At 71.7% G+C, this 111,512-nt stretch carries 109 protein-coding genes (1 of these 109 running past the window's edge); 46 read left to right on the top strand and 63 right to left on the bottom strand.

Translation table 11 applies throughout. The features are described 5' to 3' along the window. Together AB0J71_RS09205 and AB0J71_RS09200 are read left to right on the top strand one after the other, a co-directional pair. Window positions 1-433, top strand: the 3' portion of a protein-coding gene (locus AB0J71_RS09205) for an LLM class flavin-dependent oxidoreductase (protein WP_352321595.1). Its footprint begins 407 nt before the window's first position; 433 of the gene's 840 nt are visible here — the last part of the coding sequence; the start codon falls outside the window, past its left edge; its stop codon occupies window positions 431-433. 214 nt (window positions 434-647) lie between these two features. Continuing rightward, complete coding sequence (locus AB0J71_RS09200; protein WP_364413532.1) at window positions 648-1,340, top strand: DUF4097 family beta strand repeat-containing protein; 693 nt, start codon at window positions 648-650, stop codon at window positions 1,338-1,340. 40 nt (window positions 1,341-1,380) lie between these two features. Here the strand turns inward: AB0J71_RS09200 and AB0J71_RS09195 are convergent, their stop codons facing one another. After that, entirely contained in the window at window positions 1,381-2,028 is a 648-nt protein-coding gene (locus AB0J71_RS09195; RefSeq protein ID WP_364389252.1) for a hypothetical protein, read from the bottom strand. A gap of 488 nt (window positions 2,029-2,516) precedes the next feature. Between AB0J71_RS09195 and AB0J71_RS09190 the strand changes: the two genes are divergently transcribed. The 3 genes from AB0J71_RS09190 to AB0J71_RS09180 all read left to right on the top strand — a co-directional run bounded on the left by AB0J71_RS09190 (window position 2,517) and on the right by AB0J71_RS09180 (window position 4,113). Beyond that, on the top strand, window positions 2,517-2,753 hold the full coding sequence (locus AB0J71_RS09190; protein ID WP_352321601.1) for a hypothetical protein: 237 nt from the start codon (window positions 2,517-2,519) through the stop codon (window positions 2,751-2,753). Window positions 2,754-3,090: 337 nt separating this feature from the next. Then, window positions 3,091-3,549, top strand: coding sequence for a hypothetical protein (locus tag AB0J71_RS09185; protein WP_364413530.1), 459 nt, complete (start codon window positions 3,091-3,093; stop codon window positions 3,547-3,549). A 63-nt stretch (window positions 3,550-3,612) separates the two neighbouring features. Further along, window positions 3,613-4,113: a GNAT family N-acetyltransferase gene (locus AB0J71_RS09180; protein WP_364413528.1), complete on the top strand. Its 501-nt coding sequence runs from the start codon at window positions 3,613-3,615 to the stop codon at window positions 4,111-4,113. Here AB0J71_RS09180 and AB0J71_RS09175 read toward each other — a convergent pair. After that, complete coding sequence (locus tag AB0J71_RS09175; protein WP_364413710.1) at window positions 4,098-4,610, bottom strand: DUF4240 domain-containing protein; 513 nt, start codon at window positions 4,608-4,610, stop codon at window positions 4,098-4,100. The two genes, AB0J71_RS09180 and AB0J71_RS09175, sit on opposite strands and share 16 nt — an antisense overlap. Before the next feature lie 3 nt (window positions 4,611-4,613). Next, entirely contained in the window at window positions 4,614-5,270 is a 657-nt protein-coding gene (locus AB0J71_RS09170) for a DNA alkylation repair protein (protein WP_364413708.1), read from the bottom strand. A gap of 105 nt (window positions 5,271-5,375) precedes the next feature. Between AB0J71_RS09170 and AB0J71_RS09165 the strand changes: the two genes are divergently transcribed. Further along, entirely contained in the window at window positions 5,376-6,035 is a 660-nt protein-coding gene (locus tag AB0J71_RS09165) for a hypothetical protein (RefSeq protein WP_352321607.1), read from the top strand. 257 nt (window positions 6,036-6,292) lie between these two features. Here the strand turns inward: AB0J71_RS09165 and AB0J71_RS09160 are convergent, their stop codons facing one another. Then, entirely contained in the window at window positions 6,293-7,456 is a 1,164-nt protein-coding gene (locus AB0J71_RS09160) for an acyl-CoA dehydrogenase family protein (RefSeq protein WP_352321609.1), read from the bottom strand. Between the two features lie 123 nt (window positions 7,457-7,579). Between AB0J71_RS09160 and AB0J71_RS09155 the strand changes: the two genes are divergently transcribed. Then, on the top strand, window positions 7,580-8,893 hold the full coding sequence (locus AB0J71_RS09155; RefSeq protein WP_352321611.1) for a UDP-glucose/GDP-mannose dehydrogenase family protein: 1,314 nt from the start codon (window positions 7,580-7,582) through the stop codon (window positions 8,891-8,893). A gap of 183 nt (window positions 8,894-9,076) precedes the next feature. Here AB0J71_RS09155 and purE read toward each other — a convergent pair whose 3' ends face one another. From purE to AB0J71_RS09140, 3 genes are read right to left on the bottom strand one after another with little or no spacing between them, the layout of a single operon-like run. Continuing rightward, entirely contained in the window at window positions 9,077-9,589 is a 513-nt protein-coding gene (purE, locus tag AB0J71_RS09150; protein WP_352321612.1) for a 5-(carboxyamino)imidazole ribonucleotide mutase, read from the bottom strand. After that, window positions 9,586-10,734: a 5-(carboxyamino)imidazole ribonucleotide synthase gene (locus AB0J71_RS09145; RefSeq protein WP_352321613.1), complete on the bottom strand. Its 1,149-nt coding sequence runs from the start codon at window positions 10,732-10,734 to the stop codon at window positions 9,586-9,588. The genes purE and AB0J71_RS09145 overlap by 4 nt, the downstream gene beginning before the upstream one ends. Before the next feature lie 42 nt (window positions 10,735-10,776). Continuing rightward, window positions 10,777-11,550 carry a hypothetical protein gene (locus tag AB0J71_RS09140; protein WP_364413526.1) on the bottom strand — a complete coding sequence of 258 codons (774 nt, stop codon included), beginning with the start codon at window positions 11,548-11,550 and terminating at the stop codon, window positions 10,777-10,779. Between the two features lie 227 nt (window positions 11,551-11,777). On the opposite strand from AB0J71_RS09140, the gene AB0J71_RS09135 reads away from it, so the two are divergent. Next, entirely contained in the window at window positions 11,778-12,254 is a 477-nt protein-coding gene (locus tag AB0J71_RS09135) for a GtrA family protein (RefSeq protein ID WP_352321617.1), read from the top strand. Here the strand turns inward: AB0J71_RS09135 and AB0J71_RS09130 are convergent. The 10 genes from AB0J71_RS09130 to AB0J71_RS09085 all read right to left on the bottom strand — a co-directional run bounded on the left by AB0J71_RS09130 (window position 12,238) and on the right by AB0J71_RS09085 (window position 20,063). After that, window positions 12,238-13,515, bottom strand: coding sequence for an ATP-binding protein (locus AB0J71_RS09130; RefSeq protein ID WP_352321619.1), 1,278 nt, complete (start codon window positions 13,513-13,515; stop codon window positions 12,238-12,240). The two genes, AB0J71_RS09135 and AB0J71_RS09130, sit on opposite strands and share 17 nt — an antisense overlap. A 4-nt stretch (window positions 13,516-13,519) precedes the next feature. Continuing rightward, window positions 13,520-14,188, bottom strand: coding sequence for a response regulator transcription factor (locus AB0J71_RS09125; protein ID WP_043620820.1), 669 nt, complete (start codon window positions 14,186-14,188; stop codon window positions 13,520-13,522). A 267-nt stretch (window positions 14,189-14,455) separates the two neighbouring features. Beyond that, entirely contained in the window at window positions 14,456-14,995 is a 540-nt protein-coding gene (locus tag AB0J71_RS09120) for a hypothetical protein (RefSeq protein ID WP_352321622.1), read from the bottom strand. 138 nt (window positions 14,996-15,133) lie between these two features. Further along, window positions 15,134-15,619 (bottom strand): bacterioferritin, encoded by a 486-nt coding sequence (gene bfr, locus AB0J71_RS09115; protein WP_352321624.1) that lies wholly within the window; start codon window positions 15,617-15,619, stop codon window positions 15,134-15,136. Window positions 15,620-15,644: 25 nt separating this feature from the next. Further along, window positions 15,645-15,821, bottom strand: coding sequence for a (2Fe-2S)-binding protein (locus AB0J71_RS09110; RefSeq protein WP_125632481.1), 177 nt, complete (start codon window positions 15,819-15,821; stop codon window positions 15,645-15,647). 121 nt (window positions 15,822-15,942) lie between these two features. Then, window positions 15,943-16,563 carry an MBL fold metallo-hydrolase gene (locus AB0J71_RS09105; protein WP_352321626.1) on the bottom strand — a complete coding sequence of 207 codons (621 nt, stop codon included), beginning with the start codon at window positions 16,561-16,563 and terminating at the stop codon, window positions 15,943-15,945. Then, window positions 16,563-17,648: an S-(hydroxymethyl)mycothiol dehydrogenase gene (locus AB0J71_RS09100; RefSeq protein ID WP_364413524.1), complete on the bottom strand. Its 1,086-nt coding sequence runs from the start codon at window positions 17,646-17,648 to the stop codon at window positions 16,563-16,565. The genes AB0J71_RS09105 and AB0J71_RS09100 overlap by 1 nt, the downstream gene beginning before the upstream one ends. 15 nt (window positions 17,649-17,663) lie before the next feature. Next, complete coding sequence (locus AB0J71_RS09095; RefSeq protein ID WP_364413706.1) at window positions 17,664-18,581, bottom strand: adenylate/guanylate cyclase domain-containing protein; 918 nt, start codon at window positions 18,579-18,581, stop codon at window positions 17,664-17,666. An 84-nt stretch (window positions 18,582-18,665) separates the two neighbouring features. Then, window positions 18,666-19,184 carry a PH domain-containing protein gene (locus AB0J71_RS09090; RefSeq protein ID WP_352321630.1) on the bottom strand — a complete coding sequence of 173 codons (519 nt, stop codon included), beginning with the start codon at window positions 19,182-19,184 and terminating at the stop codon, window positions 18,666-18,668. Window positions 19,185-19,241: 57 nt separating this feature from the next. Then, window positions 19,242-20,063: a biotin--[acetyl-CoA-carboxylase] ligase gene (locus AB0J71_RS09085; RefSeq protein WP_364413522.1), complete on the bottom strand. Its 822-nt coding sequence runs from the start codon at window positions 20,061-20,063 to the stop codon at window positions 19,242-19,244. 85 nt (window positions 20,064-20,148) lie between these two features. On the opposite strand from AB0J71_RS09085, the gene AB0J71_RS09080 reads away from it, so the two are divergent. After that, window positions 20,149-22,353, top strand: coding sequence for an FdhF/YdeP family oxidoreductase (locus tag AB0J71_RS09080; protein ID WP_352321634.1), 2,205 nt, complete (start codon window positions 20,149-20,151; stop codon window positions 22,351-22,353). After that, window positions 22,350-23,222 carry a formate dehydrogenase accessory sulfurtransferase FdhD gene (fdhD, locus tag AB0J71_RS09075; RefSeq protein WP_352321636.1) on the top strand — a complete coding sequence of 291 codons (873 nt, stop codon included), beginning with the start codon at window positions 22,350-22,352 and terminating at the stop codon, window positions 23,220-23,222. Before AB0J71_RS09080 ends, fdhD begins: the two co-directional genes overlap by 4 nt. Before the next feature lie 73 nt (window positions 23,223-23,295). Here fdhD and AB0J71_RS09070 read toward each other — a convergent pair whose 3' ends face one another. Then, window positions 23,296-25,095 carry a hypothetical protein gene (locus AB0J71_RS09070; protein ID WP_364413520.1) on the bottom strand — a complete coding sequence of 600 codons (1,800 nt, stop codon included), beginning with the start codon at window positions 25,093-25,095 and terminating at the stop codon, window positions 23,296-23,298. Between the two features lie 161 nt (window positions 25,096-25,256). Here AB0J71_RS09070 and AB0J71_RS09065 point away from each other — a divergent pair, with 161 nt between their 5' ends. Further along, window positions 25,257-26,336, top strand: a complete 1,080-nt coding sequence (locus tag AB0J71_RS09065; RefSeq protein ID WP_352321638.1) for an epoxide hydrolase family protein — start codon at window positions 25,257-25,259, stop codon at window positions 26,334-26,336. A gap of 50 nt (window positions 26,337-26,386) precedes the next feature. Here AB0J71_RS09065 and AB0J71_RS09060 read toward each other — a convergent pair whose 3' ends face one another. From AB0J71_RS09060 to AB0J71_RS09050, 3 genes are all read right to left on the bottom strand, one after another. Further along, window positions 26,387-28,963: a phosphoenolpyruvate carboxylase gene (locus AB0J71_RS09060; RefSeq protein WP_364413704.1), complete on the bottom strand. Its 2,577-nt coding sequence runs from the start codon at window positions 28,961-28,963 to the stop codon at window positions 26,387-26,389. Window positions 28,964-29,076: 113 nt separating this feature from the next. Continuing rightward, window positions 29,077-30,669, bottom strand: a complete 1,593-nt coding sequence (locus tag AB0J71_RS09055; protein WP_364413518.1) for a hypothetical protein — start codon at window positions 30,667-30,669, stop codon at window positions 29,077-29,079. Further along, a complete protein-coding gene (locus AB0J71_RS09050; protein WP_364413516.1) occupies window positions 30,666-31,607 on the bottom strand; it encodes an ABC transporter ATP-binding protein in 942 nt (313 codons plus the stop codon). Before AB0J71_RS09050 ends, AB0J71_RS09055 begins: the two co-directional genes overlap by 4 nt. Before the next feature lie 36 nt (window positions 31,608-31,643). On the opposite strand from AB0J71_RS09050, the gene AB0J71_RS09045 reads away from it, so the two are divergent. From AB0J71_RS09045 to AB0J71_RS09035, 3 genes are all read left to right on the top strand, one after another. Further along, on the top strand, window positions 31,644-33,233 hold the full coding sequence (locus tag AB0J71_RS09045; RefSeq protein WP_352321644.1) for an acyl-CoA carboxylase subunit beta: 1,590 nt from the start codon (window positions 31,644-31,646) through the stop codon (window positions 33,231-33,233). Then, window positions 33,230-33,430, top strand: a complete 201-nt coding sequence (locus AB0J71_RS09040; protein WP_352321646.1) for an acyl-CoA carboxylase subunit epsilon — start codon at window positions 33,230-33,232, stop codon at window positions 33,428-33,430. Before AB0J71_RS09045 ends, AB0J71_RS09040 begins: the two co-directional genes overlap by 4 nt. Before the next feature lie 107 nt (window positions 33,431-33,537). After that, window positions 33,538-34,479 (top strand): NYN domain-containing protein, encoded by a 942-nt coding sequence (locus AB0J71_RS09035; RefSeq protein ID WP_352321648.1) that lies wholly within the window; start codon window positions 33,538-33,540, stop codon window positions 34,477-34,479. Here the strand turns inward: AB0J71_RS09035 and AB0J71_RS09030 are convergent. Continuing rightward, window positions 34,437-35,435: a DUF5937 family protein gene (locus tag AB0J71_RS09030; RefSeq protein WP_364413514.1), complete on the bottom strand. Its 999-nt coding sequence runs from the start codon at window positions 35,433-35,435 to the stop codon at window positions 34,437-34,439. The genes AB0J71_RS09035 and AB0J71_RS09030 overlap by 43 nt on opposite strands. Window positions 35,436-35,495: 60 nt before the next feature. On the opposite strand from AB0J71_RS09030, the gene AB0J71_RS09025 reads away from it, so the two are divergent. The 5 genes from AB0J71_RS09025 to AB0J71_RS09005 all read left to right on the top strand — a co-directional run bounded on the left by AB0J71_RS09025 (window position 35,496) and on the right by AB0J71_RS09005 (window position 40,267). Further along, the gene (locus tag AB0J71_RS09025; RefSeq protein ID WP_364413512.1) at window positions 35,496-36,752 is read left to right on the top strand and encodes an MFS transporter; all 1,257 of its coding nucleotides are present in this window, start codon (window positions 35,496-35,498) and stop codon (window positions 36,750-36,752) included. Window positions 36,753-36,829: 77 nt separating this feature from the next. Continuing rightward, the gene (locus AB0J71_RS09020) at window positions 36,830-38,233 is read left to right on the top strand and encodes a DNA-3-methyladenine glycosylase 2 family protein (RefSeq protein ID WP_364389261.1); all 1,404 of its coding nucleotides are present in this window, start codon (window positions 36,830-36,832) and stop codon (window positions 38,231-38,233) included. Next, window positions 38,230-38,742: a methylated-DNA--[protein]-cysteine S-methyltransferase gene (locus AB0J71_RS09015; protein ID WP_352325829.1), complete on the top strand. Its 513-nt coding sequence runs from the start codon at window positions 38,230-38,232 to the stop codon at window positions 38,740-38,742. The genes AB0J71_RS09020 and AB0J71_RS09015 overlap by 4 nt, the downstream gene beginning before the upstream one ends. Window positions 38,743-38,772: 30 nt before the next feature. Further along, window positions 38,773-39,672 (top strand): hypothetical protein, encoded by a 900-nt coding sequence (locus AB0J71_RS09010; RefSeq protein WP_364413510.1) that lies wholly within the window; start codon window positions 38,773-38,775, stop codon window positions 39,670-39,672. Window positions 39,673-39,835: 163 nt separating this feature from the next. Next, window positions 39,836-40,267 carry a MarR family transcriptional regulator gene (locus tag AB0J71_RS09005; protein ID WP_364413508.1) on the top strand — a complete coding sequence of 144 codons (432 nt, stop codon included), beginning with the start codon at window positions 39,836-39,838 and terminating at the stop codon, window positions 40,265-40,267. Window positions 40,268-40,365: 98 nt separating this feature from the next. On the opposite strand, the gene AB0J71_RS09000 is transcribed toward AB0J71_RS09005, so the two are convergent. From AB0J71_RS09000 to AB0J71_RS08945, 12 genes are all read right to left on the bottom strand, one after another. Then, window positions 40,366-41,298, bottom strand: a complete 933-nt coding sequence (locus AB0J71_RS09000; protein WP_352325825.1) for a hypothetical protein — start codon at window positions 41,296-41,298, stop codon at window positions 40,366-40,368. Then, the gene (locus tag AB0J71_RS08995) at window positions 41,295-41,915 is read right to left on the bottom strand and encodes a hypothetical protein (RefSeq protein WP_352325824.1); all 621 of its coding nucleotides are present in this window, start codon (window positions 41,913-41,915) and stop codon (window positions 41,295-41,297) included. Before AB0J71_RS08995 ends, AB0J71_RS09000 begins: the two co-directional genes overlap by 4 nt. Further along, window positions 41,912-44,668, bottom strand: coding sequence for a BTAD domain-containing putative transcriptional regulator (locus tag AB0J71_RS08990; RefSeq protein ID WP_364413506.1), 2,757 nt, complete (start codon window positions 44,666-44,668; stop codon window positions 41,912-41,914). Before AB0J71_RS08990 ends, AB0J71_RS08995 begins: the two co-directional genes overlap by 4 nt. A gap of 70 nt (window positions 44,669-44,738) precedes the next feature. Further along, window positions 44,739-45,149, bottom strand: a complete 411-nt coding sequence (locus AB0J71_RS08985; protein ID WP_352325822.1) for a flp pilus-assembly TadE/G-like family protein — start codon at window positions 45,147-45,149, stop codon at window positions 44,739-44,741. Next, on the bottom strand, window positions 45,146-45,541 hold the full coding sequence (locus AB0J71_RS08980) for a TadE family protein (RefSeq protein ID WP_352325820.1): 396 nt from the start codon (window positions 45,539-45,541) through the stop codon (window positions 45,146-45,148). Before AB0J71_RS08980 ends, AB0J71_RS08985 begins: the two co-directional genes overlap by 4 nt. Beyond that, window positions 45,538-45,960, bottom strand: a complete 423-nt coding sequence (locus AB0J71_RS08975) for a TadE family protein (protein WP_352325819.1) — start codon at window positions 45,958-45,960, stop codon at window positions 45,538-45,540. Before AB0J71_RS08975 ends, AB0J71_RS08980 begins: the two co-directional genes overlap by 4 nt. Then, a complete protein-coding gene (locus AB0J71_RS08970) occupies window positions 45,944-46,177 on the bottom strand; it encodes a hypothetical protein (RefSeq protein WP_352325818.1) in 234 nt (77 codons plus the stop codon). The genes AB0J71_RS08975 and AB0J71_RS08970 overlap by 17 nt, the downstream gene beginning before the upstream one ends. Continuing rightward, the gene (locus AB0J71_RS08965) at window positions 46,177-47,097 is read right to left on the bottom strand and encodes a type II secretion system protein (RefSeq protein WP_352325817.1); all 921 of its coding nucleotides are present in this window, start codon (window positions 47,095-47,097) and stop codon (window positions 46,177-46,179) included. The genes AB0J71_RS08970 and AB0J71_RS08965 overlap by 1 nt, the downstream gene beginning before the upstream one ends. Then, window positions 47,090-47,938: a type II secretion system F family protein gene (locus AB0J71_RS08960; RefSeq protein ID WP_352325815.1), complete on the bottom strand. Its 849-nt coding sequence runs from the start codon at window positions 47,936-47,938 to the stop codon at window positions 47,090-47,092. The genes AB0J71_RS08965 and AB0J71_RS08960 overlap by 8 nt, the downstream gene beginning before the upstream one ends. 2 nt (window positions 47,939-47,940) lie before the next feature. After that, on the bottom strand, window positions 47,941-49,236 hold the full coding sequence (locus tag AB0J71_RS08955) for an ATPase, T2SS/T4P/T4SS family (RefSeq protein WP_352325813.1): 1,296 nt from the start codon (window positions 49,234-49,236) through the stop codon (window positions 47,941-47,943). Continuing rightward, a complete protein-coding gene (locus tag AB0J71_RS08950; RefSeq protein WP_352325812.1) occupies window positions 49,233-49,949 on the bottom strand; it encodes a hypothetical protein in 717 nt (238 codons plus the stop codon). The genes AB0J71_RS08955 and AB0J71_RS08950 overlap by 4 nt, the downstream gene beginning before the upstream one ends. A 1-nt stretch (window position 49,950) precedes the next feature. After that, complete coding sequence (locus AB0J71_RS08945; RefSeq protein WP_364413504.1) at window positions 49,951-50,628, bottom strand: hypothetical protein; 678 nt, start codon at window positions 50,626-50,628, stop codon at window positions 49,951-49,953. A 351-nt stretch (window positions 50,629-50,979) separates the two neighbouring features. Here AB0J71_RS08945 and AB0J71_RS08940 point away from each other — a divergent pair, with 351 nt between their 5' ends. Continuing rightward, window positions 50,980-55,626, top strand: a complete 4,647-nt coding sequence (locus AB0J71_RS08940) for an FtsK/SpoIIIE domain-containing protein (protein ID WP_364413502.1) — start codon at window positions 50,980-50,982, stop codon at window positions 55,624-55,626. 380 nt (window positions 55,627-56,006) lie between these two features. Here AB0J71_RS08940 and AB0J71_RS08935 read toward each other — a convergent pair whose 3' ends face one another. Then, window positions 56,007-56,570 carry a helix-turn-helix domain-containing protein gene (locus tag AB0J71_RS08935; RefSeq protein ID WP_352325807.1) on the bottom strand — a complete coding sequence of 188 codons (564 nt, stop codon included), beginning with the start codon at window positions 56,568-56,570 and terminating at the stop codon, window positions 56,007-56,009. A 706-nt stretch (window positions 56,571-57,276) separates the two neighbouring features. Between AB0J71_RS08935 and AB0J71_RS08930 the strand changes: the two genes are divergently transcribed. Both AB0J71_RS08930 and eccB read left to right on the top strand, forming a co-directional pair. Continuing rightward, a complete protein-coding gene (locus AB0J71_RS08930) occupies window positions 57,277-58,530 on the top strand; it encodes a prolyl oligopeptidase family serine peptidase (protein WP_364413500.1) in 1,254 nt (417 codons plus the stop codon). A 56-nt stretch (window positions 58,531-58,586) separates the two neighbouring features. Continuing rightward, on the top strand, window positions 58,587-59,993 hold the full coding sequence (gene eccB / locus AB0J71_RS08925; protein ID WP_352325316.1) for a type VII secretion protein EccB: 1,407 nt from the start codon (window positions 58,587-58,589) through the stop codon (window positions 59,991-59,993). A gap of 43 nt (window positions 59,994-60,036) precedes the next feature. Here eccB and AB0J71_RS08920 read toward each other — a convergent pair whose 3' ends face one another. Together AB0J71_RS08920 and AB0J71_RS08915 are read right to left on the bottom strand one after the other, a co-directional pair. Further along, window positions 60,037-60,804 (bottom strand): hypothetical protein, encoded by a 768-nt coding sequence (locus AB0J71_RS08920; protein WP_352325317.1) that lies wholly within the window; start codon window positions 60,802-60,804, stop codon window positions 60,037-60,039. Between the two features lie 16 nt (window positions 60,805-60,820). Next, entirely contained in the window at window positions 60,821-61,882 is a 1,062-nt protein-coding gene (locus tag AB0J71_RS08915; RefSeq protein WP_364413498.1) for a hypothetical protein, read from the bottom strand. A gap of 130 nt (window positions 61,883-62,012) precedes the next feature. Here AB0J71_RS08915 and AB0J71_RS08910 point away from each other — a divergent pair, with 130 nt between their 5' ends. Then, on the top strand, window positions 62,013-62,933 hold the full coding sequence (locus AB0J71_RS08910) for a M23 family metallopeptidase (protein ID WP_364413496.1): 921 nt from the start codon (window positions 62,013-62,015) through the stop codon (window positions 62,931-62,933). A gap of 319 nt (window positions 62,934-63,252) precedes the next feature. On the opposite strand, the gene AB0J71_RS08905 is transcribed toward AB0J71_RS08910, so the two are convergent. The 9 genes from AB0J71_RS08905 to AB0J71_RS08865 form a co-directional block, all read right to left on the bottom strand. Then, complete coding sequence (locus tag AB0J71_RS08905) at window positions 63,253-64,521, bottom strand: hypothetical protein (RefSeq protein ID WP_364413494.1); 1,269 nt, start codon at window positions 64,519-64,521, stop codon at window positions 63,253-63,255. A gap of 5 nt (window positions 64,522-64,526) precedes the next feature. Beyond that, entirely contained in the window at window positions 64,527-64,985 is a 459-nt protein-coding gene (locus AB0J71_RS08900; RefSeq protein WP_364413492.1) for a hypothetical protein, read from the bottom strand. Between the two features lie 10 nt (window positions 64,986-64,995). Next, complete coding sequence (locus tag AB0J71_RS08895) at window positions 64,996-66,411, bottom strand: hypothetical protein (RefSeq protein ID WP_364413490.1); 1,416 nt, start codon at window positions 66,409-66,411, stop codon at window positions 64,996-64,998. Window positions 66,412-66,417: 6 nt separating this feature from the next. Beyond that, window positions 66,418-66,822 (bottom strand): hypothetical protein, encoded by a 405-nt coding sequence (locus AB0J71_RS08890; RefSeq protein ID WP_352325323.1) that lies wholly within the window; start codon window positions 66,820-66,822, stop codon window positions 66,418-66,420. 52 nt (window positions 66,823-66,874) lie between these two features. After that, complete coding sequence (locus tag AB0J71_RS08885) at window positions 66,875-67,189, bottom strand: WXG100 family type VII secretion target (RefSeq protein WP_352325324.1); 315 nt, start codon at window positions 67,187-67,189, stop codon at window positions 66,875-66,877. A 13-nt stretch (window positions 67,190-67,202) separates the two neighbouring features. After that, complete coding sequence (locus AB0J71_RS08880) at window positions 67,203-67,529, bottom strand: WXG100 family type VII secretion target (protein WP_352325325.1); 327 nt, start codon at window positions 67,527-67,529, stop codon at window positions 67,203-67,205. A gap of 126 nt (window positions 67,530-67,655) precedes the next feature. Next, entirely contained in the window at window positions 67,656-68,108 is a 453-nt protein-coding gene (locus AB0J71_RS08875; RefSeq protein WP_364413702.1) for a YbaB/EbfC family nucleoid-associated protein, read from the bottom strand. Between the two features lie 37 nt (window positions 68,109-68,145). Beyond that, window positions 68,146-69,060 carry a hypothetical protein gene (locus AB0J71_RS08870; RefSeq protein WP_352325328.1) on the bottom strand — a complete coding sequence of 305 codons (915 nt, stop codon included), beginning with the start codon at window positions 69,058-69,060 and terminating at the stop codon, window positions 68,146-68,148. Next, window positions 69,057-69,371: a hypothetical protein gene (locus tag AB0J71_RS08865; RefSeq protein ID WP_352325330.1), complete on the bottom strand. Its 315-nt coding sequence runs from the start codon at window positions 69,369-69,371 to the stop codon at window positions 69,057-69,059. Before AB0J71_RS08865 ends, AB0J71_RS08870 begins: the two co-directional genes overlap by 4 nt. Window positions 69,372-69,496: 125 nt before the next feature. On the opposite strand from AB0J71_RS08865, the gene AB0J71_RS08860 reads away from it, so the two are divergent. Next, window positions 69,497-69,925, top strand: coding sequence for a YbaB/EbfC family nucleoid-associated protein (locus AB0J71_RS08860; protein WP_364413488.1), 429 nt, complete (start codon window positions 69,497-69,499; stop codon window positions 69,923-69,925). Window positions 69,926-69,930: 5 nt separating this feature from the next. Here the strand turns inward: AB0J71_RS08860 and eccD are convergent, their stop codons facing one another. Continuing rightward, the gene (gene eccD, locus AB0J71_RS08855; protein ID WP_352325332.1) at window positions 69,931-71,367 is read right to left on the bottom strand and encodes a type VII secretion integral membrane protein EccD; all 1,437 of its coding nucleotides are present in this window, start codon (window positions 71,365-71,367) and stop codon (window positions 69,931-69,933) included. A 102-nt stretch (window positions 71,368-71,469) separates the two neighbouring features. On the opposite strand from eccD, the gene eccCa reads away from it, so the two are divergent. From eccCa to AB0J71_RS08840, 3 genes are read left to right on the top strand one after another with little or no spacing between them, the layout of a single operon-like run. Next, window positions 71,470-75,459, top strand: coding sequence for a type VII secretion protein EccCa (gene eccCa / locus AB0J71_RS08850; RefSeq protein WP_352325333.1), 3,990 nt, complete (start codon window positions 71,470-71,472; stop codon window positions 75,457-75,459). Continuing rightward, the gene (locus tag AB0J71_RS08845) at window positions 75,459-75,743 is read left to right on the top strand and encodes a hypothetical protein (protein WP_352325334.1); all 285 of its coding nucleotides are present in this window, start codon (window positions 75,459-75,461) and stop codon (window positions 75,741-75,743) included. The genes eccCa and AB0J71_RS08845 overlap by 1 nt, the downstream gene beginning before the upstream one ends. Next, window positions 75,740-76,810 (top strand): transglycosylase SLT domain-containing protein, encoded by a 1,071-nt coding sequence (locus tag AB0J71_RS08840; RefSeq protein WP_352325336.1) that lies wholly within the window; start codon window positions 75,740-75,742, stop codon window positions 76,808-76,810. The genes AB0J71_RS08845 and AB0J71_RS08840 overlap by 4 nt, the downstream gene beginning before the upstream one ends. 3 nt (window positions 76,811-76,813) lie before the next feature. Here the strand turns inward: AB0J71_RS08840 and AB0J71_RS08835 are convergent, their stop codons facing one another. From AB0J71_RS08835 to AB0J71_RS08825, 3 genes are all read right to left on the bottom strand, one after another. Continuing rightward, complete coding sequence (locus AB0J71_RS08835; protein ID WP_364413486.1) at window positions 76,814-79,243, bottom strand: protein kinase; 2,430 nt, start codon at window positions 79,241-79,243, stop codon at window positions 76,814-76,816. Between the two features lie 90 nt (window positions 79,244-79,333). Next, entirely contained in the window at window positions 79,334-80,482 is a 1,149-nt protein-coding gene (locus tag AB0J71_RS08830) for a S8 family serine peptidase (protein WP_352326955.1), read from the bottom strand. Between the two features lie 90 nt (window positions 80,483-80,572). Continuing rightward, window positions 80,573-80,845, bottom strand: coding sequence for a WXG100 family type VII secretion target (locus tag AB0J71_RS08825; RefSeq protein WP_352326956.1), 273 nt, complete (start codon window positions 80,843-80,845; stop codon window positions 80,573-80,575). Window positions 80,846-80,968: 123 nt separating this feature from the next. Between AB0J71_RS08825 and AB0J71_RS08820 the strand changes: the two genes are divergently transcribed. The 3 genes from AB0J71_RS08820 to AB0J71_RS08810 all read left to right on the top strand — a co-directional run bounded on the left by AB0J71_RS08820 (window position 80,969) and on the right by AB0J71_RS08810 (window position 84,982). After that, window positions 80,969-81,688 (top strand): SDR family oxidoreductase, encoded by a 720-nt coding sequence (locus tag AB0J71_RS08820; protein ID WP_352326957.1) that lies wholly within the window; start codon window positions 80,969-80,971, stop codon window positions 81,686-81,688. A 36-nt stretch (window positions 81,689-81,724) separates the two neighbouring features. Beyond that, window positions 81,725-83,476 (top strand): biotin carboxylase N-terminal domain-containing protein, encoded by a 1,752-nt coding sequence (locus tag AB0J71_RS08815; protein WP_364413484.1) that lies wholly within the window; start codon window positions 81,725-81,727, stop codon window positions 83,474-83,476. Window positions 83,477-83,581: 105 nt separating this feature from the next. Beyond that, window positions 83,582-84,982 carry a hypothetical protein gene (locus AB0J71_RS08810; protein WP_352326959.1) on the top strand — a complete coding sequence of 467 codons (1,401 nt, stop codon included), beginning with the start codon at window positions 83,582-83,584 and terminating at the stop codon, window positions 84,980-84,982. 178 nt (window positions 84,983-85,160) lie between these two features. Here the strand turns inward: AB0J71_RS08810 and AB0J71_RS08805 are convergent, their stop codons facing one another. The 5 genes from AB0J71_RS08805 to AB0J71_RS08785 form a co-directional block, all read right to left on the bottom strand. Beyond that, complete coding sequence (locus AB0J71_RS08805) at window positions 85,161-86,168, bottom strand: CU044_5270 family protein (protein ID WP_364413482.1); 1,008 nt, start codon at window positions 86,166-86,168, stop codon at window positions 85,161-85,163. Further along, a complete protein-coding gene (locus AB0J71_RS08800; protein WP_352326961.1) occupies window positions 86,158-86,811 on the bottom strand; it encodes an RNA polymerase sigma factor in 654 nt (217 codons plus the stop codon). Before AB0J71_RS08800 ends, AB0J71_RS08805 begins: the two co-directional genes overlap by 11 nt. 218 nt (window positions 86,812-87,029) lie before the next feature. Then, window positions 87,030-87,236, bottom strand: coding sequence for a DUF397 domain-containing protein (locus tag AB0J71_RS08795; protein WP_352326962.1), 207 nt, complete (start codon window positions 87,234-87,236; stop codon window positions 87,030-87,032). Next, window positions 87,224-88,039 (bottom strand): helix-turn-helix transcriptional regulator, encoded by an 816-nt coding sequence (locus tag AB0J71_RS08790; protein ID WP_364413480.1) that lies wholly within the window; start codon window positions 88,037-88,039, stop codon window positions 87,224-87,226. The genes AB0J71_RS08795 and AB0J71_RS08790 overlap by 13 nt, the downstream gene beginning before the upstream one ends. Window positions 88,040-88,470: 431 nt before the next feature. Next, window positions 88,471-89,070: a dihydrofolate reductase family protein gene (locus tag AB0J71_RS08785; protein ID WP_352326964.1), complete on the bottom strand. Its 600-nt coding sequence runs from the start codon at window positions 89,068-89,070 to the stop codon at window positions 88,471-88,473. Between the two features lie 179 nt (window positions 89,071-89,249). Between AB0J71_RS08785 and AB0J71_RS08780 the strand changes: the two genes are divergently transcribed. The 7 genes from AB0J71_RS08780 (at window position 89,250) to AB0J71_RS08750 (ending at window position 96,628) form a co-directional block, all read left to right on the top strand. Beyond that, window positions 89,250-90,500: a 6-phospho-beta-glucosidase gene (locus tag AB0J71_RS08780; protein WP_364413478.1), complete on the top strand. Its 1,251-nt coding sequence runs from the start codon at window positions 89,250-89,252 to the stop codon at window positions 90,498-90,500. Beyond that, the gene (locus AB0J71_RS08775) at window positions 90,494-91,471 is read left to right on the top strand and encodes a BadF/BadG/BcrA/BcrD ATPase family protein (protein WP_364413476.1); all 978 of its coding nucleotides are present in this window, start codon (window positions 90,494-90,496) and stop codon (window positions 91,469-91,471) included. Before AB0J71_RS08780 ends, AB0J71_RS08775 begins: the two co-directional genes overlap by 7 nt. 112 nt (window positions 91,472-91,583) lie before the next feature. Continuing rightward, window positions 91,584-93,011, top strand: a complete 1,428-nt coding sequence (ngcE, locus tag AB0J71_RS08770) for an N-acetylglucosamine/diacetylchitobiose ABC transporter substrate-binding protein (protein WP_364413474.1) — start codon at window positions 91,584-91,586, stop codon at window positions 93,009-93,011. Between the two features lie 3 nt (window positions 93,012-93,014). After that, entirely contained in the window at window positions 93,015-93,896 is an 882-nt protein-coding gene (locus AB0J71_RS08765; protein WP_352325487.1) for a sugar ABC transporter permease, read from the top strand. A gap of 1 nt (window position 93,897) precedes the next feature. Further along, entirely contained in the window at window positions 93,898-94,719 is an 822-nt protein-coding gene (locus AB0J71_RS08760) for a carbohydrate ABC transporter permease (RefSeq protein WP_364413472.1), read from the top strand. A gap of 2 nt (window positions 94,720-94,721) precedes the next feature. Further along, entirely contained in the window at window positions 94,722-95,858 is a 1,137-nt protein-coding gene (locus AB0J71_RS08755) for an ROK family protein (protein WP_364413470.1), read from the top strand. An 8-nt stretch (window positions 95,859-95,866) separates the two neighbouring features. Then, window positions 95,867-96,628, top strand: coding sequence for a PIG-L family deacetylase (locus AB0J71_RS08750; RefSeq protein WP_352325483.1), 762 nt, complete (start codon window positions 95,867-95,869; stop codon window positions 96,626-96,628). Between the two features lie 10 nt (window positions 96,629-96,638). On the opposite strand, the gene AB0J71_RS08745 is transcribed toward AB0J71_RS08750, so the two are convergent. Both AB0J71_RS08745 and sigJ read right to left on the bottom strand, forming a co-directional pair. Continuing rightward, a complete protein-coding gene (locus AB0J71_RS08745; protein ID WP_364413468.1) occupies window positions 96,639-97,169 on the bottom strand; it encodes a carboxymuconolactone decarboxylase family protein in 531 nt (176 codons plus the stop codon). Window positions 97,170-97,234: 65 nt separating this feature from the next. After that, complete coding sequence (sigJ, locus tag AB0J71_RS08740) at window positions 97,235-98,128, bottom strand: RNA polymerase sigma factor SigJ (protein ID WP_352325481.1); 894 nt, start codon at window positions 98,126-98,128, stop codon at window positions 97,235-97,237. Between the two features lie 169 nt (window positions 98,129-98,297). On the opposite strand from sigJ, the gene AB0J71_RS08735 reads away from it, so the two are divergent. Then, the gene (locus tag AB0J71_RS08735; RefSeq protein ID WP_352325480.1) at window positions 98,298-98,675 is read left to right on the top strand and encodes a hypothetical protein; all 378 of its coding nucleotides are present in this window, start codon (window positions 98,298-98,300) and stop codon (window positions 98,673-98,675) included. 144 nt (window positions 98,676-98,819) lie between these two features. On the opposite strand, the gene AB0J71_RS08730 is transcribed toward AB0J71_RS08735, so the two are convergent. Continuing rightward, window positions 98,820-99,209: a VOC family protein gene (locus tag AB0J71_RS08730; RefSeq protein ID WP_352325479.1), complete on the bottom strand. Its 390-nt coding sequence runs from the start codon at window positions 99,207-99,209 to the stop codon at window positions 98,820-98,822. A gap of 81 nt (window positions 99,210-99,290) precedes the next feature. Then, window positions 99,291-100,103 carry an AraC family transcriptional regulator gene (locus AB0J71_RS08725; protein WP_364413466.1) on the bottom strand — a complete coding sequence of 271 codons (813 nt, stop codon included), beginning with the start codon at window positions 100,101-100,103 and terminating at the stop codon, window positions 99,291-99,293. A gap of 89 nt (window positions 100,104-100,192) precedes the next feature. Here AB0J71_RS08725 and AB0J71_RS08720 point away from each other — a divergent pair, with 89 nt between their 5' ends. Further along, a complete protein-coding gene (locus AB0J71_RS08720) occupies window positions 100,193-100,639 on the top strand; it encodes a hypothetical protein (RefSeq protein WP_352325476.1) in 447 nt (148 codons plus the stop codon). 86 nt (window positions 100,640-100,725) lie between these two features. Next, complete coding sequence (locus AB0J71_RS08715; RefSeq protein WP_352325475.1) at window positions 100,726-101,067, top strand: DUF5713 family protein; 342 nt, start codon at window positions 100,726-100,728, stop codon at window positions 101,065-101,067. 4 nt (window positions 101,068-101,071) lie between these two features. Here AB0J71_RS08715 and AB0J71_RS08710 read toward each other — a convergent pair whose 3' ends face one another. Next, complete coding sequence (locus AB0J71_RS08710; RefSeq protein ID WP_352325474.1) at window positions 101,072-101,899, bottom strand: helix-turn-helix domain-containing protein; 828 nt, start codon at window positions 101,897-101,899, stop codon at window positions 101,072-101,074. Here AB0J71_RS08710 and AB0J71_RS08705 point away from each other — a divergent pair. Then, window positions 101,898-102,443 carry a TIGR03086 family metal-binding protein gene (locus AB0J71_RS08705; RefSeq protein WP_364413464.1) on the top strand — a complete coding sequence of 182 codons (546 nt, stop codon included), beginning with the start codon at window positions 101,898-101,900 and terminating at the stop codon, window positions 102,441-102,443. The two genes, AB0J71_RS08710 and AB0J71_RS08705, sit on opposite strands and share 2 nt — an antisense overlap. A 28-nt stretch (window positions 102,444-102,471) precedes the next feature. Here AB0J71_RS08705 and AB0J71_RS08700 read toward each other — a convergent pair whose 3' ends face one another. Beyond that, window positions 102,472-102,978, bottom strand: coding sequence for a hypothetical protein (locus tag AB0J71_RS08700; protein WP_364413462.1), 507 nt, complete (start codon window positions 102,976-102,978; stop codon window positions 102,472-102,474). A gap of 140 nt (window positions 102,979-103,118) precedes the next feature. After that, entirely contained in the window at window positions 103,119-104,513 is a 1,395-nt protein-coding gene (locus AB0J71_RS08695) for an NAD(P)H-quinone dehydrogenase (protein ID WP_352325471.1), read from the bottom strand. Between the two features lie 253 nt (window positions 104,514-104,766). On the opposite strand from AB0J71_RS08695, the gene AB0J71_RS08690 reads away from it, so the two are divergent. Beyond that, window positions 104,767-105,186, top strand: a complete 420-nt coding sequence (locus AB0J71_RS08690; RefSeq protein WP_352325470.1) for a gamma-glutamylcyclotransferase — start codon at window positions 104,767-104,769, stop codon at window positions 105,184-105,186. Here the strand turns inward: AB0J71_RS08690 and AB0J71_RS08685 are convergent. Continuing rightward, complete coding sequence (locus AB0J71_RS08685; protein WP_352325469.1) at window positions 105,183-106,487, bottom strand: MFS transporter; 1,305 nt, start codon at window positions 106,485-106,487, stop codon at window positions 105,183-105,185. The two genes, AB0J71_RS08690 and AB0J71_RS08685, sit on opposite strands and share 4 nt — an antisense overlap. A 113-nt stretch (window positions 106,488-106,600) precedes the next feature. Here AB0J71_RS08685 and AB0J71_RS08680 point away from each other — a divergent pair, with 113 nt between their 5' ends. Genes AB0J71_RS08680 through AB0J71_RS08665 form a run of 4 tightly spaced genes read left to right on the top strand, consistent with a single transcriptional unit; the run spans window position 106,601 to window position 111,380 of the window. Next, window positions 106,601-107,581 carry an Lrp/AsnC family transcriptional regulator gene (locus tag AB0J71_RS08680; protein WP_352325467.1) on the top strand — a complete coding sequence of 327 codons (981 nt, stop codon included), beginning with the start codon at window positions 106,601-106,603 and terminating at the stop codon, window positions 107,579-107,581. Then, complete coding sequence (locus AB0J71_RS08675) at window positions 107,578-108,882, top strand: M20/M25/M40 family metallo-hydrolase (protein WP_352325466.1); 1,305 nt, start codon at window positions 107,578-107,580, stop codon at window positions 108,880-108,882. The genes AB0J71_RS08680 and AB0J71_RS08675 overlap by 4 nt, the downstream gene beginning before the upstream one ends. A gap of 3 nt (window positions 108,883-108,885) precedes the next feature. After that, a complete protein-coding gene (locus AB0J71_RS08670) occupies window positions 108,886-109,689 on the top strand; it encodes a purine-nucleoside phosphorylase (protein WP_352325465.1) in 804 nt (267 codons plus the stop codon). A 56-nt stretch (window positions 109,690-109,745) separates the two neighbouring features. Then, complete coding sequence (locus AB0J71_RS08665; RefSeq protein WP_364413700.1) at window positions 109,746-111,380, top strand: phospho-sugar mutase; 1,635 nt, start codon at window positions 109,746-109,748, stop codon at window positions 111,378-111,380. The last annotated feature ends 132 nt before the right edge of the window (window positions 111,381-111,512 follow it).

Raw genomic sequence — 111,512 nt, 5'->3', positions numbered from 1 at the left:
GGTGCACCTCGACGGCGTGTCGCTGGTGCATCCGCCGGCCGTGCCGCCGCCCGTCCTGGCAGGGGTGAAGGGGCCGCGCTCGCTGGCGCTGTCGGGACGCATCGCGCAGGGCACGATCGTGCCGGAGGGGGTCGGCCCGGCGCAGTTGCCCGGCATCGTCGAGCGGATCGCCGGGGGCGACGACCACGAGCTGGGCGTCTTCACCTTCCTGCACATCGGCGAGGAGGCGGACCGGCTCGCCCATCCGGTGGTCCGGGACCAGGCGGCCTACCTGGGCGTGTCGCCGCACGACGTCGTCATGGCGGCCGGCACCCCTGAGCAGGCGGCGGAGCAGGTCAGGAGCATGTGGGCGGCGGGCGCCCGGACGGTGGTCGTCCGGCCGCTGGGGCGCGATCCCCTGCCACACGTGCACGCCCTGCTGTCGGCGCTGTAGCCCCACCGGCGGCGGGGCCGTCGTTTCCCGGCGTCCTGGCGTCGGGCCTCTTGTCTGCTCGACGTCCTGGCGTCGGGCCTCTGGCTTTACGGGCGTCCTGGCGGCGGGGCCGGGGTTCCTATGGCCGAATGGCGGAGGGCCATCGGTCGAACGGCCGATGGGCCTCCGCCGCCGCTTCGCCACGATCGTTTCCATGAGGCTTTTGCTGGTAATCGTGGCAATTCTGGCGGTCACCGGGTGCAGCGTGCGCTTCGACAGCGATGAGGTGCCCGCCGTCCGGACGTTCCCGTTCACGGGGGCCGAACTGAAGATCTCGTCGTCGCTGGGCGGGGTGCGGGTGCTGCCCGCCACCAGCCCGGCCGTCGAGGTGCGGCGCTGGACGCGCGGCAAGGCGTCCACCAGCCCCTCCTGGTCGCTGCGCGACGGCGTGCTGCGGCTCAGCGCCGACTGCACCCTCATCGTCGGCGACTGCGGCGCGCGCTACCACGTGCTGGTCCCGGCCGGGGTGCGGCTGACGGTCGACTCCCCCGACGGCGTCATCCTGAACGGCCTCACCCAGGACGTCGACGTCTCCAGCGGCGACCGCATCGAGGTCAAGGACACCTCGGGCAAGCTGCGCCTGCTGACCGACTCGGGCACGATCGAGGGCGAGGGGCTGCGGTCGTCCAGCGTGCGCGGACGCACCCTGGACGGCTCGATCTCCCTGGCCTTCGCCGCGCCGCCCGCGGACCTTGACGTGAAGGCGCGCGAGGGCGGCGTGACCGTCCGCGTGCCGAAGGACTCCTACCAGGTGACGGTCAAGAGCCAGGACGGCTCCGCGCACTCCGACATCAAGAGCACGAAGTCCAGCTCCAGGACCATCCTCGCGCGCAGCACGTACGGAAACGTACGCGTCCTGACCCGCTGACCTGCCGCTCCCCGCCGACCGTGCTGGTGTTTCCGAGGCGTCAGCCGACCTCCGCCTCCTGCCGCGCCTCCACCGTCCGCACGGACGTCTCCGCCTGCCGCACGGCCTTCCAGAAGTACGTCGAGCTGGGCTTGCCCGCCTCGGCGTACTTCTCGGCCAGCGCCCTGGCCATCATCACCAGCCGGCGGCCGCGGAGCTGGAAGCCCGCCGCCTCCGGCACCGCGCCGAGCGCCCGGTGGTTCCAGTACGTGGCCAACCGCCGCCAGTGCTCGGCCTCCTTCCCACCCGCGCCGCACGCCTCGCAGGCCAGCAGGACGGCCAGTTCGTGGGCGGCCCTGGCATCACCCCTCTCCGCCGATCGCAGCCGGAACATGCCCAGACGTCCCCAATGCAGCGGAACCCGCAGCTCCGTGGGCGAGGGCCGCCAGGACGACTGCTCGCCGGGGGCGGGCTCCAGGACGTCCCCGCCGGTCCGGGCGGCGGCCGGCGACTCGTTCCGGCGTCGCGCGGCCTCCCCCGCTTCGGCCTTGGCGGCCTGCCACAGGGCGCTGAACTCGGCGGTCAGCTCCTCCACGGACTCGATGGGCATGCCGGACTTCACCGCGATCACCTGACACACCTCGACGATGGTCCGCATCAGCATGAAATCCGGCACTTTCTGCGACCTGCCGTTCAGCAGGTCGGACACCGTGGACTTCGGCAACGGCCGGCGCCATCTGTTTCGTTCGGGGTCTTCGGCCAAAAGGGCGAGTGCGACTTTTTCGATCCGTTTCAGCGAGGGGTTTCCGCATTCGATTTCACGCAATCTGTTCAGACGTGTCACGAGCAGAGCAAGGTGATCTTCGCCTTGATCGACATCCTTCATGAGCCGCCCCGGTTCGGACACCGTTGTCCGGTTTAAGAGTGGAAGTGGCATTTCGAGAAGAGGGGCAGGCGCCACCCTCTCGTTGCGTTGAGATAAGCAGCCATAGTGCCATAAGTCGGTCTTGTCGGTGTGCCAGGCGCATCACACACATCCGCCCCTTCAGCCCTACTCGGCCGAATCCATCCGATGTCGTCCGAATACGTCCGAGGCAAGCGCGATCATGGCCGGAACGATCAATTGTGCGGACGTGCCCCCGAGTCCCGCTGGTACTCCTACGTCAACGAACAAGCCCGTACGGCAAGGGGACACGAATGAGCAAGGCAACCCTCATCTGGTCGGCGGTCAGCGGCGCCCTGCTCGCGCTGCTCGTCGGTGTCGTCGCCGGCCTGCTCGCCACCGGGAACGGCAGCACGGTCGCGGGCGCCATCATGGCGGGCGCGACGGCCTCCGGCGGCTTCGCGGCGCTCTGGATCACCGGCACCTCGGCCGTGCACACCTGGCTGAACTCCCAGAAGCCCGAGACCCCCTCACAGGACACCAGCGACTGACCCGCAACCCGCACACCACCGCACCCCCGGCACGTTCTGCAACCGCACACCCCTGCACCCGCACCCGCTCCCGCTCCCACATCCGCAGGGACGGCGAAGGCACCAAGGGCCGGTCGGAGACCCCGCACCGGTCCACACCTCCCCTGACCACACCACACCTCACCTGACCGCCGCACCTCCCCTGACCACACCTCCCCGATCCGCGCCTCCCCCCGAGCCCGTTGCGCACCTGCCCGTTCGGAGCCTGCCCGCTCGGAGCCTGCCCGCCGACGGCGGCGGGTTACGCTGGCGACCGTCCTGCACCCATTTGTCGCGAAGTCAGCACCCGGAGGCGCCCATGGCGATGCCCAGGAAGGGCTCGCGGCTCATCACGGTCGACGGCACCGCCTTCCGCTGGCGGGTCAGCCACCGACCCGCCTTCGGCGACGGCACTTCCGCGGCCCCGCTCACCTTCGTCGTCGAACACGACGAGACCCCCGGCCGCGTCCTGCTCGTGTCACTCCCCTGCGCCCGGCCGGACAACTGGCAAGGAGCCCGGACGATCGCGGTCCGCCCGCCGCTCGTCGCCGCATGTGTCCGCCGCGCCCTCGAACAGGGCTGGACCCCCGCGCGACCGGGCCCCCGGTTCACCCTCGCCGTCACCGAGGACGACCTGACCGAACTCCTGGGCAGCTCGCCCGCCTACCTGGTCCCCTTCCTCTGGGGCATGATGCCGGAAGGCGGCACCATCAGGGACCTCCCCCGCGCCAGGCAGATCTGGAGCCGCGAAAACACCGGCACCGACCGCACGCTGTAACACGGCGTCCTCAGGCCGCAAATCCCGTTGCCTGTCCCCACAGTCGGCGGACAAGGTCGGAATATGGTCGAACTACGCATCCTGGAGCCCGACGACTGGCCGCTCTGGCGCGAACTACGGCTGGCCGCGCTCGCCGACGCCGAACCCGCCTTCGGTTCCACGCCGGCCGACTGGCAGGGCGACGGCGACCGCGAGGAACGCTGGCGGGCCCGCCTGACGATGCACGGCTCGCACAACGTCGTCGCCTTCCTCGACGGACGCCCGGCCGGGATGGCCGGCGGCGTCCCGACCGAGACGGCGGACAGCGTCGAGCTGGTGTCCATGTGGGTGAGCCCGTCCGCCCGCGGCCGTGGAGTCGGACACCGCCTGATCCGCGAGATCGAAAGATGGGCCACGCGGCGGGGGGCCGGGACCCTGCGACTTTCCGTCAAACCCGGCAACGCCCCGGCCATCGCGCTTTACACGCGTCACGATTTCCGGGACGCCGAAGAGATCTCCGCCCTGGACCAGCGCGCATCCCGGGTGATGACGAAACTCCTCCCCGCCCTTCACAATCCTCGATGACGCGCTATACGGGGCAACCTCCGCACCAATTCTCCGAGGTCTTCGAAATCCCATTGCTCACCCTCCGGAACACCGCCGAGCGCCGGAACCAAAGGGAAACTGCCGAAAACACCGCGCCCACGAACGGCCTCGTACAGGCCCACGCCCTCTGAGCCGGTGATTCTCTCGTAGGCTTCGCACGCGACGGAGGCCAGCTGCTCGAAATCCGGCCCCTCCTCCTCAAGACGACGCAGCACGTCCCGCGAGCGAGCCTTCTTCGAGCCGGAATATGCCCTCTTGAGATCCAGGTGACGTAACACCTGAGGCAGTTCGATGAGCAGGTCGGGGCAGTCGGCGACCTTCTCGAACGATTCACGCCCAAGGCTGATGAGCCAGCTCACGAAGTATTCGAAACCGTCCAGCGAACCACTGCCGAACACGAACCAATGGGCGGCATACAAATCGATGCTGCAACCGCGCCCCTGAACGCCCGTCCACAGGCACTGAAAGTCGACCAGCTTCTAGGGAGCCGCCGTGCCGCCCTGCTCCCGGCGTACCATCTCCGCGATCCACACCGGCGCGAACGGCGACGTGCACCCCGGGGACGTCGGATAGTCCTTGAGCACCTCCAGGCGCTCACCGATGTCGATGGCGCGGGCGCGGTGCTCGGCGTGCTCGATCCCGATGTGAGCCAGGCAGTTGTTCATCTCCCACTGCAGGCGGTCGGGGGCGTCCTTCATCTCCGCCTCGATGACGTCGAGCAGCCCCACCAGGTCGAGCCCCTCGGGCTTCTTCGCCACGCGTTCGACGGTCAACGCCCACCCGGCGCTCGCGACCAGCGGATCGGGATCGGCCGACCAGGCGACCCGCAGCTCTTCGGCGTACGGGCTCTTCTTCACCACGTAGTTCACGAGCCAGTCGCGCACCTTGGGCGTACGCGCCTGGCGCACCATGGCGTCCAGCTCGTCCCGCTCGAACGCCTTCGGACGGCAGACCAGCATCGCCAGCAACCTCGCCGCGGTGTCGCCCGTCTCCCACAGGCCGCGGGCGAGTTCCTGCTGCGTCTTCAGCCGCTTGGCGAGGGCACGCAGCTTGCCGAGGTTCACGCCGTGATCGTCGCCGTGTCTCTCGTTCACCGCGCGCGCCTTGGGATCCTCCAGCGCGGCCAGCTCGGCCATCACCTCGGTCAACGTCACCCTGACCACCTCCTCAGAAGCAGCTCCAGCCTAAACGCGTCGTGACGTACCTTGGTGTGTCGCCGTGACCGAGCGGACAGGGGCTGCATGGAACAGGACAAGGCTTCGAGGTGGGACGGCGTCACTCTGCGGTCGAGCTACAAGGACCATCTGCTCGAAGGACGCGACGAACTGGCCGACGCCGCACGTGACGGCACCTGGCCCACAGTCTTCAAGCTGCTCGAAGACTATGCCGAATGGGTCAACGGCGGCAGAATCGGCGGCACCAGCGGATATGCCCCGCTCCACCAGGCCGCCTGGCACGGCGCCGACGTCAGCGTCGTGCACCGGCTGATCGCCCGCGGCGCCTGGCGCACGCTGCGCACGGCTCAAGGAGAACGGGCGATCGACATCGCCACCCGCCGGGGACACCATCACCTCCTGACGCCACTCACCCCCGTCATCCACCACCACCTGCCGGCCGAAACCCTGGGATCGATCCAGCGCCACTTCCACGCGCTGATCCACGAACGCGCCGGCGACCTGGTCACCGAGCACCAGCTACGCCTTCCAGAACTGGAACCGCTGACCGAGCAACGTCACCCGGCCTGCTGGTTCGCCGTCCCCGGCATGTACGGCGGCTTCAGCTACCGACTGGAGCGAGCCCGGCTGACCGTGGAAAGCTGGTGCCGCGTCGTCGGAGGCTCGGGCCAGCGGCACCTCATCGACGAACACGGCACCCGTCTCATCGCCGAAGGCTTCGTCTGACCAACACGAAGTAGCGAAAAAGACTCCTCAGTCCGCATCCGGACATGGTCGACAACGCCCAGTGAGCCGGCTACTGCAATTCCAGACCACCTGAACGCGAGACAGCGGACGTCGTCGGCGGCTTCCAAACTGACGCATCGACGGAGAGCGGCTTGTTCACCTCGGGAGGCTGCGCCGCCCAAGGTGAACAGCCGACCGCCGTGTACGAAGCGCCTTTGTTGTGAAGACCGCGCTTCTGAGCCCCACGCCTCGGATGCCTACTTGAGGAGCTGGCGGGCCATCACCATGCGCTGGATCTGGTTCGTCCCCTCGTAGATCTGGGTGATCTTGGCGTCGCGCATCATGCGTTCCACCGGGAAGTCCTTCGTGTACCCGTACCCGCCCAGGAGCTGGACCGCGTCCGTGGTGATCTCCATGGCGGCGTCCGAGGCGGCGCACTTGGCGGCGCTCGACAGGAACGTCAGGTCCTTCTGCGGCTGGCCGTGCATCGCCAGCTCGCTCTTGGCGGCGGCGCGGTAGGTCAGCTGCCTGGCCGCCTCCAGCTTCATCGCCATGTCGGCGATCATGAACTGCAGGCCCTGGAAGTCGCCGATCGGACGGCCGAACTGCTTGCGCTCCTTGACGTAGCCGATCGCGTAGTCGAGGGCGCCCTGGGCGATGCCCAGCGCCTGGGCGGCGATGGTGACGCGGGTGTGGTCGAGGGTGGCGAGGGCCGTCTTGAAGCCGGTGCCGGGCTCGCCGATCATGCGGGACGCCGGGATGCGGACGTTCTCCAGGATCACCTGGCGGGTCGGCGAGGCCTTGATGCCGAGCTTCTTCTCCTTCGGCCCGAAGGAGACCCCTTCGTCGGACTTCTCCACCACGAAGGCGGAGATGCCGCGGGCCCCGGCGGACGGGTCCGTCACGGCCATCAGGGTGTAGTACTCGGAGACGCCGGCGTTGGTGATCCACATCTTGGTGCCGTTGAGCACGTAGTGGTCGCCGTCAAGGACCGCGCGGGTCTTCATGGCGGCGGCGTCGGAGCCCGCCTCCGGCTCGGACAGCGCGTACGAGAACATGGCCTCGCCCCTCGCCACCGGCGCCAGGTACCGCTGCTTGAGCTCCTCGGACGCCGAGAGCAGGAGCGGCACGGTGCCCAGCTTGTTCACGGCCGGGATGAGCGAGGACGACGCGCAGGCCCGCGCGACCTCCTCGATGACGATCACCGCGGCCAGCGCGTCCGCCCCGGCGCCCCCGTACTCCTCGGGAACGTGCACGGCGTGCAGGTCGGCGGCGACGAGGGCCTTGTAGACGTCCCAGGGGAACTCTTCGGACTCGTCGGCGGCCGCGGCCTGCGGCGCAATCTTCTCGTCGGCCAGGGCGCGGACCGTCTCCCTGAGCATGTCGTGCTCTTCGGCGGGCGCATAGAGAGGGAAGCTCATGCCTAGATACTAGGACGTCCGAGCACTTTGTTACCAGCTAGTACGGTTTGCGAACAGACGCAGGTGGCACGAAGGAGGTAGCGAAGGCCGGTAGCATGCCTGGCGATCGAAAGGAGCTCGCTCGTGCCATATCGCCTCACGGTGATCGGGACCGGATACCTGGGCATCACGCATGCGGCCTGCATGGCGGATCTCGGATTCGAAGTCCTTGGCCTCGACATTGACGCGGACAAGATCCGCCGGCTGAACGACGGTGAGCTCCCCATCCACGAGCCCGGGCTGGAACCCGTGCTCCGCCGTGGGCTCGACTCCGGACGTCTTCGCTTCACCAGCTCCTACGAAGAGGTCGCGGCCTTCGGCGACGTGCACTTCGTCTGCGTCGGCACCCCGCAGAAGAAGGGCGAGTACGCCGCGGACGTGTCGTACATGGACAGCGCCATCGAGTCGCTCGCGCCGCTTCTCGACCGGGAGTGCCTGGTCGTCGGCAAGTCCACCGTGCCGGTCGGCACCGCCGAGCGCATGGCCGACAAGCTCGCCCGCCTGTCGCCGGCGGGCGTCGGCGTCGAGCTGGCGTGGAATCCCGAGTTCCTGCGCGAGGGCTTCGCGGTCGAGGACACCCTCCACCCCGACCGCATCGTGCTCGGCGTGCGCTCCGAGCGGGCCGAGAAGGTGCTGCGCGACGTGTACGCGCCGCTCGGGGAGGTCCCGTTCGTGGTGACCGACTTCGCGACGTCGGAGCTGGTCAAGACGGCGGCCAACGCCTTCCTCGCCACCAAGATCTCCTTCATCAACGCCATGGCCGAGGTCTGCGAGGCCGCGCACGCCGACGTCAAGCAGCTGTCCGAGGCGCTGTCGTACGACGACCGCATCGGCGGGCGCTTCCTCAACGCCGGGCTCGGCTTCGGCGGCGGCTGCCTGCCCAAGGACATCAGGGCCTTCATGGCACGGGCCGGCGAGCTGGGCGCCGACCAGGCGCTGACGTTCCTGCGCGAGGTCGACGCGATCAACATGCGCCGCCGCGCCCGCATGGTCGACCTGGCCAGGGAGCTGGCGGGCGGCTCGTTCCACGGGTGCACGGTCGGCGTGCTGGGCGCGGCCTTCAAGCCGAACTCGGACGACATTCGCGACTCCCCCGCCCTGGACGTCGCCGTGACGATCGGCCACCAGGGCGGACAGGTCACCGTCTACGACCCGATCGCGCTCGACAACGCTCGTAAGGCTCACCCGGAGCTGAACTACGGCGAGTCGGCCGTCGAGGCGGTCCGCGGGGCGCACGTGGTGCTGCTGCTGACGGAGTGGAAAGAGTTCCTGGAGCTCGATCCGGAGGAACTGGGCGCGGTGGTCGCGACCCGGCGCATCGTCGACGGCCGCAACGCGCTCAACTCCGAGGTGTGGCGCTCGGCCGGTTGGCACTACCGGGCACTCGGCCGCCCGTAACCCCGCCGCGACGCCTCTCCGCGCGCCCGGGCCCCCTCACCACGGGGAACCGGGCGCCCGGAACCCTCACCGCGGGAACGGACGCCCGGAACCCCTCACGACGGGAACCCGGGCGCCCGGGAAAGAGCCAATCAGGCGCCCGGAAAGACACCATTGGCCCCTGAACGGCCCTGAGTTGCCTGCTCAGAGCCCCGCGGCCTCCGCGCGCAGCTTCTCGCCCTTGGCGTACGCCTGCTCCTTGAGACGCCCCTGGAACTCCTCCATGCGCTCACGCAGCCCGGCGTCGGACGCCCCCAGGATGCGGACGGCCAGCAGCCCCGCGTTGCGCGCGCCCCCGACCGCCACCGTGGCCACCGGCACCCCGGCCGGCATCTGGACGATCGACAGCAGGGAGTCCATCCCGTCGAGGTACTTCAGCGGCACCGGCACCCCGATCACCGGCAGCGGCGTCACCGAGGCCAGCATGCCGGGCAGGTGCGCCGCCCCGCCGGCGCCCGCGATGATCACCCGGATGCCGCGGGAGGCCGCCTGCCGGCCGTATTCGATCATCTCGACCGGCATGCGGTGGGCCGAGACGACGTCGGCCTCGAACGACACCCCGAACTCCGCCACGGCCTCGGCCGCGGCCTTCATCACGGGCCAGTCGGAATCCGACCCCATGACGATCCCGATCTTCACGCCGCCTCCGTCTGTCATGCGTACTCCCCGGTCATGAGGTAGACGGCGGCGTGGCGGGCGCGGGCGCGGACCTTGTCGAGGTCGGCGCCCAGGGCCGTGACGTGGCCGATCTTGCGGCCCGGACGCACTTCCTTGCCGTAGAAGTGCAGCTTGATGCCGGGGTCGTGGGCCAGCACGTGCTCGTAGCGCTTGAACAGGTCGGGGTCGTCGCCGCCCAGCAGGTTGGCCATGACGACGACCGGGGCGGTCATCGCGGGCGAGCCGAGCGGCAGGTCGAGCACGGCCCGCAGGTGCTGCTCGAACTGGGACGTGGTGGAGCCCTCGATCGTCCAGTGGCCGCTGTTGTGGGGGCGCATGGCCAGCTCGTTCACCACGAGGCCGTCGGCGGTCTGGAACAGCTCCACCGCCAGCAGCCCGGTCACGCCCAGCTCGTGGGCGATCTTCAGGCCGATGCGCTGGGCGACGGCGGCCTCCTCCGGGTCCATGCCGGGGGCGGGGGCGAGCACCTCGACGCAGATGCCGTCCTGCTGCACGGTCTCCACGACCGGGTAGCTGACGCCCTGCCCGTGGGGCGAGCGCGCCACCAGCACCGCGAGCTCCCGCTCGAACGGCACGAACGCCTCGGCCATCAGCTCGACGCCGGTGGCGAACGCCTCGGCCACGTCGTCGGGGGTGCGGCAGACCCACACGCCGCGCCCGTCGTAGCCGCCGCGCACCGATTTCAGCACGACCGGCCAGCCGTGCTCGTCGGCGAACGCCGCGACGTCCGCCGCCGAGGCGACCCGGGCCCAGGCCGGGCAGGGCACGCCGATGGCGGTCAGCCGTTCGCGCATGACGGCCTTGTCCTGGGCGTGCACGAGCGCGTCGGCGCCCGGGTGCACGGCGTGGCCGTCGGCGATCAGGGCTTTGATGTGCTCGGTGGGCACGTGCTCGTGGTCGAACGTGATCGCGTCGCAGCCCTGGGCGAACGCCCGCAGGTCGGCCAGATCGCGGTAGTCTCCGACGTGGGTGTCGACGATCACTCGTGCGGCGCTCTCGCCGGGGGCGGCGGCCAGCACCCGCAGCTCGATCCCGAGCGCGATGGCCGGCGGCTGCGTCATCCGGGCGAGCTGACCGGCGCCGACGATGCCGACGACCGGCCCGATGGGACTGTAGGAACTCACGTGAGGTGAGCTTACCGGGACGGAACGACTGCCTCGCCGTTGTCAACTCGCGCGTGCCCGGCGCAGCCCGAGCGTCCTGATCCGGCTGCCCGTGCCGAACAGGCTGGCCATCACCACCAGGTCCGTGCGCCCGCCTTGGTACGCCAGCCGCAGGGCGTCGAACACCAGGACGGAACCGGCGGCCACCGGGATCGCGAGGGTGCGCGTGCCGAACAGCTCGACGTCGGCGCGGTTCGCGGTGACGTCCTTGAGCAGCCCGCGCAGCGGATCCCCCGCCGGGAAACGTTCGCCCGCCACCCCGGCCGGGTCGGTGAGGTACGTCAGATGCCGCTGCGGCACCAGCCGGGCCTGCCTGACCAGCGACTCCGGCGCCTCGGCGGCCTCCCGCGCCGGCTCGCCGGGCACCGGGACCGGGCCCGCGCCCAGCCGCCAGCGGCCGTCCTCCAGGAAGAACAGGTAGTACGCGGGCGAGGGCTCGCGGGCCAGCGCGGCGAACCAGTCGCCCGCGTCGGGCAGCACGTAGACGGGGTCGGCGGGACGGGCTGGACGGCCGTTCCGGGTCGCCTGGCAGGCACGGCCGTCCAGCGTCCGCTCCGCCCACGTGGTCAGCTCCCGCACGGCGGCGCAGTCCCGCCGCTGCCAAGCCCCGTCGAGCTGCCTGAGCAGCGAGAACGCCTGCTCGGCGGTCGCCGGGTCGACCCGTGGCGCGGCTGCCGGGGCAGGCGTGCGGTCCTCCTGGAGCACCGGGGCGCCGCCGGTCGCGCCACAGCCCGCGGTGAGCAGGGCCAGGATCAACGCGAGCAGTCGAAGCGGCACAGGTGGCTCCCGGGAGGGCGGCCGTCTGGAGCGGCAGGTCCGACATCGCGGGCGGGCCCGCGATCTGAACGGCAGCGTAATGCCGATCTTTCAGAAATGCCGCCCATAAGGCGATATTTCTAGAAGTGGTCTTTGCGGGGCATGTTCGGCCCCCTGACACCGGCCGTACGACATCGCCGGTACGCTGAGGTGGTCAGTCTCGACGAGGGAAAGGACCGAGCGCGGACGTGGAGTTTGCCAAGCGCCTCTACCAGCGGTTCGAGTCCCTGGTTCACGAACTGGCCAAATTCGGGAGCATCGGGGCCGTCGCCTTTCTGCTCGACACGGGTGTCTACAACCTCTTCCTGCTCGGCTTCGAGTGGGGCCCCCTCACCTCCAAGGTGCTCGCCACCACGCTCTCGGCGACCTTCGCCTACCTGGGCAACCGCTTCTGGACCTTCCGCCACCGCGAGCAGAGCGGCCTCGGCCGCGAATACTTCCTGTTCTTCCTGCTCAACGGCGTCGCCCTGCTGTTCGGCCTGCTGGTGATCGGCTTCACCAAGTACACCCTCCACCTGCACGACGGCCTGAGCCTGAACATCGCCAACTTCGCCGGCGTCGGCCTCGGCACGCTGTTCCGCTACTGGTCGTACAAGAAGTGGGTGTTCCTGGAGGCCACCGAGCCGATCCCGGTGGAGCTGCCCGAGATCAGGCAGGACCGCTGACCACGCGGTTCCTGCTGTCCTCCTCGGCCGGGCGCAGGAAGATGGCGAACGTCGCCGGCCGGCGACGCACCAGTTCCAGCCGTCCGCCGTCGGCGGCGGCCAGCGCGCGGGCGAGGGTGAGCCCGAGGCCGGTGCCGCCGCCCCCGCTGACGTTGCGTTCGAAGATCTTGGGTGCGATCTCGTCGGCGATGCCGGGGCCCTCGTCGGCGACCTCGATCACGATGTAGTTGTCGCCGCAGGTGCTGGTGACGGTGACCGTGCCGCCGCCGTGGCGCAGGGAGTTCTCCAGCAGCGAGGCGATGACCTGGCCGAAGCCGCCGGTGGTGGCCATGGCCTTCAGGCCGCGGGTGCCGTCGAGGTGCAGCGTGCGGCCCGCCTCGCGGAAGACCGGCTCCCACTCGGTGACCTGCTGGATGAGCACCTCGTCGATGGCGACGGGCTCGGCCTGGGCGTGGCGCTGGCGGCGGGCCGCCGCGAGCAGCTCGTCGATCACCGCGGTCAGGCGCTCGGCCTGCACGATGGCCGCCTCGCCCTCCTCCCGGACGACCTCCGGCTCGTTCGAGGCGGCGACGATCTCCTCCAGGCGCATGGTCAGGCCGGTCAGGGGCGTGCGGAGCTGATGGGAGGCGTCGGTGGCGAACTCGCGTTCGCGGGTGAGCAGGTCGGAGATGCGGGTGGCGCTGCGGTCGAGCACCTGGGCCACGCGGTCCAGCTCGGGGATGCCGTAGCGGTGCTTGCTGGGCCGCGCGTCGCCCGACCCCAGCCGCTCGGCGATCTTCGCCAGGTCCTGCAGGGGCAGCGTCAGTCTGCGCGACTGTACGACGGCCAGGCTCACGGCCACCGCGAGCGCCGCGACGGCCAGCGCCACGATCAGCAGCAGCCTGGCCCGGACGTCGCGCTCGACCTGATCCCGGTCACGACTTATCCGGACGTAGACCCCGGTGTTGGTCTGGGCGTCCTCGGTCATCAGGTGACCCGACGCCGGCGCGGTGCCGACGACGGTCACCCGCAGAGGGGTTCCGCGTTCCCAGATCTGGATGTACCTGCCCGGGTACTTCTGCTCCAGTTGTTGCGGGTCGAGCGGGGTCTCCTGGACCCGGGCGTACTCGACCTCGCCCACGAGACGTTTGGCTTCCGCCCCGAGCTCCTGAGCCGCCTCGTCGACGATCAGACGGCTGACCACGACGCCCAGGGGGACCCCCAGCAACAGGACCGCGATGACCGCGACGACCAGTGTGGAGGAGAGCAGTCGACGGCGCATGCGCCTACTCGCGTTCGAACCGGAAGCCGACTCCCCGGACGGTCGTGATGTATCGGGGCTTGGCGGCATCGTCGCCGAGTTTGCGGCGCAGCCAGGAGATGTGCATGTCGAGGGTCTTGGTCGAACCCCACCAGTTGGTGTCCCACACCTCGCGCATGATCTGCTCCCGGGTGACGACCTTGCCGGCGTCGCGGACCAGCACGCGCAGCAGGTCGAACTCCTTGGTCGTCAGGTGCAGCTCCTTCTCCCCCATCCAGGCGCGGCGGGAGTCGGCGTCGATGCGGACCCCCTGCACGACCGGCGTCTCGGAGGTGCCGCGGCGCAGCAGCGCGCGCACCCGGGCGAGCAGCTCGGCCAGCCGGAACGGCTTGGTCACGTAGTCGTCGGCGCCGGCGTCGAGGCCGACGACGGTGTCCACCTCGTCCACGCGGGCCGTGAGTATCAGAACCGGGGTGCCGTGCCCCTCGGCACGGATCCGGCGGGCGACCTCCAGGCCGTCCATCTCTGGCAGCCCGAGGTCGAGAACGATGAGGTCGATGCCGCCCGACAGGGCCCTCTCCAGGGCCTGCGGGCCGTCGGGGCTCACCTCTACCTGATAGCCCTCGCGGCGTAGCGCACGCGCGAGTGGCTCGGAGATCGAGGTGTCATCCTCGGCGAGAAGTACGCAGGTCATGAAGCGATCGTAGGACCTTAGGCGATCGTTTCCCGGGCACAGCGCGCGGTTTGACTTGTCGTTGACCTATCCATTGACCTGGGCAAACGAAGCTAAATAAGGGTTAGTCGTGATTAAATTACCGCGATTATCGAGGGGAAAACACAAAGCGCTCCAGGCTTTCCCATCACACCACGTACGCCCGCATCCTCGGGACGCGTCGCGCCCGGCGCGGCGCCCGGAGCGTGATACCCCGAGCCGGGCGCCGGAATGCCTGGAACGTGCCGTTCAGAGCCAGCTCGACCGGACGGAGGCGGCCGGGCCGCCGGCCGGGGCGGTGCCGAGCTCGCCGGCGCGTACCCGGTCGAGCAGGCGGCGGACGGTGTCGACGATCTCGGGGGCGGTCTCCCGCAGGCTCGCCGCGTCGCCGGGGCCGACCTCGGCGGGATCGACGCCCGACTGCCGCAGCACGCCGTCGAGGTCGGCCAGCCGCTCCCCCAGCCACTTCAGCGGCTCGGCCGACAGCTCCTCGTCGAACACCCGCCGGTCGGGCTCCCAGCCGCTGGAGCCGGGGTGGTGGTGCGTACGGTCGAAGCTGCCCGGCGTGCCGTCGACCGACTCCAGCAGGTCGACCCGCCAGATGAGCTGATCGACGACGATCGGACGGGCCGAGTAGATCGACCCCTTGAGCTCGCCCGGCGCGAGCCTGCGGATCTCCAGGCGCACGCCGTGCTCGGCGCCCTCCTGGTGCTCTCCCGGGTCGGGGTCGACGAAGTACAGGTCGCCGACGGCCACGCCGATGCGCTCGAAGCCGAAGAGATAGAGCATGGAGACCACTCCCTCACAGGTGTCCTGGGCTCGCCTCCCCCAGTATCCGTCAGGCCGCCGCGGGCGGCCCGCGGGCGGCGGGAACGGCGACGGCCCCGCTGCCCGGGCGGGCGGCGGGGCCGGAGAGAGCGAGGGGCTCTAGTCGTCGACGGAGCTGGGCTCGGCGTAGCGGGCGAGGTAGAGCTGCTCGCCCAGGCTGCGCATCAGGCCCAGCTCGGTCTCGAGGTAGTCGATGTGCTCCTCCTCGTCCTCGAGGATGTCCTCGAAGATGCGGGCGGAGGTGATGTCGCCCTTCTCCCTCATCAGCTGGATCGCCGGGCGCAGCCGTTCGACCACCGCCAGCTCGACCTCAAGGTCGGCCTTGAGCTGCTCCTCCACGGTCTGGCCGATGTGCAGCGTGCCGAGGCGCTGGTAGTTGGGCAGCCCTTCGAGGAACAGGATGCGGTCGGTCAGCCGTTCGGCGTGGCGCATCTCCTCGAAGGACTCGTCGCGCGTGTGCTTGGCCAGCTTGGTGTATCCCCAGTTCTCCTGCATCTTCGCGTGCAGGAAGTACTGGTTGATCGCCGTGAGCTCGGCGGTCAGCTGTTCGTTGAGGAGTTCGATGATCTGCTTGTCGCCCTGCATGAACGGGCCCCTCGTCGCGGTGCGGCTATGCGGTCGTCAGTTCTTCGGACTGCTTCAGGATCGCACAGATCTTCCGTACACAACGGGCACAGTCCCCACCCGCCCCAGTGGTGTCGCGAATCTGTTTCGCGCTCTTCGCCCCGGAGGCGATGCAGTCGTGGACCTCGTTCTCGGTCACAGCACGACAAATGCACACATACATCCGGGGACAGGCCTCTCAAGCGAGCAGGAAGGGGACGCCTTTAGGTTAGGCACACCTAAGATAGCTCACTTCGGTAAGGCTTGCCTATGTTAGAGGCGTCACATTCACCTGACCCCGCAGGTCAGTGGCCCCTCGCCCGCCACTCCTCCAGGTGCGGCGCCTCCGCCCCGATGGACGTGGAGTCGCCGTGGCCCGTGTGCACGACCGTCTCGGGCGGCAGGGACAGCAGCCGCCCGGCGATCGACTCGATGATCGTGTCGAACGACGAGTACGACCGCCCGGTGGCCCCCGGCCCGCCCTTGAACAGCGTGTCGCCGCTGAACAGCACGCCCGCGTCGGGAGCGTGCAGGCAGACCGCGCCCGGCGAGTGGCCCGGCGTGTGCAGCACCTCCAGCGCCACCCCGCCCACCGTGATCTTCTCGCCGTCGGCCAGCGGCGTGTACGCCACCTCCGGCCCGTACACCTGCTCCCAGAGCACCTGGTCGGCCGGGTGCAGCAGGATCGGCGCGCCGGTCAGCTCGGCCAGCCGGGCGGCGGCGTTGACGTGGTCGTTGTGGGCGTGGGTGCACACGATGGCCTTGACCTGGCGGCCGCCGGCCCGCGCGGCGATGGCATCGGCGTCGTGCGCGGCGTCGATGATCACGACCTCGCGCGCGTCGCCGACCAGCCAGACGTTGTTGTCGACCTCCCACGTGCCGCCGTCGAGCGAGAACGTGCCGGAGGTGATGACGCGGTCGATCATCAGAGCACCACCACCGAGCGCAGCACCTCGCCGCGGTGCATCTTGGCGAACGCCTCCTCGACCTGGTCGAGCCCGATCGTCTCGGTGACGAACCGGTCGAGCGGCAGCCGGTTCTGCAGGAACAGGTCGATCAGCATCGGGAAGTCCCGCGAGGGCAGGCAGTCGCCGTACCAGGACGACTTCAGCGCGCCGCCACGGCCGAACACGTCGAGCAGCGGCAGCTCCAGCCGCATCTCCGGCGTCGGCACGCCCACCAGGACGACCGTGCCGGCCAGGTCGCGGGCGTAGAACGCCTGCTCGTACGTCTCCGGCCGGCCGACCGCCTCGATCACCACGTCGGCGCCGAACCCGCCGGTCAGGTCGCGGATCGCCTCGACCGGGTCGTTCTCCCGCGAGTTGACGGTGTGCGTCGCGCCGAACCCGCGGGCCCACTCCAGCTTGCGGTCGTCGACGTCGACGGCGATGATCCGGGACGCCCCGGCCAGCGACGCCCCCAGGATCGCCGCGTCGCCGACCCCGCCGCAGCCGATCACGGCCACGCTGTCGCCGCGCGTCACGCCGCCGGTGTTGATCGCCGCGCCGATGCCGGCCATCACGCCGCAGCCCAGCAGGCCCGCGACCTGGGCCGGCGCCTCGGCCGACACCTTCGTGCACTGCCCTGCCGCCACCAGCGTCTTCTCCAGGAACGCGCCGATGCCGAGCGCGGGCGACAGCTCGGTGCCGTCCCTGAGCGTCATCTTCTGGGAGGCGTTGTGGGTGGCGAAGCAGTACCAGGGCCGGCCGCGCAGGCAGGCGCGGCACTGGCCGCACACCGCGCGCCAGTTGAGGATCACGAAGTCGCCGGGCGCCAGCCCGGTGACGCCCTCGCCGACGGCCTCGACCGTGCCCGCGGCCTCGTGGCCCAGCAGGAAGGGGAAGTCGTCGTTGATCCCGCCCTCGCGATAGTGCAGGTCGGTGTGGCAGACCCCGCAGGCCTGCACGTTCACCACCGCCTCGCCCGGCCCGGGGTCGGGGACGACCACCGTCTCCAGCGAAACTTCCTGGCCCTTACCGCGGGCGATCACGCCCTGCACTTCGTACGGCATGGCAGCCATCTTGTGTCAGGAGGATGATCTCCGCAAGACATAGGGCTGGACCACGCCGAGCCCTCTTGCGGGCCGCCTCCTGATCTTGTGCACCGCGACCCCGTCCGGCGCTCCGGCCAGGCCCTCGGCCAGCTCGGAGTCGACCAGGATCGTGCCCGGCCGGGCGATGGCCGTGAGCCGGGCGGCCAGGTTGACGGTGGTGCCGAACACGTCGCCCATCATGGGCACGACCGGCCCGTACGCCATGCCGATGCGCAGCTCCAGGCTGTCGACGAGGTCGAGGGCGATCGCCGCGGCCTGGGCCGGGGCGGGCGCGGTGAACAGCACCTCGTCGCCGAGCGTCTTGACCAGCCGCGCGCCGTGCGCGGCCACCACGTCGGCGGCGCGCGACTCGAAGCCCTCGACCAGCGAGGCCAGCGCCCGCTCGTCCAGCTCGCGCGAGCGGCGGGTGAAGGAGACCAGGTCGGCGAAGCCGACGGCGATCGACACGCGGGCCGGTCCCCGCTCGTCCTGGTCGTCGGCGACGGCCAGCAGCCGGGTGCCGGCGGCGGCGAGCTGGGCCCGCCAGACGTGCACCAGCAGGTGCTCGAAGTCGGGCAGGAGGGCCTTGGCCGTGTCGAGGACGCCGTTCAGGTCGGCGTCGGTGCGCGAGTCGGGGACCATCGTGCCGATCACGATCTCGGCCTGCCACTGCGCCAGCCTGGCGGTGGTCTGCCCGAGCGCGCGGGCCATGCGGATGACGGTCTGCTCGTCGAGCAGGCCGCCGTCGATCAGGTTGCGCACCCGGCGCAGCGCGGCCACGTCGGCGTCGCTGAACGCCACGGCGTCGTCGGGGAACTGGGCGAAGCCGAGCGCCCGCCAGATGCGCTGGGCGAGCTCCTGCGACACCCCGGCCCCGGCCGCGACCTGCGCGCGGGTGTGGCGGGCCGGCATGCCGACGAGCGTGCGCTCGATCTGGTCGGCGGTCGGCCTGCCGGGCGGTTGGGTGGCGTTCACGATCAGCAGGCTACGCCAACCTCAGCGGCCGTCGATCTCTCCGTCGGACGCGTCCTCGACCAGCTTGAACAGGTCCATGCGGACGTCCTGGATGCGCGGGATGTCGCGCAGGACGATCTGCCCCCGCTCGCCCGCGGACTCGACGGTCAGCGTGCCGCAGCCGAGCATGCGCTCCATGAACGTCTGGTCGGAGCTGACGGTGTTGACCTTGGCCATCGGGATCTCGTCGGTGGACTTGTTGAGCACGCCCATGCTGATCGTGAACCGGTGGGTCGTCAGGACGTAGCCCGTGTTCTTCCACCGCAGGTAGGGCACGAACGAGAAGATCGTCAGCAGGATCACGGCGATGACGACGACGGCGATCCTACCGTAGGAGGTGACGCTCTCCCCCCACGCGGTGGGGAAGAAGTAGAGCGCCGCACCCGCTGCCGCGGCGATGAGGATCAGCGCGAAGAACGGGCCGACAAGGCGCTTCCAGTGGGGATGGAAGGATCGGACGCGCTGCTCACCCTGCGTCAGATGGTGGTCGGGAAGGGTCATGCCGCACATGCTGCCACCAACCCGGCCGAGCGGCTACGCCCCGGCTCATCGGGCGGCTCATCGGGCGGCCCGCACGTGCACGACGTCTCCGGCGCCCAGCGTGTAGCGCTCGCCGCCGGACTCCACCTGGAGGTGGCCGGACCCGTCGATGCCGGTGGCCCGCCCGGTCAGCACCTGCTCGCCCGGCAGCTCCACCCGGACGTCGCGGCCGACCGTGGCGCTGGCGGCGAGGTAGGCGGCGCGCAGCCCGGCGACCTCGGCGTCGCCGCCGGCCTCCTCCCACTCGCGGTAGTGGCTCTCGACCTCGCGCAGCACGGCCCGCAGCAGCGGGTCGCGGTCGAGGCAGGCCGCCTCCTCGATGGCCAGGGAGGTGGCCGTCTCGACCGGGGCCTCCTCCGCGCGCAGGGAGACGTTGAGCCCCATGCCGATGACGACGGCGTCGTCGACCCGCTCGGCCAGCACCCCGGCCAGCTTGCGCTCGCCCACCAGCAGGTCGTTGGGCCACTTGAGGCGAACGTCGACCTCGGCCAGCCGGCGCACGGCCGAGGCGGCGGCCACGCCGTACAGCAGCGGCAGCCACCCCTGGGTCGGCACCGGCGTCGTGGGCCTGAGCAGGACGGAGAAGGTCAGCCCCGACCGCGGCGGCGCCGACCAGGCGCGGTCGAGCCGGCCCCGGCCGGCGACCTGCGACTCGGCCACCAGCACCCGGCCCTGCTCGGCCCCGGCCTGGGCGGCCAGGGCCAGGTCGGCGTTGGTCGAGCCGGTGGTCTCGACGACGGTGACGCCGGTCCACAGGGCGCCCGGACGCACCAGCGCGCGGTTGAGCGCGGCCTCCGAGAGCGGCGGACGGTCGAGGTCGGAGAAGCGCGAGGAGGCCATCCCCCTATCTTGGCCGAACCCGCGCCGAGGTCGTCGCACCGCACCGGCTGGTCTCGAAGTCCGCATGAGGGGTAAAGATGGGGGGATGAGCAGACGTCCTGACCCTCGCAACTGGGCTTCGTGGCGGCCCTTCGGCCTCGGGTTGCGCAAGCCGAACAACTACCTGGAGCTGTGGAAGGCGTTCAGGTCGGTCAAGGGGAACAGGCGTTACGCCTGGCGCATACTCAACCAGGGCACCTGCGACGGCTGCGCGCTCGGCACGCACGGCATGCGCGACTGGACGATGGACGAGATCCACCTGTGCAACATCAGGTTGCGCCTGCTGCCGCTGAACACCATGCCCGCGCTCGACGTGTCGCTGCTGCGCGACGTCTCCGGGCTGGCCGGGCGCAAGAGCGCGGAGCTGCGGGAGCTGGGGCGGCTGCCGTACCCGATGGTGCGGCGGGCCGGCGAGCCCGGCTTCACCCGCATCACGTGGGACGAGGCGCTGCGGGTGGCGGCCGAACGGCTGCGCGGCGCGCGCTTCGGCACGTACCTGACCAGCCGCGGGGTGCCCAACGAGAACTACTACGCGGCGCAGAAGGCGGTGCGGGCGCTCGGCACGAACAACGTCGACAACGCCGCCCGCATCTGCCACTCGCCCTCGACGGTCGCGCTCAAGCAGACCATCGGCGCGGCGGCCACGACCTGCTCCTACACCGACTGGATCGGCTCGGACCTGATCGTCTTCATCGGCTCGAACCCGTCGAACAACCAGCCGGTCGCGATGAAGTACCTCTACCACGCCAAGAAGGCCGGCACCCGGATCGCCATGGTCAACGCCTACCGCGAGCCGGGCATGGACAAGTACTGGGTGCCCTCCAACGCCGAGTCCGCGCTGTTCGGCACGAAGATCACCGACGAGTTCTTCGGCGTGAACGTCGGCGGCGACATCGGCTTCCTCAACGGCGTGCTCAAGCACCTCATCGAGAACGACTGGGTGGACAAGGCGTTCGTGAGCGGGCGCACGTCCGGGTTCGAGGAGGCGCGCAAGGCCGTCGAGGCCCAGTCGTGGGCCGAGCTCGAAGCGCTCTCGGGGGCGACCAAGGAGCAGATGTTCCGGCTGGCCGAGCTGCTCGGCCGGGCGCGCTCGGCGGTGCTGGTCTGGTCGATGGGCATCACCCAGCACACCTACGGCGAGGACAACGTCAGGGCGATCGTCAACCTGGCGCTCGCGCGCGGCTTCATCGGGCGCGACAAGTGCGGGCTGATGCCGATCCGGGGGCACAGCGGGGTGCAGGGCGGAGCCGAGATGGGCGCGTACGCGACCGGCTTCCCCGGCGGCCTGCCGATCACGTCCGCCAATGCCGCCAAGTTCACCGACCTGTGGGGCTTCCAGGTGCCCGACACGGCCGGGCTGACCGCGACCGACATGATCGACGCGGCCCACCGGGGCGAGCTCGACGCGCTCGTCTCCTCCGGCGGCAACTTCCTGGAGGTGCTGCCCGACCCGGCCTACTGCCGCGAGGCGCTGTCCAGGCTGGGGCTGCGGGTGCACATCGACATCGTGCTGTCCTCGCAGATGCTCGTGCCGGGCGAGGGCGACGTGCTGCTGCTGCCCGCCCAGACGCGTTACGAGATGGTCGGCGGCGTGACCGAGACCTCCACCGAGCGGCGGATCATCTTCTCGCCCGAGGTCGAGGGGCCGCGCGTGGGCGAGGCCTGGCCGGAGTGGAAGATCTTCTCCGAGCTTGCCGCCCGTACCCGTCCGGAGATAGCCGACCATGTGCGGTTCACCGGCACTCCGCAGATCCGTGCGGAGATCGAGCAGGTCGTGCCGTTCTACCAGGGCATCTCCGGGTTGCGGAAGTTCGGGGACAACGTCCAGTACGGCGGCCGCCACCTCTTCGCCGACGGCCGCTTCCAGACGCCCGACGGGCTGGCCGTCTTCTCGGTGGTCGAGCCGCCCGCCCTTGAGCGCCCCGACGGCACGTTCAAGGTCGCGACCAGGCGCGGCAAGCAGTTCAACAGCATGGTCCACGAGCGGCTCGACGGCTTCAACGGCGCCGCCCGCGAGGCCGTGCTGATGAGCCCGTACGACGCCGACCGGCTCGGGCTGGCCGACGGCGCGCCGGTCGAGCTGCGCGCGGGCGAGCGCTCCTACCAGGGCAAGGTGCTGCGCGCCCCGCTGATGCCGGGCAACCTGCAGATCCACTGGCCGGAGGGGAACGTCCTGCTCGACGAGGCCCGGCGCTCGCCACAGGCACGCATCCCCGACTACAACGCGCTCGTCACCGTGCGGCCGCTGTGAAGGCGCGTCCCGGGCCCACCACCCGCGTCCGCATCAGGGAGCTGGCCGGCTCCGGAGCCCGCGACCGGCGCGACGACCTGGCCACGGAGGAGCCGCTGGAGATCCGCCTCACCGGCGGCGACGGCGCCCGCAAGACGGTCGCCATCACCATGCGCACGCCGGGGCACGACTTCGAACTGGCCGCCGGGTTCCTGAGCGGCGAGGGCCTGGCCGGGCCGGACGACATCGCGGCCATCGCGTACTGCACGGACGACGACCTGCCGCCCGAGGCCCGCTACAACACCGTCACCGTCCGCCTGCACGGCCCGGTGCCCGACCTGCCGGCGCTCGACCGGCACTTCCTCACCTCCAGCGCGTGCGGCGTGTGCGGCTCGGCCGGCCTCGACGCGCTGCACGGCCGGTGCAAGCCGATCCCCAGGGGCTCGCTCGAACTCACCCCCGAGGTCCTCTACGGCCTGCCGGGCGCGCTGCGCGAGGCCCAGGGCGTGTTCGGCAAGACCGGCGGGCTGCACGCGGCGGGCCTGTTCTCGGCGACGGGCACGCTGCTGGCCTTGCGCGAGGACGTCGGCCGGCACAACGCCGTGGACAAGCTGGTCGGCTGGGCGGCGCTGGCGGGCCGGCTGCCGCTGGCCGAGCACGTGCTCATGGTCAGCGGCAGGGCCAGCTACGAGATCATGCAGAAGGCGCTGGCGGCCGGCGTCCCGGCGGTCTGCGCGGTGTCGGCGCCCTCGTCCCTGGCCGTCGATCTGGCCAGGGAGTTCGGGTTGACGCTGGTGGGGTTCCTGCGCGGCGAGCGCTGCAACGTCTACGCCGGGCAGGAGCGGGTCGTCACGTCCTGGTCAGCGGCAGACCACGCGCTGGATCCGTGAGCGACTACGTGTCGAGCTGCGCCGCCGAGCAGCGCGGCGCCCGGCAGTCCGGGTCGGATGTGCCTTGTGAGGCCTATTCGCAGGTCACCGGATAGGTGCCTTCGATGGATGGCTTGTTGTGGTTCAGCACCTCCAGCCGGACCACGCCGGAGGTCTTCGTGTCCCGGCTCCAGTTGGCCGCCTGCACCTGGAGCAGACCGCCGGAGTTGGTCTTGTACGTGGCCGGCTCCGTGGGCCTGCCGTCGATGACCCAGCGCCAGGTGATCTCGGTGTCCGGCGCGGCGCGGAAGGCGCCGTGGGCGGTCACGTACGGGGCCTCGGCGCAGTCGCCGAAGTAGTGGACCGGACGGAACTCGCTGATCCGCACCGTGCCCGGCGACGGGTCCACCGGCACGCAGGTCACCGTGTACGGCCGCTCCCTGACCAGCTTGTTGTGGTTCAGCACCTCGATGCGGATCACTCCGCTTCCGCTGGCCTTCGGGGAGACGTAGAACAGGTCGCCGATCATCTGGGCCCTGCCGGGCTTGGCCTCCTGCGTCCTGACCGGGCCGGGCTTGCCGTCCACGACGACGCGGTAGCGCACCTCGGCCTCGCGGTCGGTGGTGATCCGGGCGTCGGCCCGCATGCCGATGGAGCCGGTGCAGTCGCCCTGGTAGACGGGCGTCAGCAGGTAGGGGATGGCCAGCTTGGCGGGGTCGGGGTCGGTCGTGCAGGACAGGGCGAACGTGCGCTCGACGGCCTGCGCCGCGGCGGGCTGGGTGGTCAGGGCCAGCTTGTGGGAGCCGGTCTTCGACTGGTCGAGGCTCCAGGCGGCGGTGACGTCCTGCGACCTGGGCTGGGTGCCGGCCGGGAAGCTGACGGTCTGGTGTTGCCACTCGGCGCCGTCGAGGGTCCACCAGTAGCCGACGCTGGCGGCCGGGCCCGCCGGGAGGGTGATGCGGCCGGTGGCCTGGTAGGCGATGGGCTCGTCGCAGTAGCCCGCGTAGTCGCCGGGCGTCAGGGCGCTGATCGCCGCCTGCGGCTGCTGCGCCGGGGGCTCGGCGGTCGTGGTCGGCTTGGGCGTCGGGGAGGTCGTCGGCGTCACGGTGGGCGTCGGGGTGGGCGTCGGGGTCGGCTTCGGGCCCGGCGTGACGCGGCAGGTCACCGCGTACGACGCCCGCGCGGAGTCGTGCCCGCCGGCGTTGAGGATCCGTACCGACTTCCAGCCCGCGGTGGAGGTGCCCACGGACAGCGGCAGCGTGACCTGCCTGCTGCGCGGGCCGCCGGCGGCGAAGTACAGCGACTCCACCGCGCCCTCGCCCGTGGCGCTGTCGATCCACTGGTAGCCGACCTTGGCGGGGGTGCGCGAGACCTGGATGGTCGCGGTGAACGTCACGGTCGTCGGGCAGCGGCCGTCCTGGCGGGGCGGGCTCGCCTGCACGTTCGCGGCCGCCTCCAGCGGCCCGTCCGGCCGGGCGGGCAGCGGGTTGACGACGTCGTACCGCTGCGGGGCTCCGGCGCAGGCGACGCGGAAGCGGGCCTTGGCCGACAAACCGCGCCGGCCGAGCACCTCGACGGCCTGCCAGCCGGTGGTGTCGCGGTCGAAGGTCTGGCGGTCCCTCACGACGACCTTGCGCGCGCCGTTGACGCGGAAGCTCCTGATGGCGCTCTTGCTGCGGTCACCGCGTACCCAGCGGTACCGCACGGTGCCCTTGCCCTTGGCGGCCACCGTGGCGGAGAAGGCCACGGTCGTGGGGCACTCGCCCGCCTGACCGGCGGGAACGGCCCTGACCCGGGTCACCGAGGTCGCCGGGGCGGCGGCGGCCTGGGCCGGAGGAGCGGCCAGCAGGCTGCCGAGCATCACCGCGCCCAGCAGCAAGGCTGTCCTTTTCATGAGGGGGTCCCTTTCTGCGCTGATCAAAGCCCCCATGCTGCTCAGTGATCCTTGGAAGTCACTTGGAGCCGCCTTGTGCAGATTGTGGAATGAAGCGTTCCGTTCTGCTATAGTTGGAACAGAACAAGCCGTTCCGCTTCGTCGGTCGAGAGGACCCCCTCATGAGCATCCGCCCGTTCCGCATCGAGATCTCCCAGGCCGACCTCGACGACCTGCGGGCCCGGCTCGCGCTGACCCGCTTCGCCGACGAGATCCCGGGCGCCGACCAGGGCGTGGGCGTCGACCGGGTCAAGCGCCTGGTGGCCCACTGGCAGTCCGGCTTCGACTGGCGCGCCCAGGAGGCCAGGCTCAACGCCTACCCGCAGTTCACGACGGAGATCGACGGGCAGAACATCCACTTCATCCACGTACGCTCCGACAACCCCGACGCTCTGCCGCTGATCCTCACCCACGGCTGGCCCGGCACCGTCGCCGAGTACCTCGACGCCATCGAGCCGCTGTCGCGCCACTTCCACGTGGTCGTCCCGTCGCTGCCCGGCTTCGGCTTCTCCGGCCCGACAAAGGAGCTCGGCTGGAACAACCGGCGCATCGCCGGGGCCTGGGCCGAGCTGATGGCCCGCCTGGGCTACGAGCGCTACGGCGCCGTCGGCAACGACGGCGGCTCGATGATCTCCCCCGAGCTGGGCCGGATCGACGCCGAGCACGTCGTCGGCGTGCACGTCACCCAGCTGTTCTCCTTCCCCTCAGGCGACCCGGCCGAGTTCGCCGGCCTGAGCGAGGAGGACCAGGCCGGGCTGGCCGTGCTCGACTGGTTCTGGAAGGAGAAGGGCGCGTTCAACGTCCTGCAGTCGCAGCAGCCGCAGACGCTCGCGCACGCCCTCGCCGACTCCCCCGCCGGGCTCGTCGGCTGGCTCGCCCAGCTCTTCGACGAGGACCTGGACGACGACTTCGTGCTGACCAACGCCTCGATCCACTGGTTCACCGGCACCGCCGGCTCGGCCCTGCGGCTCTACTGGGAGAACGCCCGCATGGAGCAGCCGCAGGAGCCGACGACCACCCCGACCGCGCTGGCCATGGGCGAGGGCGACTTCAAGTCGATCCGCCGCTTCGCCGAGCGCGACCACCACGGCATCGTCTCGTGGAAGACCCTGCCCGCCCCCGCCCGCGGCCACTACACCGCTCACACCGCCACGGAGGCGCTCACCTCCGACATCACGGCCTTCTTCGACAGCCTGCGCTGATTCCGCGCGCTTCGGACGGCCCGGCCCCCCGCCGGGCCGTCCGCGCGTGCTCAGCCCGTGTTCTGCAGGCCGGCGGCCACGCCGTTGACCGACAGCAGCAGCAGCGTGGACAGCCGCTCGCGCTCCTGCTCCGACAGGTCCTCGGTGCGCATCGCGCGCAGCGCCCGCAGCTGCAGGTGCGACAGCGCGTCGACGTACGGGTCGCGCAGCTGCACGGCCCGCGAGAGCACCTTGCGGTTCTCCAGCAGCCGCGTGTGGCCGGTCACCCGCAGCACCAGCTCGCGGGTGCGGTCGTACTCCTCCAGCACCTGGCGGGCGAAGTCGTCGCGGCCGCCGAGCGCCAGGTAGCGCTTGGCGATCGACCGGTCGGTCTTGGCCAGCGACATCTCGGCGTTGTCCAGCATCGCGTTGAACAGCGGCCATTCGGCGTAGGCCGCGCGCAGCTCGTCAAGGGAGCCGACGGCGGCCAGGCCGGTGCCCAGGCCGTACCAGCCGGGCAGGTTGACGCGGGTCTGGGCCCAGGCGAACACCCACGGGATGGCCCGCAGGTCGTCCAGCGAGCGCGGCGCGCCCAGGCCGCGGCGGGCCGGACGGGAGCCGAGCCGCAGCGAGCCGATCTCCTCCAACGGGCTGACCAGCGCGAACCACTCGGGGAACCCGGGGGCCTCGGTGAGCGCCCGGTAGGCCTCCTCCGAGGCCGTGGCCACCTGCTGGGCCAGGCCGCGGAACCGCTCGGCGGCGGCCGCCGTACGGGCGCCGACCGTGGGCGAGGAGGCCAGCAGCACGGCGTTGGTGACCTGCTCCAGATGGCGGCGGGCGATGGCGATGTGCCCGTAACGAGCGAAGATGACCTCGCCCTGCTCGGTGACCTTGAAGCGGCCCGCGACCGAGCCCGGCGCCTGCGCCAGCACCGCCCGGTTGGCCGGGCCGCCGCCGCGGCCGAGCGCGCCGCCGCGGCCGTGGAACATGCGCAGCTTGACGTCGTGCTCGTGGGCCCACACGGTCAGCTCCTCCTGGGCCTCGTAGAGGCGGAGGGTGGCGGCCGCCGGGCCCAGCTCCTTGGCCGAGTCGGAGTAGCCGAGCATGATCTCCATGCGCCGGCCGGTCGCGGCCAGGCGGTCCTGGATCTGCGGGATCTCCAGCATGCCGCTCAGCACGCGCGGCGAGTTCGCCAGGTCCTGGCCGGACTCGAACAGCGGCACCACGTCGAGCACCGGCGCCCGGTCGCCCAGGGCGTGCCCGGCCAGCTCGTAGACGGCCGCGATGTCGTCGGCCGAGCGGGTGAAGGAGACCACGTAGCGGGAGCAGGCCGTGACGCCGAACCGCTCCTGGATCCAGGCGATCACCCGGATCGTGGCCAGCACCTCCTCGGTGCGCTCCGACAGCTCGCCGCCGGCCCTGATCTCCTCCAGGGCCGCCGCGTGCACCTGCGAGTGCTGGCGCACCTCCAGCTCGGCCAGGTGGAAGCCGAACGTCTCGACCTGCCAGACGAGGTGCTGCAGCTCCCCGTACGCCTGCCGCGGCGCGCTGCCCGCCAGCGACTCCTGCACCAGGCGCAGGTCCGCCAGCAGCTCGGCGGGCGCGCGGTAGGCGAGGTCGAGGTCGCGGCGGCGGGTGGCGGCGATGCGGGCGGCCACGTACAGCAGCCACTGGCGGTGCGGCTCGCGCGGCGAGCGGGTGGCCAGCTCGGAGACCAGCTCGGGGTGCGCGTCGACGGCCGCGGCCAGCGCGCCCTTCAGCTCGGCCGAGCAGGGCGAGAACTGGGCGGAGGCGGTCAGCGTGCGGGCGATGCGCGTACAGGCCGTCTCCAGGGCGGTCAGCACGTGCTCGGACTGGATCTGGATCGTGTCGCGGGTGACCTTGGCGGTGACGTTGGGATTGCCGTCGCGGTCGCCGCCGATCCAGCTTCCGTAGCGGATGAAGGGCCTGGCCAGCGGCGGACGGGTGCCGGTGCCCGCGTCGAGCGCCGCGTCGAGCGAGCGGTAGACCTGGGGCACCATGCGGAACAGCGTCTCGTCGAAGGCGGCCATGGCGGTGCGCACCTCGTCGAGCGGGTCGAGCTTGGTGGAGCGCAGCTGGGCCGTCCGCCACAGCAGGTCGATCTCCTCCAGCAGGCGGCGCCTGCTCTCGGCACGCTCGGACGCGCCGCGCCCGGGCGTGTTGTACTCGGTCAGCTGGCCGCTGATGCGCTGGATGGCGGTGACGACCGCGCGCCTGCGCGCCTCGGTGGGGTGCGCGGTCAGCACCGGGTGCAGCTCCAGCCCCTGCAGCAGCTCCCGCACGCGCTCCTCGCCGAGCTCGTGCACGGCCTGCGCCAGCGACTCCCGCTGCACCCTCCCCTCGGCGTCACGCTCGCGCAGCGTGCGGATCCGGTAGTGCTCCTCGGCCAGGTTCGCCAGGTGGAAGTAGCAGGTGAACGCGCGGGCGACCGCGACCGCCCGCTCGATCTCCCATCCGGCGACCATTTCGGTGATCTCGTCGGCGGAAATCTCGCCTCTGCGCGCCGCGATGACGGCTTTGCGCAACCGTTCGACGTCGGCCAGCAGGTCTTCGCCACCTTGTTCGGCGATCACCTGGCCGAGCAGCTTGCCGAGCATGCGCACGTCGTGGCGCAGCTCGTCAGGCATCTCGGTCACGGCGGCACTACGACGCTCGAGCCCCTGGTCAATCATGCTTCGAAGGGTATCGACTCGCTTTCGGCGACCGCATGGCGGTCTCGCCCATTGGACTAGACCATTCTCTAGCTCGGCTTTGACACGGCGGCTACCAGCTCCGGGAGGCGGGGGAAGCCGATCTTGCCGGCGAGGCGTCTGCCGAGCACTTCGATCAGCAGGCCGTAGAAGGGCGCGAGCACCGACACCCACATCAGCCCGAACGCCAGCGGCAGCACGATCGGCAACGACATCAGCGCGATCCCGAGCATCGCCCCGATCGACGACGCGAACGCCTGACCGCCCTGGCCGGGCGCGGCGCCGCTGAAGGCGTTCATCCGCTCCGGCAGCGTGTACGGGATCGTCACGCTGGTCACCGAGCCGACCCCGAGCCCGACGCCGAGCGCGCCCAGCCCGGTCAGGAACGCCGGCACGACGGCCTCCTGGCTGCCGGTGAAGAACGCCGCCGCGACCGCCACGAGCAGCAGCAGCGGCGCGGCGACCAGGCAGTTGGCCAGGTGGCGGCCCGCCAGGTCGCGGCGCAGGTCCTCCTCCGAGCCGAAGGCCACGGCGTTCATCCACAGGGAACGCCCGTCGATGCCGAACGCGTTGCCCGACTGCAACGAGATCATCAGCGCGCCCATGCCGGTGATCAGCACCGGCAGCACCGGCCCCGCCTGCCCCTCGGTGCTGTTGTTCAGCGAGAACGCCAGGACGACGGTCACCACGACCGAGGAGAACCAGCCCACGCGGAACCTCGGCTCCCGCCTGATGTACTTCAGCTCCTTGGTCACCACGGCCGCCAGCGGCCCGTCGGGCAGGAGCCGGTCGGCCAGGCCGCGCTCCCGGCGGACGGAGGCCGCCTGCGTGGAGGCGTCCGGCGAGACCAGGGCCCGGCCGAGGGCCTTGATCCACAGCCAGGCGACGACCACGACCAGCACCGCGACGGCGGCCAGCTCCGCCACGCCGACCAGGCCGCCGTCGGCCATGGCGTGCGCGGCCATGCCCGGCGGCGTCCAGCGCAGGACGCCGGCCAGCCGGTGGAGGATCGCGGCGGGGTCGCCGAGGCCGCGGTTCATCAGCAGGTTGGGCAGCTGCGCCAGCAGCACCACGAACAGGGCGGCCACGGCCAGCACGTCACGCCCGCGCCGGCTGCGCAGCGCGCCGGACAGCGAGGTGGTGATCAGCCGCGAGGTGACCACGCAGAGCGCGAACTGCAGCAGCACCGCGGGCACGCCGAGCAGCACGCCCCCGAGGCCCGTGGGCAGCCCGACCAGCGCGCCGGCCGTGACGACGAGCATCGCCAGCGGCCACGCGCCCGTCGCGGACGCGGTGAACAGCCCGACGGCCAGCTCGCGCGTACGCAGCGGGAACAGCGACAGCCGCGCCGGGTCGAGCGTGTCGTCCAGCCCGAACGCCAGCAGCGGCACGATCATCCAGCTCACCAGGAAGAACGCGTACGCGACGATCACCAGCTCGGCGGCGACGTCGGAGGGCGCGAGCCTGAGCAGGCTCATCAGCAGGAACCCCAGCACGGCCAGGCCGGCCGCGGCGAGCAGGGTGAAGACGAAGCCGAGCTTGCGCTGCACGTCGCCGCGCAGGTTGCCGACCAGCAGCCGCAGCTTGAGCCGCGCGAACAGCGCGGCCGTCGCCATGGGCGACCCCGTGACGGCGGCGCTCACGGCGTGTCCTGAGGCGCGGCAGCGGCCGGAGGCACGGACGGCGGCGTGGCAGCGGATGCGGCCGGGGGCGCGGGCGGGGGTGCGGTCGGGTGCGTGGCAGCGGGTGCAGCCGGGGGTGTGGTCGGAGGTGTGGTCGGGGGTGTGGTCGGAGGTGCGGTCGGGGGCTGGTTGCCGGGGCGGGCGCCGAGCCAGCTCAGCCCGGCCTCGCCGTGGGCGCGGGAGCCGCCGCCGACCAGCCGCATGAACGCCTCGTTGAGGCTCGCGCCGCCGCGCACCTGCTCCAGCGGCCCCTGGGCGACGATGTGGCCGCCGCTCATCACCGACACCCAGTCGCACAGCCGCTCGACGAGGTCCATGACGTGGCTGGAGAAGATGACCGTCGAGCCGGAGGCGGTGAAGCGCCGCAGCACCTCGGTCAGGGTGTTGGAGCTGACCGGGTCGACCCCCTCGAACGGCTCGTCGAGGAAGAGCACGGACGGGTTGTGCAGCAGCGCCGCGGCCAGCCCGATCTTCTTGCGCATGCCGGTGGAGTAGTCGACGACGAGCTTGTCGGCGGCCCCGGTCAGGTCCATCACGTCGAGCAGCTCGCCCGCGCGCTGCTCGACGTCGGCCTTGGGGATGCCGCGCAGCCGGCCGTTGTAGAGCAGCAGCTCGCGGCCCGACAGCCGCTCGAACAGCCGCAGCCCCTCGGGCAGCACGCCGATGCGCGCCTTGACGGCGACCGGGTCGCGCCAGACGTCGAACCCGTCGATCGCGGCCTGGCCTCCGTCGGGCCGCAGCAGGCCCGTGATCATGCTCAGCGTGGTCGTCTTGCCGGCCCCGTTGGGACCGACCAGGCCCGCGAAACTGCCCGCCGGGACCACGAGGTCGACCCCGGCCACCGCGACCTGCGCGCCGTAGCGCTTGTACAGGCCGTGGGAGCGAACCGCATCCGTCATGGATCCACTCTAGGAGGACGGGTTAGCCTAACGCGCATGAGCGCAGCCGCCGATCCCATGCCGGAGATGCCGGACATCCACACCACCGCAGGCAAGATCGCCGACCTGGAGCGAAGGCTCGACGAGGCCGTGCACGCCGGCTCGGCGTCGGCGGTGGACAAACAGCACGCCAAGGGCAAGATGACCGCGCGCGAGCGGGTGCTCGCGCTGCTCGACGAGGGCTCGTTCGTGGAGTTCGACGAGTTCGCCCGCCACCGGTCCACGATGTTCGGGCTGGAGAAGCGGCGTCCGTACGGCGACGGCGTCATCACCGGCCACGGCACGATCGACGGCCGCCAGGTCTGCGTGTTCTCCCAGGACGTCACGGTCTTCGGCGGCTCCCTCGGCGAGGTGTACGGCGAGAAGATCGTCAAGGTGATCGACCTGGCGCTCAAGACGGGCTGCCCGATCATCGGCATCAACGAGGGCGGCGGCGCGCGCATCCAGGAGGGCGTGGTCGCGCTCGGCCTCTACGCGGAGATCTTCAAGCGGAACGTGCACGCCTCCGGCGTGATCCCGCAGATCTCGCTCATCATGGGCGCCGCGGCCGGCGGCCACGTCTACTCACCCGCCCTGACCGACTTCGTGGTGATGGTGGACCAGACGTCCCACATGTTCATCACGGGCCCCGACGTGATCAAGACGGTGACCGGCGAGGAGGTCACGTTCGAGGAGCTGGGCGGGGCCCGCGCGCACAACACCAAGTCGGGCGTGGCCCACTACCAGGCCGCCGACGAGGAGGACGCCCTCGACTACGTCAAGGCGCTGCTGTCCTACCTGCCCTCCAACAACCTGGACGAGGCCCCGGCCTTCGCCCCCGCCGCCGACCTGGAGCCCGACCCCGAGCTCGACCTGGTGATCCCCGACTCCCCCAACCAGCCGTACGACATGCGCCAGGTGATCGAGCACGTGCTCGACGACGGGGAGTTCCTGGAGGTCCACGCGCTCTTCGCGCCGAACATCGTGGTCGGCTACGGCCGGGTGGACGGCCAGCCGGTCGGGGTCGTCGCCAACCAACCCATGCATTTCGCCGGATGTCTGGATATCGACGCCTCCGAGAAGGCCGCCAGATTTATTCGAACTTGTGATGCCTTTAATATTCCGATCCTGACTTTTGTTGATGTACCGGGATTCCTCCCCGGCACCGATCAGGAATGGAACGGAATCATCCGCCGCGGCGCCAAGCTCCTGTACGCCTACGCCGAGGCCACGGTCCCGCTGGTCACGGTCATCACCCGCAAGGCGTACGGCGGCGCGTACGACGTCATGGGCTCCAAGCACCTCGGCGCGGACGTCAACCTCGCCTGGCCCACCGCCCAGATCGCGGTCATGGGCGCGCAGGGCGCGGTCAACATCCTCTACCGGCGCGAACTGGCGGCCTCCGACGAGCCCGACGCCGAGCGCGCCCGGCTCGTCACCGAGTACGAGGACACTTTGGCCAATCCGTACATCGCGGCCGAACGCGGCTATGTGGACTCGGTGATTCGGCCGTCCGAAACCCGGCCGCAAGTTGTCCGGGCACTTCGCGCGCTGCGTAACAAGAGAGCCTCGCTGCCGCCGAAGAAGCATGGGAACATTCCTCTATGAGCGACCACCTGCGGATAGTCCGCGGCGACGCCACGCCCGAGGAGATCGCGGCCGTGGTGGCCGTGCTCGCCACGCGGCGGAGCTCGTACACCGAACCCGAGAGACCTCGTAGACAAACATGGCGAAACCCCGCCAGAGGCATGCGTAACCCTGGCCTGCCGGGGAAGGCGGCTTGGCGGATGAGCGCACTACCCTAGATAGATCCCGGGAATCGGGTGTCAAGTTCCCCGGGAGTTGGGACTATCTAGAGAAAGTAGGCGTATATAGTCAGCCGATCAACTAACACCGCGGCCTGGAGGACGACATGGCCATCCCAGACCTCATGCCGCATCCTGTGGCAGCCAAGTACGCCGTCCTAGTGGATGTCGGTTATCTCTACGCTGCGGCAGGTGAGGTGCTGCTCGGCGCGAAGGAACGCAAGGAATATCGGGTGGCCGCCGATGAGCTCATCCAGAGTCTACAGAAACATGCAGAGGAACGTATTTCCGGCGAACTTCTGCGGATCTATTGGTATGACGCCGCCCGCGACCGTGTGCCCACCGTCGACCAGCGTGTCATCGCCCAGCTCCCGTGGGTCAAGGTGCGCCTCGGCAACCTCAACGCCCGCGGCCAGCAGAAGGGCGTCGACGCGCAGATCAGGAGCGACCTGGAGGCGCTGGCCCGGCACCACGCGGTGACCGACACGATCCTGCTGGCAGGCGATGAGGACATGGTTCCGGCGGTCGAGGCGGCGCAGGCGTACGGCGTGCGCATCCACCTGTGGGGCGTCGAGCCGCCCTACGGCACCAACCAGGCCGAGCGCCTGGTGTGGGAGTCCGACACGGTGGAAGTGATCTCCGCCGATTTCCTGAGGCCCTTTTTCAGTCGCGCTCCGCAGCCGGTCGCGGTCACCCCGCCCGCCGCGGCTCCCTCGCCCGCCCAGGTGTTCGCCGGGCGCGCGCCGGTCAAGCCGCACGCCAAGCCCGGCCAGGTCGCCAAGCTGGGGCCCAGCCGTCCGCGCGTGGAGGACGTCGGCGAGCACGTCGCCCAGAAGTGGATACTCACCCGCGGCCGCGACAACATCCGCGACCTGCTGCCCGGCCCGATCCTGCCGACGGTGATCGACACCGAGCTGCTGATCGAGGCGGAGAAGGAGCTCGGGCACTCGCTGCGGCCCTACCCGGAGGCCCGGGTCTGGCTGCGTGACGGGTTCTGGGCGCGCGTCTACCGGGAGTTCGACCTGGGGGTGGGGGTCTCCTCCAAGTAGAGCAGCGTCTCGGCGACCGCCGTGCGGGCGTAGAGCACGTACCGGCCGGTGCGGTGCGCGGTGCACAGGCCGGCCTTGCGCAGCGCGGTCAGGTGCTGGTTGACGCCGGGCTCGGAGAGCCCGGCGCGCTGGGCGAGGTCGCGCGTCGAGGCGGGCTGGTCCAGCTCGGCCAGCAGCCGGGCGCGCGTCCTGCCGAGCACGGCGGCCAGCGCCTCGGGCGGGTCCACCTCGCGGCGCTCCCAGAGCGTCGCGATGCCGCGCGGCGCGTAACGCACGGTCGGCTGGTACGGCGGCGTCGTGACCGACAGGACCCGCGGCCAGGCGAACACGCACGGCACCAGCAGCAGCCCGAGCCCTCTCAGTGACCGGCGGCCGGACACGTACCGGTGCTGCAGCCGCAGCGTGCCGTCGTCCCAGGTGACGGAGTCGTCGAGGTCGGCCAGCATACGCTGGGCGCCGCCCTCGGCCAGCAGCCTGGCGCGGTGCAGGATCTCGCCCTCCAGCAGCGACCTGATCCGCGGCCAGTACGGCGCCATAGCCGCCTCCCAGTAGCCAGCCACCTCTCCGGCCAGGCGTTCGAGGCCCTGTTCCGGGTCGTCGTAGAGGGCCTGCACCCGTTTCGTCCGGGGACCGCCGATGTGGTCCAGATCCATGCGGACCCGGGCGGCCGCGCCCCGCATCGTGGCGAGTTCCAGCTCCAGGTCCGGCATGGACGTCGAGGGCGGCGTGCAGGTGAAGCCCGCGATCGAGACGGTGGGCACCGGGACCAGGTCCGACAGCAGCCGCCAGTCCACGTCCTGGAGGCGGCGGTGCACCTGGTCGGCCCAGGGGCGCAGGAGCGGGTGCGCGGCCGGGTTCTTCACCACGCGCGCGCTGGCCACGACCTCGCCGAGCGGGGAGACGGCGAAGCGGATGTTGGCGAGGTCGTGGGCGGTGAACGTCAGGTCGAGGGTCATTGAGTTTGCTTGTCACTTAATCGATAGCGGCCTTGCCCGACATTTCAGCATCCTGCCGACATGTCAGCAACCTTGGTGGAAGCTCCGCTTCTGCGGCTTCGTGCGTTCCGCAACCTGTTCGTCGCCGGCGCGGTCAGCCAGCTCGGCAGCCAGATCACCTACGTCGCCCTCCCCCTGCTCGCCGTGACCGCCCTCGGGGCGGGCGCGGGCGAGGTCGGGCTGCTCTCGGCGCTCGCCACGCTCACGGCCCTGGTGATCGGACTGCCTGCCGGGGCCTGGGTGGACCGCGTCCGGCGGCGCCGCCTGATGATCGCGATGGACGCCGCCCGCGCCGTGGCGTTGTTGTCGGTGCCGGTGGCCTGGTGGGCCGGGACGTTGTCCATGGCGCAGCTCTACGTCGTCACGGTGCTCGTGGGGGCGGGGTCGCTGCTGTTCGACGTGGCGTCCATGAGCATCGTGCCGGGGCTGGTCGGGCGCGAGCGGCTGACGTCGGCCAACTCGCTGCTCGTGGGCACGGCCGCGGGCATGGACGTCGCCGGGCGCAGCCTCGCCGGAGTGCTGGCCCAGGTCGTGGGCGCGCCGCTGGCCGTGCTGCTGGACGCGCTGAGCTACCTGTGGTCGGCGGCCTGGCTGCGCGGCGTGCCCGAACCGGCGCTTGCCGGGGACGGCTCGCCGGAGGCCGCGGAGTCCCTGCGGGCCCGGATCGCGGCGGGCGTGCGGTTCATCCTCGGCAACCGGGTGCTGGTCGCGGCCCTGGTCCAGGGCACGATGGCGAACCTGGCGTTCCCGCTCTGCTCGGTCCTGTTGCCGGTGCTCATCGTCGGGCGGCTGGGCTATCCGGAGTGGGTGTTCGGGGCGTACCTGGCGGTGGGCGGGCTCGGCGTGCTCGCCGGGTCGTCGTCGGCCCATCTGCTCGGCCGGCGCTTCGGCACGGGCCGCGCGGTGTGGGTGGTCAGCCTGGCCACCGCCCCGGCCGCGCTGGTGATCCCGTTCCTCGACGCCGGGCCGTGGTTGTGGGCCGCGGCGGCGGCGTGGTTCGTGCTGACGTTCCGTACCGGGGTGAACAACGTGCTACTGGTGAGCCTGCGGCAGCGCGTCACGCCGGACCACCTGCTCGGCCGGATGACGGCCACCATGCGGCTGCTGCTGATGGGCGCGGTCGGCCTCGGCGGGCTGCTGGCCGGGCTGCTCGGCGAGGTGTGGGGGGTGCGCGCGCCGCTCTGGGCGGGCGCGGTGATCATGGCCGTGAGCTGGTTGCCGATCCACTTCTCAGCCCTTCGCCGATCAGGTCCGAATACCGCTGGTCGGCCGTACTGACCTGCTGACCTGCGTTTTCATGGTGAGGTCCGATTTCCGCCGGTCGGCACCCGCGGCCCGCGCATAGTCTCGAGGGCATGTCACCCCTAGAGCTCGACTTCGACTCCTGTTACCGGGCGGTCTCCGCCAGGGACTCCCGGTTCGACGGGCGCTTCTACACCGCGGTGACGACGACGCGCATCTACTGCCGGCCGATCTGCCCGGCGCGTACCCCCTCCTCCAGGAACGTGCGCTTCTACCGGCACGCGGCCTCGGCCGAGGCGGCCGGGTTCCGGCCGTGCAAACGCTGCCGTCCCGAGCTGTCGCCCGGCGATCCCGGCTGGGACCTGCGCGGCGACCTCGTCGGCCGGGCCCTGCGGCTGATCGACGACGGAGCCGCCGACGAGCGCGGCGTGGCCGGGCTGGCCCGGCGGCTGCACATCACCGAACGCCACCTGCACCGGCTGTTCGTGGCCGAGCTGGGCGTCGGGCCGCTGGCCGTGGCCCGCACCAAGCGGCTCCTGCTGGCCAAGCAGCTGCTGACGGAGACCGGGCTGCCGGTCACCGAGGTCGCGTTCGCGGCCGGGTTCGGCAGCGTGCGGCAGTTCAACGCCACCATGCGGGAGACGTACGGCTTCACGCCGAGCGAGCTGCGCGCCACGGCCGGACGTCCGGCGGCGCCGCCCGAGCCCGAGGCCGCCGGGCCCGTGACGCTGAGGCTGCGGCTGCACCGCCGCGAGCCGTACGACGTGGCGGGCGTGTTCGGGTTCCTGACCTCACGCGCCATCCCCGGCCTCGAGGTCGCGGGCCCCGAGTCGTACTCCAGGGCCGTGCCGGGCGGGACGATCACGCTCACCCCCCGGCCGGACCACATCGCGCTCGACGTGGCCCTGGCCGACACCCGGCAGCTGGCCCGCATCGTCGCCCGCTGCCGCCGCCTGCTCGACCTGGACGCCGACCCCGACGCCATCGCCGAGGCGCTCGGCCAGACCTCGCTGGCCCCGCTCGTCCAGGCGCGGCCCGGGCTGCGGGTGCCGGGCACGTTCGACGGCTTCGAGCTGGCCGTACGCGCGGTGGTCGGCCAGCAGATCTCGGTGGCCGGAGCCCGTACGCTGCTCGGCCGCATCGTCGCCAGGACCGGCGGCCCCCTCTTCCCCACGGCAGCCGAGCTGCGGGAGGCCGACCTGACGGGCCTCGGCCTGACCAACCGCAGGATCGCCACCCTCGCCGACCTGGCGGGCCGGGTCGCCGACGGCGACATCGACCTCGACGGCGGCCAGGACCCGGCCGAGGCCGGGTCCGAGCTGCTGAAGGTGCCCGGCATCGGCCCCTGGACCGCCAGCTACATCGCGCTGCGCGCCCTGCGCGACCCCGACGCCTGGCCCACGGGCGACCTCGTGCTGAGAAAGCGCATGGCCGCCCTGGGCATCCCCGACGACCACATCGAACGGTGGCGGCCCTGGCGGGCCTACGCCGCCCTGCACCTCTGGAGCTCCTCATGATCACCGCTCAGGTCCTGCCGACGCCGATCGGCTCGCTCTCGCTGCTCACCCGCGAGGGGGTTCTCGTGGCGGGCGGCTTCACGGCCGACCCGGCGGAGATGTTCGTCCGCCTCACCCCGGCCCTTCAGGCGGAGGGGCTCGACGTGGTGGACGACCTCGGCGCCCCCGCCGAAGCCGTCCGGGCCTATTTCGACGGCGACCTCGACGCCCTGGACGCCGTCCCGGTCTCGCAGCCCGGCTCCCCCACCCGCAAGCGCCTGCACGAAGCGCTGCGCGAGGTCCGCGCGGGGACGACGGTCTCGTACGCCGAGCTGGCCCAGGCCGCCGGACTTCCCCGTACCGCCGCCCGCGCCGCCGGCTCCGCCTGCGCCCAGAACCTCATCGCCCCCTTCGTCCCCTGCCACCGCGTCCTGCCCAGCACGGGCGGCTACGGCGGCTACTACTACGGCGTCCCGGTCAAGGAATGGCTCCTCGCCCACGAAAGCGGACAAACCCTCAACCTACAGTGACGATAAGACAGCGTTCGGTAATGTGTTCGCATGTCGCCGACCCTGGAACATGAGTTCCTCCTCGAACTCGTCCGGCAACGCCCCTCCCTCGTCGCCACCTTGCTGACCGAGGCGGGCGTGCCGGTCCCCCGATTCGACGAGGCCCGGTTGGAAAGTCCGGACTTCACCGCCTGTCAGCCGACCGAGTTCCGAGCCGACGCGGTCGTCGTCCTCACTGACGGAAAGCCGCTGGCTGGGGTCGTTGTGGAGGTACAGCGGCGGTACCGGGAAGAGAAGACCTGGTCCTGGCCCGTCTACCTGGCCACGCTACGCGCCCGCATCAAGGGCCCGTGCCTGCTGCTGGTCTTCTGCCCCGACCGCAAGGAGGCGCGCAAGTGCGCGCGGGCCATCGACATGGGACACCCCGGCTGGACACTCCACCCGATCGTGATCGGGCCTGACCAGATCCCCAAGGTCACCGACCTCCTCCAGGCCATCGCCGAACCGGAACTCGCCACGCTCTCGGCCATCGTGCACGGCAACGAGGGCGAGGAGGGCCTCAAGATCCTGCAAACCTTCGTCGACTCTCTGGAGCATCTGCCCAGAGAGCATGAAATCTACGTTGACCTCGTTCTCACGATGCTGCCCGATGTCGCCGTCAAGAAGTTCTTGGAGTTCACTATGGCCATGGGAACACGCGAGCCTAAGAGCAAGTGGGTCCGCCACTGGGTTGCCGAGAGCAAGGCCGAAGGCATATCCGAAGGCGAGGCCCGGGGCGAGGCCCGGGGCGAGGCCAAGGCGGTCCTGCGGATCCTGGAGGCACGCGGCATCACGGTGCCGGAGGAAGCGGCCGAGCGGATCGGCCAATGCACCGACCTCGACCTTCTCGAGAGCTGGATCGACAGGGCTCTCACCGTCGAGGCCGTAGAAGAGCTCTTCAACCTGAGCTGAGCACATCACAGGGCCGACGCGACGATCTCGCGTCGGCCCTGTGCACGCCTCCGAGCGATGTGGAACCGCCCGGCGACAAGGGTGGCGGCATAGAATGGGGGTCGTGCGACGTTAGACGGCGTAGGCATCATTTGCAGGCGCCTGGTAAACGAGAGGGGTTCACATGCCTCTGGCCGACGACGCCGTGGAGGCGCGTGCCCAGGGGTGGCGCACCCTCGCCGCCCTGCACGCGAAGATCGAGGACAAGCTGGAGAAGGCGCTGCAGAAGGCGCACGGCCTGAGCGTGAGCGAGTACACGGTGCTCGACGTCCTGGCCCGCCAGGACGGCTGGCACATGCGCATGCAGCAGCTCGCCCGCGCCGTCGTGCTCAGCCAGAGCGCCACGACCCGGCTGGTCACCCGGCTGGAGAAGCGCGGCCTGCTCAAGCGTTACCTGTGCGAGGACGACCGGCGCGGCATCTACTCCGAGGTCACCCCTAACGGCCGCGACCTGCTGACCACCGCGGGCCCGACGCACGACACCGTGCTGAAGGAGGTGCTGGCGGAGGCGGCCGAGCAGCCCGAGCTGGCACCGCTGGCCGCAGTGATCGCCTAAGCTCGCCCGGCCATAGTGATCGCCTAGGCTCGTCCGGCGGCAGTGATCGCCTCGACCCGCCGGGTCGAGGTGATCACCTCGACCCGGCCCGGCCGCCGTCAGGGTTTCACGTTGCTCTGGATCTCGCCGACCGGCACGTCCCGGGTCGCCCCCGCCTCGACCGGCGCGAACTGGAACGGCACCGCGTCACCCGTCGTCTCCACCGGCCACGACGTGGTGACGGTGAGCCGGTACGCCTCGCGCGGCTGGTCGATCGAGGCCCGCAGGTAACGCACGCCACAGGTGAACGAGGCCCCCTTGGCGTACGGACGTCCGGCCGCCCCGCAGCCCTCCTCGTGCACCTCCGCCCGGTCCTTCGCGGTGCCCGGGTCGATCTTGATGCTCTTCAGCGTGGCCACCACGGTCACGCTCATGACGCCCGGGATCTCCGCGGTCACCGATCTGCGCCGCTCGCCCAGGCCCTCCAGCCAGACCCAGGTGGGCAGGTTGACGAAGCTCTTGGCGTCGGGGCTCAGTCTGATCGTGGGCTCGGGCACGGTCAGGGACGCCCTGGCGATCTCGGCGAGCTCCCGGATCGTGATCCCGGCGGGCGGCGTCGTGCCCGGCGGCACGAACACGAACGGGTCGAGCGCCGCGAAGCAGACCTGGCCCTTCGGGTCGGAGGCGTCGTACGCCGGGCCCCACCAGCGTCCGTCCTTGCCGACCTTGTCCTTGAACTGTTTGAGGAAGTCCTGGAACCCCTCCTCGGACGCGTCCTTGGTGTACCTGAACCAGTAGTCGCGCAGGGCCTCCTGCGACTTCAGCATCTCGGCGCCGGTCATGCCGGGCTCGTACCAGCAGGGGCGCTTGAGGACGTATCCGTCCGCGTTGCCGCCCTTGGCGCCGTTGCCGGAGATGACGATCCTGGAGTTGCGCAGCTCGATCCCTCGGGTCCGGCCGTGCTCGATGGGGCTGCCGGCCGTCTCGCCGGGGTCGTCGAGCTGGCCCAGCAGCATCAGGGCCGCGGTGGCCAGCGAGATCACGCGGTTCATCGCGCGCATCCTTCCTTGTCATAGAGGAATTCCCGGATCCGCCACACGCCGTCGTCGCCGCGGTGCGCGAGGGCCCTCTGCAGGTAGGGGGCGCGCATGATGGAGGGCTGGGGCGAGACGGCCTCGCCGCTGCTCGCGCTGACCACGCGTGCCTTCGACTCGTCCACGCAGGTGTCGATCTGCGCGCCCTTGTCCAGCACCTTCGTGACCCGCAGGCCGTACAGTCTGGCGACGCCCTTCACCCTTCTGTCCTCCTCGGTGTACCGGCGTACTCCGTCATACGCCTGGCGCACCGCCTGGAGTTCGAGATCCAGATCCTTCAGGTATCGATCGCTTCCCGAGACCATGACCTTGCGGGAGGCGAGGTACCAGTCGGTGATCACGCGCATGAGCGGGTCGCGCCGGGCGGGCCAGTCGATGTCGACCCGCAGCTTCCCGCCGCCGACCTCGATCGTCTCGACGCCGGGCGCGTCCGCGGAGGGCCGCGCCGAGCCTCCCGCCGTGGGCGCGGTCGCCGGGGTGGTGCCGGACGGGCCCGGCTGCGGCGTGTACGGCCGCTCGGCCTGCCCGCACCCCGCCGCCAGCAGGACGAGCGCGATCACCGTCATACGTCTCATGCGGACGACTCCCTCACCACGTGGATGCGCCACGAGGGCAGCAGTTCCTCGATCAACGCCTCGGTCTCCGGGGCCATCCCGCCGCCGTACGGGTGGGAGGCGGCCCTGCGGGTCAGGACCTCGACCACGGCCCGCATGCGGACGGCGTCCCCGGTGGCGTGGGTGGCCCGCAGCAGGTCGCGCCAGAGCCCCTCGTCGTCGGTCGCCAGCAGCAGCGCCGCGCGGACGGCCGCCACCGCCGCGTCCGGCTCGTCCTGGGCCAGCCGCAGCTCGCACAGCCGGTGGGCCGCATCGGCCACGCCGGCCGCGACGTCGTACTCCAGGTCGTCGGCCGCCAGCCAGGCGTACCGGCCGGACGGGCGGTTGGCCAGGAGCGGGCCGCGTACCAGGCCGAGCGCCTTCTCCAGCAGGACGGTGCGGGCCGTCGGATCGTGCTGGGAGCGGCGGACCAGCTCGCGGAACAGGGCCCAGTCCGTACGGACCTCGGGGCCGAGCCTGAGCCGCCCGGCCTCGTCGACGTGCAGGTGCTCGGGGCCGAGCCAGTCGGCGACGCGGGCGATGGTGGCGTCCCTGACCATGGTCTGCACCCCGCGCGGCCACAACACGCCCCCGAGAACGACGGGGTGCACGCCGCCGGGATGCGTGGCCAGGTAGACCAGCAGCTCGGTGGCCAGCGCCATGCGGCCCTCTTCGAGGGGCGCGAGCCCGGTGATCTCGATCGGGCCGAGCATTTTGATCTCGACGGCGGGCGGGTGCAGGCCCTCCAGCGGCTCGGCCTCGGGATAGGCCTCGCCGTCGAGCCGTCCGGCGGTGCGGAAGAGGTCGATCAGCGCCTTGTAGTGGCGGCGCGGCAGGAGCTGGGCCTCGACCTCGAAGCCCAGCTCGGCGATGCGCGCCTTGCCGTCGTCGCCGATCTCCAGCGTCCAGGTGGCGTGCGGGACGTCGCCGGCCACGACGTATCCGGCGGTGTCCCGGCGGGCCAGCAGCGCCAGGCGGCGGGCCTCCTCGTGCGTGGGCGCCACGGCCGACAGCAGGTAGTGGGCCTCGCGCGGGCTGCCGGAGACGCGACCGGTGAGCACCTCCCTGCGCGGCGCGGCGGTCGCCTCCAGCTCGGGCAGCACCTCGGCCAGGCCGCCGACGGCCCTGATCCGGTCGGGGGCGATCGCGGTCAGCTCCTCGCCGAACCCGACGAGCGTGATGCGCATGCGGTCGGACCAGCGGTTGGTGGCCAGCTCGACGGCGAGCGCGGCCAGCGCCGCGGTGGTCTGCGGGCCGCGGACGTTGATCAGGCCCTGCGCGGCCTCCAGGTCGATCAGCACCCGGCCGCTCGCGTCCGTGCCGATCGAGACCAGCCCCGGGTACGGCGCGCCGCCCGCCTGCTCCTCCAGCAGACGTCCTTCGTGGGCGGGCAGGCGCCACACCTGGCCGCCGTCCTGGGCCGTCCACGGCTCGGGCGGGTCGTCGTCCGGCGGGTGGATCCACAGGTCGAGCGTGCGCGGGGACAGGTGGACGCCGTAGACGGTGGGCGGGGTGCGGTGCTGGGCGGCCAGCTCGGCGCCGAGCAGCCGCAGCCCGATGTCGAGGATGCGCGCGCCCGGGGCGTCGCCGCCCAGCCTGAGCGCGACCTCGGCCTGGGCGGCGTCGTCGCGCGGCCGGACGATCCGGCGCCCGAACACCCTGCGCCACAACTGCTCCCGCCGCCTCCTGGCCAGCAGGGCCAGCAGCCCGGCGGCGGCCAGCGACGCCCCGGCCAGGTAGTCGATCAGGTCGAGGCTCTGGGCCTCCCTGATGGTGATCTCGGGCTGGTCCTGGCGGACGTCGGGCTTGCGGTGCCTGGCCTGGTCCTTCTCGCTCTTTTCAGTGGCCCTGCCTTCTGTGCGCTCCGTGCCCTCCGTGGCCTTCTTGGCGGCGTGGTGCCGGGCATCGGGCTGGGCGCGGGTGTGGGCCACGCCGGGGTGCTCGCGCAGCGTCTGCTCGCGGGACTGGCCGGCGGGGACGATGTGCACGTTCCTGGCGTCGTCCGGCATGTCGAGCACCCAGCCGGGCCTGATCAGGTCGGCCATGCGGAGGCGGGTGCCGTCCGGCTGCTCCTTGGCCTGGTTGAGTCGGTAAATTTCGGGATATCGGCGGCCGTCTCCCAGGCACTTCTCCGCGATCTCCCACAGGCTCTCGTGGTGCCGGCCGTGCGGCGGCTGCACGACGTACACCTTCTTGGTCTTGTGGGTCTCCAGCGTCTGCTCGACGATCGGCGCGGAGTAGGCGACCGCGGTCACCGGCGGCGCGGCGGGCGGCGCGGCCATCCGCGCGATGGGCGCGATCATGGCCCCGGCCGTGAACAGCAGCAACACCGCGCCGACGAGCTTGTTGGCCAGCGCCTGCGTGCCGCCCGACAGCGGTACGCGGGCAGGCATCCCGACCCTTCGGACGCCGGCGTACACCTCGACCACCACGCACACGAAGAGCTGGAACCAGGCCAGCCACACCAGCAGCACCAGGACGGCCTGGATCGTGCTGGGCCCGGCCTCGGCGGTGAAGAACCGCACGTCGAGCATCTCGGACGTGACCGGCGGCCCGGCGAACCTGAGCAGCGCGTACGGCACCCCGCCCACCAGCGCCACCAGCGCCACCAGCGCCGCGAGCCCGGCGAGCACGTCGCCGAAGGTCCGCCTGGCCGGGATGCGCGCAGGCGGCCGCCTGGGCTGGTGCCGCCCCGGGGGACGCGCCGGCTCTCGCGTCGGCTCTCGCGTCGGCATCGCCGCTCCCTTCTTCCGTCCAGCGTCCTGCCTCGTGCGTTGCCCCGGCCACCGAGTGGCGGGAATCGGTCTACCTGGCTTCCGGGGCGGCCGTGGCCTCGCCGTTCATCTCCGAGCCCGGGAACCCGAGGGCCCCGAGGAAGAACGCCTCCCACCGCACCGAGACGCTGACCGTCACCTGGTCCTGCTGGACCGAGCAGGAGCCGCGGGCCACGCCGTCGCCGCCCTGGGCCGCGACGATCTCGTCGGCCCTGGCGCAGACCTGGCCCTCGTCCAGCAGGGTGACCTCGCCGCCGGTGCGCAGGCGGTCGACGTCGATCTTGTCCGCGCCTGCCCGCGCGGCCTGCTCGGCGACGTCGGCGGCGCGCAGCCGGGCGTTGATCGCCGCGCCGCCGTCGACCAGCAGCCCGGCCAGGAGGAACACCACGACCGAGAAGAGCACGGTGAAGACCGACATGGACCCCCGTTCCCCCGCCTTCACGGCTCCCTCCTGACGAGCTGCTCAAGCGGCACCACGGCGGTGCCGGTCAGCCGCTTGGTGCCGCCGAACCCGAGGAAGCCGAGGTCGAGCTCGCAGGTCACCTCCGCCTGCACCTGGCCGCCCGCCTCCCAGGTGGATCCGTCCAGGTTCACGGCGCTGGCGCCGCACTTGTCGTCCAGCGCGCTCTTGGCGGTGCTCTCCGCCGCGGCGCCGGCGTCGTCGAAGCTGCGCTGCACGGACGCGGCCCGCGCGGCGTCCCTGGCCGCGCCGTTGACCCGCCCCTGCGTCTCCACCAGCACCCCCGCCCCGACCAGGAACATGAGGAACAGCAGGAAGACGGGGGCGAGCATCACCGTCTCCACGGCCATCGAGCCGCGCTCGCCCGGCTTCATCGGCAGTCATCACCGCCGTTGTCGGGACGGAAGCACTCGATCGGCCCGCCCGCGGTCGCCGTGATCGTGAACGTGAGCGGCGGCAGCAGCGGCACGACCTGCACGGCGCTGCCCGTGACCGTGACGAAGCGCTGGTCGGGGTCGCGCTCGGAGGTGGTGGCGGCGGCGTTCTCCAGCAGCCGCGGGCCGACCGCCTTGACGATGCCGGTGGCCTTCGCCGTGGCCGCGCCCTGCCAGTCGCCCGAGTCGAACGGCGCCGCCCTGGCCACCCGCGCGCCTTCCCTGGCCGCCGCCTCGGCGATCTGGCGACCGTGGAACCAGAGCGCGACCTGCACGACGAGGAGCGCGACCGCGAGGATGACCGGCATCAGCAACGCCAGCTCGATCACGGTCGCGCCCCGCTCACGAGTCCGCGCCACCACCGCCGCCGCCACCGCCGAACGTGCCCTGGATCTCGCTGGACTTCTGCTCGACCAGGGTCTTGATCAGCGTGGCCAGCCCGAGCGCGACGCCCGCGATGATGGCCGTGATGATCACCCATTCGACGGCGGAGGCGCCCCTGCTGGGCGCGGTGCGGGCGCGCTGGATCCGCACCCCCAGGTAGGCGGTGAGATAGACGATCCAGGGATGGTTCATCAGGCCCCCAACATCTTCATCGCGGCGGGAAAACTGAGAAAGATCACGAAACCGGCGCACAGGAGGAGCTGGGCCACGAGCATCGACTGCGAACGTTCGCCCGCGCGTCCCTCGATCTCGGCCAGTTCGCGCCGGCGCAGGGTGGCGGCCCTGGCGGTGAGCGAGGCGCGCACCTTGGCGCCGTCGTCGGCCACCAGGCCGAGCGCGGCCGACAGGTCGCGCAGCTCGTCGACGTTGATCTCCTCGCCGAGCTGGCCGAGCGCCTGCCACGGGGTGATGCCGACGATCCTGGCGCCGCCGAGCGCGTCGCGGATGCGGCCCATCGCCCAGTTGGGCTGCTCGCCGCTGACCGACACGGCCATCATCAGCGCCTCGGGCACGCCGCGCCCGCCCGCCAGGTTCATCGAGACCAGGTCGAGGAAGGCGCCCACGACGTGCCGGAAGTCGCGTCGCATGGCCGCGGCCTCCTTGCGGATCTGCAGGTCGGGCAGGAAGAAGAAGAGCAGCGCCACGAGCACGGCCGACCAGAACGGCACCGTGAACGACACGCCCCACCCCATGAGCGCCAGCCAGCCGAGCAGGATCGGGAAGGCCAGCAGGCCGCTCGCGGCGAGCAGCACCTTGGTGGCCAGGAACGCCTCGAACGAGCGGCCGAGCAGGGCCAGGTCGGACTTGACCGAGCGGGCCTCCCAGCCGCGGGCGCCGTAGAGGCGGGCCAGGCGGGCGCCGAGACCGCGGCGGAACGCGCTGACCTCCTCGTCGGGCAGCAGGAGCCGGATGTGCGGGGCGCCTGCGTCCTCGCGCACGGCGTCGAGCGCCAGCAGCCGCGCCACCAGCCCGGGACGGGCCGGGAACAACGCGCGGACCAGCACGAACAGGCCGAGGCCGAGCACCGCCCCGGCCAGCACGCCCTCAACCATGGCCGCCTCCCCCCATCAGCAGCCGGGTCGGCTTGTCGAACCTGGCCAGCCGCCGCATCCACGCGAACCCGGCGCCGAACAGGCCGCCGACGACCACGAGCACGGCCTGGCCGAGGGTGGAGCCGTACTCGCTGACGTAGGCGGGGTTGAACAGGATGAGCAGCCCGGCGAAGACCAGTGCCGTGATCACCACGATCTGCACGCTGCGCCTGGTCGAGCGGCGTTCGGCCTCGACGCGGCGGCGCATGTCGAGCTCTTCGCGGGCCGAGACGGCGAGCGCGCCGAGCACGTCGCGCAGGCCGGGGCCGCGCAGCCGGGAGTTGAGGATGAGCGCGGCGATCACCAGGTCGGCCGAGGGGTCGTCGAGCTCGTCGGCGAAGCGGGACAGCGCCTCCGGCAGCGCCATCCGGGTGTGCAGGCGGTCGACCATGGCCCGCAGGTGGGGCCGGAGCGTGGGCGCGGCAGCCCTGATGGAGGACGGGATGGCCTGCTCCAGCCCGGCCGCCCCGGCGATGGTGTCGCGCAGCGACTCGGTCCAGGCGGCCAGCCCTTCCAGGCGGCGCATGGCGGCGCGTTCCTCGGCCGCGCCGCCGGACAGGCCACGCCAGGCGAACACGAGCAGCACCGTGCCCACCGCCATGACCGGCCAGCCCGTGACCACCAGGACCAGGCCGGCGGCCACCGCGGCGACGGCGGTGCGGGTGGTCAGCATCTTGACCAGCGGACGTCTGGGCTGGGACGGGCGGCGGCGCAGGCCGTACAGGGCCAGGAAGAACAGGAAGAGGCCGCCGCCGGCGGCCGCGCCCGCCACCATCGCCAGCGGGTCGAGGTCGAACGCCATCCTCACCAGCCTCCCGGGTTGTAGCCGTGGGCGACGAGCTCCTCCAGGCACGAGACCGGCGCGTGCGGGACGCCCGTGCCGTCGGGACCGGGCGCGAACACCTCGCTCGACAACACGCGGCCGTCGCAGCCGTTGACCTCGCGGATGCTGGAGACGTAACGGCGCAGGGTGCCGCCGACGTGGTAGTCGTTGCGCTTCTCGATGAAGACGACGAAGTCGATCGCGCCCGCGATGAGCATGTGGGTGGCGTCGATGGGCAGGCGCTCGCCGGCCTGCAGGGCGTAGGTGGCGATGCGGTTGAAGACCTCCATGCTGGAGTTGGCGTGGATCGTCGACAACGAGCCGTCGTTGCCCTGGGTCATCGCGTTGAGCATGGTGACGATCTCGTCGCCCAGCACCTCGCCGACGATGACGCGGCTGGGGTTCATCCGCAGCGAGCGCCTGACCAGCTCGGCCATGGAGATCTCGCCCTGGCCCTCGGAGTTGGGCAGGCGCTGCTCGAAGGCGACCACGTTGGGGTGGAGCTCGGGGAACTGGTCGAGGCCCAGCTCAAGGGCGCGTTCGACGGTGATCAGACGCTCGCTGGGCGGGATCTCGTTGGCCAGCGCCCGCAGCAGGGTGGTCTTGCCGGCGTTGGTGGACCCGGCGATCATGAGGTTCTTGCGGGCGGCGACGGCCGCCGTCAGGAACCTCCCGATCTCCGGGCTGATCGTGCCGTTGCCGGTCAGGTCGGACAGGAAGACCTTGCCGAGGCGGGAGCGGCGGATCGACACGGCTGGGCGCACGGAGACGTCCATCACCGCGCTCAGCCGGGAGCCGTCGGGCAGCCGCAGGTCGAGCTGGGGGTTGGCGGTGTCGAACGGCCTGCTGGACAGCCCCGAGTACGCCGCCAGGATCTGGATCAGCTCGACCAGCTCGTCGTCGGACTCGGCGACCGGGTCGTGCATGAGCTCCTGGCCGTCGGCGTAGCTGACGAAGACGCGGTCGCAGCCGTTGATGTCGATGTTCTCGACCTCGGGGTCGTCGAGCAGCGGCTGGAGGCGGCCGACGCCGAACAGCGCGGCGTGGATGCCGGCCGCCAGGGCCTCCTCCTCCTCGATGGTGGGCGGCGTGCGGCCGAGGCCGATCTCGTTGCGCGCGTGCTCCTCCAGCACCTGCGAGATCAGCGCCCTGGCGAACTGGCGCTCGTCCTCGCCGGACATCGGCGGGACGCCGCTCGCCTGGTCGATCCGGCGCTGCTGGGCCAGCCGGTCGCCGACCTCCTGGCGGAATCGTTTGACGAGGGAGTGGTCGATCATCGGTGGCTCACCAGCCTCGCGGCGAGGTCCCGGGCCGTGCGGATGAGCAGGGACCGGTCGAGCCGGCCGCCCCACTGCCCGCGCAGCAGCTCGGCGCCCTTGGGGTCGTGGGCCAGCCCGTGGACGAACTGGACGACGGGCCCGACGATCCTGCGCACGTCTTCGATCGAGGCCCGGTAGTTGCGCGGGTCGGCGATCACGACGACGCCGTGCGCCTTGCTGATCTGGAGGCGTTCGCGCAGGTGGGCGACGTGGTCGAGGGTCGCTCTGGTGAGCAGGAGCACCTGCTCGGCCTCGGCGAGGAGGTCGGCGATCTGGGGGTGGGAGCCCAGACGGCCGCAGTCGGCGATCACGTCGGCGTCGGGGATGGCGGCCAGCGACCTGCCCAGCGGGCCCCAGAGCCAGGTGAGCCCGGCCGCCTGCTCGCCGTGGGTGAGCCCGGCCAGCACGTCGAGCCCGCCGATGATCTTCTGGGTGTGCTGGTGGATCTGGGCGGGTTCGAGGCCCCTGCGGGCGGTCGCGCCGAGCGTGAGCAGGCCCTTGCCCGGGTTGAGCACGCCGCCGTCGGCGGCGGGCAGCCGGTAGGCGAGGTCGCCGCCGGCCGGATCGCACTCGGCCAGCAGCACGGGCCGCGGCCACACCGCCGCGAGGGCGGTGGCCGCGGTGGTCACGCCGGGCGCGCCCTTGTCGGCGGCCAGAACGATCAGCGCCACGTCAGCGCGCTCCCGGGAGCTCGGCCACCGCGATCTCTCCGCTGGAGGCATAGGCGAGTATTTGCGGTGAGTCCGACGAATCGACGATCACGGTGATCTGCCCGGAATTACCGCCCGTTCGGTTCTTGTCGCCCGCGCTGAACACGAGCGCGCTCTCGGCGAGTACGCGACTTTGCCCCTGAGCCGTCCGGTTCGGCACGTACACGACCTGGACGCGGTCGCCCTGTTGAATGCCGGCGGGCATTTGGCCGGGTTTGAGGGCGAGGCCGACGGTCGCCTTTCCCGGGCCCAGTTCGTCGCTGGCCTTGCTGCCCATCTGGTTGGTCAGCAGGGTGCCCGGCAGGATCGTGACCGCGGCGAAGCTCTGGGTCACCTCCGAGCGCCGGGACCAGGGGACGTAGTCGACGCCCGTGTCCGAGGCGACCTTCACCTCTTCGAGCATGCCGTCCACGAACTTCTGGCCCGCGCCGACCTGCTGGGTGACCCTGATGGCGGAGACGCGGTCGCCGCTGCGCAGCACGAGCAGCGTGGTGGCCAGCGCGCCGCCGAGTATGAGCAGCACCGCCAGCGCGGCGAGGGCCGGCTTGCGTTCGCGTGGGGGCACGGGGAGCTTGCGCGAGGCCGGGCCGGACAACCCCGCCGCCGCGTTGTCGGCGACAGGTTTTTCACTGGTCCTCATGGGTGGGGGGCTCCCATTGTGAAATGCGGAATTCACGCCCATTATGTGGGGCGCCCGGGTGGGCCGTGGGCGGAATGCGAGGACCCATGCTTGTTTCGCAGGTGGCACGATGTCAACTCGGAATAATCGATGCCTATCGTCTCTACCAAGTTGACGAATACCGATTCATCGGCATGCTGGTCACAGTTTTATCTTGAGTCGCAGTAATCACAACTTTTTCAGGCTTGATCGTGACGCTCGGCGCGCGAGTTATCCACAGAACCGCGTTCTCATGCCGGTGCCGTCAACCGGGACGCCTACTCTCGCTTCTGGCGCTACCTTGGCGCCCGAGGTCGAGCGAGGAGACGGCACATGCGGATCATGCTCACCGTGCTCGGCGAGCAGGGCGACCGCGACGTCGTGATCGACGGCGACGGCGGCGCCACGGTGGCCGGGGTGACCGAGGCGCTGAGCGGGCGCACGTCCATGGCTAAGGTCGTCCACCTGCCGCGGACCCGCGCGCCCTACGGCCTGGCGCCCGAGGCCGGGGTGCGGGGCGGGGCCGAGGCGCGCATCCCCCGTCCGCGCGTCCCCGACCGGCTCGGCGTCCCCGCCGGCGTTCCCGGCGATTCCGGCGCGCTGCTGTGGCGCGACGGGCGTCCGCTCGATCCGCGGGCGCCGGCGGCGGCCGTCCTGCGCGACGGCGACAAGGTCACGCTCGACCCGCGCCTGGCCCGCGCCACCGTGGTCGAGGAGCCGGGCGGGGTGGCCGAGATCCGCGTGATCGGCGGCCCGGCGGCGGGGGCCGTCCACCGGCTGGGGCTGGGCGTGCACGTCATCGGGTCCGACCCGACCTGCGCGATGGCCGTCGCCGATCCCCTGCTGGCCGCCGAGGCCGTCGCCGTGCGCGTGACGCCCGACGCGATCACCGTCGAGCGGGCGCACCGGCAGAGCTCCGGGCAGACCTCCAGGCTGAAGCTGAAGGGGCGGTGGGCCGAGGAGGTCGCCGAGCTGACCGCGCGGGTCGCCGAGCGGGAGGCGGCCGAGCTCGCCGCCGAACAGGGCGACATGCCCGAGCTCGACGGCAGGGCGCTCACCGGGCCCGCCGAGTGGCCCGACCAGGCGGTGCTGACCTGCGGCTCCTCGGTGTTCGTGCTCACCTCGATCGAGCCGAAGGACGCCCACCTCGCGCCCACGGCCGAGGGCGGGCTCGCCTACAACCGGCCGCCCAGGCTGCGCCGCCCCGAGCCGGAGCGCACGTTCGTCAGGCCCAAGGAGCCGACCAGGTCCGAGGGCATGCGGCTGCAGTTGCTGGCCGCGCTCCTGCCTGCCGTGCTCGGCGTGACGCTGGCCTTCGCCCTGCACGCCCCCTACTACCTGCTCGTCGCCCTGATGACGCCGATCATCATGATCGGCCAGTGGGTCAGCGACCGCCGTCACGGCAGGAAGAAGCACAAGCAGGCGCTCAAGGAGTTCGGCGAACGCGTCCGGGCCTACGACGAGGAGGTCGAGCGGGCCAGGGCCGCCGACGAGGCCGCGCGCAGGTCCGACGCGCCCGACCCGGCCCAGGTCCTGCTCACGGCGACCGGGCCGCGCAGGCGCCTGTGGGAGCGCCGCATCCACGACGCCGACTCGCTGCGGCTGCGCGTCGGCCTCGCCGACCTGCCCGCCAACCTCGACCTGTCGGAGGAGCAGGGCGGCCCGATCGACCCGCCGCTCTGCCGCGCCGTGCCGGTGGCGCTGGCCATGCGCCGGCTCGGCGTGGCGGGCGTCACCGGCCCGCGCGGGGCCGCGACCAGCCTGGCCGGCTGGCTGATCGCCCAGGCCGCCACCCTGCACAGCCCGCGCGACCTGGCCATCGTGGTCGTGTCCGCGCGCGCCGACGGCGAACGCCGCTGGGGCTGGACGCGCTGGCTGCCGCACTGCGCCCCGCGCTCGGGCGAAGACTGCGTGGCCCTGGTCGGCACCGACCCCGAATCGGCCGCCCGCCGCGTCGCCGAGCTGGCCGCGCTCATCGACGAACGCCAGAACACCGCCATCCCCGAGTTCGGCAAGATCCCCACAGGCTGGGACGATCTGGGCGGCCCCGAGAAGCCCAGCTTCTCCTCCTACGACGTCCGTCCCCACGACGTCCTGGTGATCCTCGACGGCGCCCAGATCCTGCGCGGCCTGCCCAACATGCCCCAGGTCCTGCGGCAGGGTCCCCGGTCCGGGGTGTTCACCCTCGCCATCGACGACGACCAGCGGCTGTTGCCCGAGGAGTGCCAGACGGTGGCGGCGTGCGGCTCCGACGGCCTGGTCCGCCTGCTCGGCGGCGGTCTCGACGTGATCGGGCCGGTGCTGGGCGACCTGGTCTCGTCCGCCTGGTGCGACCGGCTGGCCAGGGCCCTGTCCCCCATCCGCGACGTGAGCCGCGACGATCCGTCGGGCAACCTGCCCGGTGCCGTGCGCCTGCTCGACCTGATGGGCATGCCCGACCCGTCCGGCAAGGAGCTGGCCGGCCGGTGGCGGGCCCGCGGCACGACCGAGGCGCTGATCGGCGTCGGCCCCGACGGTCCGTTCTCGGTCGACCTCAAGCTCGACGGCCCCCACGGGCTGATCGCCGGCACCACCGGCGCGGGCAAGTCCGAGCTGCTGCAGACGCTGATCTGCTCGCTGGCGGTGGCCAACCGGCCCGACCAGCTCACGTTCGCGCTGATCGACTACAAGGGCGGCGCGGCCTTCAAGGAGTGCGTACGCCTGCCGCACACCGTCGGCATGGTCAGCGACCTCGACGGGCACCTGACCCAGCGGGCCCTCGACTCGCTGGCAGCCGAGATCCGGCGCAGGGAACGCCTGCTGCTGGCGGCGGGCGCCAAGGACATCGACGACTACGCCGGCCAGGCCCCCATGCCACGCCTGGTGCTGATCATCGACGAGTTCGCCGCGCTGGTGGCCGAGCTGCCCGACTTCGTGGCCGGTCTGGTGGACATCGCGCGGCGGGGCCGTTCGCTGGGCATCCACCTGATCCTGGCCACCCAGCGGCCGGCCGGCGTGGTCACGGCCGACATCCAGGCCAACACCTCGCTGCGGATCGCGCTGCGGGTGACCGAGCCCGCCGAGTCCACCGACGTCATCGACCTGCCCGACGCGGCCTCGATCTCCAAGTCCACCCCTGGCCGGTGTTACGTGCGGTCGGGGGCGGGGGCGGCGATCGCCGTCCAGACGGCCAGGGTGGGCGGGCGCAGCCCCGCGCGTGTTCCGTCCGCCGGGGGGCCGGCCGGGCGGCTGCGGGTGCTCGACGTGGACTGGCGCTCGCTCGGCAGGCCGCTTCCGCCGCCTGCGGAGCCGGTGGAGGAGTCGGCGGTCACCGATCTCAGCCTGGTCGCGGACGCACTGGTCGAGGCAGGGCGGTTGGCGGGCGTCCCGGCCCAGCCGAGCCCGTGGCTCGACCCCCTGCCCACCCACCTGGTGCTCGACCTGCCCGCCGCCCCGCCGGAGGGGGCCGGCGGCGGGTTCGAGGAGGTGGCGCCGTTGGCGTTCGGAGTGACCGACCGTCCGTGGCGGCAGGATCGTTGCCCGCTGGCGCTCGACCTGGCCAACGGCGGCCACCTGCTGATCGCGGGCGCTCCGCGGAGCGGCCGCTCGACGGCGTTGCGGACCATCGCGGGCGCCATCGCGGCCCGGACGTCGCCCGCCGACGTGCACGTCCACGCGGTGGACTGCGGCTCGGGCGCGCTCCTGCCCGTCATGGCGATGCCCCACTGCGGCGCCGTCGTCACCCGCGACCAGATCGAACGGGTGGAGCGGCTGCTCGGCCGGCTGCGCGCCGAGGTGGGCCGCCGCCAGCAACTGCTGGCCGAGGCGGGGCACGCCTCGCTCGCCGAATACCGCCAGGCCGGTCACCGCCTGCCGTGGCTGGTGTTCATGCTCGACCGCTGGGAGGGGTTCGTCGCCGCGTTCGAGAGCTACGACTACGGCCGCCTGATCGAAGCCCTGCTCCAGCTCCTGCGCGAGGGCCCGGCGGTGGGCTTGCGGGCGGTGGTCACCAGCGATCGGTCCGGGCTGCTCGGCCAGGTCTCGACGGTCTTCGACGACCGCCTGCTGCTGCGCCTGTCCGACACGTCCGACTACGGGCTGGCCGGGTTCCCGCTCAAGGGCCTGCCCGCGTCCATGCCTCCGGGGCGTGCCCTGTCGCTGGGCGAGCACGGCATCACCGAACACCACATCGCCCTCCTCTCCGCCGACCCCGCGGGCCCCGCCCAGGTCGCCGCGCTGCAGGCCCTGGCGCGCAGCGCGAGCCCGCAGGCCGCCGGAGGCGGGGGCGGGGGGCGTCGCTGGGCGGGCGAACGGCCGCTGCGCGTCGACGCGCTGCCGATGCGGGTCACCGCGTCCCAGACGATGGACCTCGATCCGGCGTTCACCCCGCCGTCACCGTTGTGGGCGCTGGTCGGCGCGGGTGGGGACGCGCTCACTCCCCTCGGCGTCGATCTGCTGGCCCACGGGCCGGGCGCGGTGATCGCGGGGCCGTCGCGGTCGGGGCGGTCGTCCGTGCTGGTGACGGCGGCGCGGTCGCTCATCGCCGCCGGCACGCCGGTCGTCGCCGTCGCCCCCCGGCGAAGCCCGCTGCGCGACCTCGCGGACGCGGTGGCCGTTCTGGACGGGAACGCCGCCAACCTGCCCGAACTGGTCGCGGACCTGGGCCAGTACGTCGTGGTCGTGGACGACGCCGAGCTGGTCGACGCGGACTCACCGCTGGGCACGTCCCTGGAGGAGGTGCTGCGCTCGGGCCGGGACGGCGATCACGGCCTGCTGATCGCCGGCTCCACCGGTGACCTGGCGGTCGCCTATCGCGGGTTCGTGGCCGAGACCCGCAAGTCACGTACGGGCGTGCTCCTGTCGGTCCAGGGCCCGACCGACGGCGACCTCTTCAGCATCCGACTGCCCCGCGGGGCGGGCGGCGGCCCTCCCGGACGCGGCCTCCTGGTCACCACCGGCAACATCACCCCCATCCAGACAGCCCTCCCCGACACCCCCTGACCCACCCACCCAGCCTCCCGCCCCGCCCCGCCCCGCCCCACCTGAGCCTCCCCGCCCCGCCCCACCTGAGCCGCCTGAACTGCTCAGCCGTAGCCATCCGGCCTATCCCACGTCGCCCACCTCTTGAGGGACGCCGGGGCCCCGCCCGGCCTGTGCGTGGCATCCAAGATCATGCTTGCCGGACGGGAGGGTGTACGCGCCCGCCCATTCCGAGCCAGCCCTTCCGAGTCCCACCGCGTGTGAGCCACGGAGGTCTGGCGGACCGTGTCTGGCGTCCAGGTTCGGGAGCGTCGGACGGCGAGGGTGTGCGGGCCCACGCCGCTCCGCGCCGCCTCGCTGGGGCCCGGCGCGTGGGGGCGGCGGGGGTGTGGGGGGTGGGGTCAGGTGTCGTCGGCGGGGAGGGTGTACATGCGGACGTACAGGGGGCGGGCGTCGGGTGGGGCCTCGTCCGCGGGATGGCTGTATTTCAGGAGCAGGGCCACGTAGGCGTCGTGGAACTCCCTGAGCTCGTCCTTGGTCATGCGGGCGAGCCCCCGGGAGCCCTTCACCCAGTCGGGGTCGGTCTGGAAGGCGGCGGGGAGGCGGTCCAGCAAGGCGCGGTCCTCCTCCAGCCCGATTCGGTGGAACTCGGTCAGGACCGCCTGATCCTCCGGGCCGAGGTCGCCGGGCTCGGGGAGGCGGATGTCCCTGGGGAGGTCGGCGCGGCGCCACCAGCGTTCGCGACCGGAGGAACGTTCGGGGATCTCCTCGATGAAACCGTACTTCTCCAGCTGGCGCAGGTGGTAGCTGGTGGTGCCGGTCTTGGCGCCGAGCAGTTCGCCGAGGGTGGTGGAGGTGGCGGGGCCATGGATGTTCAGGTGGGTCAGCATGCGGCGGCGCATGGGATGGGCCAGGGCTTTGAGCCGGTCGGGATCGTGAAGCACCAGGGGCTCGTCGTCCTTCATGAGGAGCAGGCTAGTCCTTGAGAACGATATCTGCAGACATGTCTTTGCCGAGATCTCTCTGCAGACTACTGTCGGCAGTATGCGAAACGTCTTCACGGCCTCTGCCGCCGTCTCCCTGAGCGCCGTCGCCGGTGTCCTGTTATGGCTCGGTACGCCCGGACTGGGGCGTACCGAGCCCGCCGCCGAGCTCACGTCGAACGCCGTAACGACCGCTGATCTCGCTTCGAAGGCCGGCGATGGACGGCGCGCCGCCGGGGCCGGGTCGATCCCGCCCGATCGCGCGGGCCCGGCGGTTCCGGGCACCCTGGCGGCTCCCAGTGGCCAGGCGGCTCCAGGCGGCTTGGCGGCTCTGGGTGGCCTCACGGTTCCGGGTGGCCAGGCGGCTCCAGGCGGCCTTGCGGTTCCGGGTGACCTGATGGTTCATGAGGTGACGTTCCGCGGCAGCGGCGGGTTGGAGCTGCACGGCAGTGTAATCAGCCCGTCAGCCAGCGTGATCAGCCCTTCCGGCGGCGCGGCACAGGCCCCGAGTACGCCGCAGCCCGGAGGCACAGCACAGACCGGGAGTACGCCCGAGACCGGAGGCACAGCACAGGCCGAGGGCACGTCGCAGACCGGGCGGGCGACTGGGGAGAGCCGGAACGGGGTGGCCGGGCGGGCTGGGGTTGTTCTGGTGCATGGGGCGGGGACGGGGACGCCTCGGGAGAAGTTGCTGGGTGAGGCCGTCGCCTTCGCCCGGCAGGGCCTGACCGTCCTGATCTACGACAAGCGTTCGGTGGGCTATTCGCTGTTCCAGCGGTCGTACGCGCAGCTCGCCGACGACGCGCTCGGCGCGGTCGCGACGCTGCGCAAGGAGCCCGGGGTCGATCCTGGCAAGGTCGGCGTCTGGGGGCTCAGCGAGGGCGGGTGGGTGGCGCCGCTCGCCGCCTCCAAGTCCAAGGACATCGCGTTCGTGGTGGTGGTCGGGGCCAACGCGTTGCGACCCCTGCGTCAGCAGTCGTGGGCCGTGGCGGCCGGGTTGCGCAAGGCGGGGGTCGGCGGGTCGCTGGTCGATCACGCCGAGCCGAACCTGTACCGGGTGATCGCGGACGGGGGCATGTTCCCGGAGCCCTACTACGACCCCGAGCCGGTCCTGGCCGCGGTACGGCAGCCGGTGCTGGCGATCTGGGGCGTGCACGACCTGCTGACCCCGCCCCGCGAGACGCCGCCGCTGTTCCGCGCGGCGTTGGAGAAGGGCGGCAACAGGCGGTACACGTTCCGGTTCTTCGAGAAGGCCGATCACGCGGCTCACGTGACCCCGGACGGCGGCGTCACGCGTCTGCCCGACCTCGCTCCCGGTTACGCCGAGCTGGTGGGCGGCTGGGTGGCGAAGGCGACCTCGGGTCGGGCTCCGGTCGCGGAGGTGTCGGGGCCCGCGCCCGTCCAGGCGGAGGATTCCGTCGGGACGCCGCCTCCCGCCTGGTGGGAGTCGGCCTTCGCGCAGACGGCGGTGCTGGCGCTGTTCCTGGCCGGGTTCGCCGGATATCCGGCGGTCGCCGCGGTCCGGCGGATCCGAGGCCGCGGCGCGGGCCGGGGCACCCCGGCCAAAGAAACGACACCGGCCCCAGGCACGCCGACCGAAGAAACGACAATGGCCCGAGGCACGTCGGTCAGGGGGACGGTGGCGGCTCGGGTGGTCAGTGCTGGAGGGCTGGGGGTGGTGATCGGCGGGTTCGCCTACCTGTTCTATCTGATCTCCACCGGCGGGAAGCTGGCCGCGCCCGGGCCGATGCTTCTCGGCAGGCCGCTCGTCTGGCTGGCGCTGCAGGCCGTGGCGGTGGCCACCGTCGTGGCGACGGTGTTCGCGGCCCGCACGTGGCGGCGGGAACGCGCGACCGGTGAGCGGGTACGGCTGGGCCTGCTCGTCGTGGCGGGTGTGGCCTTCGTTCCGTGGGCGTTCTATTGGGGTTTGCTACTTCCGTAGGGGTTCATGACACAAGAGCGTTCTATGCTGATCCCTGCGATACGGGGAGAGGTGACATGCAGACCCGGAAGGACCTCTACCAGGCTCATCGGCTGATGCAGCAGCGCCTGGGCATGGCGTTGCTGCAGGCTGAGCCCGATGTGCCGGAGACGCCCATGCGGCGGCTCAACGTGGCGATGTTCTGCGGCGTGCTCGTGGGCGTGCTCATCGCGGCGGTGTTCGGGATCTGGGGGCTGCTCAAGCCAGGTGGCGCGACGAACCTGACCGAGGCCGGCCAGCTCCTGGTCGAGGAGGAGACGGGCGCCACCTACGTCTACAGCCAGGAGCAGGGGCGGCTGCTGCCGACGGCCAACTACGTCTCGGCGCTGCTGCTGCTCGACGCGACCGACTTCAAGGTGCGCAACGTCTCCGCCGCGTCGCTGGCGACGCTGCCGCGCGGGCCGCTGGTGGGCATCGCGGGCGCGCCGGACAGCCTTCCGGCCCGCGAGAAGCTGGTGAAGGGCCCGTGGTCGGCCTGCGTGACCGAGCCGGCGCAGGCCGCCGGGGCGCGAGGGCCGTACGTCACGCTGGTGGGCGGACAGGACGTCGGCGGGACACCCGTGGGCGGCGACGCGCTGGTCGTCACGGACGGGCAGCAGGGCTGGGTGGTCTGGAACGACCGGCGCATGAAGGTGAGCGACACGGGTGTGCGCGCGCTCAACGCGCATCCCAGAAGGGTGCCCTCGACCTGGATCAACGCGATCCCTCCCGGCCCCGACTTCATGCCGCCGGCCATCACCGGCCTGGGCCGGCGCGCCGTCGCCCCCGGGGGCGGCAGGGGCGCGGTCGGTCAGGTCTACACCGTGAAGGGCATGGGCGGGGCCCCCGACCGCTGGTACGTGCTGCTCGCCGACGGCCTCGCCCCCGTCAACCTCACCCAGGCGACGCTGCTGCTCGCCGACCCGAAGACCAAGGCCGCGTACGGCAGGCGCGCCGCCGTCCCGATCGAGATCGACGCGGCCACCGCGAACGCCAGGACCTCCCGCGAGATCCTCACGGTCGGCGGCCTGCCGACGAGCCTGCCCAGAACGGTCACGTCCTCGGCGGCGCTGTGCGCGGTGTACGCCGACACGCAGAACGGCTCCGCGCAGGCGAAGATCACGGTCGGCGCGACGATGGCCATTCCCGTGCCCGCGGCCCGCAGCGACCAGGAGCACTTCGACCAGGTGCTGCTGCCCGCCGGAGGCGCGGCGCTGGGCGGCCTGCTGCCCGGGGACGGCCAGAAGGCGTTCATGCAGACCTACTTCCTGCTCACCGACCAGGGCAGGAAGTTCCCGCTGCAGAGCGGGGACCAGATCAACAAGCTGGGGTACGGCGCCGAGGACGTCACGCCGGTGCCCTACAACCTCGTCCACCTGATCCCGGAGGGCCCGGCGCTCGACCCGGCGGCGGCTCGGTCACCGATGCAGGTGACGGCCCAGTGAGCGACGCCCCGCCCGGAGACCGCCGGGCGGGGGTGTGACCCGGCTAGATGAGGCCGCCGCCGGGCAGGTTCATGCTCGGCATGCCGCCGTTCTTGCGCTGCAGGGTGCCGGGCGCCTCCTCGCTGGTGGGGGGCGCGTACTCCAGGGCGGCGGGTGCGAAGTCGGGCTTGGGGCGGCCCTGCTCGATGGACTTGGTCGCCATGGCGCACATGCCGTTCACCATGACGAGGACGCCGGTCAGCACCGCCACGGACTTCACCTTCTTGCTGACGACGTTCCTGAGGGCATGCCCGAGCGCGGTGAGGAAGCCGCTGATCGTGATCCTGGCCGCGAGCTTGCCTGGGCCGGGGATGAGATAGGACGCCAGCTCCCACACGGCTGCGAGCCCCATGGCGAAGGCCACCGCGACGGCGACCAGCACGGCCCAGTGGTAGACCGTGGCAATGTGCTCCATGCCGCCGCCGACGCCCTTGAAGTACGTCGAGGCGGCTTCCAGTTGCTCGGCGAACAGGTCCACGGACTCGCTGAACACGAACCAGGCCGGCCCCTTCCAGTACCCCTTCTCCTCGATGTCCTTCTTCAGCTTGACGAGCTCCGTCTTGATGGACTCGAAGTCCACCCCCGAATGGCCGTCGGTCGGCGCCACCCACTCCACCGCCGCCTTGGCTATGTCCCCCGGGTTGGACACGAGCGTCCCGATCATGAGCGCCAGGTTCCTGGCTATCGGGTACTGGCTCAGCACCAAGGCGGACGCGCCGGCCATGGCGGCCGCCGAGAGGATCTGCCACCGGTCGCTGTCGTATTGGGCCATCTCGTCCTGCCCTTTCTCACTCGCCGATGACCGGCGGTGCGATGTCCATGTCGTCCACCCAGTCGTTCTCGTCGCCGCGTACGTACTCGGCCTTCTCCCGATCGCGGTTCTGGTCGTTGCCGGCCGCGCCGCCCGACATGGGCATGAACGGCATGCCTGACATGCCCGGCATGCCGGCGCCGCGCCCGGCGGCGGCCGCTCCCGCGCCCGTGGTGGTCCCGCCGGGGCCCGACGAGCCGCCGTAGCCGCCCGTCGTGGGGTAATCGATGGGACGGCCGGTCAGATTGCCGGTGCCGGGAATGGCGGAGTTCAGGGCGTTGGGGTCCAGACCGGACAGCTTGGTCTGGGACGGGTCCGGGATGCCGTGGTTGAGCTGGTCCTCGATGGACGGCGTCTTCGGCAGGTTCGTGTTCAGCCCGTTGGGGTCCGGCAGGTTCGGGTTCAGCTTGCTGGGGTCGGGATAGTCGGGCTTCGGGATGTTCTGGTCCGGCAGCTTGTTGTCCGGCAACTTGTCGTCGGGCAACTTGTCGTCGGGGAACTTGTCGTCCGGCAGCTTGTTGTCGGGGAGCTTGTTGTCGGGGAGCTTGTTGTCCGGGAGCTTGTCGTCCGGCATGTCGATCGGTGGCATCTTGCCGCCCCCGCCGCCCAAGCTGTTCGGGTCGATGCCGCCCGGACCGGGCCCGGTGGGCCCGCCGGGACCGGTGGGATTGTCGTCGCCGTACTGGCTGATCAGGCCGTCGTTGTCCTTGTCGACCTTCTCGTAGTTCTTCTCGAGCTGCTCAAGTGCGGTCTTGTAGTCGCGCAGGGCGGTCCTGGCCATGCTGATCACGCCGCTCGCGCCGCCCTTGATCTGGTCGTGGGCGTACGAGAGGCCGATGCCGACGATGCCGAACCCGGGGAAGTCGACGCTGATCGCCTTGGTGTTCGTCTCGATCGTGCCCATGCCGGGCTCCTGCTCGGCCATGTTGCTGCCGAGCTCGCTGATCTTCTTGTCCTTGAACTGGATCGTGGCCCCGGCGAGGGAGCCCCCCTGCGGGTATTGCCCCAGACCAGGCGTGGTGCTCTCCCCTGCGCCCATCCGACCCTCCCTGTCCGAAAACTGCGTTTTGCACAGTCCTGGCTACGATATCGACAAATATCAACTTTTAGCGTGAACACTTTGCGAATGATCTAGACTGGCCGTTGATCAGGATGGCAGCCTTTCCCATATGCGGATCAAGACCCTGATTGTGGGCGCGTGCGGCATCGCCGCGTTGCCCCTCACCGGCACCAGCGCGGCCAGCGCCAGCGCCGCCGTCGTCCACCAGCTTCCGTTCCCGTGTGGCGAGACCTGGACCGGCGACAGCAACGACAGCAGCGCGCACACCGGTGGCTACGAGATCGACTTCAACGGCTCGTACAACGACGGCAACGCCGACATGGGCCGTACCGTGGTGGCCTCGGCGGCCGGCAAGGTCATCATGTCGGAGTACCGGACCACCGACGGCTTCGGCAACGTGGTCAAGATCCGGCACGCCGACGGCAGCGTCTCGCTGTACGCCCACATGAAGAAGCGCACGGTCTCCGTGGGCGCGAACGTCGCGCAGGGCCAGCAGGTCGGCCAGGTGGGCAACACCTCGGCCAAGTACAAGGGCATCATCGCCCACCTGCACTACGAGCAGCGCACGTCGTCGGGCAAGATCGTGGCGGCCAGGTTCAACGGCGCCACCTTCGGCTACACCCACCAGACGCTGAAGTCGAACAACTGCCAGGGCGGCGGCGGCACGCCCGCGCCGGCCAACCCGGGCAAGCCCAGCACCGGCGGCGGCAACCCGTACTCGGCCGAGCAGGTCTGCGGCGCGGGCTACAAGCAGATCGACTCCGCGCCGCTCGGCAACCAGGGCCGGGTCGTCCTGCTGTACTCCGCCTCCACCGGCCAGAACTGCGTCACCACGCTGCGCAACAGCGGCGCGGGCAAGGCGGCCGTGCGGGCCTACCTGGAGGTCAAGGGCAAGGCCAGGAGCACCGACGCGGGCAGCTACCAGTACTACGCCGGTCCGGTCCGGGCCAAGGCCCTGCGTACCTGCGTGAAGTGGGGCGGCGCGATCGGCTCCAACGCGTACGACAGCCCCTTCGAGCACTGCGGCTGACGCTGCGGCCGACACGGGGGCCGATACTGCGGCTGACACTGGGGCTGACGCGACCGCGCGTCCATGAGCGGGGCGGCGCCTGCGGGCGCCCCCCGCACTTGCGTTCCCCGCGCTTGCGTTCCCCGCGCTTGCGTTCCCCGCGCTTGCGTTCCCCGCGCTTGCGTTCCCCGCGCTTGCGTTCCCCGCGCTTGCGTTCCCCGCACGGGGAACGGCTCGCGGCCGGGCAGCGGGCCGCGCGCCAGGGGCGGGCCGGTCGCGAGGATCGGCCCGCGGGCGTGGTGCGGCGGCTCCGGGCGCCGGGTGAGCGCGCAGCGCGGCCTCAGGTGAGCGTGCTCGGCGTGGTGCCCTCCGGGCCGCCCCACACGTCGTCGTCCTCGGCGAGCCAGGTCGTGTTCTCGCTGTCGCGCTTCTCGCCGCTCTCGCCGCCACGAGCGGGCATTCCGCCCATCATGCCGGGGGAGACGAAGCCGCCCGCGCCGCCGGCGCCGCGCATGGCGGCGCCCGCCGCCCCGCCCTCGCCCGCTGCGAAGCCGCCCGCGGTCCCCGATCCCACGCCGCCGCCACCGTAGGGCGAGCCGCCCGTAGTCGTGGGATAGGCGCCGTTGGGCATTCCCGACATGGACGGGTCGTACCCGGCCAGCTGCGTGGTGCCGTCGCCGGCGCCCGAGGGCAGGTCGGCGGTCGAAGCCGTCGGCGCGGAGCCCAGAGAGGCGCCGTTCAGCGCCGAGGAGTCGCCCCCGCCGTACGGGTTGTCCCCGGGGTCGTAGCCCTGGACGCCGCCGACGTTCACGCCGGAGCCGTTCGTGCCGGAGCCGTCGGGATAGTGGACCGCCGGGTAGGCGCCCGCTCCCCCGTCACCCGGCATCTTGCCGTCGATGTACCCGGGGCCGCCCGGCACCGCGTCCGGACCGAACGAGGAGACGGGGTAGACGCCCGGCCCGCCCTTGCCGTCCACGCCCGGCGCCCCCGGCCCGATCCCGCCGCCGTAGTTGTAGTTCGGCAGCTCCGGGACGCTCGGGTCGGGCAGCGCGCTCTGGACCTCGGAGGGCAGCTGCTTGTAGTGCTCGACGATGCGCTCGTTGACCTTCTTGAGGTGCTCGACGGCCCGCTTGTCCCCGCGGTACAGCCGGTAGAACGGCACCCGCCCGGCCCAGTCCACGTCGCGGTCGGTACGCGAGTCGTGGTCCATCGACTCGACCACGTTGGCCTGCGCCCAGTTCAGCGTCTGGCCGTACCCATGGACCGGGCGGCCCATGTCGCCGAGCTTCTTGGCCAGCTCGCGGACGCTGGCGTGCAGGGTCTGGAGCTGCTTCTGCGTCTCGACGGCGGCCGGGCCCGTGTAGTGCTCGGCCAGTTCGGCCGCCTTGGCCTTCAGGTCGCCGGCGAAACCGTTCAGCAGCGCCTCGGCCCGCGTGTAATAGAGGCCGGCGAGCTTCACCGACTCCGGGTCGGTGGCGTCGATCCAGTCCTTGACCTGGTCGAGCGTGTCGGTGAACATGCTCCCCAGGAACGACACCTCCGGGGTGGAGGTGTCGACCGGGCCGGTGTTGTAGATGAGCTTGAGCGTCTGCTTCTTCGGCTCGGCCATGGGTGTCAGACCTCCCGCCGCGCGGCGGCTTCCTCGTTCGCCTGCTCGGCCCCGCCGGACGCCTTGGCGATGTCGAGCAGCGCCTCCACCGTGCTGTCGCCCTGCCCGACCATGGAGGCGTACAGGCCGCCGGTGGAGCCGGGCTCGCCGATCAGCTGCGCGTAGGCCGAGTTGACCGCCAGCCCGAAGTGCATGGCGGCGGGCCACTCGCCCATCTGGTTCTGGCTGAGCGCGCAGTAGCGCTGGAGATCGGGCAGCGAGCCGGCGCCGGCGGGCAGCTGCGGATCGGGGACCTTGGCCCCCGGCGCGGTCAGGAACTGCGTCACCGGCTGGGGCGAGGGGGTCTTGAGCTTCTTGAGCAGCTCGTTCAGCTCGCCGGCGATGCGCTTGATCTCCGTGCGGTTGGTGTAGTTGTCCTTGTCCCCGTCGAGGCCGGGCCAGTTGGAGTCCAGTTCGAGCGCCATGGCCGCCTCCTTAGCCGATCACCGGTGAGATGGAGCCTTCCTGGTGGCTCCACACGTCGTTGTCCTCCTTCAGGAGGGTCGAGGTCTCGACCTGTCCCTCCTCGGGAGCCGGTCCGCCGCCGCCGCCGCCGAACGGCATGAACGGCATGCCCGCGCCGCCCATCGCGCCCGCCCTGGCCGCCGCCGCGGGCGCGCTGCCCTGGACGTACGAGCCGGGGCCGCCGATCACCGCGGGCGTCCCCCCGGACGGCGAGGGGTAGGCGGGCTGGGTCACGAACGGCTGGTTCGGGGTGCCGGGGTACCCGGGGGTGGTCGTCGGGTGGTAACCGGCGGTCTCCGTGGCGCGCGGGTCGCGGACGTCCACGTCCGGCGACTGGGTGCCGCGGTCGCCGGTGGTGTTGTTGTCGAGCACGGGAGGCGTGGTGCCGTCGCCGGTGGTGGCCGAGCCGGCGGACCCTGCTCCGGTGTCCTGGCCGCCCGGCTGGCCGGAGCCCGGCGTGTCCGTCCCGGGGGTGTCCGGCCGGTCGGTGCCGGGGGTGTCGCCGCCGGGGTTCTGGTCCCCGGGGCGGTGGTCGGTGCCGTTGCCGCCGTCGTTGCCGCCGGTGCCCGAGCCGCCCGATCCGCCGGAGCCGCCCGAACCGCCTGATCCGCCGGAGCCGCCGTGCGTGCCGGAGCCGGTCGAGCCGCCCGTGCCGCCGCTGTCATGGCCGCCGCCGGTCCAGTACGCGCCCTTCCGGTACGTCGAGGGGTCGGTGAGCGGCATGTCCCGTTCGGGAGCCGGCGCCTCGGCGGGCTTCACCTCGGGCAGCTCGACGACGACGCTCTCCGGGATCCGGAAGTCGTACAGGTCGACGATGTGGTTGTTGAGCTTCTCCAGCGCCCGCCGGGCGACGTCGGCCTGCATCTCCGTGGGCGACTTGGTGAGGCCCGGCGTGGGCTCCGGCGCGTGGTCGATCACCGGCGGCGTGTGTGACGGCGACGGCGACGGCGACGGCGTCGTGGACGGCGGCTTCGGCGCCGGTCCCGGCGAGGGCGCCGGGACCGCCGTCTTCTGGTTCTTGGCCGCCTCGACCTCTTCGATCGCCTTGGGCAGGTAGTCGCGCCCGTACAGGATCAGCGCCTCGGACATCTTCTCCATGGCCTCGGCGATCTCGTGCCCCGAGGCGTTGAGCAGCTGGAGCGCCCGCTGCGCCTGGGCGGAGCTGTCCGACCGCCAGGCGCCGGACAGATCCTTGCCGATCTGCGGCAGCGCGTCGGCCACCCCGCGGATGACCTTGGCCACCTGCTTGTAGGACAGGCCCCGGTCGTGCACCTCCATGGCGGAGGTCGCCTTGAGCCATCCCTCGATCTGCTCCCGCGACGCGGTGACCGGCTCGCTCTTCGGCCGCCGGGAATTGTCACGGATGTCGACCTTGCGCTCAGCCAACGCTGCTCACTCTCGGCCCGGGTTCGTCTTGGCGTAACTGTCGGCGCTGTCCCTGATGGCCTTGACCAGTTTCTGGCAGCACTCGACGTAGTCCTGGTACAGGGCGGTCAGCAGCGCTCCGCGGCCCTCCATGGACCCCTGGCCGCCGGAGTCCGCGCCGGTGCTGCCCACGCTGTGCGCGAGGGCGCTGGCCGCCGGCCACCGCCCTATGTGCTCCTCGCCCAGCGCGAAGTACCTCGTGAGGGTCTCCACCGAGCCGGTGACGCCGTCCCTGTTGCCGCCGGCGCCCTGCGTGCCCGCCAGGGCGATCTCCAGGTCGTCGGCGATGGCCCGCATCTTGCCCACGTTGTAGTAGAGCTCGGCGTCGGTGTCGTCGAGCCCCGGCCACGGTTCGGGTTCGAGCCCGGCCATGATCCTCCCCTCACCAGGCTCGGCCACCGCGCGGGTGGCCGAGCAGAAGACGTCAGCCGTCGTACCAGATGGACTTGTTGCGGTTCTCGGCCGCGCGGTAGTTCTCGTTCGCGATCTGGACGGCCTTCTGCAGCTCGTCCAGCTGCCCGCGCATCTGGGCGGCCGCGGCCTGCCACTTCTGCTCGTGCTGCCGGAAGAACGACTCGGCGCCGTCCGGGCCCTCCCAATGGCCGGCCAGGTCGTTCTTCAGCCGGGTCATCAGGTCGTCGGTGGCCTGCTCGAAGGAACCGAGGATCTGGATGAAGTCGCTCTGGGCGAGCTCCATGTGCCCAAAGTTGACTTTGGTGAAGTCGAGCTCAGCGGACACCGCGGTCCCCCTCCTACTTGATGTCGACGTTGATCAGGGACTCGACGCGGCCCATACCGGCCTGGACGTCCTGGTCGGCCGCGGAGTAGACGACCGCGTTGACGCCCATCTTGTCGGCGATGTCCTCCAGGTCGGTCCGTACGTTCCGCATGGAGTTGTCCCAGTTGGTCATGGCGTTCTTGAACCGGGCCGCCGCCGGGCCGAGCCATCCGGTGTTGAGGAGACCGTTGGCGGTCGTCTCGACCGACACCCTCAGACCCTCGATGTACTGGGCGGTGTCCACCACGTGGCCAGAGGCCACCTTGATCTGGCTCGGGCTTGCCCCAAAGAATTCGGACACTCGTCACCTCCGTAACGATCATTTCGGTCGCTAACCCATATAAGCACCAAAGAGCCCAGGAGTAACAGCAGACTCAATGGCCAAGATGTAACAACTTCTCGACATGTCAGCAAACGCCCTGGTCAATCACAGGTCCAGTTCGCGACGGATTCTGTCGAGTTCTCCCATAACGTCCTCGAAGGCCCGTTCGTAGCTGGCCTCCGCCTTGCGGACGTGGCGCAGCGCGCGGTCGGGGTTCTCCATCATGCGCAGCGGGTTGCCGGCCTCGCCGAACATCTCCGTCATGAGCTCGTCGGCCTGGCGCTGGAGGTCGGCGGTCGCCTCCTCGATGGCGGCCTTGATCCGCTCCGACAGCTCGACCGCGCTCAGTCGCATCGCCTTCGGCCGGATGTCCAGGGTGCGCAGGCCCTCGTGGGCGTACTCGACGACGACCAGGTGGCCTTCGTCCTCCCCCCGGCCCACCAGGGCGGACATGGCCTTCTGCAGCTCCTCGGACTTGCTGAGCTGCTGGTCCATGCTGTCAATGAGCCGGTCCATGTCGATGTTGCCGAAGTCCCCGAAATCCGTCACCGACACCATCCCTCCCATAGGGCACATCCGTGCGAGTTAACCACAATCAGGGCTTCGTGGTGGTCACTTCGGGGACGACCCAGTCGAAGTTCTGGTAGCCGGCGGGCAACTGGCCGGGCGCGGCGGGCTCCTGGAAGGAGGGCAGGTTTCTGGCGTCGATCGTGGCCCGGCCGAAGTCGATGGCGGCCGCGCCCTCCGGCAGCACGAAGCCGAACTGGTGCTGCTTCCTGACCAGCGTCCCGAGCACCTGCATGCCGCCCCTGAGCAGCTGCGCCAGCGCCCCCGTCATGACCGCGGCGGCGCTGATCATCGCCGTGCCGACGAGGTGCTCCAGGATCATCCCGGCCGCCGCGACCTGCGGGACCGGCGTGGTCTTCATCCGCAGGGCCGCGAGCAGCAGCGTGATCCCCGACACGACCGTCGAGCCGATCTGCATCCAGTAGTTGCGGACCCCGGCGGCCACCTCGTCCAGCACGCCGCCGATCTCGCCGAACGAGTTGCGCAGCGCCCCGATCTCCTGGTGGAACAGCGCCTGCACGCGGCCGAACTCCGTCTGGTCGGCGGCGATCCAGCCGGTCCTGGAGGTGGCCAGGATCTGCGGCATGAGGTTCTTGACGCCGTCGTCGAGGCGGGCGCTGATGCCGTACTTCCAGGTGTTGGCCGCCTCGGCCATGGCGAACTCGTCCGCCGCGCCCACCGCCACGATGCCCGCCACGGCCACCAGGTACGGCGAGAACCGGCCCACGCTCCTCAGCAGGTTCAGCACCCTCGTGCTGAGCGACTCCGCGGAGCCGGCGCCGGCGCCGACCGGGCCGAACTTGCCGGTGGCCGGGTTGAGCGGGATCGACGGCGACCGCGGCGGCCCGACGGAGCCGCCCTTGTTGACCGCCTTCAGCAGGGAACCGCCGCCGCCCGAGCCGCCCCGGCCCTTGTTGACGGCCTTGAGGTAGGGGTCGCTCATTTGCGGTACTGGATGATGCTGGCGTCCTCGGCCGCGCGCCAGTTGCGCTCGCAGACGGTCAGCGCGCCGCACCAGCCGTCCAGGGCGTCCTCGGCCTCCGTCATCAGGCCCTCGGCGCGGTCCATGACGGACCGGTACGTGCCGGCGATGATCATGTTGCCCAGGACGCCGAAGCCCAGGCCGTCCACGGCCGTGAGCGGGACCAGGCCCTTGACGAAGCCGATGATCTCCTTCTTCAGCTCGGACTCCACCCGTTGCCGCGTCTTGCCGATGGTCGCCGAGGTGATATGGATTTCCCGATTCGTTGCCACGACGCCCGATTGTTGCGGCGCTTTGCCCCTGTTTCAGCCCTCCTTGCGCGGTTTTCTTGATCACTTCAGGGACCGGCCAGCCGCCGCTCCCCGTTCGTTAACCTCCGGGCGGTGGCGTGCCGGACATGGACCCCATCGACTTCGACCCCGACGACCTCGACCGCGTGATCAGCGAGAGCGAACGCTCGGTCCGCAACCTGGCCGGCGCGCTGGACGAGCTCAGCCGGGTCACCGGCCAGGGCGAGAGCCGCAGCGGCGCCGTCACCGCGCGCGTGGACGCCGGCGGCCGCCTGGACGACCTGCGGCTGGCGCCCAGGACGAGCCGCATGGAGCTGGACGAGCTGACCGGCGAGATCCTCCAGGCCGTCCGCGCCGCCCAGGACGACCAGGCGCGCAGGCTCAGGGACGTGCTCCCGCCCACCTCGTTCGGCGGCCTGTCGGCCGAGGCCGTCACCCGGCGCTTCCAGGACCTCCAGGACGGCTTCTCGCGGCAGATGCACGACCGCCTCGACGCCCTGGAGACCATCCGCCGCCGCGCCCTGTCGGACGGCTGAGCCGGTCAACCGGCCAGGCCGCGCACCCAGGCGTAGACCTCCAGCACCCCGAGCGCCAGCGGCACCAGCGCGACGATCAGCGCCCATTCGGTGATGTCGGCGGCCCTCCCCCAGAACGGCGAGGGCCTGCCGCCGGGCAGCCACACGCCCATGCCGACGACCACCATGGCCGCCCACAGCAGCCCGAGCACCACGGCCACCGAGGCCACGCCGCCCACGCCGATCCCGACGGACACGGCCACCGCGGCGAGCGCGCCCAGCCCGACCAGCAGCAGCCACAACCGCTGCCCGACGCCCTGGAACACCCGGGCCCGCATGATCTGCGTGAACGCCAGCACCAGGGACATCGCCACCGAGATCCACCGGCCGTCCGCGACGAACAGCGCGTGCGCCCCGGCCCCGACCAGCGCGACGCCCACGACCATGCCGGTCGCGTACCGCCGCGCCGCGCCGGTGCGCTCCAGCACCGAGGCGCTGTCGAGCCGCTGGTTGTCGCCGCGCAGCTCCTCGGCGTTGGTGGGCATGGCCGGCAGCGGCACGCGGGCCAGCCGGAACGACAACACGGGCACCAGCGGGCTGAGCGCCATCACGAAGGCCGCGCCCACGGCCGCCACGCCCGCGGGCGACGCCCCGGTCACCATGACCACGGCCGCGCAGATCGCGCCGGTCATCGAGGCGATGGCCGTGCCGAGGAAGCCCGGCACGCCGTCGGCGATCGCGGTGCCGCCGAGCGTGGCCACCAGCGCGGTGCAGGCCAGGGCTCCGAGCAGTTGCGGCGCGCCGATGGTCATCAGCCCGCCGCCGGCCGCCGGGGCCAGCAGCCCGGCCAGGAACGCGTACGGGAGGGCGGCGTAGCCGATCAGCGCGCCGGAGCCCGAGTCGCCGACCGCGCGCGAGATGGCCATCCCCACGCCGACGACCAGCAGCGCGAGCGACCCGGCCACGATCGCGGTCACCATCGGGGTCAGGCCGCCGAAGGCCAGCGCCACGGCGCCGGCGACGAGCAGCCCGCAGGCCGCCCCGCCGCCGAGCCCGCGGGTCAGCTCGGGCGACCACTTGCCCTTGCCCTCGCGCACGCCGGTGGCGACCACGTCGGCGACGTCGTCGAACCTGGCCGGCGGCAGCGACACCGCGCGCGGGCGCAGGTAGAGGATCTCGCCGTCCAGCACGCCGAGCGCGCCGAGGCTCTGTCCCAGGTCGAAGGGAGGGCCGCCGAGCCGCTGGAGCGTCCAGCCGGGCGCGGTGGCGATGTCGCCGCCCAGCTCGCCCATGGCTCTGAGCAACCCCGGCAGGACGTGCGGCAGCGGGATGTCGGCGGGCAGTGCCAGGTCGGCCTTCCTGCGCGGCCCCACCACCGTCACGTGGCACAGCGGCGGGAGCGGAGCGGGCACCTGGTGCAACGCGCCCTGCTGTGGAGGAGGGATTTCGGCCAGCGATGTCACAAACCCAACATAGCGAGACAGAGTTAACTCAGACCTCAACTCGGACGTTAGGCACATCTGGTAAGAAGGTTCTTCCGAGCACCAGAAGGGCCTGTCACAAGGGTGAGCATCGTCGTCGTACGGCGCCCGGAGCGCCGCCCCAGCCCGAAGTCGCCGCGCGGTGAGATCCTGCTGGAGTCCCCACCGGAGATCCCCGAGGTCCAGTCGCAAGGCATGATGGCGGTGCTGACGTACCTGCCGATGGTGGCGGGCGCGGCCGCGATGGGCCTGATGTTCACCGCCGGGGGCACCAACGCCAACCCCATCATGTACGTCGCCAGCGGCCTGTTCGCGTTCTCGATGGTCGGCATGACGGTCGGCCAGATGGGCCGCCAGGCCGGCGAGCGCAAGGCCCGGCTCAACGGCGCCCGCCGCGACTACTTCCGCTACCTGGCGCAGACCCGCAAGAAGGTGCGCAAGGCGGCGATCCAGCAGCGCGAGGCCCTGGAGTGGAGCGGCCCGGCCCCCGACACCCTGTGGTGGACCGCGATGGGCCCGCGCCTGTGGGAGCGCCGCCCCCGGGACGAGGACTTCAGCACGGTACGCCTCGGCACCGGCATCCAGAAGCTGGCCATCCAGCTCATCCCCCCGGACTCCAAGCCGGTCGAGGACCTGGACGCCCTGTCGGCCGGCGCGCTGCGCCGCTTCATCCGCACCCACTCGACCGTCGAACGCCTCCCGGTCGCCGTCGCGCTGCACTCCTTCGCCCGCATCAAGCTGGACGGCGACCCCGCCCTGGTCCGCGACCTGGTCCGGGCCATGATCGCGCAGATGGCCGTCTTCCACTCCCCCGACGACATGCGGATCATGGTGTGCGCGAGCAAGGAGTGGATGAGCCACTGGGACTGGGTCAAGTGGCTGCCGCACGCGCTGCACCCCGAGGAGACCGACGGTGCCGGCCAGGTCAGGCTCATGGCCGAGAACCTGGCCCAGCTCGACCGGCTGGTGGGCGCGGAGCTGAAGGAGCGGGCCCGCTTCAAGCCGGGCGCCTCGCCGGACGCGCTGCCGTACCACGTGCTCATCCTGGACGGCGGGCACGTGCCGCAGGAGTCGCAGCTCGGCGCGGACGCCATCGACGGCGTCACCGTGATCGACCTGTCGAACTCGGCCGGGACCGTCGAGGAGCGCAGCACGCTGCGGCTGCGCATCGACGCCGCCGGCTTCCACATGGTCAAGCTGGACCACGCCGGCCGCGAGAACACCAACCGGCTCGGCGACCCCGACGCGCTGGACTACCTGCGCGCCGAGGGCCTGGCCCGCCAGCTCGCGCCGCTGCGCGCCTCCTCGGCCAAGGGCGGCGACGCCCAGGACGTGCTGGCGGTGAACACGACGCTGACCGAGCTGCTCGGCGTCGGCGACCCGACCCGGCTGGAGCCGTCGGTGACCTGGCGGCCCCGCGCGGGCCGGAACCGGCTGCGGGTGCCGATCGGCCTCGGCGCCGACGGCCGGCTGGTCGAGCTGGACATCAAGGAGTCCGCCCAGGGCGGCATGGGCCCGCACGGCCTGGTCATCGGCGCGACCGGCTCCGGCAAGAGCGAGCTGCTGCGCACGCTGGTGCTCGGCCTGGCGGTCACGCACTCCTCGGAGATCCTCAACTTCGTGCTCGTGGACTTCAAGGGCGGCGCGACCTTCCTCGGCCTGGACGGCCTCTCGCACGTCTCCGCGGTCATCACGAACCTGGAGGACGAGCTGCCGCTCGTGGACCGCATGCACGACGCCCTGCACGGCGAGATGGTGCGCCGCCAGGAGCTGCTGCGCGCGGCCGGCAACTACGCCTCCCTGCGCGACTACGAGAGGGCCCGCGAGCAGGGCGCCAACCTGCGCCCGCTGCCCACGCTGTTCGTCATCCTGGACGAGTTCAGCGAGCTGCTGACGGCCAAGCCCGAGTTCATCGACCTGTTCGTGATGATCGGCCGGCTCGGGCGCTCGCTCGGCGTGCACCTGCTGCTGGCCTCGCAGCGGCTGGAGGAGGGACGGCTGCGCGGGCTCGACACGCACCTTTCGTACCGGATCGGTCTGCGCACGTTCTCGGCCATGGAGAGCCGGGTCGTGCTGGGGGTGGCCGACGCCTACGAGCTGCCGTCCGCGCCGGGCAACGGGTACCTGAAGTTCGACACCTCCGGCATGACCCGGTTCAAGGCCGCGTACGTGTCCGGCCCCCACCAGGTCGACCCGCGGCACGTCGCCACCACCGACGGCTCGGTGACGGTCCGGGAGATCGTCGAGTACGGGCCCGACTTCGTGCCCGTCCCGATGGTCGAGGAGCCGCCCGAGGACCCCGCGGCGCAGGAGGAGAGCAACAAGGCGCAGCAGAGCCTCCTGGACATCGTCGTCGGCCGCCTGGTGGGCCAGGGGCCGCCCGCGCACCGCATCTGGCTGCCGCCGCTGGCCGAGCCGCCCACGCTCGCGCACCTGCTGCCCCCGCTGACGGTCACGCCCGAGCTGGGGCTGTCCACGGCCGGCTGGACCGGCCGCGGGCGGTTGCAGGCCGTGGTGGGGATCATCGACCGGCCGTTCGAGCAGCGGCGGGACCCGTACTGGCTGGACCTGTCCGGCGCGGCCGGGCACGTGGGCGTGGCCGGCGGCCCGCAGAGCGGCAAGAGCACGATCCTGCGCACGCTGATCACCAGCATGGCGCTCACGCACACCCCCCGCGAGGTGCAGTTCTACTGCCTGGACTTCGGCGGCGGCGCGCTGGCCTCGCTGGAGGGGCTGCCGCACGTCGGCGGCGTGGCCTCCAGGCTGGACGCCGACCGGGTGCGCCGCACGGTGGCCGAGATCGCCTCGATCCTGCGCGACCGGGAGCGGGAGTTCACCGAGAACGGCGTCGACTCCATGAGCACCTACCGCAGGCGGGTCGCCGACGGCTCGCTCCAGGGCGACGGCTGGGGCGACATCTTCCTCGTCGTGGACGGCTGGCTGACGATCCGGCAGGACTTCGAGGCCCTGGAGCCGGTCATCACCGACCTGGCGGCGCGCGGCCTCGGCTACGGCATCCACGTGGTGGCGGCCACCGGCAAGTGGTCGGAGTTCCGGCCCGGCATCCGGGACCTGTTCGGCACGCGGGTGGAGCTCAAGCTCGGCGACGCGTACGAGTCCGAGATCAACAGGAAGAAGTCGCTGGCCGTGCCGGAAGGCGTGCCCGGACGCGGCCTGACCAAGGACGGCCTGCACTTCCTCGGCGCGCTGCCCAGGATCGACGGCGTGCAGGACTCCGACGACCTGGCCGCCGGCCTCCAGGGCCTGGTGCAGGCGATCGGGGACTCCTGGCAGGGCCCGCCCGCCAAGCAGGTCAGGCTGCTGCCGTCGGTGCTGCCCGCCGCGTCGCTGCCCGGCGTGGAGGAGACCGGCAAGTCGCGGATCGCGATCGGCGTGGACGAGGCCGCGCTCGCGCCCGTGCTGATCGACTTCGACGCCGACCCGCACTTCATCGTGGTCGGCGACACCGAGAGCGGCAAGTCCAACATGCTCAAGGTGATCGCCGAGAACGTCGTCGCCCGGCACACGCCGCGCGAGGCCATGATGATCGTGATCGACTACCGCCGGTCGCTGCTGGACACGGCGGTCAGCGAGAACCGCATCGGCTACGCCGCCTCCAGCGCCGCCGCGCTCGAACTGGTCAACGACGCCCGCAACGCCCTGCTCAAGCGCCTGCCGCCGGCCAACCTCACGCCCGAGCAGTTGCGCGCCCGCGACTGGTGGAAGGGCTCCGACCTGTACATCGTGGTCGACGACTACGACCTGGTGGCCACGTCCAACAACCCGCTGCTGCCGCTGGTCGAGCTGCTGCCGCAGGCCCGTGACATCGGACTGCACCTGGTCATGTCGCGGGCCATGGGCGGCCTGGGCCGGGCCATGTTCGACCCGGTGATCCAGCGCGTCAAGGACATGGCCAGCCCCGCGGTGATCCTGTCCGGCAGCAGGGACGAGGGCTTCCTGTTCGGCAACGTCCGCGCCCAGCCGCAGCCTCCGGGACGCGGCTTCGTGGTGGACAGAAGGTTCGGCTCGCGGCTGGCGCAGACGGCGTTCTGGCCGCCGGCGGAGGAGGAGTGATGGCAGGACTGGACATCCACTTCGAGGCCCTGGACGACTGCCGCATCGCGGCCAAGACCGTGGCGGGCAAGTTCGGCGACCTGGCGGAGAGCTTCCCCGCCGGCGCCGCCGACTCCTCGATCTTCGGCAAGCTGGCCGACTCCGCGGCCCTCGCGACCGCCGTGGACCAGGTGGAGAGCGTCGCCGACCGCGAGTTCGGCAAGGCCAGGAGCCTCGTCCAGAGCGTCGAACGGGCCCTGGACCTGGTGGAGAGCAACGTGCGGAAGGCGAACTCCCCGGCATGAGCGCACCGGAGGCGATCAACGCGCTGCCCGGCGGTCCCACGCTGGCCGCGCTGGCCGGGCAGGTGAGCGGCGACCCGGGCGCGATCCGCGGCATCGCCAAGCGCTGGCGTACCGCCGCGGGCAAGGTGCTGGCCGACTCCGGCGAGCTCGGCAGCGCCGTCACCACCGTGGATCTGGCCTGGGAGGGCGACTCGGCGGACGCGTTCGTCCGCTACATGTGGAGCTACGGCAGGGCCGGCCAGGACCTGCACGACGCGCTCAACTCCTGCGCCGACGCCCTCGACGCCGCCGCCGGCGTGCTGGAGAGCTCGCAGCGCCAGGTGGACGGCATCTGCGACCGCCTGCTCACCCGCGTCCAGAACCACCGGACGGCCAACCCCGACGCCAAGCAGGAGGACCTGGACGCCGAGATCGGCCGCCTGGTGCGCGAGGAGACCGAGAACGCCAGGAAACCGGTCAAGGACGCCAAGGACGCCGTCACCGACGCCAAGAACGCCATCGGCACGGCGCTGGGCGAGCGCACCACGACCTTCGCCCAGATCAAGGCGGCGGGTGACCAGGAGTTCGTGCCGGACGCCGGGCACCGGTTCGACTGGCGGCGTACCCAGAGCTACACCTCGCCCTATTCGGGCACCGGCGGCAGCCCCATCATCGGCGGCTACGGCCCGAGCGGCCCGCCCCCTCCCGCGGGCGGCGGGCCGGCGCCCACGGGCAAGGTGAAGCAGTGGATCGAGGAGGCCGTCGCCATCCTCAGGGAGCAGGGCTACCCGGTCGAGAAGATGAACGTCGACGACATCTGGATGATCATCCAGCACGAGTCGGGCGGGAACCCGCACGCGATCAACCTGTGGGACTCCAACGCCGCCGCCGGGCACCCCTCCAAGGGGCTCATGCAGACGATCGACCCGACCTTCAACGCCCACGCCCTGGACGGCCACCGGGACATCTACAACCCGGTGGACAACATCATCGCGGGCGTGCGCTACTCGATCGAGCGCTACGGCAGCGTATCCGCGGTGCCGGGGGTCGTGGGCATGAAGACCGGCTCCGGCTACCGCGGATACTGAGACCTAGCCGCAGTTCGCCCAGTCCACCTGGGTGTTGCCGATGCCCGCGCTGCCCGAGTAACGCACGCACTTGCCCTTGGCGAGGAGCTTGACCGGACCGGCGTAGTACTCGTAGTTGCCGCGGTCGGTGTTGCTCGGGCCGCCCTGCACCTCCAGGGTCGCGCTGACCGGCGTCGCCTTGCCGACGTCGGGGCCGGACTTGAGGGTGACCACGCAGTTCTGCCCCGTGCTGTTGTTGTACAGCTGGTACGTCGCGCCGCCGGTGTACGACGTGGACCGCTGGACCACGAAACCGGACCCGCACACCTGCGTCGGCGTGTAGGGGTTCGGCTTCGCCGTCGGCGTGGGCTCCGGCTCCTCGGTGGGCTCCGGCTCCTGCGTCGGCTTCTGGGTCGGCTTCTGGGTCTGGGTCGGCTGCTGCGTCGGCTTCTGGGTCTGCGTCGGCTGCTGCGAGGCCGTCGGGATGGCCGTCTGGGTGGCCGTCGTGGTGCCCGACGCGGTGGGGGACGGGGTGGGCGTCTCGGACGGCTTCTGCGTCGGCTTCCCGTTCGGCCTCTGGGTGGGCGTCTCGGTCGGCTGCTGCGTCTGCGTCGCGGACGGGGTCGGCGTGACCGTCCTGGTGACCGTGGCCGTCGGCTCGGGCTCCTTGGTGGTCTTCCGCTCCTGCACGGTCGGCTGGATCGTCGGGACCGTCAGCTGCTGGGCCGCCGTCGGCGTCGGCACCGTGGTCAGCACCGGCACCTGCGGGGGGTCGGCGGAGGTGTCGTCGTTCAGCACCAGCGGGCCCACGCCGTCGTCGTCAGGGGACGGCGTGGTCGCCCAGGGGGCGGTGACCTCGGCCTGCGGCTGCGTGGGCACGGCGGTGACCGCCTTCTGGGCCGCCGCCGCCGCGCCCGAGGTGGGCGAGGCGGAACCCGCCGCGGCGGCGGGCTCGAAGGTGACGTTGGAGGAGTAGCGGCTCGCGCCCCACAGGCCGATCGCCGACAGCAGCATGACCGCGACCACGCCGGCGACCAGGCCGATGGGGAACGGCTTGCGCGCCGGTCCGGTGCTGCCCGCACCGGCCATCGCGGGCTGGGCCGGCTCGGCGGACGGGTTCTGCGGTCCGGGCGGCGGCCCCCAGGCGGCCTGCACGGGCACCGGCGGGTACTGCACCGGGACGCCCTGCACCGGCTCGTCGTCCATGGGAAGGTGCTGCATCGGGGCGGGCTGCATCGGGGCGGGCTGCATGGGCTCATGGCCCATCGGGCCCTGCGGCGGCACACCGGGCAGGAACGGGCCGGGCTGCATCGGGTCGTGCGCCATCGGACCGTTCGGGACCGGACCGTTGGCCATCGGGCCGTTGGGGACCGGGCCGTTGGGGACCGGGCCGTTGGGGACCGGGCCGTTCGGCATCGGGCCGTTGGGGATGGGGCCGTTGGGGATGGGGCCGTTCGCCATCGGGCCCGGGTGCATCGGGCCGTTCGGGATCGGGGCGCCCTCGATGGCCAGGGGCAGCACCGGCGGCCCGCCCGGCACGGGCGGCTGGCCCGGGAGCGGCGGCTGGCCCGGCACGGGCGGCTGGCCGTCGACCATGGTGACGAGGTCCGCCGGGTCGGACGGCGGCAGCTGCGACGGCGGCATCGGGGAGGACGGCATCTGCATCAGCACGCCGTCGATCGGCGCCGCCGGCATGGGGGCCTTGTCGTCCCCCAGCAGGCGCAGCAGCGCCGTGTACGTCGTGGGCCGTCCGGACACGTCCTTGGACAGCGCCGCGAGGACCGTCTGGCGCAGGGGGTCGGGCAGCCCGTCCACCACGGGCTCGTCCGTGAGCACGGCGTGCGCGTCCTGGCCGAACGGCGCGGAGCCGGTGGCGGCGAACACCACGGTCGCCGCCCAGGCGAAGACGTCGGCGTAGGGCCCGTACTGCAGGCCGTTGAGCTGCTCGGGGGCGCGGTAGCCGATCTCGCCGGCCGGGTCGCCGATCTCGATGTCGGTGACGCGCAGCCCCTCGCCGGTGAGGATCACGTTGCTGGGGGTGAGCCCTCGGTGCGCGAATCCGGCCAGGTGCACCGCGGTCAGCGCGGTGAGCATGCCGACCGCCACGCGTTCGAGCGCGTCGCCGGTCAGCGGGCCGTCGGCGGCGACGGTCTCGGCCAGCGAACGTCCCTCGACGTGCTCACGCACGACGTAGAGCAGGCCGTCCTGGACGCCGGCGTCGAGCGTGCGGGCCACGTACGAGCTGGACACCCGGCTGACGTCCTTGAGCCGGGTCACGAAGTCCGGGTCGGCCGCCGGGTCCACGGTCAGCGTCTTGATGGCGACCGGATCGGCGTCCTCGGACTCCTTGCCCAGATGAACGGCGCCACGCGGGCCCTGTCCCAACAGGCTCACGATCTCGTGATCGCCGATCCGCTCCGGTACTGCTGCCTGGGGGGAGTCCTTCTCCACCATGACCGTCCTTTCAGGAGTCCGTCATGATCAGAGACATTTAACCAAATACGCCCCATAAGCATCAGCAGTTTCGGCCACCCACTCTTACAGTTAACCGTCAATTCTTCCGATATCCGGCGGCGAGCCGGGCCGCCAGCGCCGCCTGCGTCCCATGGGCACGAACACCCAGGCCGCCAACGCCAGCCCGACCAGCGAGAACCCGCCCGCCGCGACCACCGTCGCGACCTCCATCGACCGCCGGTCCGGCGGCACGGCCTTGCGCACGACGGTCGCGGGCAGCGGCGGCGGCACCGGCGGCGCCACGGCCACCTGCTCCGACGGCAGCACCGCGGTCACCGCGAGCAGCGGGTTCACCATCCCCGCGCCGGTGCCCGTCCCGGACGCGCCGTCCGCGGTCAGCGTGATGCGCCTGCGCACCTGGAGCTGCGTCAGCCCGGGATGGCGGGCCCGGACGAGCGCGACCACGCCGGCCACGTACGGGGCGGCGTAGCTGGTGCCCTTCAGGTCGGACTGGTACCCCTTGAGCGGCCAGGTCGAGCTGACGCCCTCCCCCGGGCCGAGCACGGCGACCGCGTTGGGGTTGGAGAACGTCGAGCGCCCGCCGTCCGGGGTCGCCGAGCCCACCGACAACACCCCGTCGTACGCGGCGGGGTAGGAGGGGGTCGACGTGCCGTCGTCCTTGGACAGGTTGCCGGCGGCGGCGACGATCACCACGTCCCGCCCCAGCGCGTAGTCGACGGCCGCCTTCAGGTCGGGGGTGTCGGAGGCCTCGACGGAGACGTTGATGACGTCGGCGTGCTCGTCCACGGCCGTCTTGATGGCCTTGGCCAGCAGGCCCACGTCGCCCCGGTCACCGGTGACGTACTTGATCGACAGCAGGCTCACGCCGGGGGCGACGCCGTGGAAGGGGATGTCCTTGCGCGGCAGGCCGGCGATGAGCCCGGCGACCGCCGTGCCGTGGCCGACGCAGTCGCGGTAGCCGGTGTTGGTGAGGTCGGCCTTGCCGCCCAGCCGGATCTGGGGGTGGGTCTCGTCCACGCCGCTGTCGATGACGGCGACCGTGACGCCCCGGCCCGTGGTCAGCGGCCACACCTTCTCCGCGTTGACCCGCCGCTGCGCCCAGGTCTCGCCGATCGCCATGGTGGCCTTCTTGGGCGTGCACCGCACGGGCGCGGCCTGCGCCGGCGCCGCCGCGAACTGCAGGGCAAGCATGCTCGCCGCCAAGGCGCGACCAATCATGGAGAAAGAGCGTAGCCTGCCCGATCCGGGAGGAAAGCTCCGCTCACGACGGAAGAAGCCCCGGCGGCGGACCAGGGCCCCCGTCCGTGCTCACTGCGTGGCGGACTCGATGTTCCGCTGGTACGTGCCGATGACCCGGGAAGCCTCCTGCAGCTCCTCGGTCATGCGCTGGAAGGCCGTGCGGTAGTTCTGCCAGGCCTGACTGAAACGCTGGGCTCCGGGGCCCGTCCACGCGGTGCCGACCTTGGCCGCCTCGCGGTCGAGCGCGGTCATGATGGTGCGGAGCGCCTCGGACTGCTGCGTGAACTGGCTGGCCATCTGCTGCATTTCCGCGGGGTTGCCGCCGAGCATACTCTGGCTCATGCATACCTCCTGGAACTGGTGAAAGCGCCCTCACCATAAAGCGGGCCACCGCCCGTCGCCCCCGTTATGCCGAGCGGCTATGGTCGTCCAGAGGATTATTCGGATCTAAGGAGTTATCCGCTCATGCGCGAGGTCGTGGTGACGGGTGGCGGCACCGGGATCGGCTACGCCATCGCCGAGGCGTTCGCCGCTCTCGGCGACCGCGTCACGATCACCGGCCGACGCGAGCACGTGCTGAAGGAGGCCGCCGCGCGGCTGGGGGCGGCGTACGTGCCGTTCGACGCCGCGAGCCCGGCCGCCGTCCAGGGCGCGCTCGACAGCCTGCCCGCCCGCGTGGACGTCCTGGTCAACAACGCCGGGGGCAACACGAACCTGGAACGCGGCCAGTCCGGCGACCTGGCGGACGTCGCCGAGGCGTGGCAGGCCAACCTCAACGCCAACCTGCTGTCCGCCGTGCTGGTCACGACCGCGCTCGCGCCGCGCATGGGCGAGGGCGGCCGGATCGTCTCCATCGGCTCGATCGCCGCGCGCGGCACCGGGTCCGGCTCGTACGGCGCCGCCAAGGCCGCCGTCGAGTCCTGGACCGCCGACCTGGCCGCCGAGCTGGGCCCCCGGGGCATCACCGCCAACGTCGTGGCTCCCGGCCTGGTGATGGAGACCGAGTTCTTCCGCGGCAGGCTCACCGAGGAGGGCATCAGGGCCCGCGTGCAGAACACGCGTAACGGCCGCCCTGGCACCCCCTCCGACGTGGCCGATACCGTTCTCTTTCTGGCATCCGCGGGAGCCGGGCACATGACGGGGCAGGTGCTGCATCTGAACGGCGGCGCGTACCTCGGCCGCTGAGCACTCACGAGGACCACGAGGAAGGGACGAAGGTCGGTGCGGAAGGTTCTGATCGCCAATCGCGGCGAGATCGCCGTACGGGTGGCCCGCGCGTGCACGGACGCGGGGATCGGCAGCGTGGCCGTCTACGCCGACCAAGACATCGACGCCCTGCACGTCAGGGTGGCCGACGAGGCGTACGCGCTGGGCGGGCAGTCCCCCGCCGAGACCTACCTCGACATCGCCAAGCTGCTCGACGTCGCCGCGCGCGCCGGCGCCGACGCCGTCCACCCCGGCTACGGCTTCCTGGCCGAGAACGCCTCGTTCGCGCAGGCCGTCATCGACGCCGGCCTCACCTGGATCGGGCCGCCCCCGGCCGCCATCGCCGCGCTGGGCGACAAGGTGCAGGCCAGGCACATCGCGCAGAAGGTCGGCGCGCCGCTGGTGGCCGGCACCAAGGACCCGGTCTCCGGCGCCGAGGAGGTCGTGGCGTTCGCCGAGCAGCACGGCCTGCCGATCGCGATCAAGGCCGCGTACGGCGGCGGCGGCCGCGGCATCAAGGTCGCGCGCAGGCTGGAGGAGGTCGCCGAGCTGTACGAGTCCGCCGTGCGCGAGGCCGTGGCCGCCTTCGGCAGGGGCGAGTGCTTCGTCGAGCGCTACCTCGACCGTCCCCGGCACGTCGAGACCCAGTGCCTGGCCGACCGCGCGGGCAACGTGGTCGTGGTCAGCACCCGCGACTGCTCGCTCCAGCGCCGCCACCAGAAGCTGGTGGAGGAGGCGCCCGCGCCGTTCCTGTCGCCGGAGCAGATCGACATCCTCTACACCAGCTCCAAGGCCATCCTGAAGGAGGCCGGCTACGTCGGCGCCGGCACCTGCGAGTTCCTCGTCGGCCAGGACGGCACGATCTCCTTCCTGGAGGTCAACACCCGGCTGCAGGTCGAGCACCCGGTCAGCGAGGAGGTCGCGGGCGTCGACCTGGTGCGCGAGATGTTCCGGATCGCCGACGGCGAGCTCCTGGGCTACGACGACCCGGCCCTGCGCGGCCACTCGATCGAGTTCCGGATCAACGCCGAGGACGCCGGCCGCAACTTCCTGCCCGCCCCCGGCACCCTGACCGCCATGCGCACCCCGGCCGGTCCCGGCGTCCGCCTCGACGCGGGCTACGAGGCCGGGATGACGGTGCCGCAGACGTTCGACTCGCTGGTGGCCAAGCTGATCGTGACCGGGCGCACCCGTCACGAGGCCCTCGACCGGGCCCGGCGGGCGCTGGCCGAGTTCGAGATCGACGGCATGCCGACCGTGCTGCCCTTCCACCGGGCGATCGTGACCGACCCGGCGTTCACGTCCGAGCCGTTCACCGTGCACACGCGGTGGATCGAGACCGAGTGGGACAACCCGGTCGAGCCGTACGCGGGCGAGGTGGCCACCGCGCCGGCCGCTCCGGCGGCGCGCGAGACGGTGACGGTCGAGGTCGGCGGCAAGCGCCTTGAGGTGGTGCTCCCGGCCGGCCTCGGCATGGCCGGCCCCGCGCCCGCCGCGGCCAAGGCGCCGCGCCGGTCCGGCGGCGCGCGCAAGCACGCGACGGCCGGCGGCGACGCGCTGGTCAGCCCCATGCAGGGCACGATCGTCAAGGTCGTCGCGAACGACGGCGACGTGGTGAGCGAGGGCGACACGGTCGTGGTGCTGGAGGCCATGAAGATGGAGCAGCCGCTGACGGCCCACAAGTCGGGCACCGTGACGGGCCTGTCGGCCGCCGTCGGCCAGACTGTCACGTCGGGCGCCACCATCTGCGAGATCAAGGACGCCTGAGCCCGCTCCCCTGTGCATACGCGCCGTCGCGGGCAGGTAACGTGCCCAGTGAGGAACTTTGCCGACCGCCCGTTCGTCCTCATGGGCGAAGGAGGCTTGCTGCCAATGACCCATTCGCTGCGCCGAGCAGGGGCCGCGATCGCGGCTCTGATCGCCGGGCTGTTCGTCGTTCTTGCGCTGTCCCCTGCCGCCAACGCGGCGGCGCCACCTGACGCACAGACTGTGGTGCAAAACTGGAAAAAGGCCCCGCTCTACGTGGTGTCGGGCTCCCCCTTGAGCTCCAGCCAGCAGAGTGACATCAACGACGCGCTGAAGGACGCCGACAGCAAGATCTACGCTGTCGCGCTGCCCGACGGCACCTTTGACAACTCGACCGTGGGCCCGTACCTGTCGTCGCTGGGCAAGGCGCTGGTCGAGGCCGGTCGTCCCAAGGTGACGGTGGTGGTGTTCGACGGCGAGACGATGTTCGCCGGGTCCAACGCCCTGCGGAACAACCTCGCCGGCCAGCTGGTCAAGCTCTCGGTGAACGCCAACTCGGGCGACATCGTCGCGGGCGTGAAGGACTTCGCCAACCGGGTCGACGCGGCGGGCAAGAACGACCGCAGCGGCGCCCTGAGCCCCAGCAGCCAGGCCAACCCCGGCGCCGGCGGCCAGTTCGCGCTGGTGGCCCTGCTCGGCCTGCTGGTGGTCGGCGGCGGCGGCTACTTCCTCTACTCCAAGAACAAGAAGAAGAAGCGCGCCATCCAGGAGGCCAAGGACCTGGCCGCGGTCAAGCAGACCGTGGAGGAGGACGTCACCAAGCTGGGCGAGGAGATCACCGAGCTCGACACCGACGTCACCCTCGCCGGCCAGGGCGGCGGGCACATCACCGAGTGGCAGCAGGCGCTCGACTCCTACGAGAAGGCCAAGGTCCAGCTCAACGCGGTCCAGCGGCCCGACCAGGTCCGCGAGGTCACCCAGACCCTTGAGGACGGCCGTTACGCGCTGGCCGTGGTGAAGGCCAAGGTCAACAACCAGCCGATCCCCGAGCGGCGGGCCCCCTGCTTCTTCAACCCGCAGCACGGCCCGTCGGCCCGTGACGTGCGCTGGGCCCCGCCCGGCGGCGCGGTGCGCGACGTGCCCGCCTGCGCGATGGACGCCGAGGCCGTCGAGCGCGGCTTCGACCCGCAGATGCGCGAGGTCATGGTCGACGGTCACCGTCGCCCCTACTACGACGCGGGCCCGGCCTACCAGCCGTACGCCTATGGCTACTACGGCGGCTTCGGCGACATCATGACCGGCATGTTCATCGGCACGATGATGGGCAGCATGTTCCACGGCGGCTGGGGCGGCGGCGGCTACGGCGCCGGCTACGCCGAGGGCTACCAGGACGGCGGCGGCGGCGACCTCGGCGGTGGCGACTTCGGCGGCGGAGGGGACTTCGGCGGCGGAGGCGGCGGCGGCTGGGGCGACTTCGGCGGCGGCGGCGACTTCGGCGGCGGTGACTTCGGCGGCGGCGACTGGTAAACCCTGCGCCGACCCTGACGGGCGCGCCCTCCCTTTCCGGGGGGCGCGCCCTTTTCGCGTTCCGGTGTCAACCTTCCCGGCCTGTCTCCGCGTTGAGGCCAGGTGAGTGATTCATCCGACGCCGCTTCCTACGCCGCCTCCTACGCCGCCTTCGTGGCGGCGGCCTGGGACAGGACGGTCAGGGGAGCCGGCCCGGTTCGTCCACCACGCCCGCCGCCAGGTCGGCGCTCGCGTAGAACGTGCCCTTGCGGGCCGTCACCTCGCCGCCGAGTACCTCGTCCTGGAGGGTGTCCACGCGCCTGCCGAGGAAGCGGTAGGTCGCGGCGTCCAGCACCAGGTACGACCGCGAGACGATCTGGCCCTGCGCGTCCCGCACCGGCCCTCCGGGGACGGAACCGGCGGGCTCGTAGGCGATGCCGATGCCCGCCCGGCCCGCCGCGTCCCGTACGCCGAGGTCCACCCGCACTCCGGGCAGCTCGGCGAGCGCGCGGAAGATGGCGGCCTCGACCTGCGGCGGCATGGGGACACCCGCGTCGAGGTAGACCGACAACACGCGGAACGCCCGCGCGTCCGGGTGCTCGGCGTCCGCGCCCTTCGTCCGGGCCGACCAGTGCCGGTCGCCCTTGACGTGGTCCAGCAGCGCGGCTGGATCGGTGGGCAGGCCGGCGAGCTTGGCCGCGTACTGCCGGGGGGTCAGGTCGTCGTCGCCGGGGTCGGGGGTGATGTCCTGGAATTCCAGGGAGCCGCCGTTCTGGCGGAGCGCCTGGCGGGTGCCGTCGTACCGGGTCCAGTATTCCTGCACCGTGCCTCGCTCCTCGGAGGGCTGCTTGACCAGGTGCTTGCGGTACAACCACTGGTCGGCGCGCGGCTGGTGGTGCTTCCGGCGTCCCTCGGCCACCAGGGCGGCCTGGCGCAGCACCGTCTCGGCCCGTACCGGCATGGTGGTCACGGCGGCCGGCGGGGCCGGGGCCGGAGTGTGGGAACCGTTCACCGCCACGACGACGGCGGCGACGGCTGTCGCGGCGGCCAGCAGCGACGGCACCGCCCAGAACCGGCGCCGCTTCCGGGCCGGGGCCTGGCCCGACGCCGGGGCGAGGGCCCGGGCACGCACGGCGCGCAGGCGGTCGGCGGCGGGCTCCGGGGCGTCCGCGCGCAGCTCGCGCAGGAGCGTGAGGTCATCGTCCACGGCCGGGGTCCTCCTCGTCGGTGTCGTAGGTGGCTGAGTGCGCGGCGTCGCGGGCGGCCGGCGGGGCGGCGTCGTGGAGGGCTGACGGGTCGATGCCGCCCAGGGCCGCGCGGGTCTTCCTCCTGGCGCGGTGCAGGCGCGAACGCACGGTCCCGATCGGGACGCCGAGCGCGCGGGCGACCTCCTCGTAACTGAGGTCCGCCCAGGCGATCATCAGCAGCACCTCGCGGTCCTGCTGCGACAGCGTCGCGAGCGCCCCCGCCAGCTCGCGGTGCGCCGCCCCGGCCGACACGCGGGCCGCCACCCGGTCGGCGTAGCTCTCGGCCACCGCGTCAAGCCCCGTCCTGGCCAGGGCGCGGTAGGCCCTGATCTCGGTACGGCGATGCTTGCCGATCAGGTTGGCGGCGATGCCGTACAGCCAGGGTCGGGCGTCGCGGTGGGCGGTGTCGTAGCGGGCGAGACGGCGGAAGGCGTCCAGGAACGTCTCGGCCACGATGTCGTCGGCCAGCGAATCGCCCAGGCGGCGGGTGACGTATCTGTGGAGCGCGGGGGCGTGCCGGTCGTACAACGCCGTGAAGGCGGCGGGGTCGCTGCGGGCACGTCTGATCACCTCCGCGTCGTCCACCTCGGTGTCCTGCGTCAAACTCTCGGCTCCGTTCTTCGGGCTGAACACCCCCTTTCACCCGATGACTCGGATCCGGTTCTCGTACAGGCCACGAAGGGCTTCGCCGATGGGCGCGCTTCGCGCGACGTGGGCTCAGGCTGCGTCCATGTGGGGGCAAGCCGCCACATGCCCAGCGGGGACCTACCGGTCCCCGCATCCCTCGGACGAACCCGACTCCGAAGCGGCAGACGCCTGCCTCAGATGTTGAATTCGCCCTGGTTGGCGCCGTGCAGGAACGCCTGCCACTCCGCGGGCGTGAAGATCAGCGCCGGGCCCTGCGGATTCTTGCTGTCACGGACGGCGACGATCCCCGGGAGGTTCGTCGCGACCTCGACACACTGCCCTGTGTCGGCGCTGGCGCTGGACTTGCGCCATTGCGCATCATCAAGGTTCAGCTGGTCCATTTGGCTATCGCACCCTCTATCGCCTGTCGAGTGACGTTCTTCGGCTGTGCGTGCGCTCTGATGTTGTCATACCTCTGCTTCAAACGTGCGACTGCGTCATGGTCGTCTGACACCTGTCCGGACAGAAGCGAGTCCGCCGAAACCACCTCGGATCCGTCCCGCAGCCGGGCCAGCGCGAACGCGCTCACCATGCCGGCTATGCAACCAGCCGTGCGCGGAAGCAGCTGAACAGTGATCTGAGGATGCTCGGTGAGTTCCAGCAGAAAGCGCAGTTGCCCGACCAGGACACCGGTCCCGCCGAAGGGCCGATGGAGGACTCCCTCCTCAATGACTGCGAGAAGGGATGGCGGGTTGGCTGCCTCGAAGACGCCGATGCGCCGGATCCGCGCTTGAACCTGCTCTTCCACCTGATCGGATGAGCCGGTACCCGCGAAGACGGCACGGGCGTAGTCCACGGTCTGGAGCATGCCGGGGATCACGAGCGGATCCCAGGATTGCAGGATGACGGCTTGCGGTTCGATCTCCTCGACCCACCGTGCGAACCAGCCCAGAGCGGGTGACTGGGAGATGCGCTCGTGAAGGCCGGTGAAATGGCCGTCGGTTCCGAATGCCTTGTCCACCTCGCGCGCGAATTCCAGCGTAGGGACTCGTCGGCCTTTCTCGACATGACTGACGAGTGACTCGTGACAGAGAATGCGGAGCGCTAGAGCGGATTGTGTCATTCGAGCCGCTTTACGTCGTTCCGCGAGGTCGCGGGCGAAACGCGCCCTGGGCGACAAATGGTCGCCAACATCGGGAGTCATGACTTCTCCGCAGTTCAGGAGCAAGGGGATGGCCTCATGGCAGGCTACTGCGACATCCTTCCGACAATCAATACAGAGCAGGTGTAGCGCTTTGTCAGACGAGTTTCGCCAGCCGGGCGCACCGCGGAAGCATGTAACCGTTCATGCTTGATCCGGGCGACAGCGTTTCTGTCGCGAGAAACGGCCGCCAGAACCTCCCGATTTGCTTTGGGTTGAAACCATGTCAATTTGCCACACCTACCAAGGCTTGACGTTGCGGCGCGATGACCGAGCTCCCGGAGAAAGTCGGCAGACGATTCGGCGCTGGCTGGCGGACGTCGACCCGCCGGTTCGCGACGACGCCCTGACGGTCGTATCAGAGCTGGTCACCAACGCGGTCCGGCATGTGCCACCGGGCCCCGACCGCGACTGGGTCATGGAAAGGGCCGGGCCTAGCGGACCACCCGGTACGTCAGGTGCGTGACCAGGGCGGTGCCCGTGGGAGGGGCGGCGGGGGTGAGGGTGATGTCGCCGGCGTCGGCCAGGAGGCGTTCGCCGCGGCCGAGGATCACCGGCGCGACGTGCAGGCGGAGCTCGTCGATGAGGCCGGCGGCCAGGTACTGGTTGACGGTGGCGGCGCCGCCGGCGATGGCGATGTCACGGTCCCCCGCCGCCTCCTGCGCCATGGCGAAGGCGGCCTCGATGCCGTCCGTGACGAAGAAGAACGTCGTGCCGCCCTTCATGGGCAGCGGCTCGCGCGGGTGGTGGGTGAGGACGAACACCGGCGCGTGGTACGGCGGCTCCTCCCCCCACCAGCCGGTCCAGTTCGGGTCGAAGGCGCCGCGGCCGGGGTCGAACATGTTGCGGCCCATGATGAACGCCCCGGCCGCCGTGATGGCCTCGATGACCTCGGCGTGCTTCTCGGGCTCCTGGAACATCCACTCGTGCAGCCGGTCGCCCACGCCGTCGCCGAACGGCTGCTCCAGGCTCTGGTTCGGCCCCGCCACGTAGCCGTCGACGGACATCCCCATGTCGCACGTGACCTTGCTCATCCTGGTTCGTCTCCTGTTGTCCGTGGCGCCCGTCCGGCGCCTTCACCAGGGAGTCGGAGCCGGCGGCGGGCTCTCTACATGGCGAGCGGAAATTTCCGGGAACGGGGTGGGAGGAGTCGGATCGGAGGAGGTCGGGTAGGTTCGACGGTTAGGAAAGTTTCCTAATTGAGGAGTTGCACATGAGACTCGCCGTGATCGGGGGCGGTTCGACCTACACCCCCGAGCTCATCGACGGCTTCGCCAGGCTGCGCGACGAGCTGCCGCTCACCGAGATCGCGCTGATCGACCCGGACGCCACGCGGCTCGACCTGGTGGCGGGCGTGTCCGGCAGGATGTTGCGCAGGGCCGGGCACCCGGCGAAGGTGATCGCCACCGCCGACGTGGCCGAGGGCGTGGCGGGCGCGGACGCCGTGCTGTTCCAGCTCAGGGTGGGCGGCCAGGCCGCGCGGAACGTGGACGAGACGCTGCCGCTGGAGTGCGGCTGCGTCGGCCAGGAGACGACGGGCGCGGGCGGGCTCGCCAAGGCCCTGCGCACGGTCCCGGTCGTGCTCGACCTGGCCGAGCAGGTACGCGCCCACGCCCCCGACGCCTGGATCGTCGACTTCACCAACCCGGTCGGCATCGTCACCAGGGCGCTGCTGGACGCCGGGCACCGCGCGATCGGCCTGTGCAACGTGGCCATCGGGTTCCAGCGCCGCTTCGCCCGGCACCTCGGCGTGCCGCCGGAGCGGGTCGCGCTCGGGCACGTCGGGCTCAACCACCTGACGTGGGAGCGGTCGGTCGTGGTCGACGGCGTGGACGTGCTGCCGCGGCTGCTCGCCGAGCACGGGCAGGAGCTGGCCGACGACATCGGCCTGCCGGTCGGGCTGCTGCGCCGGCTCCAGGTGGTCCCGTCCTACTACCTGCGCTACTTCTACGCCCACGACCTGGTCGTGAGCGAGCAGCGGGCCAAGCCGTCGCGCGCGGCCGAGGTCGCGGCGATGGAGCGGCAGCTCCTGGAGCTGTACGCGGACCCCGCCGTGGACACCAAGCCGGACCTGCTGGACAAGCGGGGCGGCGCCTACTACTCCGAGGCCGCCGTCGCGCTGATCGCCTCGCTGCTCGGCGACCGGGGCGACGTCCAGGTGGTCAACACCCGCAACGACGGGGCGCTGCCGTTCCTGCGCGACGAGGCGGTCATCGAGGTCCCGGCCAGGGTCTCGGCGTCCGGGGCGGCGCCGCTGCCGGTCGATCCGGTGGAGCCGCTGTACGCGGGCCTGATCGCGAACGTCTCCGCGTACGAGGAACTGGCGCTCGACGCGGCGCTGCACGGGGGCGCGGACCGGGTGCGCAACGCCTTGCTGGCCCATCCGCTGATCGGCCAGGAGGCCGTCGCGGACGAGCTGACCGGCCTGCTGCTGGCGGCGAACGAGCGGTACCTGCCATGGTGATCATCGCCGTGGACGCGGGCAACAGCAAGACGCATGTCGTCGTGCTCTCGGACGACGGCACCATCCTGGCCCAGGGCGACGGCGGGCCGTTCGAGCCGCAGACCGTCGGCGTGCCGGCGGCCGTGGACGTCGTGGAGGAGGCCGTGCGGCGGGCGCTCGGGCCGGCGGCCGCTCCCCCGTACGCCGACCACCTCTACGCCTACCTGGCCGGGGCCGACCTGCCGGTGGAGGAGGAGGCCCTGGCGGCCGAGTTCCGCGCCCGCGGGATGGCCGCCGACGTCGTCGTGGGCAACGACAGCTTCGCGCTGTTGCGTTCGGGGGCGTCCGGGCCCAGCGGAGTCGCGGTGGTGTGCGGCGCGGGCATCAACGCGGTCGGCGTCTCGCCCACGGGCGGGGTGGCCCGCTTCCCCGCGCTCGGCCGGATCAGCGGCGACTGGGGCGGTGGCGGCGGCCTGGCCGAGGAGGCGTTGTGGCACGCCATCCGCGCCGAGGACGGCCGGGGCGCCCCCACCGCGCTCGCCGGCCTGATCAAGGAGCACTTCGGCACGCGGACGGTCGAGGAGGTGGTGCTCGGGGTGCATTTCGGGCAGATCGAGCGGCATCACCTGACCGCGCTCGCCCCCAAGGTGTTCGAGGCCGCCGCGTCGGCTGACGCGATCGCGTTGGAGCTGGTCACCCGGCTGGCCGACGAGATCGTGGTGATGGCCGAGGTGTGCCTGCGCCGCCTGGACCTGCTGGAGACGCCGACGGAGGTCGTGCTGGGCGGAGGCGTGCTGCACGCGCGCATCCCGCTGCTGGTCGCGATGCTGGAGAAGCGGTTCGCCGTACGGGCTCCGCTGGCCAAGCAGGTGGTCCCGGACCAGCCGCCGATCGTGGGGGCCGCGCTGAACGGCCTGGACCGCATCGGGGCCTCCGAGGAGGCCAAGGCTCACCTCCGAGCGCAGTTCCAGAAGGTCCGGGCAGGCTCCTGAGAATCCGAGCGCCGTTCTAGAGAGGTATTGACGCACGTGGAGCGGTAAGTCTAGAGTCAGCCGCCAACCGTCTGGAAAGTATCCGGACGGTTGGCGGTCAAGGAGGCCACCCATGTCCACCAACCCCAGCCGACGTGAGGTTCTTCGACGTATCGGACTCACCGCCCTGACGGCGGGCCCGGGCGCAGGGCTGCTCGCCGCGTGCGCCACGGGCCGCTCCGCCGCTCCGGTCGCCTCCACCTCGGCCGCGCCCACCTCGGCCGCCAACCCCCTCGGCGTGGACGCCGCCAGGCAGCTGGAAGTCGTGATCTTCAGCGGCGGCAACGGCGACGGCTACGCGACCGGCCTGCACGAGGCCCTCTACAGCAAGGCGTACAAGACCGCCAAGATCAAGCACGTGCCCACCCAGAAGGTCGGCACGCAGCTGCGCCCCCGCTTCATCAGCGGCGACGCGCCCGACGTGGTCAACAACTCCGGCCCCGACGCCCTCGACCTGCAGTCGCTCGTCGCCGAGGGGCACCTGGCCGACCTGACGCCGCTGTTCGACGCCCCCTCCCTGGTCGACCCGGCCAAGAAGGTGCGCGACACCCTGGTCGGCGGCGTCTACGAGAACTCGCTGATCGACGGCGTGCCGCGGGTGCTGCAGTACACGGTCGCCCACCGCGCCCTGTGGTACAACGCCAAGCTGTTCGACCAGCGTGGCTGGCAGGCGCCGAAGACGTGGGCGGAGTTCAACGCCCTCGGCGAGGAGGCCAAGAAGGCGGGCATCGCGCTGTTCGCCTACCCGGGCCAGGTCGGCCCGTTCTACCAGCTCTGGAACCTGGTCTACAGCGCCGCCAAGATCGGCGGCAACAAGGTGATCGTCGACATCGACAACCTCGCCGACGGCGCCTGGCAGGCCGAGCCCGTCCGGCAGGCCGTCGCGGCGTGGGCGCAGGTGCAGCGCGACTTCGGCGACAAGGCGTACTTCGGGCTCGACCACACCCAGACGCAGGTCAAGCACCTGCAGGACAAGGTGCTGTTCTACCCCTGCGGCTCCTGGCTGGAGAACGAGATGGCCAAGGACCGGCCGGCCTCGTTCGAGTACGCGATCGCCCCGGTGCCCAGCATCACCGCCGCCGACGCGATGCCGTACGAGGCGATCATGATCGGGGTGAGCGAGGCGTTCTTCGTGGCGGCCAAGGGCAAGAACCCGCAGGGCGGCCTGGAGTACCTGCGCCTGATGTTGTCGCGGGAGGGCGCGCGCGGCTACACCGAGCTGACCAAGAACCTCACCGTCGTCAACGGCGTGGTGGACGGCCTGGACCTGACCTCGGCCGTGCGCAGCGCGGCCAAGGCCCAGGAGGCGGCCGGGACGAACATCATCACCGACGCCCGCTTCGAGGGCTGGTACAAGGAGCTGTTCGACCACGGGCAGGTCCAGACCAACTCGGTGATGTCCGGACGCATCACCCCCGAGCAGTTCTGCGCGAACATGCAGAAGAAGGCCGACGAGCTCAAGGCGGACTCCGCGATCGCCAAGCAGACCAGGAGCGTCTGAGCGATGCGGCGGCACGGCTTCGTCGCGGGCTTCCTCGCCCTGCCCGTGGTCCTCTACGCGGTCTTCGTGATCAGCCCGTACGTCCAGGCGTTCCAGATCGCGCTGACCGACTGGCGCGGGGTGTCGGCGAACCTGAACTTCGTCGGCCTGGACAACTTCCGGCGGATGCTCGGCAACGACACGTTCTGGCAGGCGGTCCGCAACCACGCGGTCCTGCTGGTCACGCTGCCGTTGGCGACCATCGCGCTGGCGCTGGTCTTCGCGTACCTGCTCGGCGACTCGGCGGGCACGCCGGGGGCCCGGTTCTACCGGGTGATCTTCTTCCTGCCGCAGGTGCTGGCCGTCGCGGTGGTCGGCGTGCTGTTCAAGGCCGTCTACCGGCCGGACGCGAGCGGCGTGCTGAACGGCGCGCTGGCGAAGCTGGGCGTCGAGCCGGTCGGCTGGCTGACGGACCAGAACCTGGCGCTGTGGTCGATCATCGCGGTGATGGTGTGGCAGGCGGTCGGCTTCTACGTCGTGCTGTTCTCGGCCGGGATGGCGGCCATTCCGAAGGACGTGTTCGAGGCGGCCGCCCTCGACGGCGCCGGGCGGCTGCGCACGTTCTTCTCCATCACGCTGCCCCTGGTGTGGGACACCGTCCAGGTGGCCTGGGTCTATCTGGGGATCGCCGCGTTCGACGGGTTCGCGCTGGTCAACGTCCTGTCGGTGGAGCAGGGCGGGCCGGACGGCGCGACCACCGTGCTGGCCACGGAGATCTACAAGAACGCCTTCTCCTACTCCCGGTTCGGCTACGCCTCGGCCATGGGCGTGGCGTTGTTCTTCCTGACCCTCACCTTCGCCGCGCTGACGTTGCGCGTGACCCGCCGCCAGAAGGTCGTCTACTGAAATGTTCCGAAAAATCAGCATCCAGGCCGTCCTTGGCCTCTGGGCGCTGCTCATCATCGCCCCGCTGCTGTGGACCCTGCTGGCCTCGTTCAAGAGCAACGCCGAGATCTTCGGCGACGCCCTGCAACTGCCCGGCGAGCTGCGCTGGGACAACTGGGCGCGGGCCTGGGAGCGGGCCAACATCGGCCGCTACCTGTTCAACACGGTCATCGTGGTCTTCTTCGGCGTGGCCGGGACGATGCTGCTCAGCTCGATGGCCGCGTACGTGCTGGCCCGCTACCGCTTCCCGGGCAACCGGCTGGTCTACTTCCTGTTCGTCTCCGGCATGGCCTTCCCGGTCTTCCTGGCGCTCGTGCCGCTGTTCTTCGTGGTGGACGGGCTGGGGCTGCTCAACAGCCACGTCGGCCTGGTCCTGGTCTACATCGCCTACTCGCTGCCGTTCACGGTGTTCTTCCTGACGTCCTTCTTCAGGGCGCTGCCGGACGCGGTGGCCGAGGCGGCGATGATCGACGGGGCCTCGCACACCCGCACGTTCTTCCAGGTCATGCTGCCCATGGCCCGCCCGGCGCTGGTCAGCCTGACCATCTTCAACGTGCTCGGCCAGTGGAACCAGTACCTCATCCCGCTGGTCCTGCTGCCCGGCGACAAGAGCCTGTGGGTCATCACCCAGGGCGTGGCCGACATCTCCACCATCGCCGGCTACGAGGCCGACTGGCCCGGACTGTTCGCCGCGCTCAGCATGACGGTGCTTCCCGTCGTGCTGATCTATATCGTCTTCCAGCGACATATCCAGTCCGGGCTGACCTCAGGAGCGCTGAAGTAGGAATGTCTTCAGGAAACCCCACCGTCTTCCGCACGCTCAACGAGCGCGCCGCGCTCACCCTGCTCCTCGAGCACGGCGGCCTCACCCGCGCCGAGCTGGAACTGCACACCGGCCTGTCCAAGGCGTCGGCGGCCGAGGTGCTGCGCCGGCTGGAGAACAGCGGGCTGGCCAGGAAGGCCGGCCTCAAGCCGGGCAACGCCGGGCCGGCCGCGCAGATGTGGCAGCTCGACGGCTCGGCCGCGCGCGTCGCGGGGGTCGATCTCACCACGAGCTCGATCGAGGTGTCGGTCGCCGACCTGACCGGCCGGGTGCTCGGCACCCATCGCACCGAGGCGACCGGCGACGCCCGGCGGCTGCTGGCCGAGACGGTCGCCGCGGCCGGCTTCGAGCTGGACCGGCTCGACCAGGTCGTGGTGGGCGTGCCGGGAGTGGTGGAGGCCGACGGCCGGCGGCTGCGGCAGGCCGTGCAGCTGTCGGGCTGGTCCGGCCTGGACGACCTGCCGGCCAACGTGCGCCTGGAGAACGACGTCAACCTGGTCGCCATCCGCGAGCTCCAGGAGCACGACGACAGCAGTTTCGTGCTGTTCTGGGTGGGCGGCGGGGTGGGCGCGGGGGTCGTGCTCGACGGCGCGCTCTGGCGGGGCGTCACCGGGCGCGGCGGCGAGGTCGGCTCGGTCATCGTGCCCGACCCGGTCACCACCGGCCGCCGCTACGGTCAGGACGGCGGCCCGCTCGGCGCGCTGCTCGGCGCCGAGCCGCTGGCCGCGCTGGCGCAGGCGCACGGCCTGCCCGGCGACCCCACGCTCGCCGCCGTGAGCCGCACGCTTGCCGAGGCCCCCCAGGGCTTCCTCGACGACGCCGCCGCGCGGGTGGCGCTCGGCGTGACGGCCGCGATCGGGGTGCTCGACCCGGGCCTGGTCGTGCTGGCCGGGCCGCTGTGCGTCGCGGGAGGCGAGCCGCTCAGGGCGCGGGTCGCCGACCGTCTGGCCTCGACGCCGCTGGTGCCGGTGACCGTCGCCCTCAGCGCCGTGTGCGGCAACGCCGTGCTCGGCGGCGCTCTCAGCTACGCCCTGGACCTGACCCGCGAGCGGGTCTTCCAAGCCGGTACGGCCGGTCGTACCGGTGAATCCAACCCCTAAGGACGCACATGTTGAGAACCCTCGTGATCGCCGCTCATCCCGACGAGCCCGAGATCTACGCGGGCGGCACGGCCGCGCTGCTGGCACAGGCCGGCCACGCGGTGAAGTTCCTGACGCTCACCAACGGCGACGCCGGGCACCACGAGCTGGAGCGCGGCCCGCTGGCGCGCCGCCGCGCAGAGGAGGCGTGGCGCGCGGCCGACGCGCTGGGCGTGGTGGACTACGAGATCTTCGACGTGCACGACGGCATGCTGGAACCCACCGTCGAGCTGCGGTTGCGGGTGCTGGCGCAGATCCGCGCCTGGCGGCCCGACCTGGTGATCGCCCTGCACGCCGACGGCGGCGGCCACCCCGACAACCGGGCCGCCGGGCAACTGGCCGCGCACGCGGTGGAGTTCGCGATGACGCGCAACCTGGAGGTGGGCAAGCCGGCCCTGCGGCGCATGCCGGTGTGCCTGCTGATGACGGACTACGCCTCCGCCCCCGTCCACCGGCCCGACGTGGTGGTGGACGTCTCCTCGGTGCTGACGGCCAAGCTCGACGCGTGCCTGGCCCACGCCTCCCAGTTCCTGGAGTTCGCGCCGTGGCAGCGGGGCTTCCTGGACCAGGCTCCCCCGCCCGGCGACGTGGCCGCCGGACGGGCGTTCGTGCTCGAACACTGGGCGGAGTTCCTGAAGGAGGAGACCTTCCAGTTCGCCGGTTACGGCAGGACGGCCGACCGGGAAGAGGTCGGCCGCCTGCTGGCCGGGACCGCCGCCCCGGCCGCGTAGCCGCCCGGCGTCAGCCGGTGCAGTTCTCGCCGGTGTAGTTCTTGCCGGTGTAGTTCTTGCCGGGGGGCCTGCCGGGGATCGGCTTGGCTATGACGGCGACGGGGATGAAGAAGCAGATCTGGCTGATCGCCAGGACGAGCGTCCACAGGGCCTTGTCGTCGTAGTGGGCGGCCGCCCTGGTGAACAGCTCGTCGGGGACGCGTTCCCCGGCCGGGTTCGCGGTGAGGACGGCCTCCACCAGCTCCAGCGCCACCCGCTCGGCGCCGGAGAAGTAGGGGGCGTCCCGCCACGACGCCACGGCGGCCAGGCGCTCGTCCGGCTCCCCCGCCCGGCGCAGCAGGTCGGCCTGCCGGACCGTGTGGTACGTGCTGCCGACGATCTGCCCGGCGCGCAGCTGCACCAGGCCGACGGTGCTCCCCGGGATCGCGCCGTTGCGGGTGGCCTTGGTCATGGCCACGGCGATCTCCCCCAGCTCGGGGAAGAACTGGGCGGGATCGGGCAGACGCGACTGGAGGTTCTCCTGCTCGGTCGTCGTGGACATCGGCTTCCCTTCTTCTGCGATCGTGTCTCGGCGGTCCGACGACACAGCGTCCAGGAATGTGAGGGTCAGACCGCCGTCCAGGGGTGCAGCTTGTCGGGGTTGCGCACCGCCCACAGCCGCTTGATCCGGCCGTCCGCCACGTCGAAGGCCACGACCATCACGGTCACGCCGTCGCGCTGGGCCACCAGGCCGGGGCGGCCGTTGACGGTGCGCTCCAGCAGCGTCATGGCCGGCGCCCAGGTGGCGATCTCGACGGCGTAGCGGGCCACCCGTCCGGCGCCCTCGATCGGCCGCAGCACGGCGCTGACCACGCCGCCGCCGTCGGCGACGCCGACCACGCCGGGGTCGAGCAGGGCGATGAGGGCGTCGATGTCCTTGGCCTCCCACGCCTGCTTGAACTCGCGGACGATGCCGGCCTGCCGGGCCGCCGGCGTCACCGAGGTCCGCGCGGCGTCGATGCGGTGCCGGGCGGAGGAGGCCAGCTTGCGGCAGGCCGCCGGGGTGCGGCCGACGATCTCGGCCACCTCGGCGAAGGGGTAGCGGAAGACGTCGTGCAGGACGAACGCCACCCGCTCGGCCGGCGTCATCGACTCCAGCACGACGAGGAAGGCCATGTTGACCGACTCGTCCAGGGTGACCCGGTCGGCCGGGTCGTCGCCGGCCCATTCCGTGCGGTCGGGCAGCGGCTCGGGGATCCATTCGCCCACGTAGCGCTCGCGGCGGGCGCGGGCCGAGCCGAGCACGTCCAGGCAGATGCGGCCGGCGACCCTGGTCAGCCAGGCGCCCGGCGACCCGATGGCCTCCTGCTGCCCCGGTGACATGGCGTACCAGCGGGTGTAGGTCTCCTGGACGACGTCCTCGGCGTCGGCCAGCGAGCCGAGCAGGCGGTAGGCGAGGTTGATGAGCTGCCGGCGCTCGCTCATGATCGCGTCCAGGCCGGGGTCGGGTGCGGTGGTCATGTTGTGGACGACTCCTTTAGTCGCTTTTGCCCTAGTGTGTCCGACGAGACAGCGCTCCCGGATGTGAGGTCACCGCGCCACCTCACATTTCCGGCGGTCACGTCGTCGGACTTTTCGAAGGCAAGCCCCAGAAGCGGACCGCCGTCAGACGGCGGTCGAGGAGTTCCCCATGTTGCTACGTGTCGCGATCATCCTGCAGACCCTGGCCCTGTTCGCCGCGCCGGTCACCGCCGGGCTGCTGCTGTCGGTGCCCAACGGGCAGCCGCTGCACAGCGCCGCCGCGTACACGGTGTTCGTCGTGGCGGTGCTGCACCTGGTGGCCGCGATCCTGGCGTGGCGGCCGGGCGGCGGGTCACCGAAGCCGATCATGCACGCGGCCGGGTTCCTGGTGCTGGTCAGCGCCCAGGTCGCACTGGGCATCGCGCACGTGACGACCCTGCACGTGCCGCTGGGCGTGCTGCTGTTCGCCGGCAGCGTGCTTCAGCTCAGCCGGGTCTGGACGGCGCGATCCAGCGACCGGGCCAGGCGCACGCTCTCCTCCGTGTAACCGAGAGCGGCGTAGAACCGGCGGGCGGTGGTGTTGAGACGACCCCGACGACCCAGGAGCCTCGCACGGCGACGAAGACCGCCCCCGCCGTTCCCCCGCCGCGGCAACGGACCCGGCGAGCCATCCCTCCGCCGCCCCGGCGGCTCAGCGGGGGTCGCCGGTGAGGATCCACAGGTGGCCGTACGGGTCGCGGAGGCGGCCCGAGCGCAGGCCGTAGGGCCGGTTCTCGATCGGCACGACCGTCCGCGCGCCCTGGGCGGTCATGCGCTCGCCGACGGCGTCCGGGTCGTCGACGACGATCTCCAGGAGCACCGGGGAGCCGCCCAGATCGTCCGGTGAGAGCCAGCCCCAGTCGGCGACGGCGGGCGAGACCCGGAACGCGGCGCCGCCGAGGCGGTGCTCGATGACGGTGGGCCGCCCGTCGTCGCCCGGCGCGGCGCGGAACACCTCCTCGGCGTCCAGGGTGTCCCGGTAGAAGGCGGACGCCCGGTCGGGGTCGGGCACGATGAGGCGGGGAACGAAGTGCAGGTCCATGCGGCCATTGTGGCGGCGCGCGGCGGCCGGGGTCTTGAACATATGGGCACGGATCACGGCAGGTGCCCGGAGGCCCGGGCGTCAGCGTGAGGCGGGAGGCGGCGGGGCCGGCGGGCCTTCGGCGCGTAGCCATTCCGTCGGTGTGCAGCCCGCCATGGCCCGCCACTCCCTGGTCAGATGCGCCTGGTCGGCGAAGCCCGAGGCGGCGGCCACCTCCGCGAGCGCCGTCCGTCCGGAGCGCGCGGCGGCCACGAGCCGGCGCCGGGCGGCCTCGAAGCGGACCAGCCGCTGGTACTCCTTCGGCGTCACCCCGAACTCGCCGCGCACCGCGCCGCTCAGGTGCCGCCGCGAGCACCCGAGGAGCCGGGCGGCCTCCTCGACCCGGGCGGTCCCGGACAGGGCCGCGAGCGTGGCGCGCGAGCTGCGGCGGCCGGCGCGGTCGCCGTGGCGGGCCAGCCCCGCGAGCAGGCGCTGCTCGACCAGGGCGCGGCGCTGGGCCCAGGACCGGCAGCCCGCCAGCCGCTCCGGCAGGTCGGCCAGCGCCGGGACGACGTCGGCGAGGTCGGCCACCTCCCCGGCCAGCGCCGCGGCGGGCACCCCGAGCAGGGCGGCGGCGCCCGGCGGGGTGAGCGTCAGCCACACCCCGCGCGTGCCTGCCGGCTGCCGCAGCTCGGCCGCGTCGAGGTGCAGCCCGGCCACGGCGGCCCGCAGCCGCCGACCCGGCCCCGGCCGCCCGATCCAGGCGATGTCGACCGGGCCGTCCTCGGGGATCGTGACCGACAGCGTGGACGACGGCAGCCCGCGATGAACCCCGCCCGAACCGGGCCCGAGGTCGTAGGCGGCCAGCGTCGTCACGTACGGCGACAGCGCGGCGGACATTCCATCGGCGCTCACCCTGCCACGGTACGGCCCGCCGGCCGGGCGCAGGTCCCCAGATCCGGCGCGCGGGTGACGGGCGGGCAGGTCGGGGTAGCGGCCAGGGCATGCACACACTCGTCAAGGGACTGATCGCGGGGGCGGCGGGCACCACGGCGCTCAACACCGTCTCCTACCTGGACATGCTCGTCCGGGCGCGGGCCGCCAGCAGCACGCCGCGGCAGGCCGTGGCGAAGTTGTCCGACCTGACGCACACCGACCTCGGCGACGGCGACCGGGCCGCCAACCGCACGGAGGCGCTGGGCTCGCTCATGGGGTACGCGACCGGCGTCGCCTCGGCCATCGCTTACGGCTTCCTGTCCGGACGCCGCAGGTCGTGGCCGGTCGGGGTGCTGGCGCTCACCGCTCTGGCCATGTCCGGCTCGAACGTGCCGCTGACGTTGCTCGACGTCACCCATCCGAGCGAGTGGCCGGCGGGCGCGTGGGTGTCCGACGTCGTCCCGCACCTCGCGTACGGGATCACGGCGTACGCGGCGTACGAGCTGATGCGCTGACCTGGGCGCACCGGGCGGATTCTGTCGGTGGCGGCGGGCATGATCGAGCCGTCCGACCGCGTCCGCACGGAAATGGAGATCCAGGGTTGTCCCCCACGCATCCGCAGGTGATCGGCCACGCCTTTCTCAAGGCCCTCTACGACGACGGCTACTACCCCGACCATGTCGTGGACAAGGGCAGGGCCGTCCTGCTGCGGCTGTGCGAGCGCGTCGAGACCGAGCGGCCCGGCGACCTGGCCGCCCTCTACGCGCTGACGCATGCCGCCACGGAGGAGTTCAACGCGCTCGACGAGGAGTTCCACGAGGCCGGCAGCGAGATCGAGACCGTCGCGCGCGAGGCGATCGCCGAGGAGTTCTGGTTCGTGGCCACCACCTACGGCTTCCCGGAGGCCGACGTCGAGGAGCTGATCGCCACCCGCGAATGGTGAGGCGTCAGGCGTGGGCGTTGAGCCGGGCGTAGGCGGCGGGCGGCATGCCGACGGCGGCCGTGAAGTCGCGGGTCAGGTGCGCCTGGTCGGTGTAGCCCAGCTCGGCGGCGAGCGCGGCCAGGTCGAGGCCCTGCCGCACGCGTTCGGCGGCCTCGTGCAGCCGGAAGCGGCGGATCACCCATTTGGGGCCGATGCCGACATAGTCCCGGAACAGCCGTTGCAGGGAGCGCACCGACCGGCCGGCTCGGGCGGCCAGCTCGTCAACCCTGGTCACGGTCACGTCGTCCTCGGCCAGCCCCACCAGGGCCGCGGCCTCCTCGGCCAGCGGGTCCGGCGCCGGCCCGAGGGCCGACAGGAACGCCTCCACCAGCGCGATGGCGGCGGCCGGGTCCGGCTCGGCCAGCACGCCTTCGACCAGCGCCGGGCCGGCGGCCGGGAACATCTCGCCGATCTTCACGAACCGGCCGGTGAGCTCGGACACCGGGCCGCCGAGGAACGTCCGGAAGCCGCCGGGGCGGAAGCGGGTGCCGAGCGCGCGGCCGGTGCCCCGCATCGTGTACGAGAACCCGCCGTCGATCACCCCCGCGACCCGGTGGAAGTCCTGGGCGATCGTCATGTTCACGGTCGGGTGCGACAGGATGCGCTGCTCGTACGGCTCGGCGAGGTCGGTCCAGGTGACCACCCAGAAGTGGTCGACGTACGCCGCCAGCTCCGGCGACGGCGCCTGGCGCGCGAAGTCGAAGGCGGCCAGCCCCGCGTAGGGGTTGACCCAGCCGCGTTGTCGCGTTTCTACAAGCCGCGCCCGAGGCAGGCGGGACATCATGTCTGCCATGGAAGACATGATGCCGCTGATGACCTGGGCCACCCACCGGACCGCCGGGCTGGTGGCCGCCGTGCGGCCCGAGCAGTTCGGGTCCCCGACGCCGTGCGCGGAGTTCGACGTCAAGGCGCTGATCAACCACATGGAGTGGGTGGCGGAGATGTTCGTGTCGCTGGCGCACGGCGGCGAGCGCACCGAGCAGGGCCCGTACGCGGGCGACTTCCCCGAGCGGGCCGAGCGCATGCTGGCCGCCTGGTCGCGGCCGCAGGCGTGGGAGGGCACGTGCGCCGCGCTGGGCGGCCTGCCGATGACCATGGTGGCCCACCTGTGGCTGGTCGACATGGTCGTGCACGGCTGGGACCTGGCCAGGGCCACCGATCAGGCGTACGAGCCGGACGCCGAGGCGGTCGCCCGTGGGCTGGAGTTCACGGAGCAGACGGTGGAGATGGGCCGGCGGAACGGGGCGTTCGGGCCGCCGGTGGCGGTGCCGGACGACGCCCCGCCGTTCGACCGGCTGCTCGGCCTGATCGGCCGCGACCCGGCCTGGAAGCCCTGACCGGCCCGCCCGCGAAGGAGACGACGGGTCAGCGGGCGGCGGGAACGGGCCGCGCGCCCTCCCGGACGGGCACGGCACGCCGCCCGGCGGCGAAGAGCGCCGCGGCGAGGTACAGCACCTGCTCCGGGATGCGCTCCCACAGCGGCGTGGCCGCCCCGCCCGCGAAGGGCACGTCGGAGACCGCCGCGTAGACGTTCGCCGGGAGCAGGCCGACGAACAGCAGGGCCAGGCAGATCCCGGCCGCCCGGCGGGTGGCGGGCAGCACCAGCCCGATCGCCCCGGCCAGCTCCAGCACGCCGGTCAGGTAGACCACGGCGGCGGGGAACGGCACGAAGGGCGGCACCATGCGCACGAGGTCGCCGTGGTTGGGCATGAAGGTCACCCCTACAGGGACGAAGTGCGCGCTTCCCGTCATCACCACCATGACGGCCAGCCCGTGCGCCACGGACGCCTGCCACGTGCCGAACCGCCGCACACCGAGCGCGCCCAGCAGCCGGAAGGCGAGCGTGGCCACCACTAGAACGATCACCGTCACCGGAACACACTCCATTGGATAGTACCGTTATCCGTACTTGGATAACGGTACTATCCAATGGCTGTGGAAGCAAGCGCACAATGAAAAGCCGTGCGGGTCAGGACGACCCGCACGGCTTGACGTGCGTCGAACAGGGACGGCTAGATGCCGATGGCGGCCTCGGGCTGCATGAGACGGCGGGCCGCCTCGGTGATCGAGCCCGACAACGACGGGTAGACCGCGAACGAGTGGGCGACCTGGTCGACCGTCAGCCGCTGCTGCACGGCCAGCGACACCGCCAGGATCAGCTCCGAGGCGCGCGGGGCCACGACCACGCCGCCGAGCACGATGCCGGTGTGGGGGCGGCAGAACAGCTTGACGAAACCGTCGTTGAAGCCCTGCATCTTGGCCCGCGCGTTGGTGGCCAGCGGCAGCTTGACCACGTTCGCGTCGATCTCGCCCGCCTCGATCGAGCGCTGCGCCACGCCGACGGCCGCGATCTCGGGGTCGGTGAAGATGTTGGAGGCCACCGTGGCCAGCCGCAGCGGCTGGACGGCCTCGCCCAGCGCGTGCCACACGGCGATGCGGCCCTGCATGGCGGCGACCGAGGCCAGCATGAGCACGCCGGTGCAGTCGCCGGCCGCGTAGACGCCGGGCGCGGACGTGCGCGAGACCTTGTCGACCTTGACGAAGCCGTTGCGGTCGAGCTGCACGCCGGCCTCCTCCAGGCCGATGCCGCCGGTGTTGGGGACCATGCCGACCGTCATCAGCGCGTGGGAGCCCTCGGCCGTGCGGCCGTCCTCCAGGGTCACCACCACGCCGTCGGCCGTGCGCTTGACGGAGGAGGCGCGCGAGCGGCCCATGACGTTCATGCCGCGCCGCCGGTAGACCTCTTCCAGGACCTCGGCGCCGTCGGCGTCCTCGTTGGGCATCATCCGGTCGCGGCTGGAGACCAGCGTGACCTCCGCGCCGAGCGAGCGGTAGGCGCCGGCGAACTCCGCGCCGGTCACGCCGGAGCCGACCACGATCAGGTGCTCGGGCAGCTCCTCCAGGTCGTAGAGCTGCCGCCAGGTGAGGATGCGCTCGCCGTCGGGCTCGGCCCCGGGCAGCACGCGCGGCGTCGCGCCGGTGGCCACGAGCACCACGTCGGCCCTGATCGTACGGTCGCCCGCGCGCACGACCTGCGGATCGACCAGCCGCCCCCGCGCCTTGATGATCTCGACGCCCTCGGCCTCGACCCGGGTCGCGATGTCGGCCGACTGGGCCTGGGCCAGCTCCTTGACCCGCTTGTTGACCAGCGGCAGGTCGACGCCGACCACGCCGGCGTCGCCGTCGGGGCCGCCCGAGAACGACACGCCGAGCGAGGGCGCGTCGAGAAGGGCCTGCTTGCGGACGGAGGTGGCGATCAGCGTCTTGGACGGCACGCAGTCGGTGAGCACGCAGGCCCCGCCCGGCCCGTCCTGCTCGACCATCGTGACCTGTGCGCCTAGTTGGGCGGCCACCAGCGCCGCTTCGTAGCCGCCCGGCCCGCCACCAATGATCACGATCCTCGTCACGTGTCCCATTCTCCCGCACGTGCCCCCGGAAGCCGCAACCGGCCCATGACGGGATCACGCTCCGGCGGACATGGGGGACACATGGGCCTTCCGTGCCCGGCTTGATGGACCGACACGCCGGGTCAGCGTGGCAGGATGGCGCGGTAGCTGGATGACGAGCGGCACCCGGCGAGAGGGGTGGATCGTGGCGTGGCTTTCGGATCAATCAGGGAAGCCGACTGATCTACGGCTTTACGGCTCCTACGGGATGAACATGGACCCCGAGCAGATGGCCATGCGCGCCCCGCACTCCCCGATCTGGGGGGTGGGCTGGCTGACGGGGTGGCGGCTGACCTTCGGCCGCACCGACAGCAAGTGGGAGAGCTCGCTCGCCACCATCGTGGAGGACCCCGACGAGCATGTCTTCGTCGTGCTCTACGACGTGCCGGAGTGGGAGGAGACCTCGCTCGACCAGTGGGAGGGCGCGGTCCGCGGGGCCTACCACAAGGTGCGGCTGCGGGTGCAGACCCTCGACGGCGAGGTCGTCGCCTGGTTCTACGTGCTCGACGGCTACGAGGGCGGCCTGCCCTCGGCCCGCTACCTGTGCAACCTGGCCGACGCGGCCGAGCGCGCGGGCGCCCCCGACGACTACGTCAAGGAGCTTCGGGAGCGCCCCTGCACCTCGGCGCCCTAGCGGAGCGGCTCGTCCTTGGTCTCGCGCAGCACAAAGACGTACACGAGCGTGGAGATCAGCGCCAGGGCGGACATGTACCACGGGAACATCCCGGGGTTGCCGGCCTTCTGCAGTGCGGTGCCGATCAGCGGCGCGGTGCCGCCGAAGATCGCCACGGTCAGCGAGTACGGGAACCCGGCCCCCGCCGCCCGCACCCGGGTCGGGAACAGCTCCGAGTTCACCGCGGCCGAGACCGAGGTGAAGCAGCCCAGGAACACCATGCCGATCATCTGCACGACGAGCAGGCTGGCGAAGGAGTCGGTGAGCAGGCCGAGCAGCGGCACCGGAAGAATCAGGAAGCCCAGCCCGAACGCGATCAGCATCGGCTTGCGCCCGATCTTGTCCGACAGCAGGCCGAGCAGCGGCTGCAGCAGCATGAAGAACACCAGCGAGATCGTGCCGACCTGGAGCGACTCCGCCTTGTCGAACGAGACCGTGATCTGCGCGTAGGTGGGCAGGAAGCTGGTCCAGGTGTAGTAGGCGACGGTGCCCGCGATCGTGATGCCGACGATGGTGAGCGCGGACTTCGGGTGGTGCTTGAGGAACTCGAACATGCCCGGCCGCGTGGCCTCGCCGCGCTGGATCTCCTCGGCGACCGCCGAGGTCTCGTCGGCGCCCTTGCGGATCCACAGGCCGACCAGGCTGAGCAGCGCGCCCACCAGGAACGGGATGCGCCAGCCGTAGGAGCTCATGTCCTCCTTGACCAGCGTCGAGGCGAGCACCGCGGCCAGGCCGGAGGCGATGAGCTGGCCGATGGTGGTGCTGACGTACTGGAAGGAGGAGAACAGGCCGCGGCGGCGCGGCGGGGCCGACTCGACCAGGAACGTGGTGGCGGCGGCGAACTCACCGCCCACGGACAGGCCCTGGATCAGCCGGGCCAGCGTCAGGATGACCGGCGACAGCAGGCCCACGGCCTCGTAGGTGGGGGTCAGGCCGAGCAGCAGCGAGCCGCCGCCCATCAGGACGATGGTGAAGGTCATCGCGGACTTGCGGCCGTACCGGTCGGCGAACGCGCCCACCAGCAGGCCGCCCAGGGGCCGCATGAAGAAGCCCACCGCGAACACCGCGAACGAGCTCAGCAGCGGCACCAGGCTGTTGCCGGAGCTGTCGGGGAAGATCTGCGCCGAGAAGACCGTGGCCAGGAACGTGTAGGCGTACCAGTCGTACCACTCGACCACGTTGCCGATGCTGGCCGCCATGAGCTGACGGACCCTGCTCTTCGGTATGCCGAGCGGCGATTGCGCGACGGGGGAGGTCGACACGGCATGTGCTCCTTTTGCTGACACGTGCGAGATGGCTTACTGTGCATTCGGAAGACCGAAACAGTCAAATGTCTGGGCAATTATTTACAAACCCGACACGGAAGCGGTTGCAGGTGGACGTTCTCGACCGGCGGCTCGTGGCCGCGCTGCAGGTGAGCCCGCGCGCCTCGTGGGGCGAGATCGGCAGGGCGGTCGGCGAGCACGAGCGCACGGTCGCCCGCCGGCTCCAGCGGCTGATCGCCGACGGCGTCGTCCGCGTCACCGCGATCTACGACGACCTGCGCACCGGCCACGGCCGCCCCGCGCACCTGCACGTCCAGGTGCGGCCCGGCACGGCGGCCCAGGTGGCCAGATCGCTCACCGACCGGCGCGACACGCGCTCGGTCTACGCGCTGACCGGGGCCGCCGACCTGGCCTGCGAGCTGGTGCCGCCGTCCCGGCAGGACCTGCACACCATCCTGTCCCACGACATCAGCGAGATCGACGGCGTGCTCCAGACGCAGACCCAGGTCGTGCTGCACACGTTCACCACCGTGGCCGAGTGGCACGCGCCCTTCCTCACCGAGCAGGAGGTCGCCGAGCTGCGACCCGCGCCGCCGCCCCCCGACCTGCCCGACGAGGACGGCCTGTCGCCGCTGGAGAAGGAGATCGCCGAGCTGCTGGCGGCCGACGGCCGGGCCGCCTTCACCACGATCGCCGAACGGCTCGACCTGTCCGTGCCGACCGCGCGCCGGCGGGTCGGCTCGCTCATCGACCGGCGGTTACTCCTGCCGCGCGCCGAGGTGGAGCCCGCGCTGCTCGGCCTGGAGGTCGAGGCCATGTTGTGGCTGAAGGTGCGGCCGTACGGGCTGGGCGAGACCGGCCGGCGCCTGGCCGAGCACCCCAACGTGCGTTACTGCGCCGCCACCTCGGGCACCCACTCCCTCATCGTGCAGGTGGCGGTGGCCCACGAGGCGGACCTCTATCGTTTCATGACCGACGTGCTCGGCCGGCTCGACGAGATCACCGACAGCGACCTGACCCTCATCACCCGCGCGTACAAGCGCGGTCACCTGCACAAGTCCGGACTGCTCACCCTGGAGAAGACGCCATGACACCTGCCGAGAACGAAGTCGCCGACCTGTGCGTGGAGCTGATCCGCGTCGACAGCAGCAACTACGGGGACGGCAGCGGCCCCGGCGAGCGGGCCGCGGCCGAGGTCGTCATGGCCAGGCTGGACGAGGTCGGCATCGAGGCGACGTACGTCGAGAGCGAGCCGGGCCGCGGCAACGTCGTCACCCGCGTCGAGGGCACCGACCCGTCGCTGCCCGCGCTGCTCGTCCACGGCCACCTCGACGTGGTGCCCGCCAACGCCGCCGACTGGTCGGTCGACCCGTTCGCCGGCGAGGTCAAGGACGGCTACATCTGGGGCCGCGGCGCCGTGGACATGAAGGACATGGACGCGATGATGCTGGCCGTGCTGCGCCAGATGAAGCGCGAGGGACGCCGTCCGCGCCGCGACATCGTCTTCGCCTGGGTCGCCGACGAGGAGGCCGGCGGCGTGTACGGCGCCAAGTACCTCACGGCCAACAACCCCGAGCTGTTCGAGGGCGTGACCGAGTCCATCAGCGAGGTCGGCGGCTACTCGCTGGAGGTCGACCCGTCGCTGCGCCTGTACCTGATCGAGACCGCCCAGAAGGGCCTGGCCTGGATGAAGCTGGTCGCCGACGGCACCGCCGGGCACGGCTCGATGCTCAACTCCGACAACGCGGTCACCGAGGTCGCCAAGGCCGTGGCCCGGCTCGGCGGGCACGAGTGGCCGCTCACCTACACGCCGACCGTGCGCCAGTTCCTCACCGAGGTCGCCGACGCCTTCGGCCTGCCGTTCGACGAGGACGACCCGGCCCCGCTGCTGGACAAGCTCGGCCCGCTGGTGCGGTTCGTCGGCGCGACGCTGCGCCACACCACCAACCCGACCCAGCTCGACGCCGGCTACAAGTCGAACGTCATCCCCGGCCAGGCCACCGCCGTCGTGGACGGGCGGTTCCTGCCCGGCTTCGAGGAGGAGTTCTTCAAGACCGTCGACTCGCTCATCGGGCCGAACGTGCGCCGCGAGTTCGTGCACCACGACATCGCGCTGGAGACGACGTTCGACGGCGCGCTGGTCGAGTCGATGATCGCGGCGCTGAAGGCCGAGGACCCGACCGCGCGGGCGGTGCCGTACTGCATGTCGGGCGGCACCGACAACAAGACCTTCTTCGCCGACCTCGGCGTGCGCGGGTTCGGGTTCGTGCCGCTGCGGCTGCCCGGCGACATGGACTTCGCCTCGATGTTCCACGGCGTGGACGAGCGGGTGCCGGTGGACGCGCTGCAGTTCGGGGTGCGGGTTCTGGACAGGCTGCTCCTAAACTACTGAGATGTGAGCAACGACGCATACACCCTGGCCGTAGAGGCCGCCGCCGCCCTGACCGGCGCGGCCGGCCTCGACACCTTCGACGTGGCCCTCGTCATGGGGTCGGGGTGGGTCCCCGCCGCCGACGCGATCGGCCAGACCGTGGCCGAGATCCCGTTCACCGATCTGCCCGGCTTCCGCGCCCCCGCCGTGGCCGGGCACGGCGGGAAGATCCGCGTCGTGCGCACACCGTCCGGGCGGCACGCGCTGGTCTTCCTCGGCCGCACGCACCTGTACGAGGGCCTCGGCGTCGACGCGGTCGTCCACGGCGTGCGCACGGCGGCCGCGGCGGGGGTGCGCACGATCGTGCTGACCAACGCGGCGGGCGGCCTGCGGCCGGAGACCCAGAACGTCGGCGACCCGGTGCTGATCAGCGACCACATCAACCTGACCGGCGCCAACCCGATCACCGGCACCACCTTCATCGACCTCACCGAGGTCTACTCGCGCCGCCTGCGCGCCCTGGTCCGCGAGATCGACCCCACCCTGGCCGACGGCGTCTACGTGGCCTTCCGCGGCCCGACGTACGAGACGCCGGCGGAGATCCGGATGCTGCGCACGCTCGGCGGCGACCTGGTGGGCATGTCCACCGTGCTGGAGGCCATCGCCGCCCGCGAGGCGAACCTGGAGGTGCTCGGCGTCTCCCTGGTCACCAACCCGGGGGCGGGCCTGTCCGGCGAGCCGCTCAACCACGAGGAGGTCCTGGAGGTGGGCCGCGCCACGGCCGCCCGCATGGGCGTGCTGCTGGCCAAGGTGGTGGACCGCCTGTGACCGCCGGCGACGACCGGGTCCCGCCGGAGGCCGAGGGGGACGTCCCGCTCCCGCCCGTGGACGCCGACCTGCTGCGCCGCGCCCGCCAGTGGCTGGCCCAGGACCCCGACCCCGACACCCGGGCCGAGCTGTCCGGCCTGCTGGAGGACGACGACCTGCCCGCCCTTCGCGAGCGGTTCCAGGCCAAGCTGGAGTTCGGCACCGCCGGCCTGCGCGGCGAGCTGGGCGCGGGCCCCAACCGGATGAACCGGGTCACCGTCATGCGCGCCGCCGCCGGTCTGGCCGGCGTGCTCGGCGCCGGCAAGCACGTCGTGATCGGCTACGACGCCCGGCACAAGTCCGACGTGTTCGCCAGGGACACCGCCGCCGTCCTGACCGGCGCGGGGTTGCACGTCTCGTTGCTGCCGCGGCCGCTGCCCACGCCGGTGCTGGCCTTCGCCGTCCGCCATCTCGGGGCCGACGCGGGCGTGACGGTCACCGCCAGCCACAACCCGCCTAGGGACAACGGCTACAAGGTCTACTGGGGTGACGGCTCGCAGATCGTGCCGCCGGTCGACCGGGAGATCTCGGCCGCCATCGACGCGGTGGGCCGGGTCGACCAGCTTCCCCTCGACGGCCCCGGCACGCTCACCGAGCTGGGCGAGGACATCGTCGACGACTACATCGACGCGGTGACCGCCCTGCCGCTGGGCCAGGCGCGCGAGTTGCGGGTGGCGTACACGCCGCTGCACGGCGTGGGCTCGGGGACGCTGACGGGGGCCTTCCTCGCGGCGGGCTTCGAGACGCCGATGGCCGTGGAGGAGCAGCGCAACCCCGATCCCGACTTCCCGACGGTGGCCTTCCCCAACCCGGAGGAGCCCGGCGCGATGGACCTGGCCGTCGCGCTGGCCGCCAAGCTCGGCTCCGACCTGGTGCTCGCCAACGACCCCGACGCCGACCGGTGCGCGGTCGGCGTGCCGCTGCCCGACGGCACGTGCCGCATGCTGACCGGCGACGAGGTCGGCGGCCTGCTGGCCGAGCACGTGATCACGCACACCACCGGCGACCGGCTGGTGGCCACCACGATCGTCTCCTCGACCCTGCTGAGCAAGATCGCGAAGGCCCACGGCGTGCGCTACGGCGAGACGCTGACCGGGTTCAAGTGGATCGTCAAGGCGGGCGAGGGCCTGGTCTTCGGCTACGAGGAGGCCATCGGCTACTGCGTCGGCTCCGACGCGGGCCTGCCGGTGCACGACAAGGACGGCATCGGCGCGGCCCTGACCGTGGCCGCCGTCGCCGCGGCCGCCAAGCGCGCCGGCCGCACGCTGCTCGACCTGCTCGACGACCAGGCCGTCCGGTACGGCCTGCACGCGACGTCCCAGCTCAGCTTCCGGGTCGCCGACCTGTCGCTGATCTCCGGCGCGATGGACCGCCTGCGCGCCGCCCCGCCCGCCACGCTGGGCGACCACACCGTCGAGGCCGTGGACGACCTGAGCCGCGGCGACGGCGGCCTGCCCCCGACCGAGGGCCTGCGCTTCCACCTGTCGGACGGCGGGCGCGTCGTGGTCCGCCCGTCGGGCACCGAGCCCAAGCTCAAGTGCTACCTGGAGGTCGTGGTGCCGGTGACCGGCGAGGTGGCGCAGGCGCGCGCGTCGGCCGCCCGCGACCTCGACGGCCTCAAGGCCGACCTGACCGCCCGCCTGGGCCTGTAGACCGGCCTGTGGACCGGTGGGGGCCCGCCCCGGGGCCCCCGCCCGGGCACAATATGGCGCCCCCCGCGAACAAGATAGGGCGAGATAGGTAGAGGGGGGGGTAGGGGAATAGGGTGTCGGGGAGGGTGTAGA

It is taken from the genome of Nonomuraea sp. NPDC049637, from assembly GCF_040675235.1.
In the GTDB taxonomy this organism is placed as follows: domain Bacteria; phylum Actinomycetota; class Actinomycetes; order Streptosporangiales; family Streptosporangiaceae; genus Nonomuraea.
The sequence above is the reverse complement of the archived record's forward strand: the minus strand, read 5'-3'. Positions and strand labels throughout refer to the sequence as shown.

Coding starts and splice junctions, on each gene's coding strand:
- AB0J71_RS09190 (WP_352321601.1), top strand. CDS start 2,517: ATGAGCAAGGCAACCCTCATCTGGTCGGCGGTCAGCGGCGCCCTGCTC.
- AB0J71_RS09185 (WP_364413530.1), top strand. CDS start 3,091: ATGGCGATGCCCAGGAAGGGCTCGCGGCTCATCACGGTCGACGGCACC.
- AB0J71_RS09180 (WP_364413528.1), top strand. CDS start 3,613: ATGGTCGAACTACGCATCCTGGAGCCCGACGACTGGCCGCTCTGGCGC.
- AB0J71_RS09170 (WP_364413708.1), bottom strand. CDS start 5,270: ATGGCCGAGCTGGCCGCGCTGGAGGATCCCAAGGCGCGCGCGGTGAAC.
- AB0J71_RS09165 (WP_352321607.1), top strand. CDS start 5,376: ATGGAACAGGACAAGGCTTCGAGGTGGGACGGCGTCACTCTGCGGTCG.
- AB0J71_RS09160 (WP_352321609.1), bottom strand. CDS start 7,456: ATGAGCTTCCCTCTCTATGCGCCCGCCGAAGAGCACGACATGCTCAGG.
- purE (WP_352321612.1), bottom strand. CDS start 9,589: ATGACAGACGGAGGCGGCGTGAAGATCGGGATCGTCATGGGGTCGGAT.
- AB0J71_RS09130 (WP_352321619.1), bottom strand. CDS start 13,515: ATGCGCCGTCGACTGCTCTCCTCCACACTGGTCGTCGCGGTCATCGCG.
- AB0J71_RS09125 (WP_043620820.1), bottom strand. CDS start 14,188: ATGACCTGCGTACTTCTCGCCGAGGATGACACCTCGATCTCCGAGCCA.
- AB0J71_RS09120 (WP_352321622.1), bottom strand. CDS start 14,995: ATGCTCTATCTCTTCGGCTTCGAGCGCATCGGCGTGGCCGTCGGCGAC.
- bfr (WP_352321624.1), bottom strand. CDS start 15,619: ATGCAGGGCGACAAGCAGATCATCGAACTCCTCAACGAACAGCTGACC.
- AB0J71_RS09110 (WP_125632481.1), bottom strand. CDS start 15,821: ATGTATGTGTGCATTTGTCGTGCTGTGACCGAGAACGAGGTCCACGAC.
- AB0J71_RS09105 (WP_352321626.1), bottom strand. CDS start 16,563: ATGATCGACCGCGTCATCACCTCCGGCACGTTCTCGCTCGACGGCGGC.
- AB0J71_RS09100 (WP_364413524.1), bottom strand. CDS start 17,648: ATGCCGTACGAAGTGCAGGGCGTGATCGCCCGCGGTAAGGGCCAGGAA.
- AB0J71_RS09095 (WP_364413706.1), bottom strand. CDS start 18,581: ATGCCGGCCCGCCACACCCGCGCGCAGGTCGCGGCCGGGGCCGGGGTG.
- AB0J71_RS09090 (WP_352321630.1), bottom strand. CDS start 19,184: ATGACCCTTCCCGACCACCATCTGACGCAGGGTGAGCAGCGCGTCCGA.
- AB0J71_RS09085 (WP_364413522.1), bottom strand. CDS start 20,063: ATGGCCTCCTCGCGCTTCTCCGACCTCGACCGTCCGCCGCTCTCGGAG.
- AB0J71_RS09080 (WP_352321634.1), top strand. CDS start 20,149: ATGAGCAGACGTCCTGACCCTCGCAACTGGGCTTCGTGGCGGCCCTTC.
- AB0J71_RS09070 (WP_364413520.1), bottom strand. CDS start 25,095: ATGAAAAGGACAGCCTTGCTGCTGGGCGCGGTGATGCTCGGCAGCCTG.
- AB0J71_RS09065 (WP_352321638.1), top strand. CDS start 25,257: ATGAGCATCCGCCCGTTCCGCATCGAGATCTCCCAGGCCGACCTCGAC.
- AB0J71_RS09060 (WP_364413704.1), bottom strand. CDS start 28,963: ATGCCTGACGAGCTGCGCCACGACGTGCGCATGCTCGGCAAGCTGCTC.
- AB0J71_RS09050 (WP_364413516.1), bottom strand. CDS start 31,607: ATGACGGATGCGGTTCGCTCCCACGGCCTGTACAAGCGCTACGGCGCG.
- AB0J71_RS09045 (WP_352321644.1), top strand. CDS start 31,644: ATGAGCGCAGCCGCCGATCCCATGCCGGAGATGCCGGACATCCACACC.
- AB0J71_RS09040 (WP_352321646.1), top strand. CDS start 33,230: ATGAGCGACCACCTGCGGATAGTCCGCGGCGACGCCACGCCCGAGGAG.
- AB0J71_RS09035 (WP_352321648.1), top strand. CDS start 33,538: ATGGCCATCCCAGACCTCATGCCGCATCCTGTGGCAGCCAAGTACGCC.
- AB0J71_RS09030 (WP_364413514.1), bottom strand. CDS start 35,435: ATGACCCTCGACCTGACGTTCACCGCCCACGACCTCGCCAACATCCGC.
- AB0J71_RS09025 (WP_364413512.1), top strand. CDS start 35,496: ATGTCAGCAACCTTGGTGGAAGCTCCGCTTCTGCGGCTTCGTGCGTTC.
- AB0J71_RS09020 (WP_364389261.1), top strand. CDS start 36,830: ATGTCACCCCTAGAGCTCGACTTCGACTCCTGTTACCGGGCGGTCTCC.
- AB0J71_RS09015 (WP_352325829.1), top strand. CDS start 38,230: ATGATCACCGCTCAGGTCCTGCCGACGCCGATCGGCTCGCTCTCGCTG.
- AB0J71_RS09010 (WP_364413510.1), top strand. CDS start 38,773: ATGTCGCCGACCCTGGAACATGAGTTCCTCCTCGAACTCGTCCGGCAA.
- AB0J71_RS09005 (WP_364413508.1), top strand. CDS start 39,836: ATGCCTCTGGCCGACGACGCCGTGGAGGCGCGTGCCCAGGGGTGGCGC.
- AB0J71_RS09000 (WP_352325825.1), bottom strand. CDS start 41,298: ATGAACCGCGTGATCTCGCTGGCCACCGCGGCCCTGATGCTGCTGGGC.
- AB0J71_RS08995 (WP_352325824.1), bottom strand. CDS start 41,915: ATGAGACGTATGACGGTGATCGCGCTCGTCCTGCTGGCGGCGGGGTGC.
- AB0J71_RS08990 (WP_364413506.1), bottom strand. CDS start 44,668: ATGCCGACGCGAGAGCCGACGCGAGAGCCGGCGCGTCCCCCGGGGCGG.
- AB0J71_RS08980 (WP_352325820.1), bottom strand. CDS start 45,541: ATGAAGCCGGGCGAGCGCGGCTCGATGGCCGTGGAGACGGTGATGCTC.
- AB0J71_RS08970 (WP_352325818.1), bottom strand. CDS start 46,177: ATGAACCATCCCTGGATCGTCTATCTCACCGCCTACCTGGGGGTGCGG.
- AB0J71_RS08965 (WP_352325817.1), bottom strand. CDS start 47,097: ATGGTTGAGGGCGTGCTGGCCGGGGCGGTGCTCGGCCTCGGCCTGTTC.
- AB0J71_RS08960 (WP_352325815.1), bottom strand. CDS start 47,938: ATGGCGTTCGACCTCGACCCGCTGGCGATGGTGGCGGGCGCGGCCGCC.
- AB0J71_RS08955 (WP_352325813.1), bottom strand. CDS start 49,236: ATGATCGACCACTCCCTCGTCAAACGATTCCGCCAGGAGGTCGGCGAC.
- AB0J71_RS08945 (WP_364413504.1), bottom strand. CDS start 50,628: ATGAGGACCAGTGAAAAACCTGTCGCCGACAACGCGGCGGCGGGGTTG.
- AB0J71_RS08940 (WP_364413502.1), top strand. CDS start 50,980: ATGCGGATCATGCTCACCGTGCTCGGCGAGCAGGGCGACCGCGACGTC.
- AB0J71_RS08935 (WP_352325807.1), bottom strand. CDS start 56,570: ATGAAGGACGACGAGCCCCTGGTGCTTCACGATCCCGACCGGCTCAAA.
- eccB (WP_352325316.1), top strand. CDS start 58,587: ATGCAGACCCGGAAGGACCTCTACCAGGCTCATCGGCTGATGCAGCAG.
- AB0J71_RS08920 (WP_352325317.1), bottom strand. CDS start 60,804: ATGGCCCAATACGACAGCGACCGGTGGCAGATCCTCTCGGCGGCCGCC.
- AB0J71_RS08915 (WP_364413498.1), bottom strand. CDS start 61,882: ATGGGCGCAGGGGAGAGCACCACGCCTGGTCTGGGGCAATACCCGCAG.
- AB0J71_RS08910 (WP_364413496.1), top strand. CDS start 62,013: ATGCGGATCAAGACCCTGATTGTGGGCGCGTGCGGCATCGCCGCGTTG.
- AB0J71_RS08905 (WP_364413494.1), bottom strand. CDS start 64,521: ATGGCCGAGCCGAAGAAGCAGACGCTCAAGCTCATCTACAACACCGGC.
- AB0J71_RS08900 (WP_364413492.1), bottom strand. CDS start 64,985: ATGGCGCTCGAACTGGACTCCAACTGGCCCGGCCTCGACGGGGACAAG.
- AB0J71_RS08890 (WP_352325323.1), bottom strand. CDS start 66,822: ATGGCCGGGCTCGAACCCGAACCGTGGCCGGGGCTCGACGACACCGAC.
- AB0J71_RS08875 (WP_364413702.1), bottom strand. CDS start 68,108: ATGGTGTCGGTGACGGATTTCGGGGACTTCGGCAACATCGACATGGAC.
- AB0J71_RS08870 (WP_352325328.1), bottom strand. CDS start 69,060: ATGAGCGACCCCTACCTCAAGGCCGTCAACAAGGGCCGGGGCGGCTCG.
- AB0J71_RS08860 (WP_364413488.1), top strand. CDS start 69,497: ATGGACCCCATCGACTTCGACCCCGACGACCTCGACCGCGTGATCAGC.
- AB0J71_RS08845 (WP_352325334.1), top strand. CDS start 75,459: ATGGCAGGACTGGACATCCACTTCGAGGCCCTGGACGACTGCCGCATC.
- AB0J71_RS08840 (WP_352325336.1), top strand. CDS start 75,740: ATGAGCGCACCGGAGGCGATCAACGCGCTGCCCGGCGGTCCCACGCTG.
- AB0J71_RS08835 (WP_364413486.1), bottom strand. CDS start 79,243: ATGGTGGAGAAGGACTCCCCCCAGGCAGCAGTACCGGAGCGGATCGGC.
- AB0J71_RS08830 (WP_352326955.1), bottom strand. CDS start 80,482: ATGATTGGTCGCGCCTTGGCGGCGAGCATGCTTGCCCTGCAGTTCGCG.
- AB0J71_RS08825 (WP_352326956.1), bottom strand. CDS start 80,845: ATGAGCCAGAGTATGCTCGGCGGCAACCCCGCGGAAATGCAGCAGATG.
- AB0J71_RS08820 (WP_352326957.1), top strand. CDS start 80,969: ATGCGCGAGGTCGTGGTGACGGGTGGCGGCACCGGGATCGGCTACGCC.
- AB0J71_RS08810 (WP_352326959.1), top strand. CDS start 83,582: ATGACCCATTCGCTGCGCCGAGCAGGGGCCGCGATCGCGGCTCTGATC.
- AB0J71_RS08795 (WP_352326962.1), bottom strand. CDS start 87,236: ATGGACCAGCTGAACCTTGATGATGCGCAATGGCGCAAGTCCAGCGCC.
- AB0J71_RS08790 (WP_364413480.1), bottom strand. CDS start 88,039: ATGACTCCCGATGTTGGCGACCATTTGTCGCCCAGGGCGCGTTTCGCC.
- AB0J71_RS08785 (WP_352326964.1), bottom strand. CDS start 89,070: ATGAGCAAGGTCACGTGCGACATGGGGATGTCCGTCGACGGCTACGTG.
- AB0J71_RS08780 (WP_364413478.1), top strand. CDS start 89,250: ATGAGACTCGCCGTGATCGGGGGCGGTTCGACCTACACCCCCGAGCTC.
- AB0J71_RS08775 (WP_364413476.1), top strand. CDS start 90,494: ATGGTGATCATCGCCGTGGACGCGGGCAACAGCAAGACGCATGTCGTC.
- ngcE (WP_364413474.1), top strand. CDS start 91,584: ATGTCCACCAACCCCAGCCGACGTGAGGTTCTTCGACGTATCGGACTC.
- AB0J71_RS08765 (WP_352325487.1), top strand. CDS start 93,015: ATGCGGCGGCACGGCTTCGTCGCGGGCTTCCTCGCCCTGCCCGTGGTC.
- AB0J71_RS08760 (WP_364413472.1), top strand. CDS start 93,898: ATGTTCCGAAAAATCAGCATCCAGGCCGTCCTTGGCCTCTGGGCGCTG.
- AB0J71_RS08755 (WP_364413470.1), top strand. CDS start 94,722: ATGTCTTCAGGAAACCCCACCGTCTTCCGCACGCTCAACGAGCGCGCC.
- AB0J71_RS08750 (WP_352325483.1), top strand. CDS start 95,867: ATGTTGAGAACCCTCGTGATCGCCGCTCATCCCGACGAGCCCGAGATC.
- AB0J71_RS08745 (WP_364413468.1), bottom strand. CDS start 97,169: ATGTCCACGACGACCGAGCAGGAGAACCTCCAGTCGCGTCTGCCCGAT.
- sigJ (WP_352325481.1), bottom strand. CDS start 98,128: ATGACCACCGCACCCGACCCCGGCCTGGACGCGATCATGAGCGAGCGC.
- AB0J71_RS08735 (WP_352325480.1), top strand. CDS start 98,298: ATGTTGCTACGTGTCGCGATCATCCTGCAGACCCTGGCCCTGTTCGCC.
- AB0J71_RS08730 (WP_352325479.1), bottom strand. CDS start 99,209: ATGGACCTGCACTTCGTTCCCCGCCTCATCGTGCCCGACCCCGACCGG.
- AB0J71_RS08720 (WP_352325476.1), top strand. CDS start 100,193: ATGCACACACTCGTCAAGGGACTGATCGCGGGGGCGGCGGGCACCACG.
- AB0J71_RS08705 (WP_364413464.1), top strand. CDS start 101,898: ATGGAAGACATGATGCCGCTGATGACCTGGGCCACCCACCGGACCGCC.
- AB0J71_RS08710 (WP_352325474.1), bottom strand. CDS start 101,899: ATGGCAGACATGATGTCCCGCCTGCCTCGGGCGCGGCTTGTAGAAACG.
- AB0J71_RS08690 (WP_352325470.1), top strand. CDS start 104,767: ATGGACCCCGAGCAGATGGCCATGCGCGCCCCGCACTCCCCGATCTGG.
- AB0J71_RS08675 (WP_352325466.1), top strand. CDS start 107,578: ATGACACCTGCCGAGAACGAAGTCGCCGACCTGTGCGTGGAGCTGATC.